This is a genomic window from Paenibacillus sp. MER TA 81-3 (genome assembly GCF_023713585.1).
GTDB lineage: Bacteria > Bacillota > Bacilli > Paenibacillales > Paenibacillaceae > Paenibacillus_B > Paenibacillus_B profundus.
The window spans coordinates 173,015-288,357 of record NZ_JAMAWB010000004.1 but is presented as its reverse complement, the minus strand read 5'-3'; the positions used below and the strand labels follow the sequence as shown (position 1 = coordinate 288,357).

Here is a 115,343-nt window from a genome sequence, read left to right as displayed (position 1 = left end):
AAGTAATGTAATTAAACTTCATTCCAAATGCGGCGGGCATTGTCCATCGCAATCTTCGTGCCTGTAAGGCAATCTTCCATGCCCTCGAATTCGATGCTGACGTAGCCGTCGAAGCCCGCAGCCTTCACCGCGCGCACAATATCGTACATCGGCAAATCCCCTTGACCGACAATCGCGCCGCGCAAGTAATTGCCATGCAGCGACTGGAACCAGCCTTGGCCCGGATTCCGGTCCGCAGGACGGATATAGAAATCTTTCAAGTGAACCATTGATGCCACTTCAATGTTGTTGCGCACGGCGATAAGCGGATTTTCATCCACACAGACGAAGTTGCCCACATCCATCGTCGTACGGAAATTGTCACGATTGACAGCAAGCACAAGGCGCTTCACGCGCTCGCTCGCTTGCGTGTAGAAGCCATGATTCTCTACGCTTGTAATGATGCCGTAGTTGGCGGCGTGGTCGGCGATTTGGCGGCACGCTTCCACAAGCTGAGGGAAGTCCTGTTCGAAGTAAGCCGTTCCCGTCTCGCCGTGGACACGCGATGCCACATCATGACGCATCCGTGCCACACCTAAGCGATTCGCGACATCCACGTGCGCCTTCACGCGATCGATCTCGCGCTGCAGCTCTTCACCATTCAGACCAGCGAAATTGGCGCCGATGCAGTAGTTGGACAATTCCAGACCAATTTGCTTCGCCTTCTCACGAAGCTGGTCAGCGAATTCTGGACGGTTCACCATATCAAAGTCCAAGTCCACGATTTCCGCATGGTCCGCACCTTGTTCTTTCAGCCATTCCAACGCTTCACACACGCTCATCTTTTTCTGATGCAAAGCGGCATGCAAGCTGTAAATACTGACTCCTAATTTCACCATGGCTCACTCCATTTCATTGTTGTTCGAACTTGCTGTTCTTCCGCCAAGTGCAAGCGGTTACATGTCAAATGTAATGTCTCCTCTTCATTATAGGTAAGTCCTCCCCGCGCACATTGCACTATTTTCCACAATTGTTGGACTTTCTTACACAAATGAAGCCAACCTGTGCGAAACAGCGCCAGGATTCCCCAAATCGCAGGAAAGATAAAGAGATTATAATCATCCGGAGAACATTTCCCCGAAGGACCATAACCTCTTTACGGTACGTAATTAACATATTATTTTGCCAAAAGCGCCACCGCGCCAATAACGCTTGAGCGATTAACCGCGCGGCAACTCCCCTGCCACGATCTGGCCCTGGAACAGGACGGCTGGACGCTTCGAGCAGCGGGCTACAGCCTCTGCCGAGCAGCTCGCTTCGACGAACACCGCATCGGCCGGAGCACCGACCAGAGGCCACACCTGTTTGCCTGTCTGATCGAGCGGCATAGCGCCACCCGTAATGAAGCCGAGGACGCGGGACAGCGCATATTCATCAGTGTAATGATACAGCTCCGCTACGAGCTTCGCCTTCTGCAGCATATCCCCCGTACCGAACGGAGACCAGTGGTCGGTGATGCTGTCGTTGCCCAACTCGACGCGAACCCCCTTATCACGGAGCATCGGTATCGGCATGTGAACTGCGCCGATTGGCACGGTTGAGGCAACAGAAATACCAAGCTTAGCGAATCGCTCCGCCAATTCCGTCCCTTGCGCATGGGCCATGCCCGCGAAGCCGAACGCATGACTGACGGTTACCCGCCCCTGCCAACCGGCCTGCTCCGTAATATCGGCCAGCTTGTTCATCGTATATAGGCCCAGTTGGTTGCGCTCATGGAGGTGAAGGTCAATGCCCGCGTCGAATTCCACCGCGATGTCCATCAGCGTCGCAAGCGACTTCTCGATGTTGTCATCGACGACCGCAGGATCGACCGCTCCAACATGAGTCGCGCCCAGACGCATCGCTTCCTTCACTCGATTGACGGAAGCGGACTTAAGAAGCCCATGCTGCGGGAAGGCAACAGTCTCTGCCGTCAGCTTGCCCTTATATTCCTCCAGCACTTCCAGCGTAAGCTCCATATTCTTTATCTCGATGACCGGATCCACATTCGTGTGGGTGCGAACATGAGTCGCGCCATGACCGATAATCAGATCCAGCATCGCGGCCGCACGATCCTTGAGGGTAGCCAACTGCTTCGGCAGCAGTTCCTGCTCCTCTGCCAGACGGTCGAAGATGCTTGCTGCCGGCTGCACAGCCTTCCAAGGGCCTCCGTAATAGGTCTTGTCGATATGGATGTGCATCTCCCGGAAAGCCGGCAGCATAAGCAGCCCATTCGCATCGATCTGCGGCAGGCCATCCTGGGGCAATCGGTCTGCAGGCTCCATGGCAGCGATAATGCCCTCCTCGACGCGCAAGTGATGGAGAGCAGTCTCTGTTCCTAAAATCCGTCCTTGTTCCGTATGGAAGCCTGTTTCCAATCTGACATTGGTCAACCAATATGTCGCAGCATTCATGATGAATTCCTCCTTGTCGTTATCGTTCCAGCTTGCCGCCGGCTTGCTCCAGCATATTGGCAATCTCCGTGAAGCCGCGTTCACGCGCATGGGCTAACGCCGTCACCCCTTTGCTGTCCGGAATGTTCACATCTGCTCCATGCTCGATGAGAAGCTTCACCGCCTGCTGATGCTCCTTCCCGCCGCTGCCGAGCACAATCGCTTCCATCAAGGCGGTCCAGCCGAGATTATTCACATGGTTGACACCCACATCCGACTCCGTCAGCAGGTACTTGATCACGTCAAGATGCGCATGCTCTGCCGCCGGAATGAGCGCCGTCCCGCCAAAGCGGTTCGTCAGCTTCGTGTCCGCTCCCGCCTCGATCGTCAGCTTCAGAATGTCGAACAATCCCTCCGCTCCCGCGTACAAGTATGGATTGTCCTTGTTATGAGCCTGAACATTAATGTCAGCGCCGTGATCGATGAGCGACTTGACCGTCTTCGGGTAATTGCCGAGCGTTGCCAGCATGGCCGGGGTCCGGCCGCTGCCGTCTTGCGCATTAACGTCGGCCCCATCCTTAATAAGCCGGCTTACGTCTGCCGTCTTGCCCTTTTTGGCAGCATCCAGCAAAGCGTTGTTCAAAGCTTCCACATCCTTCCCGCCGAGCTCCTTGTTCAGCCTTGTTTCCGTCACCTGCTCATGCTTCGGACCGGCATTGCGATCATTGTTCGGTTTTACTTGAGTCTGGGCCCCGGAACGATTCTTGTCTGGATCTTCGGCACATCCCGAGAACATAAGAATCGACAGAGCCAATGCCATCACGCGCAGCATCAGGCTTCCCCCCTTCTGTTTATCGGGATTTTCCTTTATGCTACCACGAAAAAAAATATACGAAAAATATTTACATAATTTGTTCCTCATATGATTCTGATATGGAGGTCTGTATAGTTGACACACACCTGGGTCGGTTCTTCTTGGCTAAAAAGTGGACGGTATCCCCCTTGGCTCATCCATTGGATCAAATACAGCCTACACGGCGTTTATCCGCTCAATCCCTCCTTTCCGCTGTACATTTTCCAACACGGCTCCCGTTCGAATTGCATTCACCGCGAGCTCTCTGCCGTTGTCCCGGCTCCTAAATAATGCTGAAGGTGCTTTTTATTGATTTTAATGCGCTGCTTTTCAATGAACACACCGACATTTCCCTTGGTGTCCTCTTCTTCACAGACGATGCCCTCACGTTTCAGATAAGAAACATATACGCTGTCGCCGGCTTCGAAGCGCTTGTTGACGGGAACGCTGACCGGCGGTTCGCCTGCTTGCTCCTCCGGCGCATCGGCAGTAGACGCTTGAGCCATCAAGGTTGAGGAACCAGGCTGCGCGATTGCCACTCCGTCGAGGTATTCTGCCAATTCCGCCATCATCGGTTCCGCATATGGCCGCTCCGCAATAGGCACTGCTCCCATGTCAATCGTGTCTTGAGACTGCTGGACTGGGCTCGCTTGCCAACTGTGACCATCGGGCTTCGCTCCAGCCAATTCCGCTGGCTTGCCTTCGCCTGCGGCCACGCCGTTCCCAAGCGGCAATGAGGCAGCTCCAAGCTCCTTCCTGCCTGCCGTAATTTCCTCCGATCGGGCAATGATAGCGGGAGAGATGCCCAGCTTCTGCGCGATGAGGAACGCGTAGCTATGTCCCGCCTCCCCGATGCGAAGCTGATAGAGCGGCTGCAGTGTAGCGGAATCGAACTCCATGCGGGCATTTTCGAATCCCGGGGCAAGCGCCGCATAATTTTTAATTTCATTGAAGTGCGTCGTCACCATTACAGTAGTCCCTCTGCGATGCAATTCTTCCAATATTGCTATCGACAGCGCGACGCCTTCGCCCGGATCGGTCCCAGACGCCATTTCGTCGATGAGGATAAGCGTTGAATCATCAGCATAGCTCAGCATGTCTATTATATTTTTAATGTGCGCGGAAAAGGTGCTGAGCGATTGCTCAATGCTCTGTCCGTCTCCGATGTCTGCCGCCACATGCTTGAATACCGCAAAGGTGCTTCGTTCCTCTACCGGTACCAGCAGACCGGATTGAGCCATCAGCGTGAGCAGTCCAACCGTCTTCAAAGCAACTGTCTTCCCGCCAGTATTCGGCCCGGTAATTATCAGCGTTCGGTACCCGCGTCCAATGCGGAATGTGAGCGGAACGGTGTCGCGGCCAAGCAGCGGATGCTTGCCTCCGCGAATGTCGACAACCCCTTCAATGTTCAGTCCCACGTTGCGTCCGCCGATGGCAAGACCGTGTTTTGCTTTTGCGAACAAGTAATCATACGTCCCGACCGTCTCCACATTCGAATTCAGTTCACGGGCATGCTGCTCCATGAGGTCGGTCAATTCGCTAAGCACTTTCGCCTCTTCTCTCGCTTCGTCCGCTCGCAATCCCGCCTGCTCATGCTGCATATGCGCAATTTCAGCCGGTTCCATGTATACGGTCTGACCGCTCGCCGATTCGTCCAGCGAGTTGCCTTTGAATTGCTTGCGGAACTCTTTCTTAATCGGGAGCACATAACGTCCTCCGCGCATGCTGACCAGATTCTCCTGCAGCAGCGTGCGGTATCTGCTCATTAAAGCTTCGATTTTGGACTTGATGCGATTTTCAACGGCGGCAAGCTTCTTCCGGATTTTGCTTAAGTCCTTGCTTGCCTCATCAGCGACTCGTCCATTGTGAATGCAACGTTCGATTTCGGATCTCAGCTTATCCAAATCATGCATGAATGCCGCATAGCCGCTCACCGTCGGAGCAATCTCGCTTTTGGCGATCATATACCTTCTAAGCTGGGCACAGCTTCGCAAAAACAAAAGGGTATGCGTAAAATCCGATTCGTTGAACATATATCCAGTCCCGAGCAGAGACCGCACCGGCTCGATTCCTTGCAAAGATGGCAGCGGCACGCTGGCCCCCTGCATGAGAAGGGTGTGCGCTTCCGCGGTTTCGTCAAGCGCCTTGCGTATTGCGTTCAAATCCGTCATAGGCTCCATCTTCTCGACGTGCTGTCTGCCCAAATAGGAGACGGCATTTTCCATGACGCGCTCTTTGACTCTGTCGTACTCCAAACGCTGCAGCATTGTGTTATTCATTGTTTTAGCTCCTTTAGAGTTTAGTAAAAAAATAAAAAAAGGCAGAAGAAATGCGTAGATCGCATTCTCTGCCTTTCGTTATACCTGCCTCAGGTATACGTACCGACAAGCCGTAACGGTATAGCTATCCTGCTAAGGACGTACCGTTACAAGACTATAAACAAAAAAACGTGCTAAAAAACAGCACGGAGTCGGCTCGTATAGAGGCTAGATCTCGGGCGTTGGATGATATCCGCTGTTCTTAACTAAATCCAGAGGCTCGTTAACGGTATAAAAAAATAAACGTCAGCTATAACGCTGCATTTTAATCGTCAACTTAACCTCGATATGGAATTTGATTAGTTAAGAACGCTTACCAACATCAAGTTCTCCCCTTAATTGAATAATATCCCAATCATACTAAATAATTATATGTTGCGTCAAGTGATTGCCTCTCCATGTATGGCAGAAACGCTTCCTACGGTTGGCTCAATCCGTTAATCGGCGGCGCCTTCTTCTTGTATTGCGAAGGAGATACGCCAGTATGCCGCTTGAACATGCGCGAGAAATACGCCAAATCATTGAAGCCGACGCCGAAGCAGATTTCCGTCACGGACATATCAGTTTCCACGAGCCATTCCGCTGCCTTGCGTACACGCAAATCAATCAAATAATCGTTAAAGGTTTTGCCTGTAAACCGCTTGAACAAGTAGCAAAAATACGTCTTCGACAAACTAAACTGCCGGCACAAACGCTCGAGCCGCAGCTCTTCCGCAAAATGCACATGAATATACTCCGTCACTGAGGTCATCAAATCGCGGTATTTCTCCACGCGATCGTCTTCCTCACTCGGTTTGTCGGCCAATTTCGTGTACTCGCGGATAATGACGGACAGCAGCTTCAAGAGGTTGGCTTTTAAGACCAGTTCGAAATAACGCTTCGATTGACGATACTCCGCCAGCATCTCCTCAAGCAGACGGCTGACCTCCATATCTGCCTCGCCTGTGAGCACCACCTTCGGCGTAATCTGCTCCTCGTCGATAAGAAACTGCTCCAAATAGGAGAAATCAAAGCAATCCTTGCTCCAATCCGCCTTCTCAAAACGCTCGTTAATAAAATGAGGCAGAAACTCGCAGCCGATGACTTCCATATCCTGACCAGGGATCATTTCGACGCGATGCACGGCAAACGGCGGAATGACAAACAAATTGCCTTTGACCATATTATACGTTCGGTGATTGATCGTATGCTTGAATTCACCTTTCAGCACATACCAAATCTGTATGTAATCGTGCGTATGATCCCAGATGCTTCCGGACGATTGATCCAATTTGTACATTTTACAAGGCAGATGAGCCTCCAGCTCTTGTTCCGAATGAAAAACGATGACATCGTTCGTTGTGCGAGAGGGGCCTTTGTCGCGCCTCACGTCATGTGACATGTTCATCACCCTGTCAGTCTATTAAGATTCGTCTAAATGCACTATACTGCTAATAGCCCCCTGTTGCATTAAAGCTTTGGGCATGCACTTCATTGTATTCTTCACGCAGGAATTAAATCCTCTAAACGTACAATCTAAAAGGAAACATTTTGGAGGTAGATAACTTGGACATCAAAATCAAATCATTAAACGTCGCCCTGCCGCATGATTGCTTGGAACACAACGGAAAGCCGGTCCTGTCGGGTATGGTGAAGCTGCCGGTATCCGAACCGACGTATCTTCACCCGCTCGGGTTCGACGGCGATGGCCAAGCCGACACGAAGCATCACGGAGGACCAGATAAAGCAGTCTGCGTCTATGCGCAAGAGCACTATGCTTACTGGGAAGCAAGATGGCAGCGCGAACTTCCGGTGGCGGCGTTCGGCGAAAATCTCACGACGGAAGGCCTGATTGAACAGGATGTCCATATCGGTGACATCTTTCACATCGGCGAGGCGATCGTGCAGGTGACCCAGCCGCGCCAGCCTTGCTTCAAGTTGGCAGCCCGCTATAAGATGCCAGAGGTTCCGCTATGGATGCAGGAGACGGGCTACACAGGACTTTATTTCCGCGTGCTTACGCCTGGCCTCGTTCATCCTGGCGGAACGCTGGAGCGGATGAAGCATGACCCCGCCGCCGTATCGATTCAATATGCGAACGAGGTCATGCACCACCGCCGGGACGGCGAGGAAGGCATTCGCCGCCTCTTGGACGTCGAAGCGCTGTCCGCCAGTTGGCGCGCCACCTTCACGAAGCGGCTGGCCGGCTCGACGCCTAACACGAACGAGCGCCTGTTCGGTAAATAGCGCCGGCTCATCGCAGCCGCATCAACGCATCAGATGTGCTCCGGCTGATGCTTGGGCTGCTCCATAATGACCGCGCCGCTCTCCAAGCGAATCCACGAGTCGAAGCGGCGCTCCCCGGCATACAGGCGCACGATGCGCGCGCCAGGCTCAAACGGCACTCCCGTGTAAGCAGCACGCGTCGTGCGCCCATAGGCCAGCTTGATGCCATGCAGCTCGCCGATGAAATCATTCGCGTGGTCATGGCCGACAAAGGTGCCCATCACATCTCCTTGCTCCACCATAGCCTGGAACATTCCGCTGTTGAGCAGCGGCGAACAGATGGGCTCTCCCCGCTGTCCGCAACACGTTTCAAGGGCCCATAATTGATGGTATTCCATCAGTGGAATATGGAAGAACGCAACGGCAGGCACCGACGTATCGCCGCCGTACTCTTTCGCATAGTGCGCCGACTGCTGACGGTACCATGCAATCTGGTCCGCCTTCAGCCAATCGTAGCCGCCGACGCGCGGCGACAACGGTGAATAGCTGTGGCTGTCCAGCGCATAAATGACGGCCCCAAGCTTGCCGTCCGCAGCCAGCACTGGGAAGACCGCATTGCCGCTGCCGCTGATTCCTTCCGGGTCAGGTACGGCAATGGAATGGGCAAATGTCATCTGATACGCATGAAGCTGCTCCCTAGTCACCGTCGCCTCCGTATCATGATTGCCATATACCGCGAACCAAGGAATCCCCGCATCTTCGACTGGGCGCACCGCATTGGCGAACGCTTGATATTCGTCGGTCGTGCTTGCGCTAGCGATAACATCTCCGGCAAATACGACAAGGTCTGGCTGCTCCAATTCCAACACCTGCCGCATCACATCGTGCGCCGGGTCATGTTCCTTCCATTGACTGCATTCCACATCCGAAAATTGTACGATCGTAAAGGCACCATCTTTGCGAAATCTAAGGGAATTGCAGATGCTCTCGGCCGTCATGTTCATTCCTCCATCTCGGTTGTTCGTGCGCATGAATACAGGCAGTTCATCAAACTTCCATTCCATGGAATCTGTTATTCCACCCCATTGTACAACGCTTTCAACCATTTTCCTATGCTTATTGAGAAAACCTCTATCGAAGCCTTCCAAAGATGGGCGTCCACATTAAGAGGAGCATATCATCTGTAAAATAGAAAGACATGGTCTCATCATCATGAACGGATGTTCCGCGCTGTGCTGTGGCAAGTTCAGACTGACGGAGCTTCGCTTCATTCTCCCCTTAGTTCCATTCTCCCTTTCCATCAGAAAGTGGCATTCCCTAGCTTACTACCATCAGGAAGCGGTATTCCCTACATCGCCCTCACTTACTGCCATCAGGAAATGGCACTCCCTTTGTCGGCCCCAGCTCACTTCCACCAGGAAACGGCACCCCCTACGTCGGCCCTCGCTTACTGCCATCAGGAAATGGTACGCCCCATGACGACTCTTGTTCACTGCCATCATGATCAGCCGCTTCATGCCATTGTATGTATACAAAAGGCCATGTGCCTTATCCCCGTCGTTAACCATCCTGACTGTATGGGAGAATGGAGCTAAGGGCCATTGTACGGAAGCCAACGAACATATCCTCGTTTGAAAAGGAAGGAAGGCTGACATTCTGAATGAAAGGGAGATTGAAGCAATGGACGGACAGACATCCTTCTCCGAAAAGAGCAAGTGATGAGCCCAAGGCGAAGTTAAACAGAAAGCCGACCGTAACGGCCGGCTCAGGAGGAAGCACTCACCGAAGATGCGGACTTCTGCAGCTCCATCGGGTGGTTGCGGTTCGGCGTTCTGCCGAGAAAATATACTAGCGGCAAACCGAGTAATGTCATAATGACGCTAATAAAGTTAATATCGTTAATGCTTAACGTGAACGCTGCATTTTGCAGCAGCACCGGATCCGAAATACTCCCTTTCAATTCGGCCAGATGGGTGATGGTCCGTGCCGCTAGCAGCGAGCTGAACAGACCGATAGATAGGGAGGCCAACCCCTGCCGCAGCCAACTGTTAATGGAGGAGCCATAACCGGACAATTCTCGTGGAATAGCTGACATCCCCGCGTTCATCGCTGGCGTATTCGCAAGCGCGATGCCCACGTTGCGCACGGCCATCCAGAACGTAATGTACCCATGAGGCGTATCGACATGCAGGCGGCTCATCTCATACGTAGCGAATGCCATAAGCAACAGTCCGACGAAAATGAGCTTGACTGGACCAAAGCGATCGTACCAGCGCCCAGTGAACGGAATGATAATAGCCATCAGGGCAGAGGCTGGAAGCAGCACGAGACCTGAAGTAAGCGTCGAAGCCCCCTGAACATTTTGCAAAAAGAGCGGTGTCAGCAAAGCCCCCGCATATAAGCTAATCGTTAAGATGGACACGAGCAGCATGCTGAATGTATACCGCATATGACGGAATACCCGGAAGTCCAGCAGCGGCTGCTCCATCTTCAGGGAACGGCGGACAAAGAGCGCAATGATTACGATACCCACACCGATCAGACCAAGCGTCTGCCATGAAGCCCATCCCCAACGCGCTCCATTCCCGAACGCAAGCAGCAAAGACAAGCTGCCTAACATGACACTCACAAAGCCGATGCGGTCAAACCACGCCTTCTCGCTAATACGGTACATCGGAATAAAGCGGACGACCGCCACCATCGCGATAAGTCCAATCGGCACGTTAATCCAGAACAGCCAATGCCAATCGCCCACATGAACGATCCAACCAGCCAATGTCGGTCCGACAGCAGGTGCGACCATGGCGGACAAGCTCCACAGACTGATCCCCAACGCTTGGCGTTCCTTCGGGATCACCTGATATACAATCGTCATCGTCGTCGGCATAATAATGCCGCTGAAGGCGCCCTGCAAGACACGGAACACAATTAGGCTGCCCTCGCTCCAGGATAGTGCGCACAGCACGGAGCAAATGACAAAGCCGCCCAATGCAACAAGATAAAGCCGTTTCGTGCTGAATCGGTTGCCGAAATAAGCTACTGCAGGCGCAATGATCCCTGTAGCCAGCATAAAGCCGGTTAGTACCCATTGAATCGTAAGCAGGTCGGTGTGGAAATGCTTCATTAAGACGGGAAGTGCGATATTAATCGTATTCGTGCTTAATACCGCCAAAAAGTTGCCGAAGAATATAGCAAACATAATACTCCAGAAGGTTCTATTCGATATGGTCTTTTCTCCTTCACCCATTCCATCCATCACTACTTTCTGTCTATAAAATAAAAGATACATTACAGTAATTAATGTAAGAACTGACATGAAACGTCTTGCTTTTAAAGTTTACTCCCCTCTCGTTATAGTGTCAATATTGACATATGAAAAGAGCAAAAAAGCCGAAAGTCAATTTACACAATCAACTTTCGGCTCTGCGGTGTCCCGCATTTTTTGCAATTATACCGTCGGTGATGCGGACGGTTCTTTCTTTGATCCATTCCTGCTTGACTTGCGCTCGGACAAATTCAGCCTGCGCTGCAGCACGCCTAGCACAAGATCCGCGACAATGGCGAGCAGTGCCGCCGGAATGGCGCCGGCATAGATGCGCAGCGGGTTCTGCCCGTTCAGTCCGGAATATATCTCCCGGCCCAACCCGTCGCCGCCGACAAGCGGAGCTATCGTCGCTACCCCGATCGCGATGACCGCAGCAATGCGCAATCCCGTCAGCATATAGGTGAGCGCAAGCGGGAACCGAACTTTAAACAATAGCTGCATCGAGCTCATGCCAACACCACGTCCGGCCTCCACATAGCTTGGATTGACCTGCTTCAAGCCGACATACGTATTTCTGACAATTGGATTGAGTGAATACAGAAGCAATCCAACCACGACCGTCGTCGTGCCGAGTCCGAACGCCAGCATTAGCAAGACGAGCAGAGCCAAGCTCGGAATGACTTGCAGCGTGCTGGTTACGGCAAGAATGATCTTGGCCAGCTTCTCGTTACGGGAACATAGCACGCCCAGCGGAACACCGATGACAAATGCCAACCCTACCCCCGCCAGCACCATAATGACGTGTGTAACAAAATACTCCCACAATAAATCCGAATTTCGTCCCATATAAGACAGCAAATCCGCGATGGTCCATTGATAATCACCCATGTTGCGCCTCCTTTCGTTACTTCTCGAGCAGACCGGCTTCTTTTAAATAATTGACAGCCACTTCACGTTCGCTCTTCTTCTCAATATCTACCTGATAATTCAGATCTATCATCGTCTTCTCATCGAACTTGCCGATAAGCAGTCCGATGACATCGTCCAATTCCGGATATTTCTCAAGCACATCCTTGCGTACGACCGTAGATGCGTCATACGGAGGAAAAAATTGCTTATCATCTTTAATCGTCGTCAAATTAAATGCTTTCAGCCGGGAATCGGTGGAGTAAGCCAGCACGATGTCAACCTGCTTGTTCGCCACCGCCGCGTAGACGAGACTTAATTCCATCGGAAATTCCTGTCCGAATTTGAAGCCGTAAGTGTTCTGAAAACCTCTGTATCCGTCCGTATCGCGCTCCAGCCAGGTCGTATCGACGCCTAGGCGAAGCTTGGCCGCATCCTTGGCCACATCCGAAATCGATTGATAACCCTTACCCTTGGCCAAATCCTCGCTAATGGTGAAGGCGTACGTATTTTCAAAGCCGAGCGGGTCGTACCATTTGAAATCGAAATATTGATCGAAGCCTTCTTTTGCTTGCTTGAGCACTTCTTCGCGGTCCTTCGTATCTTTTACTGGAAAGTGATTATTAAAGATTTCACCAGTATAAAGCGTCGCCATCTGCAATTCATTTTTCTTCATTGCATTAATGACGACTGGACTTGCTGCCAGATCGGGCAACACCTTTGCTTTCAAATCTGTACGATCCTCTATCAACGCCTTATACATCTCTGCCAAAATCTTCGTTTCCGAGAAAGTCTGGGTACCGATGACAATGCGATTGTCAATGCCGCACGAAGACAGAAGTATCATTAAAGCCAGCATGACAGCGGTCATGCCAGCAGGCCATTTCCAATGTTTCATACCGTATCCTCCTCTACTAAGCCGATCCATTCGCTACACCGACTGTACACCCCGTTTGCGTACGGCATTATGCCGTAATGCTGCTCGTCCGTCCGAAACGGCGTGTCAGTACTCTTTCCAACCATCCGAGCAGACCATCGATCAAGAACGCCAGCACAATTGCTCCTAAAGCGCCTGTAATGATCAATTCCGGCTTGTTTACGCCCAGCCCTGACACGATAAGCTGTCCGAGGCCGCCAGCGCCAATCAGCGCTGCAAGCGTAGCCCAACTGATAATATAGACGCTAGTGACGCGGATGCCAGACATAATATACGGCAGCGCCAGCGGAAGTTGGATGACTATGATGCGTTGAAGCGTACCATACCCCATTCCCCGCGCCGACTCCAGCACGCCGCGATCGACCGAATCAAAGCCGTCGTACGTGTTGCGCAATATCGGCATAATGGAATACAGGAACAACGCGATGATAGCCGGCTTCATGCCAATGCCCATCAGCGGGATGAGAATGGCAAGCAAAGCTAGGCTCGGCACGGTCTGCAGCAGATTCGCCAAGAAGAATACAATACTGTTCAACCAGTTGAAACGGTTATAAACAAGCGCGATTCCAAGTGGTATCGCTACCAGACATCCGAGCAATACAGCTGCTGCCGATATCGTCAGATGATCCCGCAAGGCAACGGCAATGTCTGCACCTCGCTCCTGCACAAATGACAAGAATGCATTCATTCGTTAAGCCTCCTCTCCGAACGTATTCGCTAAGCTGTCTACAATGGACGGATACACTTCCGACAAGTGCTTGACGACACTCCCCCGAGTAATAAGCCCTACGAACTTGCCCGTATCATCGACGATAGCCAGGTTGGTCAAGCGATGCTCGCTCATCATCTTCACCGCATCAGGCAGCGGTGTTCCGGGACGCACCAAATATCCGATCGGCTTCATGACGTCTTTCACCGTCTTGTTCTCTTCACCGTATTGGTCCAATACGTTGTAGATGGATACGATACCCTGCAGCTTATGTTGCCGATCCACGATAAACAGCGAGTCAACCTTGCGCCTTTCCATCATTTTGATCGCTTCCGCCAGACCCCGGCTCGGGAAAATCGTTACCGGATTAGGCACCGTAACTTCATCGACGATCGGTATGTCGATGCTAGTTTCGCTATCCATTCGCTTCTGGCCGATAAAGGTGCGCACGAAGTCGTTCGCAGGATGGCGGAGAATTCGTTCCGGTGAGCCGGTCTGGATCACTTCCCCGTCTTTCATCAGCACGATCGTGTCCGCAATTTTGATCGCTTCGTCCATGTCATGCGTCACGAACACAATCGTCTTATTCAGTTCTTCCTGGAGTCGAATCAACTCATCCTGCAGCTGTTCACGGCTAATCGGGTCTAGTGCGCTGAACGGTTCATCCATCAGGATGACGTCCGGGTCGGCGGCGAAGGCACGGGCTACGCCAATGCGCTGCTGCTGTCCGCCGCTCAGCTCTGATGGATAGCGATCGCGGTATACCTCCGGATCCAAATTAACTAACCGCAGCAATTCATCTACGCGTTTATCGATTGCAGCTTTATCCCATTTTTTCAAGTGCGGCACTACGGCAACGTTCTTGCCAATAGTCATATGAGGAAACAAACCGATGTTCTGAATAACGTATCCGATATTGCGCCGAAGCTCGACTGGGTTCTGCTCGGACACATTTTTGCCGTTGATGAGGATTTTACCGCTTGAAGGGGTCATTAAGCGATTAATCATTTTCATAGTCGTAGACTTACCGCATCCGCTTGGGCCGATAAGAACGGTGAGTTCGCCTTTCTTGAACTCAAGGTTAATCTCTTTCAAAGCTTGGAAGCCGTCGTCGTAAACCTTTTTCACGTGTTGAAACTCAATCATGCACCGTTCACCTCTTTTATAAAATTAACTAATAGAACATTGTTTCACGTACTGAAACTATTATGTTTATTATTTCATAACTATTTCTATATGTAAATGTTTATGCTTGTTTCACCCGCCTGCGTTAGAACACAAAATCTTATTTTCACAAGCAAACATAAGCATAACTTATAAATAAACCGAGCTTGGACTTATGAAACAAAAACTGCAAAAAAACTGCGCCAGTGTCCGCTGCAGTAAGCCTTCCCCTCTTTCATTATGCGCAATTGAAAAGATTTTATCGGTATGGATTAAACATGTTGCTCCAGTAGGATGGCGAGTAAGAGGATGGAAAATTTTAATAAAAAGGGGCTTTTCATTTTCCAAAGTCCTGTTATAATACAGATTAGTAATTTAGAAAACTGTATTATAACAGAAATCCACTATTATCAGGAGGCGATTGAAATGGACTGCTACTACTGCCATGGCAACGGGGAAATGGAATGCTTGAAATGCGACGGCACAGGGAGTCAGGAGGAAACTGGCGAATGCCGCACGTGCCAGGGGCACGGCTATACACCTTGCTTACGCTGCAACGGCAGCGGCAGCTTGGACTATGCATTCGATGAGCAAGATTCGATTGCGAACATTCTGCAATCCGTCTATTTGAGCCCAAACTTCAGCAGAGGGAGGTAACCAATCATGACAAGAACGTCCTCACACAATTGCAAGGATATTGCCGTACTTGGTCCTATGCCGGAATCGTTCGCGGATATTTTGACGCCGGAAGCACTCGCTTTCCTCGAGAAGCTGCACGAGCAATTCAATCCGCGCAGACGCGCTCTGCTCACCACCCGCGCCGAACGGCAGCGCCGGCTGGATGCAGGCGAACTGCCCGATTTTTTGCCGGAGACGACGCAGATCCGGGACAGTGACTGGACGGTCGCGTCCGTGCCTGCCGACCTGCAGGATCGGCGGGTGGAGATTACCGGTCCTTCTGGAGACGCGAAGATGGTCATCAATGCGCTTAACTCCGGCGCCAAGGGCTTCATGGCCGACTTCGAAGACGCCAACTCCCCGACGTGGGAGAACACTATCCGCGGACAGATGAACATGCGCGACGCTATCCAGCGCACCATCTCTTACACGAGCCCAGAGGGCAAATCATACCGTCTGAACGAACGGACGGCGTACCTGCTTATCCGGCCTCGCGGATGGCACCTAGAGGAGAAGCACATCCGCATCGGCGGAGAGAACGTCTCCGGCAGTCTCGTCGACTTCGGCCTTTACTTCTACCATAACGCGCAAGCCCTCATCCAGAATGGTTCCGGCCCTTATTTCTACCTGCCGAAGCTGGAATCTCACCTTGAAGCACGGCTGTGGAACGACGTGTTCGTGTTCGCCCAACAAGAGCTGGGCATCCCACAAGGGACGATCAAAGCGACGGTTCTCATTGAGACGATACTCGCCACCTTTGAAGCCGACGAAATTCTATACGAGCTGCGGGAGCACAGCGCCGGCTTGAACTGCGGCCGGTGGGACTACATCTTCAGCTTCATCAAGCGGCTGAACCGCCATCGGCACGCGCTGCTCCCCGATCGGTCCCAAGTGACGATGACGGTGCCGTTCATGCGGGCGTATACGCAGCACGTCATCCGTACGTGCCACAAGCGCGGCGCCCATGCCATGGGCGGCATGGCGGCCCAGATTCCGATCCGGCACGACGCCGCCGCCAATGCGAAGGCGATGGAGCAGGTGCGCGCCGACAAGCTGCGCGAAGCGAACGACGGCCACGACGGCACATGGGTGGCCCACCCGGGGCTCGTGCCGATTGCAATGGAAGTGTTCGACGAACGGATGGAGGGTCCGAATCAATTGGACAACAAGCGCGAAGACGTGCATACGACGACGGAGGACCTGCTGGCCATCCCTGAGGGGACGATAACCGAACAGGGACTGCGGACGAACATCAGCGTCGGCCTGCAATATATCGAAGCGTGGCTGCGGGGTTACGGCGCCGTGCCGATCTTCAACCTGATGGAGGACGCGGCCACAGCCGAAATCTCCCGAACCCAGGTATGGCAATGGATTCGCCATCCGGAAGGACGTCTGGCGGACGGCACCGACATTACGCTCGAGCTTGTCCTGAAGCTGACGGAGGAAGAATTGACCGCGATTAAAGCTCAGCTTGGCAAGGAAGCATTCACAAGCCGCAGGTTTGCGGAAGCAAAGCGGTTGTTTACGGATTTGGTGAGCGAAGAGTCGTGCAGCGAGTTTTTGACGGTGACGGGCTATGAATTGTTGGGATGAAATCATTGAATGTGAGGAGATGGCTGCTGTGACGGAGAGACATGCGATTCAACAATTGGAGACAAGATGGAAGAGTGAACGCTGGAAAGGCATTACCCGCTCTTATTCGGCGGAAGAAGTCATTCGGCTGCGCGGCTCTGTGCAGGTGACGCATACGTTGGCGCAGATGGGGGCGGAACGGCTATGGGAGCTGCTGCATACCGAAGATTACGTGCACGCGCTCGGCGCCTTGACGGGCAACCAAGCCGTACAGCAAGTTAAGGCCGGGCTGCAGGCCATTTACTTGAGCGGCTGGCAGGTGGCCGCGGATGCGAACCTGTCGGGACACATGTATCCCGACCAGAGTCTGTATCCGGCGAACAGTGTACCGCAGGTCGTGAAGCGGATTAATCAGGCCCTGCAGCGGGCCGATCAGATTCAGCACGCGGAGGGAAAGGGCGGCACCTACTTCTTCGCTCCGATCGTAGCTGATGCCGAGGCAGGCTTCGGTGGAACGCTGAACGTATTCGAGCTGATGAAGGCAATGATTGAAGCGGGCGCGGCCGGCGTCCACTTCGAAGACCAATTGTCTTCGGAGAAAAAGTGCGGACACCTCGGCGGCAAAGTGCTCCTGCCGACGCAGCAGGCCGTCCGCCACTTGATTGCCGCCCGCTTGGCCGCCGACGTCATGGGCACCGGCACGCTTATCATCGCCCGCACCGACGCCAACGCCGCCCAGTTGATTACAAGCGACGCCGATCCATACGACCACCCGTTCCTGACGGGGCAGCGTTCTCCAGAAGGCTTCTATTATACGCGCGCTGGACTTGATCAGGCGATCGCGCGCGGACTTGCCTATGCGCCTTATGCAGACCTCGTCTGGTGCGAGACATCCGAGCCGGACATGGATGAAGCCCGGCGCTTCGCCGAAGCGATTCATGCCAAGTATCCCGGCAAGCTGCTGGCTTACAATTGCTCGCCGTCTTTCAACTGGAAGAAGAAGCTGGACGACAAGGCGATCGCCAGCTTCCAACACGAGCTTGGACGGATGGGCTACAAGTTCCAGTTCGTGACGCTGGCCGGCTTCCATGCGCTCAATTACAGCATGTTCGAGCTGGCGCGGGGCTACAAGGAGCGCGGCATGGCCGCTTACTCGGAGCTGCAGCAGGCCGAATTCTCCTTGGAATCGCTCGGCTACGAAGCGGTGAAGCATCAGCGCGAGGTCGGCACGGGCTACTTCGATGAAGTGGCCCAGGCCATCTCGGGCGGCACCTCGTCCACGACGGCCTATGCGCAGTCGACGGAGGCGGAGCAGTTCACGTAAGGATGCCGATTCGGTTGCTGTCCAAGCAAGCGTAAACACAATGACCGCCCCTCTGACGAAGGGCGGTCATTGTCTTGCGGGAACCAATCAAGCGATATATCCAATATAGGCAATGAACAGCACGGTCAATACGTACATAATCGGATGTACTTCGCGGAACTCGCCTTTTGCCATTTTAATGACCGTATACAAAATGAAGCCGAGCGCAATGCCAGTCGCGACTCCATAAGTGAACGGCATGGCTACGATCGTAATGAAGGCCGGGATGGCTACCTCAAGCTTCTCCCATTTGACGAAACGCACCTGCGAAGACATCATCGCACCGACTACAATGAGGGCAGGAGCTGTGACTTCGGTCGTCACGACAGACAGAAGCGGCGAGAAGAACAACGCCAATGCAAATAACAAAGATATGACAACGGAAGTGAAGCCTGTCCGCCCGCCTGCGGCAATACCTGCCGACGATTCAATAAACGATGCCGTCGTCGTCGTACCAAGGACGGAACCGACGAAAGAGGCGGAAGAGTCAGCCAAGAGCGCCCGGCCTGCATTCGGAATCTGGTTGTCCTTCATCAAGCCTGCTTGGCTTGCAATTGCAATGAGCGTGCCTGCTGTATCGAAAAATCCGACGAATAAGAAAGTAAACACCACCGCCAGCAATTCCGGGGTAAACATTTTATCCAGATGCATGAACGCAGCGCCGAACGTAGGCGACAGACTCGGAATCGTGCCCAAGATGCTTGTCGGCAATGGAACCAATCCCGAAATCATGCCGACAACCGTCGATATAATCATGCCATAGAAGATGGCCCCACGCACATGGCGCACGAGCAGAATGACTGTCACAATGAAGCCAAATGCTGCCAGAAGCGTCGGCCCGGAACGAAAATCGCCGAGCGTGACGAATGTGGCGTCGCTCTTGACAATAATGCCCGCATTCTTCAAGCCCATAAAAGCAACAAAGAAGCCAATTCCGCTCGCAATCGCGAATTTCAAGTCTTCTGGAATGATGGCAATAATCTTCTCACGAACTTTAATCAGACTCAAAATAATAAATAAAATGCTCGATACGAATACGCCAGTCAACGCCGTCTGCCACGATATGCCCATGCCGATGACGACCGAGTATGTAAAGAAGGAGTTGAGACCCATGCTCGAGGCGACGCCAATCGGGTAATTGGACAGCACCCCCATGAGCAGCGTTCCGATAATCGCCGTCAGCGTCGTCGCGGTAAATACGGCGCCGCGGTCCATGCCGGCTTCACTTAAAATGATGGGATTGACGACCAGTATGTAGGCCATGGAGAGAAAGGTCGTCAAGCCCGCAATAATTTCTTTGCGATAGGTCGTTCCCCGCTCCGCAAATTGAAAAAAAGATTTCATGGATGCGCCTCCTGATGATTGCTTGCACGTTATTTTATTTAGAGCAGAATTGGTGTTTGCCGTTTTTATCGCCATAAGGGATGGTTTCGTTTTCACTTTAGCGCTTCAGAGAACTTCTTAATGGGTCAAAAAAAAGCTCTGGCGCCTTGCTGTCCGCAAAGTCCAAAGCCTGTACTGTACATCAACTGGAGATATCCGGGGTCCGCTGCGCTTCATGCCACGCATGAACTCATCCCGTTGAAGGCAAATCGCCAAGCTCATTTATCCTCCAACACGCTCTCCTTGTAGCCAAGCTCTTTACGGGTAGCTTTGTAGAAACGTCCGCGCCTTATTCACGAACCTATACAAGGGCAATATGTATATGTGAAAACCAACTCTCCAACTTTATCAGCGATAGAAGGTCGAGTCAAGGATATCTGTTATAGCCTTTTCGACGTTGTTCTTTTGAATACAATCCACAAAACAAAGTTAATGGAATCGTGCCTATTGGCCATTAGACAATTTGGTTATTATCGAGCTTATCAAGTCCATTGGATGCGTTCCCACCTGACGTTGCTCATTGCACATTCCTTGTCACTTTAGATGCTCCCCACCAGTCGTAAGACCATTCGTACCTTCCATTTCACTTTCGATTCCTCGAAGCGTATCCATTGGAAATTTTCCGACCAAATTGATGTCAAAGGACGTTAATCGACGTTTGGTTGGATTCTATGCAGTGGATTTACCCGATAGTTAGCTTTGAAGCAAGAAAAAGTCCATTTGACTGGATGTTTTCCAATCAATAGACGTCATTCGGACTCATACCAGTAAAACTACTGTACTATTTCCAATGGATGATGATACTGTGATGAGTTGATCTAATAGATGATGCTAAGATGCGTTGATCCATTAGATGATGGTGAGGAATAGGTTGGTGATGAGATAGGTGTCCTTGCCTAGAAGGATAGTGAGATTGGTTGTGCTGGTAGGAACTTGGCTGCATATAGTCACGTCTGTATAAAAAAAGACAAAGGCTGCAGCATTAACGCCGCGTCACCTTTGTCCAGAATCCACCGTGCAGATGGCTCGGCTCTGATGTTACGATAAAAGCTTTTGGTTCGATATCCAATATCGAGGCATACAGCTTATTCCGGTTCTTCCGCCGGGAGAGCACCTCCAGCATAAGACGGTGTCCGTCCCGCCCGCTGCCGATCCATGTCGTCACGCCGTATCCATGGTCGCGCAGATGGTTCGGAAGATCGCTTTCCGGATTGTTCACAATGACCTTGAGAACGACATACCCAAGGGCGATTTTGTCCTCAATCCACGATCCGACCAACACCCCGATACCGTAGCCGGCCGCATAGACAATGAGGCTAATCGGTTCATCCAAATATTTCAACACCATATTCAAGCCGAGCACGTAGATGATAATCTCGACCGTACTGAGCGCTGCGGCCAAATACCGCTGCCCTTTTAAAGTGAGAATCATCCGCAAAGTGAAAAATGAAACGTAGACGATTTGGATGGTGAAAATTGCGAGTAAAATCGTAAACATAGCGCGTTCCTTTCCTTCCGCCGAAGCAGCTGCAAAGCGTTTGTTATATGAAGCTCATTACCCCTCTTCCCCATCCCAGAAACGATGGCAAAAAAAGAAGAGCCCTAGCACATTTGCCAGACTCCCTTGATTGTAATCCCTTTACAGCTGCAACACAAGACAAATCAGCGCCGATTGAACGCTGTCAACTGAACGGGCAGCCCTAGCCGCTAGAATGCTGCGTTTGCTTGGACAACCTAACGGCATAATCCTCCCATGCGCGCAAGTAGTCCAGCACCTCAATGCCCTCTCTTTTCGATGCGATGAAGCTAAATATCCGCCCCACTATGCTAACATATTTCTGGCGTCTGATGATACGGCAGCCGCCACCAAGTGCAACCACTTTGCATTCCAATTCTGTTTTTGGCGAACTTCACCTGTTCCTGTTTTATTAGAAGTGATAATCATTATCCATATATGTTGTCAAAATCCTCGCTCTCTCATAGAAGAACATGTCCAGACTGCCCAGGCCATTTGCATGCGACTCTCAACTCTCGGGTTGCTCCAACAATCAATACGGGACTGCTCTCTCCTCTAAAAAAGGGCTACAAAAAGTCCTTTTTCCCACTCACCCCTTGATTCAGAAAAACGTGCATCCTATCGATCAACTAGTTGGTAACGTCCAGTCGCTCTTCACTGCGGGGATCAACCCCTTCTTTAACGCTGCAAGAAACCTCGTGGACCCGCTCCAATAAGAACAAGAATACGTCCGGTTCTCATTCAATAAGCCATGGTCCTTAGTAGCTAAAGCTGTTCCTTGAAACATCTGAATAATGGGGAGAGTGAGCAAAGGGGAAATTCAACGACACTTGGCTTGCTCAATCTGAATCTTGGGGAGAGTGGGCAAAGGGGAAATTCAACGACACTTGGCTTGCTCAATCTGAATCTTGGGGAGAGTGGGCAAAGGGACGTTTGGGTCGACTCTTCCGTGCTGAGTCTTGGGAAGAGTAAACAAAAAGGCACGGTGAGGCTAAGGAAAAAGCAGCCCGGAACTAATGACGCTAGTTCGAGACTGCCAATAACATAATCCTCCATACGAAGACATGACAATTATGTCCGTCCCCTATGTAACTAACTCTATTTCATATCAGCGGCTGCGATGCTTGCAGCATTCCGTTCACCTATCAGCGTCCGCACTCGCGCAGAATGCGATATATCCGGTCCATGTCCAGATGCTCGCGAACCGCATCCGCCAAGCGATCAAAGGCAGCCTCCCGTTGAGCGCCGAAATTCAAATCGCTCGGGAGAGGAGCGAGCCCCTTGGCCTGGCGCAGACCATTCAACCAGCCTCTGCGGAACCCGTCATTATGGAATAAACCGTGCATATACGTGCCCATGATGCGTCCGTTCGCATGGAGCATGCCGTCATAGCTATCGTAGCCGTCAAGGACCGCCCCGTCTTCTCCGTTCGCCTGCAGCTTCAAGAGCGGTTCGGCCGCGATATCGGACTTCGTCTGGACCGAGCGTCCCATATGGATCTCATAGCCTTCCATGCGGCAGCGATAAAGCGGAGTGTCGCGCAGCATGGACGCAGACACTGTGCCTTGCACCCGTTCCGTCCGTTTATCGGTTGCGAACTCCGTCTCCATCGGCAGCAGCGCCAAGCCGTCCATGACAGTGCCCGCTTCCGCCTCTGCCCCATATGGATCCAGAAGGCGCTCGCCTAACATCTGATAGCCTCCGCAAATGCCGACCACGACGCCATCCTTCGCATAGGACATAACCGCTTCAGCAAGTCCGTTCTCGTTAAGCCATTGCAGATCCGCCATCGTGCTCTTGGTCCCCGGAATGATGATTGCATCCGGCGCACCGAGCTCTTGAGGGCGGCGAATATAGCGGATGCGCACGTCTCGTTCCGCCGCCAGCGGGTCAATATCTGTGAAATTGGATATACGGGGCAAGGCTACGACGGCAATATCCAAGTCGTTCTCCGGCAGCACCTTCCCCTTCCACTGCTCAAGCGCAACGGAATCTTCCGCTTCGATGTCCAGATCATCCGCATAGGGCAGCACGCCGAGCACCGGAATCCCGGTCCGCTCCTCGAGCCAATCGAGTCCAGGCTGCAGCAGTGTGACATCCCCCCGGAACTTGTTGATGATGAAGCCCTGCACCCGCTCCCGTTCATGCGGCTCCAGCAGCTCCAGCGTGCCGACGATGGAAGCGAATACGCCGCCGCGGTCGATGTCCGCGACAAGCAGCACCGGCGCTTCCGCCCACGCCGCCATGTTCATGTTGACGATATCGTTCTGCTTAAGATTGATTTCAGCCGGACTGCCGGCCCCTTCCATCACGATGATATCGTACGCAGCGCGCAGCCGGTTCACCGCATCCACCACAGTTCGCTTCGCTTCAGGCAAGAAGCGGGTGCGGTAATCGCTTGCGCTTAGGTTCATGTAAGGCTTGCCATGCACGACGACTTGAGACTGCATGTCCTTCATCGGCTTAATCAGCACCGGGTTCATATCCGTCGTCGCCATAATGCCGCAAGCTTCCGCCTGCACGCCTTGCGCCCGGCCAATCTCCTTGCCATCCGGCGTAACATATGAGTTCAACGCCATATTTTGCGATTTGAACGGAGCGACATCGTAGCCGTCCTGCTTGAAGATACGGCATAATGCGGTAGTGACGACGCTCTTGCCTACATCGGATGCCGTTCCCTGCAGCATAATCGTTCGACCTTTGCTGCCGCCTTCCTCACATAACGGAACACGTACAGAAGCGTTCTTTACTTTATCCACATTCATCAAGCGTTCACCCTCTCCATCCGGTCATCAGCACGAGCAGCAGCAGCAAGATTGTTTCCGTCAGTTCGTTCATTGCTCCATAGGTATCGCCCGTCAAGCCTCCGAGCTTCTTGGACAAATAACGCGAGCATCCCCATACGGCACCCATCCCCAGCACAGGAGCGCCAAGCAGAAGCCACCACGGGTGAATCGCATATGCAGCTAGCGCTGCGAAGGAAGCAGACCATCCGGCCATTTCAAGTGGCACCGACACCATAATATATACGGTCGCCAGACTAAGCATAAGTGCGGAAAAGACTGCGCCAAGCAAATGCCCCCGGTGCAATCCTTGAAAATAACTGCCCAGCCCTGATTCCGCACGCGCATACGGCTCGTTCGTCATGCCCCATACCATTGCCGCTCTAGACCAGATAAAAGGGACGACAAGCCACAGCTGCCACGCCCCGGCCGTCATTAGACTTGCGATAAGAGACCACTTGAGCAACAGCACGAGGATGCAGGCGATGACTCCCATCGCTCCGACACGGCTGTCCTTCATAATTTCCAGCATTCGCTCGCGGGAACGATGGCTCAAGACGCCATCCGCCGTATCCATCAGCCCGTCCATGTGCAGTCCGCCGGTTAGGGCAACAGCCAGCGCCAGCGTCAATACCGCAGCCGGCCCTGCGGGCAGCACAAGCTGCAAGCCGAGTCCCGCTCCCCATATCAGAACGCCTACGATACATCCTGCCCAGGGGTAGAACAAGGTGCTTCGCTTGAGCACCTCGTTCGTAAAAGGAACATTCACAGGAACCGGAATTCTGGTCAGAAACTGAATTGCCGCAATAAATGCCTGTAGCCATTGCTTCATAGCTGAACCATCCTGCTCTTTATTTCGATCGGTATGCCCGCCGTGACGAGATACACTTCATCTGCCCGTGCCGCAATACGTTGATTCAGCCGGCCTGCTGCATCGCGAAAGATGCGCCCAAGCTTGTAAGCGGGCACGACACCGCTGCCGACTTCATTCGTCACCATCACGATGGTGCCTTGCGCCGCCGTCAACGCGTCCAGCATATCATCGATACGCGCATACAGTCTTTGCTCCATCTCCGGGCCTTCCCCCAGTTCCTGCTCTGCATGCAGCAACTCGTTCGAAAGCCACAGCGTCAGGCAATCGATGAGCACCGCCGATTCATCCGCTTCTTTCACCCATTCCGGCAGTTGCAGCGGACAATTGGCGGTGAGCCACGCATAGCCTGAAGCTTCTCGCTCCGCTTGATGCAGCCGGATCCGCTCCCGCATCTCATCATCATGCGCTTCCGCCGTCGCGACATAAGCGCCCCCTTGCGGGGCCAGCTTCTGGAGCAGCCGCTCCGCGAACGTGCTCTTCCCGCTGCGCGCGCCGCCAGTTACAAGGATGATGCGGTTCATTGGCCGTCGTCCTTACCGGATACGCCTGCTTCGGCAAAGGTGGCCATCTCGCGCATAATGCGCAAGGAAGCATCGATGAGCTGGAACATGAGCACTCCGCCTGTCCCTTCGCCCAGTCGCATATTTAGATGCAGGCACGGCCGCAATTCCAATTCCGCCAGCAGCGCCGCATGCCCCCGTTCCTCCGACAAGTGTGATCCTATCAAATACGGCTTCACGTCAGGAGCCAAGCGGACGGCGGTCAAGGCGGCAGCGCTGGATATGAAGCCGTCGATGACGACCGGCGTACGATTCGCCGCCGCACCGAGAATGACGCCGACCAAGCCGGCAATCTCCAAGCCGCCGACCTTCGCCAGCACATCGAGCGCATCTTCCGCATTCGGTTGATTCACTTCGAGCGCGCGGCGGACGACACTGCACTTATGTTCCCATTGGGCATCGCCGATGCCTGTTCCGCGTCCGACCGCGTCAGCCGCTGGCAAGCCGGTAAACGCGCACAGAATGGCGGCGCTGGCCGTCGTATTGCCGATTCCCATCTCGCCTGTCGAGAAGAGACGGTATCCGGATTGAACACATTCCTGCACCGTATCCACACCAGCCTGAATGGCGGCTTCCGCCTCCGCACGCGTCATCGCAGGCCCCTTGGCCATGTTGGCTGTCCCTCTTCTCACCTTGCGCGACTGCAGGTTCGGGTCGGCCAAGTCGGCATTGACGCCCACATCGACACAGATGACGTCGGCCCCGGCTTCGCGTGCCAGCACGTTAACCGCCGCTCCGCCACGCAGGAAGTTATGAACCATCTGCGGCGTTACCTCGGCCGGGAATGCGCTGACTCCTTCTTCACAGACTCCGTGATCACCTGCCATGACAATGACTGCCTTCTTCTCTAACAGCGGCTTCGCTTCACCTGTAATTCCCGCCAACTGAACCGCAAGGTGCTCAAGCAGGCCCAAGCTTCCTGGGGGCTTCGTCAATTGGTTCTGATGCTGAAGCGCTGCCTGCATCGCTTGCTCGTCTACAGGCTGAATTCTGTCAATAAGTCGTTGAAGTTGTTCTGTCATCCCTGTTCATCTCCGTTGTCAATAATTTTGGTTTACAAATTCGTCTACGCATTGCCGTGCTGAGGGCAAATGAGCACCTGCGGCCGGCCGATCTCCGGATGCGGCACGATCGTCGTCCGCGTCGCGAAGATACGTTCCAGCAGCTCCGCAGACATCAGTTCATCCGGACTTCCCTCCGCGATCAGCTTGCCCTCGTGCAGCACGATGAGGCGGTCGCAATAGAGGGAGGCCAAGTTCAAGTCATGCAGCACCGACACGACCGTCAGGCCGCAATCTTGCTGCCAATCGCGCACGACATCCATGAATTGGACTTGATAATGGATGTCGAGGTAGGTGGTCGGCTCATCCAGCAGCACGATGCTCGGCGACTGGGCCATCAGCTTCGCCAGCGCAGCCCGCTGTCGCTGTCCTCCGCTTAATCGGTCAAGCGGACGATCCGCGAGTGGAGTCAACTGCAGCCGATCCATAATGCCGTCAATGAACGGACCGCTGTCTTCGCCTTCCGAACCGAGCCACGATTGATATGGGAATCGTCCCATCTCAACAATTTCGCGCACGGTGAAGTTAAGCGGAGGCAGCGCCTCCTGCTGCAGCACCGCCATCAACTGCGATAACGCCTTGCGCTTATAAGAGGCAAGCGCCCGACCCTGAATGCGGACACGTCCGGCAGACACGGTATCCGCCCCCGATACGAGCGACAAGAGCGTCGATTTCCCGCTTCCGTTCGGTCCGATGATGCCGACCCATTCTCCGGGCTGCACGGAAAGCGATACGTTGTCGAGCACCGTTTTGTCGCCATAACGTTTGCACAGCCGCTCCGCGTGAATGATTGGTTCCGCTGATTGCGCCTCCTGCTGTGCCAGCATATGTCTCATGACCATTTCCCCCGTTTCGTACGCTTGTTCCGAATGAGCAGGTAAGCAAAGAAGGGCGCGCCGATAAATGCAGTCACCACGCCGAGAGGAATTTCCGTCGGTGCAAACGCCGTTCTTGCAATCGTATCCGCCCACATCACATAGATTGCGCCGCCCACCGCTGAGAGCGGAATCAAATAGCGGTAATCCGGACCGACGATTAAACGCAATATGTGCGGAACGACCAAGCCGACAAAGCCGATGACGCCAGATACGGACACCGCCGCCGCCGTAATTAATGTGGCGGTAAGCAGCACTACCCACTTCGTGCGCTCCACATGAAGCCCGAGATGAGAGGCCTGCCGCTCGCCCAATGCGAGCAGATTAAGCGGTCTTGCATAGGAAATGAGAATAATGATGCCGATAGCCAAGTAAGGGCCCAGCACAACCGTATAGGACCATCCGCGCAGCGCCAAGCTGCCCATGACCCAGAACAATATTTCGTTAATCGTTTGCTTCGTCATCGCGACTAAGAAGGAGACGATCGCGCCAAGAAAGGCTTGCATAACGACCCCTGACAAAATAAGCGTTTCAATCGGGATTTTCCCGCCGTCATTGGCAAGTCTCATGACGATAATAAGCGTCAGCGTCCCTGTTGCGAAAGCGACGACCGGAATGGTCCACTCTCCGAGCAGCGCGTATTGGAGCCCGAAGTATATAAGAAGGGCCGCGCCGACGGACGCGCCGGACGATACGCCCAGAGTGTACGGGTCAGCCAACGGATTGCGCAGCACGCCTTGAAACGCGGTGCCTGCCACACCGAGCGCTGCTCCGACCAACATCGCAAGCACGACGCGTGGAAAGCGCACCTTCATCATAATTTGCGCAGAGGCGTCATCCCAGGTCACCGGAAATATAGAGTCCAAGCCCGGTATATGATGGAGCAAGATGCGTGTCATTTCACCTAAAGGCATCTGCACCGAGCCTACAGCCAAGCATCCCACAACGGACAAGAGGAGAAGCGCAAAGCTCGCTCCTCCATACCATACAATCTTTTTCATCTATTTCTCCGCATCGGTTATTTCACCAAGTCAGGGTAAATCGCTTTTGCAACGGCTTTGAGCCCCTCCGCCACACGAGGTCCCGGACGGCTGAGCAAATTTTGATCCACAGCGATAACTTGGTTGTTTTTAATCGCGTTAATGTTATTCCACCCGCTACGTCCGCGGATGATTTCTTCCAATGACTTGTTCGTATCCTGGTCGACAACCCCTTGGGTGTACAAAATGACGTCAGGATTCGACTTGATGATGTTCTCCTCGTTGATTTGCACCCAGCCTTCCGCATCCGCTGCTACGTTCGTAGCGCCGGCAAGCTCGATCATCTCATTCATGAACTCACCGCTGCCTACTGTCCAACCTGGGGAGAACTCAATGTACACTTTTTTCTTGTCGGTAACGCTTTGCACAGCAGTTTGTACTTCTTCGCGCGCTTTCTTCATTTGCTCAACGACTGCTTGCGCTTCTTTTTGACGATCCGTAATTTGACCGTACAGTTCTATGTTTTTAATAACGTCATCATATGTCTTCGGTTCCACTTTGAAAATTTTAATGCCTAGCTCGCGGAATTTGTTCACGACTGGCTCTTTCATGGAGATGCCGGTGAAGACAATATCTGGCTTCGCTGCAATAATCGCCTCTTCATTCGGTTTTACGATACCGCCCATCTTCGCCTTCGAGGCGGCTGCTTCTGGATAGTCGTCATAGTCGGATACCCCGACAATTTGTTCATCCAAGCCAAGAGCAAACAACGACTCTGTCTCTGCCGGCGATACCGAGATGATGCGCTCCGGCGCTTTGTCGAAGGTGAACTCTTCACCAGTGACGTCTTTCACGGTAAGCGGATATGTCGTCTTCGCAGCGTCATCCTGCTTCGGTTGCTCTGTATTGGAAGCTTCTTTATTTGTGTTCTCCTGCTGCGCCGCCGTGTTGTCGGAAGGCTTCACTTCCCCTGTGCTCGCGCCGCAAGCCGTCAAGCTTACTGCCAAAATAACTGCCAATACGGCTGCCAATGTTTTATTCAGCCATTTGTGCATACATGTTCCTCTCCCTTGCTTAATATATTCCTTGAGTGTGAATCGTCTTCTGTGAACTGGAGCAAACGCGGTAAACGCAGTGCGCAATAATGGTCAGGTGACGAGCATATCCCTTCATCTATATACAATAGGTTGTCAAAGAACACAGTGTTAAAAAACCCCCGATCCTACGGATCGGGGGACTTCGTCTCACTTAGCCTATAAGGTACGACACGGCATAGCCAGCGCCATGCTTACCGCAACAGCGGTATCGACAGCGTCTTGCATTGCCTCATGCCATACTTTGTAGACGTGGTCCCTTCCGCGAAGGATATTGCTCGTCTATCTTCAGGCAGGTCTCCTGACTTAGGAGCTGCACGTTGCCGCTCGCCTTCCCGTCGCCGCATCCGAACATCTGTACATCCGGCGCCGCATCGACAGTGGCTTCATGAGCGCAACACTCCATTCACAGTGGCGGGACCGCGCCGGAATTTCACCGGCTTCCCTATTAACCTTGGGCATGGATCATATATTAGATCGGATCAATCGTATCCGTACACGCAAGGGCCTGAAGAAATTGCACTATTCATTTGTCCGTTCAAGCATTGAACTTGATAATAGATTATAGGGGAAAAGCTCCGTTCTTGCAATAAGGTTGCTCACAAGGGCAACCTGTCTCCCGATACAAATCAACAATCCGGCCATCTCGCGCCCCGGCTGCCCCCACTATAGAGAGGGAAAACGCTCAGCTCGCAGGAACACCCATTTGCGCGCGCAACGCTTCGCCGTAATCATAACACCGCCGCCAATCGGCGCAGCCGCCTCCCAGAACGATTTGCGCGGGAATGCGAGCGTGTGCAGTCTCCGTACAATGCCGCCGTGGGTCACCACGAGCACGTCCGGGCGCGCCATTCGGCCAGACGCACCTTGCACGAAGCGGTCAGTCCGAATCCGAGCTTTTCGGTTCCTGCTCGTTCGCAGTGGACGATTCCGGGTGCGAGCCACACCTGACTGTTCCGGCACGGTGCGGATTTGCGCCCGCGCATTTCTCAGTATCTCCCACCATACATGTGCCGTACGCGTGCAGAATGACTGCCACGGTTCTCCCCGCGGCGGCTGCACGGACGACATATCATCCAGCCACTTTCGATATTGGGGCTCTTCCTTCAGATCGTTATAGGTCAAGCCTTCCCACATGCCGAAGTCGTACTCGCGCAGCCGTGTATCAACAGATGCTTCTCGGCTGTCGCGAGGCCGCAAGTACGCGATCGTTTCGCGGCAGCGGCGCATATCGCTTGTGTAGAGGATCGGAGCAGGGTGCGCCAATGCCCGGCGCAAAGGCCTCAGCTCCTCTGAAGCCTGTGGCAGGATGGAATCATCCGTATAACTAATATAACGCCGTTCTACATTCGCCTGCGTCAATCCGTGCCGCACGATCGCGAATCGCACGATGGTATCTCGTACGCCCTTTTTTCTGCGTACATTCCGTTTGGACATCGCACCTCTTGTTACCATTCCAGATGGGCTTGCTCCTGATCGGCGCCTCTTCTGACGGGGAGCTTTATATTGTCGTGTCAGTCTCATTTCATTCTTACTCCTTCATCCGCCATTCATCTACAGGAGCCATCCCCCGCGCGCATATAGCAGCACGGCAGCGATGACTGTGAAGCCCAGTGTACTGCCTGTCAGCAGACTGCAGGCAGCCGGAATATGCTGTGCTTGCAAAGGCTGGACCTCGTCTCCCATATAAGCACGCAACGATCGTACGCCCTTATACACATTATATCCACCGAGCCGGACACCAAGCGCCCCGGCTGCAGCCGCCTCCGGCCAGCCGCTGTTCGGGCTCGGGTGCCTCGGCGCGTCACGCTTGGCTGTCTGCCAAGCCCGCGTCCCGTCATATCCCTTCATCCAGGCGCATATCGCCATGAGAACTGCCGTCAAGCGGGCCGGAATCCAATTCGCAATGTCATCCAGCCGCGCGGAGGCCCAGCCTAAGTTGCCGTACTTCTCATTTTTATAACCGACCATCGAATCGAGCGTATTTACCGCCCGGTACGCCATAGCTAACGGCGCCCCACCGATAAGCGCGTAACATAACGGGGATATGACGGCATCCACAATATTCTCGGCTACGGTTTCAACCGTAGCGCGCACGACTTCAGGCTCGTCGAGTTCATCCGTATCACGTCCGACAATCATGCCGACTTCACGCCGCGCACCGTCGATGTCCCGTGCGGCTAACCGCTTATACACCGCCATCCCCGCATCCTTCAGTCCTTTGGTCGCAATCGTCGTGCCGATAAGAATCGCTTCGGCCGCCCATGCGAGAGAGAAATGAATTTCATGGAGTCCCCATAGCAGCGCCCATGTCAAAGCATAAGAGCCTCCAACGACAATGACCGGGAGCAGGATGCCGAGCGGCTTAAGCGCCGCTTCCGATGATGCCGCCTTGCGGATAGCATGCTCCAGCGCCGTGATCGCCTTTCCTATCATAATGACGGGATGGGGAATCCAACGAGGATCACCTATAATCCTGTCCCATATATATGCTGCTATGATGATGAACGCCGCTATCATTTCTTCCCCACCTTAATTGTTGCACCCGCATTCATTTGCTCTAACTCGACAGCTCATGCTTTGAGCTTCTCGGTTCTGAAAAGGGTTCTTTTTGAACATGCGCTATCAGCGCCTCAACGATTCGAGCGTTATGGAAACAACCGTCCGTCATCTTCATGCTGAGTCATAACCGCTTCCGTAACGGTCTTGTACACAAGCCGCCCAATTGCATTTCCAAGCGTGGTTGCTGTGCCCGCATAGGAATGCACTTCGGTATCGCGCCCGCTATCAAGCACCGCAAAAGCAATCGCGTCGGTCGTCGTTCCCGTCGCTATGCGCTCTGTCTCTTTATCATAAATATGTAAATCGGCTAGCGCCGCGCATTTCGCTTCCGTCGCCGTCATGAACACATTCCATACTGCCGCATCAGACAGCTTGCCATCCAACACGATTATCGTGTTTATCGTGCCAGGCTTGAGCGGTTCATACGCCGAGAATACTTGGCGAGGCAGTCCCGCACGAGCCGCATTGCTTGTCCCTGCCGTCGTAACACACAGCAACGAGCAGCCGTCCCCATGCTCCTCCGCGACTGACGCGTGAGTCACTTTTGCGGCCGTCATCAGGCCGACGGTATCATCTGGCTCATATCCCCATTGCTCGCACACGCCATGCATATACTTAACCGGATCGGAACAATCGAAGCCCTTGCGTACCATGCAATTCAAGATTCGGCTTCCTGTCCAGCTGCCGCCATGGTAGGCAGCACTGCTCCAGATGGGTACCCGCTGCGGCAAATCGACCGTCAAATGTTCCTGCCCCCAGCGGACATGGACGTCCGCAATACATTCGGTTGTATAGGCGCGCGCACCGTCGCGATAAGGCTGCATCGTTCTCCCCCTTGTTCCCGTTTTACTAGTAACAACGCTCTCTAATAACATCCTTTTAATGTAACACAGCTTGTACTGAAACCGCCAGATGTTCATTTAACGTTCGATTTTTAATTGCAATTCGGAAGTCGCCCGCCTTCAACCCTGTATACATATCGCAGTTGCGGATTAATATCCCTCTGCGCCCCAGTTCCTCCTGCAGCCGCTTCGCCGTCCAAAGCGTCGGTGCCCGGCAGAGCAGAAAGTTCGCTTCACTGGGCCACGTTTTGATACCGAGGCTGGCTAGGCGCTCGCGCAGCCAGGTCCGTTCCGTCACGATCAGCTCGCGCGTCGCTCGAACATAATCGTCATAATGCTTATCAGTGAGCAGAGCCTCTCCGGCAGCAAGCGCCAGTCCGTTGACGCTCCACGTCACCTGCTTCGCGCTCATCGCTGCAATCAACTCGGGATGAGCCACCGCATAGCCCAAGCGAAGGCCGGGAATGGCATAAAATTTCGTCAGCGAACGAATGATGATCAGCTGCTTATATTGATGCTGGACCGGAAGCAGTGAAACCTTCTCTTCATGCGGTAGAAAATCAATGAACGCTTCGTCGACAGCGAGCAGCGTATTCGTCTTCTCCGCCATACGGGCGGCCCGCTCCAACCGTTCGCGGTCATAGACGATGCCCGTAGGATTGTTCGGGTGTCCGATGAATACAAGATCGGTCTCCAGCATGAGCTGATACAGTTGTTCCTCCGTTGCCTGAAATCCTGCTTCCTCTTGTCCAACCACCGTTACGACATCCGCCCCGAATTGCCGTGACAAGGTCTCGTATTCCGAGAAGCAGGGGGCGATGACGCCGACGACCCGCGGCTGGAACGCAAGCAGAAGAAGCGCCATGCATTCAGCGGCGCCATTGCCGATGCCTATTCGTTCCTGTGGGACCTGCAGCCTGGCAGACAGCGCCGCTTTCATCTTCCGATGGCCCGGATCCGGGTAGTGAACGATACCCTCCAATGCTTGCTGCAACCGTTCCGCCACAATCGGCGGAGGTCCGAGCGGATTAATGTTAGCGCTGAAATCCAGAAATGCCTCACTCGATACGCCGAACGTATCCGCAGCCGTCCACACATCTCCTCCGTGTCCGAACCGTTCTATCATAGACATGTCAGCCTCCTTGTCCAGAAATAGACTATCTTTATATCAACGTGCCCCTACTTGCAACTCCCCTACAGAAGCTGTTATTATCAGCCAAGGGTCGATAAGATGGGGCGCTCATTTTAGAGGTTGTTGAACACGCGCTTATATCGTTTCTATTCGTACATTATGCGTAACGTTCCAGCGTTCGTCAAACGATTTTTCCTTTTCAACGAAATGCCGAAAAACATTGGAAAATCGCACACTATTACACATCTGTTAAATGTTGTATAATCACTGTACACTCTACATTTCGGCCGGAGTCGTCATGTAATTCGGAGGAGGGATAATTATGTCGGTGCATCACAAAACATCCTGGGCCTCTCTCAGCGCCGCCATCATTGTCACCATCTACTATGCAACGGTCCTGTTCCGCCTCAAGGGAGATATCGGACTGTACAGTACGGAAATGATGGCACTGGCTCGCAACGTCTTCGGCACTGCAGTAGTGGTTCAAGCCGTCATGTACTTTGTCAATTTCATGTCCAAGGACGAGCCTGAAGATAAAGATGTGGCACGCATGGTCTCGCTGCAAGCGAATCAGATGGCACTTGTCTTTCTCGTGCTTGCAGTCGCATGCTGCGCCGCCTATCTCATTTATGTGTCCGACACGCGCACTCTGCTGCTGTCTCCGCTTGTATGCGCCCATCTTCTCGTCAGCGTGCTGCTCTCGGCATGGATTATTAAGTATGCGGTAGAGCTGTTGCTGTATTATCGTTACTTGAAGCCGGACGCCATGGACCATCCACAAAAATGAAAACGATTACTTCTGAGGTTATAGCACAAAACTGCTGTGATAGCGCAAAGAAAAGCGCAGAGGCCTGTTGGCTTCTGCGCTTTTGTTGTTCATAATCGAATACATGAAGCCGTTTAGTTCAACACAGTGAAAAGTTCTTCCGCTGCTGTACGCGGGCGGGCCTTAGGCGCTTCGTCGAAATATCCGAGGCGAAGCACGCCGACGATTTTCTCTCCCGGATTGACTCCGGCAAGCTCGCGGAACTTCTTATTGTAAATGTAATCGCCTGTGTGCCACAGCATGCCGATCCCCTCTTCCCAGCCAAGCAATTGGAAGTTCTGAATGAGGCAGCTGACCGCCTCCAAATCCTCTTCCCAAATGGCCGGGCGCGGGTCCTCCGGCATGACGACAATCAAATAGGCCGGAACATTATTCAGGTGATTTAGGAACTTCTGCTTCTGCTCATCGGTTGCACCTTTCAGCTTCGTCTTGTCCAAGATGGTCATCAGGCCGTTAACGAGCTTCGATTTGCCCTCTCCTTCCGCATAGATGAAGCGCCATGGCTCGCGGAGCCCGTGGTTCGGCGCCCACACCGCATCGTCCAACAGTCGAAGCACCAGGCTTCGATCTACTGGTTTATCATTAAATTCATGAATACTCCGACGTTCACGAATAATAGAAGCAATGGACATGTTCGTCCTCCTTGGTTCAGCACTTATTACCGTGCATGTATTTACTATAACCCATTATATGTGATAACGATTATCAATATCAAATCTATTTTGTATTTTTTCTTAAATCGATTACAATAACATCATAAGGAGGCGGACGAGCAATGAAATTTATCGATAATCAAGGCATTACCGATCCCCGCATGAATCTCGCAATCGAGGAGTTCGTGCTCAAGCATTTACCGCTGGAAGAAGAGAGCTATTTATTGTTCTATATCAACGAACCTTCCATCATTATCGGGAAGAACCAGAATACGATTGAGGAGATTAACTCCGAATACGTCAAAGACAACCATATTCACGTGGTTCGCCGCCTATCCGGCGGCGGCGCCGTGTATCACGATACAGGTAATTTGAATTTCAGCTTCATTACGAAGGATGACGGCCAGTCGTTCCACAACTTCCGCAAATTCACCCAGCCCGTCATCGATACGCTCCGCTCACTCGGTGTCGATGCAGACTTAACAGGGCGCAATGACATTCAAGTCGGCGAACGGAAGATTTCCGGCAACGCGCAGTTCTCTACACGCGGCCGCATGTTCAGTCACGGCACGCTGCTCTTCCAATCAGAGATGGAGCACGTCGCTTCGGCGCTCAAGGTGCGTCAGATCAAAATTGAATCCAAAGGAACAAAATCGGTCCGCTCCCGCGTAGCCAACATTTCCGAGTTCCTGAACGAGCCGCTCACCATCGGGCAGTTCAAAGCAGCCATTCTCCGCCACATCTTCGGTGTAGAGCCAGACCAAGTGCCGCAGTACAAGCTAACCGCTGAGGACTGGGAGACGATTCATCGCATTTCGGAGGAGCGCTATCAGAACTGGGATTGGAACTATGGCCGATCCCCGAAATTCAATGTCGAGCACTCGAAGAAGTTCCCGGCGGGCATCGTCGACGTGCGCATGGACGTGGCGGATGGCATCATTCAATCGATGAAAATATACGGCGACTTCTTCGGTGTCGGCGAGGTGAGCGATATCGAGGCACGGGTGGCCGGCGTCCGCTATGAAGAGCAGGCGGTAAGAGAGGCGCTCGAAGAAATGAATGTCGAGCATTATCTCGGGAATATATCCAAGGAAGATTTCATCGGCTTGGTGATGCTACAAGAGTAGAGTGAAGCAGCGCTTCGCCGGGTAATCGGCGGAGCGCTTTTTTCTACTCTCTCTGCGCCCGATGCCCGCAACTGCAATAGTGCAGTTCAGCAGCCCGCAAGACACATACCAACCAATACCGAACAATGCCAACCAGTGCAAGCAGATGCAGGCCGACGCGAATCGTTGCGGACTGCATGTCCGCACACCAGAGCCCCTCTATCAATAATCGCCTGCAGCTACAAAAAACACCAGCCGCCCGCTTCGCATTCAGGCCGTTGGTATTTTTCACGTCGACTCAATACAGCTTATCGAGCACGGACTTCGCCGTCTGTTGAATCGCATGGTACGTCTTTTCCTTCGCTTTCAATGCCACGGCCGTCGATAGGATGTCCAGCACGTGAATTTGCGCCATCTTCGACGAGAAAGCCCCTCCTTGCAGCGGCGTTTCCCGCGAACGAATGAGCAGGATCGAATCCGCATACTTCGTAATCGGTGACTTCGCATGGCTCGTCAGACAGATGAAATACACGTTATTTTCCTTAGCCAGCCGAACGGTATCGACCAAGTCCTTCGTGCTGCCTGAGGTCGAGATACCGAAGACAACATCATTAGACGACATCAACGTCGCATTCATGGCCATTACGTGCGGATCGGTTACCGCTTCCCCTACGAAGCCGAGACGCATGAAGCGGTACTGAGCATCCATCGCCGTCATCGCAGATGAGCCGACTCCCATGAAGAACAAGCGTTGGGCCTTCAGAATGGCATCGACCGCCTTCTGCAGCTCGTTCATATTAAGCAGCGACAACGTATGCTCTAACGAGGCGATGTTCTCCATCGTCATCTTCTGTGCCACGATGGAGAGCTCATCGTTCTCTTCGATTTGGCTTTCCTGATGCTTCAGAGGCGTCACTAAATCTTTGGCTAGCGACAGCTTGAAATCCTGGTAGCTCTTAAAGCCAAGGTTGCGACAGAACCGCAGTACCGACGTTTCTCCGGCATCCGCCTTCTCCGCCAAATCCGTAACCGTGGCATACAGCACCGAATCGGGATCTTTCAACACATAATCGGCAATCTTCTTCTCCGTCTTCGTCAACGATGGATACATGCTGCGTGCAAGCAGCAGCGTATTGGTATGTTCGCCTGCGATCATGAACGAATCACCTCATTTTCTTCGCTTTTCGCACAGTTCACATTGACAGCGCTGCCAGTGGCGGCCGTTCGTTTGTCTGGCCATTACCAGCAGTTCACTCTATGGAACTGTACTAGCCCTATCATCTAGGCGATGTGTTACAACGCTTTCTTGTATGACTTGATATAAGTGGTTTTTCAGTTATCCACTGGGATGTGTTGCGGTCTGTCCGTTAGCAAGTTCGTCAGCAATCAGCTAGCAATCGGCTAGCAACTTTCCACCACGATTTAACCTGTTTCTACCTAGATTATAATGTATTCTCCGAATTAACTGCAATGAGATGCCTAAATGATTCCATCCACAAAAAATTCTGTATTCCAACTTACGGATAACCGCAATTATTATGTAGGCATAAGAAAAAGCCGCTCGTTTGAGCGACTCTCGGTTAATAGTTTATTGTTTGAAAGCAAATAGTAAGATTCGACTGATGAACGCTGCCGTAACAAAAATCAAGCTGAGTTTGGTTGGCCCGGAATAATATAAGGCAACTGCCGCTGACCCAAAGTCGGCAATCTCGACAGCCAATCGTGCAAGCTCGCCGATGTCGTATGTCGCCTTTGGAGACACAACTAAGCCCCAAACGATAGCAGCCAGCAGCGGTACGCCAATGCCTAACACGATTTTAATAAGCAATCCGTTTCCGGTTCGAAATCCCCAATATCCTAAACAAGCTAGAGCGCATAACTCCAAAATAAAGTGACCGTAATTTACTTGGTATGCTGTTCAATTTCAGCAACAAACGCTTGGGTAATCAGCTGCGGCCTCGTAATCGCCGAACCGACGACAACCGCATGCACGCCAAGCTGCAGCATGCGAGCCGCCTGCGATGGCAAGTTGATTTTGCCTTCGGCAATGACCGGGATGCGCAAAGACTTGACGAGCTTCTCGACCAGCGAGAAGTTCGGCATCGCATCCTGCGGAGAATACGGAGTGTAGCCGGACAACGTCGTCGACACGCAATCAACTCCCAAGGATGCAGCATACAGAGCTTCATCTTCTGTAGAAATATCCGCCATAACCGTCTGCTGATGCTGCTTCGCATAGGCGATTATCTCCTCTAATGTTTCTCCGTTCGGACGCTTGCGGCGCGTGGCATCAAGAGCGATCATATCAACGCCAACGTCAATCAATTCTTTCACTTCGGTCATGGTCGGCGTAATGTAGATGTCGCTATCGTCATAATCCCGCTTCACAATACCGATAATTGGCAGGTCCGTGAGCTGCTTAATCTGTTCAATATCCTTCGCCATATTTGCCCGTATTCCCGCAGCTCCGCCCACTTCAGCAGCCATCGCCATCTTCGCCATCAACGCGGATCCATGCAGAGGCTCATCTTCTAAAGCTTGGCAAGATACGATCAGCCTGTTTTGTATTCGTTCCAATATGTGCTTCTCCATAACGCTTCAACTCCCATTGCTAGTCTTAACAATCTTTTGAACGGCTTCCGTAACGAGCCCTACCTCGAACATCCGGCTCCAAGGCATATAACTATCACGGATGTGAATGTCATAGCCAGGATCCTGAAGCCTTTTTGAACTTCGCTTATAGTCTTTCCCACACCATTTTGGCCGCTCCGATGGAACCGGCTTGATTCCCCAGCTTGGCCGCACTGATTGAAATGTGAAGCCCCAGACGCTCCACCCGCTCTTCCAACATGTCCCACCACACCGACTTGGAATCGACCATTCCGCCTCCGAGAAGGATCGTCTGCGGGTTAATGCCGAGATGGATATTATGAATGACGACAGTTAAATAATCGATGAACTGGTTCAGCACAGACGTAACGGCAGGATGGCCCTTCTCATATGCTTCAAATACCTCGACGCCCGACGGAAATTGTATATGCGCCGCCTCTGTGGCCGTTTGAACAAAAGCAGTGCCGGATATGTACTGCTCGATACAGCCCCGTTGACCGCAATTGCAAGGACGCCCATCAGGCACCAAAATGACGTGTCCCCATTCCCCTCCATTCCACTGCGCACCTCTTACGATCTTGCCGCCAATCCGATTGGCCCCGCCGACGCCCGTGCCTAGCGTCAGCATCGTCACGTCGGAGCAGCCTGCTCCAGCCCCGAGCCAGCACTCGCCAATAAGCGCCGTGTTGGCGTCGTTATCTACGCACACCCTGCGATGAAATACAGACTCTATCTCTTCCTTGAGATTACTTCCCTGCCAGCCTGGCAAATTATTAGTAGCGTATACGATTTCGCCGGTGTTCACATTGACCCGGCCTGCGGTGCCGATTCCGATACCTTCGCTGTCGGGATGCTGTTCCAGCAGCTGCCAGATGACATCCTTCACATTGGCAAGGATGCAGTCTTTGCCTTTGGCAGCATCTGTAGCTTGCTTCGTCTCGCCGACAATGCGCCCGTCTTGATCGGCGACGATCCCTTTAATCGAAGTACCTCCAATATCAATTCCAATCGCCTTCAAGTCCTTCTCCCTCCTCATGCCCTTTTACCAAACGAAACAAAACGGAAATAATTGTTTTAATTAGATTATATAGCGGATATATTCTTCTTATATACATATGTATCGCCGCTCAGCCCAGGATAGCACAGGCTAACGGCGATAAATCGTATCGCTGCCAAGCAAATTTAATACAGTTTGTCGGAGATTGATTTTGCAGACAATTCTCTAAATTTCAACGCTAGTTCCTTCATATGAAGCGACACAGCCACGTTCAGAATATCGATGACGGCAAGCTGTGAAATTTTGGCGGCCAACGAGCTGCCTTGCAGCGGATTTTCACGTGCTACAATGAGCAGGATGATATCCGCCACTTTTGTAATCGGCGACCGGGCATTGCTAGTTAGCGCAATCACCTTCGCTCCCGCTTTTTTCGCAATCATCAAGTTCTCGATCGTGTCCTTCGTGCTTCCAGAAATCGAGATGCCTACCGCAACGTCCTCTTTACTCATAAAAGCGGCTTGCATCGCCTGGAAATGAGTATCCGTCTTGGCGCTGCTTAACTTCCCGATACGGGAGAACGTGTGCGCTGCCTGCACTGCCGTCAAGCCCGAGGATCCTACGCCGAAGAAGAAAATGTTCTTCGCTTCAATCAAGGCTTCAATGGCTTGCCCCAGTTGACCAGGATCGACTAATTCACGGGTTTGCTCCAATGTATTAATGTGCGTGGCCACAATTTTCTGGCTCAGCACTTCCGGCTCATCCGTTTCGTTCACCGCCTGATGCAAATGCTCCGTCGGCTTCACCAAATCTTGCGCCAAGGACAGCTTGAACTCTTGAAACCCTTGAAACTTTAATTTGCGGCAAAACCGCAGCACCGTCGTCTCTCCGACATCGGCATTTTCAGCAAGCTCGGTAATGGAATGGTAGATGACATCTTGCGCATTTTCCATAATATATTGAGCTACCTTCTGTTCGGTTTTCGTCAATCCATTCAGGTGACTCCGAATGTTAAGCAGTGTTTTTCCCGTCTCATTGCCGCTAATCACATCTAATCCTCCTGTTCGTTCCGGAAGGAACGCAAATCTGTCGCTTGCCCGATAAAGAGCAGTTTCATTTCGGAATAAATCTTTCTTTTTATAATTAATGGAGGTAGTATTCTCCTTTATTCTTTTATATTATATGCAAAACTAGCGATTTGCAACAAAATGAAACCTAAAATTTGGTCATCATCTCTTATATAGTTAAATATTCAAAACTATATAAAAGAAAAACGCCAATCTTCGCGAAGCCGTACGCCACGATGGGGGCAATCATAGTGACCCCGAACACGCTCAATGCGGCAATGATTACAGTATTCCACGTATATTGAAAGAACGGAATGGAATGGATTGCGTCCGTATTGAGCTGCGGAGTTCGTCTTTCCGTTGTCGCAATCGAAGCCGCCATTACTTTTCACCTCCGTAATACACCTATTTCGCGGAAGTTCTAAACACCACATAGGTAAGAATCATGACGATGACGAACAACAACCATGCCATTGCAGAAGCATAGCCCATCTTCAGGAAGGAGAATGCCGTCTGATACAAATACAAATAAATGGCATAGAACAGCAGGGAATATCCGGTCCGCCAATGGCCTGATTGCTGCTATCCGCGAAGACGTAGCCTTGCGTAAAGAACTGCAGGGAACCGATAAGCCCCATGATGACAAGGAACAATGTCATCGGAGAAATCGACGGGAATGTAATATGCCTGAAGTTCATGCCGCCCATACCCGACTTGAACTTCGTCAACGGGTCAATGCCGAATTCTTTATAGTAACTAGCCTCATAAGCAATAGCATCCACGTTGGCCTGTTGATTGGCCGTTAATTTGCCATTAGCGTCATCCCAAGAACCGCCGAAAATAATGGGCCAGAACACGTTATCCACCCATATTGAAAGAAATAACTTTCTGTCAACCATAATTTTAAATTTACACTCCTTTTTTTATCTTTTAAAATGATTATTTCTTCTCTTGTCCCTGCTCTGATTATGGGTATGATGGCATCGGAATTGAAATAGGGCCCGCATGAGGTACAATAGGAGTACGTGTTCAAAAAGAGAATATGATATGAGGCTGCAGCGTACAGTCCATGAAATGGGGAGAGAAACGATGTATAAACTAATTGCCATTGACGTAGACGACACATTGATTACCGATGACAAAGAAGTGACGCCAGGCACGAAGCAAGCTCTGGAGCTGGCCATTGCCCAAGGCGTCGCCGTAACGCTGGCTACGGGCCGCATGTACGCGTCCGCGCATAATATTGCCTTACAGACCGGATTGAACGTGCCGCTCATTACGTATCAAGGCTCGCTTGTGAAAAATGTGATCGACGGACACGTATTGTACGAGCGTTCCGTACCGAAGGATGCCGCGCTCAGCCTGCTGCGTTATTGTGACGAGCATAAGCTTCACCTGCAACTCTACATTGACGACCATTTGTACGCCCGTGAAGAAAATGACAAGCTCATTGCCTATGCGAATCTGTCGAACATTCCGTATACGATCGAGCCGGATTTCGACAAGCTGCTCGCGTCGCCATCCACGAAGATGCTCATGATTGACGAGCCGGAGCGGCTGGACTCCATCGCTCCGGAACTGCGGGAGCTGCTCGGCCCAGACGTGCATATTACGAAGTCGAAGCCGAACTTCCTCGAAGTGACGCATCGTGAAGGCACCAAGGGCAGCGCGCTGCGCCATCTTGCCCAGCACTTCGGCTGCAGTCTGGAAGAGACCATCGCAATCGGAGACTCCTGGAACGATCATGATATGATTGAAGCTGCCGGACTCGGCGTCGCCATGGACAATGCTGTCGACTCGCTCAAAGCTGTCGCAGACTACGTGACGCTGAGCAATAACGAGGAAGGCGTTCGCCATGTCATCGAGAAGTTCGTGCTTCATCCAGCTCAAGCCAATCAATAACGCTTGACGAAGATACTACAAGCCGCTCCCCTAGTGTGTCAAAAATGTGCACACGGGGGAACGGCTTGTTTTTGTTGGCTTCGTTTCGGGTTGCCTCTGTTTGCCCCGAATTGCCTCCGCTTATTTTACTCTGCTTCGGCCTATCTCGCGCTGCTCCGTCCTATGTCGTCGCGATCCTGCCGCTCATCTGCCAATTCGCATCCCCGTACGCGCCAGAGTTACTTGCGGAAGCAGAGGATACGAATGCCGCAAATCGATATCGTGGGACATATGCGTAAATACGACCTGCTGCGGCTGAATGTCCTCTATTAGCCGGAACGCCTCTACCATATCATATACAGACCGGGTCGAATATTCCGCCTGCTCGTGATAGAAATTCGTCCCTAAAATAAGCAGGTCAAGCTCCTGAAACCATCTCAGCTCCTCCTCGCCCAAGCCGATCGCATCGGAGGCGTACACCCAGCTTCGCAAGCCTGGATTGGCGCTGTCATTCGGATAGGCTTGTCTCCGTCCCGAACCCGCGGCAGATTCATCGTCATTCACCCGATCAAATCGATACGCATAAGCATATCCATTCTTGCCATGATTCACCCGGATCGGACGGATGGACCATTCGTGCCAACGCCAAGGCTCCTCGATGCTCTGGAACGTCACGAACCGTTCTAGCCACGGATACATCATGCGAATTGTATCGCTCACCTCGGTCGGTGTAATGACACGCCCTTTGCGCTTCAGCCAGCGGCAAGCGTCCGCATAGGAGGTTAAGCCTGCGATATGATCTTGATGCGCATGCGTAATTAACAGCTCGTCCAGCCAAAGGATGCCTGCCCGCTCCATCTGACCCGTCCAATCGGGCCCGCAATCGATAAGCAGCTTATCCTCTCCCCGTTCCAGCAGCACGGACGAGCGGTACCTGCGATTGACTCCGCATCGTCTCGCTTCTTCGCACACCTCGCACGCACAGTACACGCGCGGCACTCCCATGGAATCCCCAGTCCCCCAGAACGTAATACTCCAGTCCACCGCGGCAGCGGGAGACTGATGCTGATGCCGGGCAGCAGCGTCTGCTTCGACCGACGTTGCGCGTGACGTTGTCGGATTGTGATCCATCTTCCCATTCCCCCTGCATCTATTGCATGAATCAGCTTTACAAAATAATAACGTAATCGTCCGGAATCCGTCATTGTTCTTCCGTCTATGATCCAGTATAATCGGTTTCAATTCAGCTTGCATTCTTCACCGACGGATCCGCCATGTTGCTACATGCATGATAACCTAGGCCCTATCATGTTCGCCATTTGAGGAGGATAAACATGAATAGCAATGCACTATTTAAAAATGTGGAAATTGTGGCACACCGCGGTTACGCAGCGGTGCACCCTGAAAATACAATGGCCGCCTTCCGCCGCTCGCTTGAGCTTGGCGCCGATTCCTTGGAAATTGACGTCCATCATTCTAAGGAAGGCATTCCCGTGGTCATCCATGACGATACGTTGGATCGAACGACAGATGGAACCGGCCCGATTCGCGAGAAGACGATTGCAGAGCTGCAGCAAGTGGACGCCGGCAAGAAATTCAAGCCCGAATTTGCCGGGTGCGGTATCCCATTGCTGGAGGAAGCGCTTGAACTGTGCGGAGGAACGGTCGGATTGCAGCTTGAGCTGAAGGAACGCATCACCGAAGGTGAGGCGCGTGGACTGCTGCATTTACTCGAGAACTATCGCATGACGGAGCGGACGATGTTCATCTCGTTCCATCTGGACAACTTGCGGCTCATGCGCTCTCTGCACCCGAATATCGAGCTTGGCTGGTTATCCGGCGAGCCGGTTGACCTCGCCACTTTGAAGGAGCTCGGCCGTGCCACGCTGCTTCTGCAATATGCAGTCGTGCTGCGGCAGCCGGAAATCGTGCAAGCGACGGAGGCGGCTGGTATCGGGCTTGGTGTATGGACAATACGCGATCTGCAGGACGCGTATCAGCTCGTTCAATTGGGCGTACGCCGATTAACTACAGACATCCCGCTCTATCGCGAATAACGACACGCAACTTCGGAAGCAGAAGCTCTTCGAGAGTGAATGCAAAATTCGATGTCGAGCAACATCTTACGATGCTGCGTGATCAAAAGGGGACTTTTTGAGCAACCTATAGAAGCGCAAGCGAATCTGACCTTAACGGCAGGCATCGCTTGCGCTGTTTCGTTGTATTCACTTCACTCCAGCCAGCACCTCGTACCATATGCCCCGCTTGCTGTACAGCGTCTCCTTGACATGGGACCAGCCTCCCATATCTTCGATGCGGAACAGCCCTTCCGGAACCGGATACTTCCGTTCCGTCGTACGGGCCGTCTCCTCTTGAACAGGCCGGAAGCCGGCTTCCGCGAACAATTGCTGTGCCTTGGCCTCTCGCAAATACGCAACAAACGCCCGCGCCACCTCCTCGGTGCCATGCTTCTTCGCATAGCGCTCAACAACGACCGCAGGATTTTCAATAAGAATCGTTTGCTTCGGAATCACCATGCCATACGTTACGCCTTCTCGTTTGCGCGACAAAATCTCGTTCTCGTACGTCACGATGACGTCGCCGACCCCATACTCAAAGGCGGCCATCGATGCTCTGCCGCTCTTGTCCATGGAAATGACATTGCGATGAATGCGCAGCAGCAGATCCTTCGCATGGCTCGGCCTGTCTAGGTTCTGCTCTGCAGCTGCCTTCAAGCCGGCGCCGTAGATTGCGTTAATATCCCACTGCGCCCCGCCGGACGTCTTCGGATTCGGGTAGAGCACCTCCACTCCCGGCTTCGTCAGATCCTCCCAATCCCGAATACCGAGCGGGTTGCCTTCCCGCGTTCCCATCACGACGATCGAGCGCGTCACCATACCGCCATAGGCGTCCTGCTCTTTCCAATCGGCAGGCAGCAAGCCGGCGCGCACCAGCTTGTCAACGTCCCCTTCCATGGCAAACAAGGCCACGTCCGCTTCCAGCCCGCCGGCAATTGACCGCGCCTGCGTGCCGGAAGCTTCGTATGACTCTTGGAAGACGACCTTCTGCCCCGTCTTCGCCTCCCAATCGGCTGCGAATTGGGGCAGAATGCTCCCGAGAGCTTCCTTCGCCACCGCGTAGGCGCCGATTACAAGCGTTACGCTATCCTTCTCCCTGTCTGCGTCCGCCCCCACCGCCTGCTTCAGCTGTGCCGGTGCAGCCGCATTCATCCCTTCCGGCGCGGATGAGGGAGATTCCCCGCTGCAAGCGGACAATACAAGGATGAAGAAAAGCAGCGCCGCCGCAACTGCATATTTTCTTTTGCCTGTACTCATCGCACGCCTCCTACTGAATCCGTCATTATATGAGAACCGGCAACGGGTCCTCTTTGAGCGCATTTTCCTGCATCCAGCTCCGGTCTTTATCGAATAAATAAATGCGATGGATAAGCACCTGCACACGTTCTCCGATATGAAGCACCGGACTTTCCAGCGACCGGTATGTCTTCAGCCTCATGCCGCCCACATCCACCTCCACCATCCACTCGCTGCCGCGAAAATGAAGCGCCTTGACCTTGCCTTGAACGCTTGCCGAAGGCAGCCGCACTTCGCCCTCTCTTCCGACTTCAATGTATTCCGGTCGAATGAGCGCCTTGCTCTCCTCTCCCGGCTTCATGCTCTCAAACCCTTTCAAAGTATGTGCATTCGACAGCAGCGTCGACTCACCGATAAATTCAGCCACAAATGGCGTCTCTGGCGTCTTGTAAATGTCCCATGGCGTCCCCATCTGCTCGACCCGCCCTTGATTAATAATCATTATTTCATCGGCCACCTCGATCGCCTCATCCTGATCATGGGTGACGAAGATCGAGGTGATGCCGACCCGTTCAATAAGCTCCTTTAGCCAACTGCGCAGCTCTTTACGGATCTTCGCATCAATGGCCGCGAATGGTTCATCCAGCAGCAATAACTGAGGCTCCGGCGCCAATGCCCGCGCAAAGGCGACGCGCTGCCGCTGCCCGCCTGACAGCTGATGCGGATACCGCCGTTCCACACCGCTCAGCCCCGTCAGCTCCACCAATTCGGCTACACGTTCCCGAATACGCGCTTTCGGCCACTTCTGAATCGTCAGGCCGAACGCGATATTTTCGAAGACCGTCATATGCTTGAACAGCGCATAATGCTGGAACACAAAGCCGATGCCGCGCTGCTGCGGGGGCACATCGTTCATAAACTTGCCTTGAAACGAAATTTCGCCGCTGTCCGGCTGCTCCAAGCCTGCCAGCATGCGCAGAACAGACGTCTTGCCGCCGCCGCTCGGACCGATCAGCCCGATTAATTGTCCAGCTTCAATGGAGAATCCCACATCCTGTACAGCGTGATAGGAGCCGAACCATTTGTTTAACTGACGAACCTCGATATGCATCGTTAATGCACCCCTTTTTGCCCATTGTGCGCTTTATGCGCTTTATGCGCTTTGTGCTCTTTATGTTTCTTTGCCCATTCCATCACTAAGAGCAGCATGACCGAGATAAGAGCCAGGACGAGCGCAACGCTGCTCGCGGCCGCAATATTGAAATTTTCCACATCTTGATAGACCAAGGTCGTTGCTGTCTGCGTCTTGTTCATAATATTGCCCGACACAACCAGGACCGCCCCGAATTCACCGAGTGAACGGGCAATGGTCAGCACGACGCCGTAGAGAACGCCCCATCTGATAGACGGCCATGTAACGCGCCAGAACGTCGTCCAATCATAGGAACCGAGCATAGACGCCGCTTCTTCCTGCTGTGTTCCGATCTCCTGAAGAACGGGAACCACTTCTCTGACCATCAGGGGAAACGTGACGAACAGCGTTGCCAGCACCATTCCCGGAAATGCGTATACGATGTCGATGCCGGCCCACGCAAACATGGCGCCCATAATCGTATTAGGACCTAGCAGAAGCACAATCATAAACCCGCCAATAATCGGGGACACGGCAAATGGAAGATCGATTAAGCTGTTCAATACATGACGGAGCTTGGTTCCGAGCCACTCTCCTCTGACGAGGACAAGTGCGGTAAGAATGCCGAAAATTGTATTAATGGCAGTCACAATTACCACGACCGCGCCCGTCATCGCCATGGCATGAATGGCAGCGGGACGAGTCAACGCACTAATGAACGAGTGAAGTCCGTGTTCGAACGCGCCTGCAATCATTTGCAGTAAAGGAGCGAGCAGCAAAGCAAAAAAGACTAGGTAAGTAAGGACAATGAGGATGATGGATTGCTTCTGGCGAGCTCCCGTCACAGAACCAGGCGGCGTGCGCGAACCTCGTGCGGACGCATATCTGGATGCATCTTTATAAGAAGAAATAGTGGAGAATGGATCAGTCATAGTTGAGACCTCCGTGCCTGCAGGACGCTGACGAACCACAATACAACAAATGACATTGATAAGAGGATGACAGACACAACGGCGGCGCCTTGCGGGTTATCGCTTTCGATCTCCCCGAAAATATATACCGATGCAATCAGCGTCTTGCCCGGTATATTTCCCGCCACAAGCACGACCGCCCCGAATTCCGCCATGGCGCGCGAGAAAGCCAGCATCGCTCCGCTTATGATGCCCGGACGCATTTGCGGCAGCAGCACCTGCATAAAAGTACGTACGCGAGACGCTCCCAACGTATAGGAGGCTTCTTCCTCGGCCCGATCGGCCTCTTCGAGAAGCGGCTGCACGGCGCGGATGACAAAAGGAAATGTGACGAAGACCATAGCGGCGACGATAGCCGGTTCCGCGAATACGATCCGGATTCCGAGCATTTCAGCCAGACCTCCGGTAATACTACCCGGACCAAGCAGCAGCAGAATCATTAAGCCGCCAACCGCCGTAGGCAGGGCAAAGGGCAAATCAACCAAGCTATTCAGCCATGCCCGCCCGAAGAAGCGGTAACGGTGCAGCACCCAAGCCGACATCGTGCCAAGAGCAACATTGATGGCTGTTGCGATGAGCGCTAGGCGAAAGGTTAAGGCCACTGACTGCCAAGCGAGCGGTTCCGCCAAGCTTTCTGTGAAATGAGCCCACCCTCCGGCAAAGGATTGAACGTAAATTCCGCCGATGGGCAGCACAATGAGCAAAAACACGTATAAAAGCAGCGTGGTGCGAAAGCCCCACAAGGCTCCTTTATGTCGCAGCACTACGTTCACCCGTTCTACCTCCATTGATATCAAAATATTATTTTAATAATTCCTACATGTTTACTTGGTATTTTGTTTTCGTTATTTTACCAAAAATTAGAACCCGCCGTCAATACCATCGGAGAATTATATTTGCTGTCCTTGTGTGCAGACATACCATTTGTGCTGACATACTATTTATCGTATAAAAGTTGAATCTACCTTGATTTCCGCGGTCTAAGCAGGTTTTATTGGAGATATATAGTAAAACACCCGGATTGGGCGGTCCAATGCAGGATGAGATAAGGGGGCTGGCTAGCCTTCGCCCTTAAACGAACCTTATGCAACTTATTCGAAATGCTTATGATAGGTGAATACCTACTCGTTGTTTTTTTGCAAGGGAGCACCCCGCTTATGGATAGGCCACAGCGGCACAGGCTTCCACGCTATTCACACCATTCAGACCATTCACACCTTTAACCTATTTACGTTATTCGCGTTATAGTTATTCACGTTAGACAAGCCATTCCGCATTATTCGTATCGCCCCCTCTTCCAGCACCTGCCTCGCCATATTAGTAAACATCTATTGAAACCTTTCGAAGATAGCGGCTACGCTTAGAGTCAGACTTTATGTTTTATCGCTAACGTGCCATCTATCAAAGGTACGACTCTGCAGCATTAACGAACTGCTCCTTTCGTGTAATGGTGGAGACAGATTGACGATGATTCTCTCCAACCACCCCTTTGCTCCACTCTCCCCTTCCTTCAGATGGCGGCATGCCCCAATGATTACTCTGGCTAACTGTCATTATATCGGCCGCTTCATGTCACAGTTTACGGAACAGCATGTGCCTTATCCTCACTGTTCTCCTTCCTGACCGCAGGGGAGATTGGACATATGGACCATTGCACGGATGCCCTACAGCATTTATTAAAAAAAAGGCTCTGTTAAAGGTAAATGTTGATATTTAATGCTTGTCCGAAATCCTGTTATAATCAGGATGAGAACAAGTATTCGGGGAGGTTATCAAGGTGAGCAGAGCGTTTAGCAACTTGTTAAAGTATATCGACAAATTACCACGTACCAAAAAAAGAACAAGTATATCAATGGGTTAAACGCTATGTTGAACCTTCTTCCTCTGCTAATGGTCGGCAACGGTATCGCTGTAAATGTTGTTGCAAAACTTTTACTGACACAACCAACACTGTTTTGTATCGCACACGAAAAGGTAACGAATGGATTACATTTGTAGAATGTATGTTCAAAGGATATTCTCTGCGAAAATCGGCTGAAATCGTAGGGGTTACTTGGGTTACGCTTTTTAATTGGAGACATTAACTGCTAAAATCTCTGAAACAAATGGATTTTGAGCGGTTTGAAGGTATCGTTGAAATTGACGAGACCTATTTTCTATACTCCCAAAAGGGACAACGAGGCATTACTGAACGCAAAACTCGAAAGCGTGGGGGAAAGTCTAAACATAGGGGAATAAGCCACGAACAAGTTTGTGTTCTCGTTGCCAGAGACCGAACAAAAGCAACCGTCTCCAAAGTTGCTTGTATGGGGCGTATTGTGAAAACAAAAGTCGATACATTAATTGGTTCTAAATTATCTAATGAAAACGTGCTTGTAACCGATGCTTGGAGAGCCTATAAAACCTATGCAAAAGAAAAAGGTTTAGAACATTACCGAATTAAATCAGACGGTGGCAAACACGTTATTAAGGGTTTGTATCACGTACAAAATGTCAATGGTCTCCATTCCCGTCTAAAACAGTGGATAGACCGCTTTAAAGGCGTGGCTACAAAGTATCTTGATAATTACCTTGCTTGGTTTTTATTTGTCGATAGTCGTAGTAACGAAAGCACTAAACAACATATTAAGAAAATTCTATTAACTTCATTTGTATTTGAAATGACAGATACTTATGATAGTTTGCGTCTCTCTAAATTCTCCGTAATTTAAGGATTTTGTTGAATATGATAAAATTAGATAAAAAATATTAGATGAAAGGAGAGGAAATAGTGAAGCGGTTTACCATTTATTTCATTTCATTGTTATCGCTAATTATATTATTGAGTGGATGTAGTCTAAATGCTGATTCAAAAACAGATTTGTTTCAATATAAGAATTCATATGTGGGTGACAACAGTGCTGTTGGGAATATCGTAAAAGAATTGACACATAACAAAGAGTTGAATCAAATTTCACTTGAGACCAAGAAAGAACCATACGGAATTACTTTGGAATACAAAGATATTGATGCGAAAAAAGTAGATAAAGAAATGAAAGAAACTGTTATAACAAACTCTACATTTCTTTTTGCTTTAATCAAAAATGTAGATTGGATTACATTCAAATTTCCAGACCAAGAATTCACAGTAACAAAAGAGAAATTACAAGATTGGTACAACAATAAATTGGATGGGTTTGAAAATGAACAAGACTTAAAGAAGCTGATACAGGAACACCTGAAGTCTGAGGAATCAGTTAATCAGTTTCTTCACCAGTAAAAAATAAGAGTGCTTTGGATAAAAGCACTCTTATTTTTAGACTTTATCGAACTTTATAGCTTCACAGAACTAAATCATTCTTTAGAAACAAAAAAGCCGTCCCGAAGGATGGCTAAAAGAAACAAACAGGGCGGGAGGCCGCTTCTATCGCTTGGCGACTTAACGAATCCATGTCATTGCACGGAAACCTCCCCTGTTCATTTCGCAGTTACACAGCTACAACGTCAATTCGACCTCATGCACACCCCGTTCATCCCGCAGCGGAATGAACGGGCCTTCTTCCCCAAAATATTGCTCCAAATTGAGCTCATTCCCATCGATAGCCAGCTTGGTCAGACCCTCAGCAGGACGGGACGGACTGCACTTGCCAGCTGGATTGTTAACCTGAATCTGATATTCCGCATCGCCATGGCGGTAACGGACGGAGAACGCCGGCCAGTTTTTCGGAATGCATGGGCTAATAACCAGCTTGTCCCCGCGGCGGCGAATACCAAGGATCCATTCCAGCCCGGCTTGGTACATCCAACCCGCTGCGCCTGTGTACCAGGTCCATCCGGCATGCCCTTTATGGGGCTCTGCCGAATAAATATCGGCCGCCATGACGTAGGGCTCCCCGTAGTAGCGATTGATCTCGGCCGGAGTCATCGTATGGGTAATCGGGTTCAGCATATGGAACAGCTCGAATGCCTTATCCCCGTTGCCAAGCATGGACCAAGCGACAATGCTCCATATGACCCCATGCGTATACTGCCCCCCGTTCTCCCGGATGCCAGGCGGATAGCCTTGTATGTATCCGGGGCTCGGTTCCGTCTTGTTGAACGGCGGTGTTAGGATATAGGCCATCTCCAGATTACGGTCCACAAGCTCACGGTCGAACGAATTCATGGCCCGCGCGGCCTTGTCTGCTTCCGCGAGTCCGGAAATAACCGACCAGGACTGTGCGATGGAGTCGATCCGGCATTCCGCTTGGTGCACGGAACCAAGCCATTGCCCCGCATCGGTGAAGGCTCTGCGGTACCATTGTCCGTCCCAGCCGTGCTCATTGAGCGCAATTTTTAGCTTGCCGACGACTTCAAGGTACCGTGCCGCTCGCTCCGTGTCTCCACGCCGCTCGCATACTCCGGCGAAACGAGTCAGCACATCTCCCATGAACCAGCCGAGCCAGACGCTCTCGCCGCGGCCTTCCGCTCCGATGAGGCTCATGCCGTCATTCCAGTCGCCGATGCCCATGAGAGGCAGGCCATGTTCGCCGAACCGCTCCAGACTGTGGTCAAGCACGCGCAAGCAGTGCTCATAGACCGTTCCTGTTTCGCCGGATAGGACCGTCTCCTCGTATCGTTCATGCTCCCCTTCGCGCAGTAGCTCACTCTGCAAATAAGGAGCGATTTCCTCCAACAGACTGTCATCCCCCGTATGCTCCAAATACCGGCTCGCGGCATAAGGCAGCCAGAGCAGATCATCGGAGAAACGGGTGCGAATGCCCCGATGCGTTTCTTCGTGCCACCAGTGTTGGACATCCCCTTCCTTGTACTGGTGGGAAGCATGAATGATAATCTGGGCTCGGGTCAAATCAGGACGGCAGTGCAGCATGGAAAGGGAGTCCTGCAGCTGATCCCGGAAGCCATATGCGCCCCCGGCCTGATAGAAGGCCGATCGAGCCCACATTCTGCAGGACAGCGATTGATATAGGAGCCAATTGTTGAGCAGCATATCCATCTCTTTGCTCGGCGTGGACACTGCCACTGTTCCCAGCACCCCGCTCCAAAATTGCCGTATCTCTTCATAGGCTTGCTCACAAGCAGCGGGTTCGCGGTATTTGCGCAGCCACTTTTCGGCCGCCTGTACGGAATCGTCGCAGCCTAACAACATATAAATCGTCCGCTCCCCGCCAGGTTCGACGGCAAAACGGGTCTGCACGGCACCGCAGCTATCGCTCACCGGACCGGCCGCACCCGACAATCGGTCCCGATCGAGCGCTGCTGGTTGCTCCGCCGTCCGGTTCCGTCCGATGAATTCCTGCCTGTCCACCGTCCAGGACGTCTCTCGTATGGAGGCATCGGCTGCCACAGACGGTTCATCCTGTGCGGATGCTGCGGGATACACCGCAAGGAAGGCCGTCGCATCGCGGAATGTATCCTGGTACGTATTGCGTGCAATCAAGGCCTGCACCGATCCGTTCCACTCGCTCACGATATGCGAGGCGTTGTTATGACGATTCACGCCCAGCACCCACTCTGCATAGTACGTGACGGACAGATCCCGCTGTTCGTCTGACGGGTTGCGCAAGTGCAGCTTCATAATTTTGATCGGATCGTCTACAGGCACGAACACGGTCAGCTCCTGATGGAGGCCGCCGCTGTCATGAGCATAGCGTGAATACCCCATGCCGTGAGCGACACCGAATGGAACTCCCCCTTCCATCCCAACATCTCTGTTGGGAGAGCCGACGAGCCAATATTCGCCGCTCTGCTCATCTTTGAGATAGCACGCCTCACCCCGAGGATCCAGCGCAGGATCGTTAGACCAGGGGGTCAGCTTGCATTCCCGGCTGTTGCGCCACCATGTATAGCCCGTGTTCAGCTCGGATACAAGGCATCCGAAGCGTGGATTGGCCATGACGTTAATCCACGGTGCTGGCAGGAAGCGGTCATCCTTGAGCACCATTCGATATTCGCTGCCATCTGGAGAGAAGCCGCCCCATCCGTTGAAGAAGAGGAGCGACTTGGGATCTAGACGCTCGATGCCCTTAGTCACTATGGATGAAGGGGAAGCAGCTTGCGTGTTCACTGCTTTAAGGCGCTGCTGCTTCGTTTCCCCCGAATTCGCGTTCAATTGTCTTGCTGGCTTGCGATTCGCCTCTGCCTGTATTTCATCCTCTCGTACTAACGTCCTGTTCTTTTCCCGCCATCCATCCGCTATGTTTATGCCAGTCAAGCTTTCATTCTCCTGAAGCGCATCCGACTGGTGTGCTTCCGGTTCATATGCTTCCGGAGCGTGTGCTACTGGATCATACACTTCCGCCACCTTCAGCTGCGCCTTCAGGCTCGGCCCATCCGCTCGCAGAACGACGCGGGCCGTAGCGAACAGCAGAGCGCGATCCTCATCCGGCAATCCAGCCGACGCTACGAGATATGCGCTTCCGTGATCGGTGCGGTAACGGTTCAAGCTGTGCTCGATGCTGCGCTGCAGGCTCTCCTGCACATTTTGCTGGTATCCTTCGAACGCTTCGTTCAGCACGACCACATCAAGAAACAGCCCTTTGCGGAGCAAATATTCGTGGCCTGACAACAGCTTATGGATAAACGGCAAATGAATCGCATCAGTGATCGTGACAAGCACGATGGGCCGATCTCCTGAGACGCCATATGCCCATAAGCCGGATTGGGCCTTCGTGTTGGCCGCGATGCTCGTCTCCTGCTCTACATTCAATGGCGCGGAATATAACGTACGGCTCGCAAGCACATGATACACGGCTGCATCGGCTGGGCTCATCTGCATATTATGCAGTTCAATTTGGGCATGGGTCCAGGCATGCTCAAATACCCGCTCCGCCTCTGCCTTCCGCGATAAAGTCCGCGCAATCGCAATCGCCTCCTCACGCGACTCAGCCACCCCGGTGACGGCGTACAGCTCAATGCGTTCACCAGCTTGCAGCGTAATTCTTCTCCGCATGATGAACGCAGGATCAGCCACCGATCCGACCGCCCCGCCTAAGCGGGAACGCAATCCCTTCGGTGCGGCAAGCGTATGTCCCCTGCCGATGAAGCGAGCCCGGTCCGTCTCCACTTCCGGCGTGTCGGATGCCTCTCCATCCGTAAAGATGTGGAACGCCCACAACGCCTGCTCGCCTTCGCTCCGCGGCCGCTTGCGCGCAAGCAAGCAACGGGCTTCCGCATCATACTCCGTCTCGATGAACAACTTCGTGAACGCGGGATGGGCCGCATCTGCATCCGGTCGTGCTAGCGCCAACTCCAAGAAGGTGGTCACTTCAAAGGTGCGGGTGTCTGCGCCAGCATGGTACAGCGTCAGCTTACGCACCTCCGCATCGGCATCGGGAGATACCGCGATTTCCAATGTGGTCTTCATCTCCCCGTCCGTTCGCTTGAACAGCGCCTTCTCCAACGAGAAATGCGCATCAGCAGTAGATGACGGTACGCGGCAAGGCTGAAAAGTCGGCGACCAGCACTCGTCCCGCTGCACGTCCCGAATGTACATATAGCTGCCCCAATCATCCTTCACCGGGTCTTCCCGCCATCTGGATACGGCCAGCCCTTGAGACCGCAGCTGTCCGCTGCCGCTGTTCGTGACCACGGTCGTGAACGAACCGTTGGACAGTATCACTGCTTCCGGCACTGGCGTAGCGGCAGACGGATAGATGCGGACTGGTGAGGCCTGTGGCTTCTCCGACTGCGCAATGCGCTGGCGGGGCACAGCCTCGAGGCGCACCTGCGCCGGCTTGGCCGGAATCCGCTCCTGCAGCAGCAATTCGGCCGCTTGAATGCGTTTATCCCGATGGAAACGCTCGATCATATTATGGTCATGCAGCATATTCGCGATGGTCAGCAGGCTCATTCCCTGATGATGGGCCATGAAGCTGCGAATGATCTCGGCCTTGCTGCCGTCCGGCATTCGTTCCGGCGTGCAGTCGATCGCCTCGTAGAAACCGTATTTGCCCCGGGCCCCCATCTTCTCCATCCAGCGCAAATTGTCCATGCCCTGAGCAACCGCATATGGAAGCGCCATGACTGCCGCATACGGCGCCAGCACCAAATCCCGCTCCAGCCCCCGCTTGAAGCCGAGGCCGGGAACACCGAATGCCCGGTACTGATAGTTCTTCTGGTAGTCGAAGGCATAATATCCCGATTCCGAAATGCCGAACGGAACACCGCGTTCCATCGCATACGCCATCTGCTGACGAACTGCGCCCCGATACGTGCTGTCCCATATTGTTTTTGGATAGGTGCGCATTAAGAGCCACGGCATTAAATATTCGAACATCGTTCCCGACCAGGAGACGAGCGTCGTGTGTCCGCCTTGACTGCGAGTGGCCCGCCCGAGTGCCATCCAGTGGGACACAGAGATTTGCCCCAACGCGATCGCGACAAAGCTTGTCTGTCGCGCTTCCGACGCGAGGAGGTCATACAACACCGCGTCACGCTCTCCGCTGGCGGCATGATAGCCTAGCACGAACAGCTTTGCCTTATGATCGTAAAGCGGTCGGAAATCGGTCCCAGTAATGAGCGCCTCCAAGCGTTCTAACAGCTCCCGGCCGCGTTCCAGTATTTGATCCGGCCCGTCGGATGCCCCCTGCTTGAGCTTTTCCAGTTCCGCCGCAAATTCAAAATGAAGATCATCCCTGCCATATGGATCGATTCGCTTGCGCTCAGAATGTGATTTCCCCGAAAATTCCTTCAGCAGCCATTCCGCCACCCCTTGCTTGACAGCGATGAGGCTGGCCACAAAGTTGCCGGAATCGACCGTGGACACATACACAGGAATGAGCGGCTTGAGAGTAAGCGTGTCGTACCAGTTGAACAAGTGCCCGTTCCACTTCTCCATCTGCTCTACGGTATGGATGGTTCGTTCCAGACGCTCCAGAAGCTCGGCCGAGTTAATAAATCCGAAGTCCCGCGCGGTCAATGACGCAGTCAGCAGGAATCCGATATTGGTCGGAGAAGTACGGTGCGCGACCCCATTGAGCGGATCGAGCTGCACATTATCCGGAGGGAGCCAATGGTCTTCGGCCACCGTATAATCCTCATAGAACGCCCAGATTTGCCGAGCCAGCTCCCGCAGATCACGTTCGTCGTGCACGGACAAGGGTTCGCGCTCCTCCGGTTCCGCTTGGTCCAGCCAGCGGATGACTACCGGGGCCATTGCCCAGAGCAGGCATAGAGCCAAGCCAATACCCGCTATGTATGGATCCGGCTGCAGTATGGAAGCAGCAGCTACGAGCAGCACAAGCACATAACCCGCCGTCATCCCCAGGAGGGGCGGATGTGCATTCTCCCGATTGCTGCGCTCGATGTGCGAAGAACTCGTCCACTCCAGCAAGCGGCGATTGCTGATTGATAACCGGTACAAGGTTCTGGCGATGGCATCAGCCATCAGCACCGCTTGGAAAGGCAAGGCAAGCAAGACAAGCCCCGCATGAGCCGCCGCCATCCCTATTCCCCTTGGATGCCATCCCGTTCTAGGAAGATTCACCAATTGACGCACGATGGGAATGAGCATCGTCACAAGCACAACGGCCAGCCACCTCCAAGGCGTTCCAGGAAGGACGGTGAAACCGAGCAGCAGCGCGAATAAGGCGATCGGCAGCAGGCTGCGCCGCAGGTTATCGATAATTTGCCAGCGCGTAATGAAGGACAAGTCAACGGGCAGCAGTTCGCCGCGGCGGCTCTTCATCTGAGGAAAAAGCCAGCCAAGCAGCTGCCAATCACCACGTACCCAACGGTGAAGCCGCTTCTGATAAGCGATGAACTTGACGGGATGATCATCGATAAGCTCAACATCCGTCAGCAAGCCCGCCCGTAAAAATCCGCCTTCGAGCAGATCATGGCTCAGCACCCGGTTTTCGGGAATGCGTTCACACAATGTTTCCGCAAATGCATCCACGTCAAAAATGCCCTTCCCGGTAAAAATCCCTTCGCCTAAAGCATCCTGATACGGATCCGAGGCAGCGAACGAATACGGATCCACGCCTGGTGCGGACCATAAACCGGCAAGCCTCGATTGCAAAGCCGATTCCAGATGGATTCCGATCCGAGGTTGAAGCACTCCATATCCTTCAACGACCCGGGAGCGCTTCTCATTCAGACGGGGTCTGTTATAAGGCAAATGCAGGGCTCCAATCATGCGATGGGCGCTTTCCAACGGAAGCTGAGTATCCGCATCCAGCGTGATAATGTAGCGGATGCGCGGCAGCACCGCGGTATTTCCGTATGTATAGTAATAGCTTGTCTCGTTGCTGCCCTTCAGCAGCTCGACGAATTCCACAAGCTTGCCGCGCTTCCGTTCCCAGCCCATGTACACTTCTTCGCCAGGATTCCACCGTCTGCTGCGCTGATAGAGATGAAACGTCGTTTCATTCGAGCTTGAATATCGCTTGCAGAGCATTTCCATCTTCCCTTTGGCATAAGCGGCCAATCTGTCATCCTCGGGAAGCCGTTCCAGACGGGAGTCCGCAAAATCCCCCAAGATCGCATAATGGATATGGGGACTCCGATTCGCCAAGTAATGGATTTCAAGGCGGTCCACCATCTCGTCCACTTCTTCATGGGAAGACCAGATGACTGGTATAACGACCATCGTCGCGGCTTCAGCCGGCACTCCGGCAGAGAAATCGTAGCGCAGCAGCGTATTCGGACGAATGGCGCATTCGATAATAAAGTGAAGACTTGTCACCGCCCATTCGCTGGCCGGGAGCGCCAAGGCCAACACAACGATAAGCCAGCCCCATGGAGTGATTCCCTGCCCCCCGCCAATGATGAACGCCAAGGCAATCCAGAATGCCGCAAACAGACAAGCGAGCAGCGTCATATAGGATGTCTTGCCACGGTTCAAGAGCCGGTTGCCAGGCAGCGGCCGGGGCTTGCTGCATTTCTTCAAGGAGCGTTGGAGCTCTCTCACTCCATGGGGCTCGAATAGGTAATAGGCCAAAAACGAACGCCGTGGCATAAGATCGACAGTCGATACAGACGATACGCTCGACGTTTCCGTTGGACTCGCCTGTTCTGCTGATATTGATTCCACCGCCATTCCCACTTGCATGGCAGGAGCTTGCTCCGCAAGCACAAGCGCTTCCCGTGCAATCAGATTCTCCTGTACCCCGAGCCGCCGGGCCAATACTTCCACCCGGTGGCGGATCGTTCCTCGGCTGCCCGCATCCAGCTTCGGATACGTATCTGTCCGGTCTTGACGAAGGGTTTGCTCCACCAAGCTGATGTGGGCGAATGCGTCCTCCCACGACAAGCGCTCGTTCTTCCGCAGGCCGCTGATGAGATGACCTGCCTTCCGTTGATAAGATGCCTGCAGCTGCTGCTCATACGTAACAATTTGGTCCAGATCCCGACCCCCGTTTTCGAACTGGCAGATCAACCATTCCCGTACGGAAGCGGCATGGTCGGCCCACTCACGCAGATGGGATATTAAATGGACTGCCCATGCCCCGGATAGAGGGAAGGACTGCCCCTCCTCCTCCAGCTTGGCGCCGAGCGATTCGGTATTCCACGCACCAGGTTCGAACTGTCCGAGCAGCCGTTCGACGTCCATGCAGATTGCTCTTCTATCTTGCACCTGAAGCATGACATCCGTGAGCTGATGAATGAGCGCAAGGCGCAGGAAAAGAGGGATTGACCACGCTTCCGCAACGGTCAGAACCGACACTTCCTGATAGGCATTCACAAACTCAACGAGAGACGTTTCATCCAGCACGCCATCAACGAGCGCGATATATTCACCGCAAATCGATTGAATGCGATATTGGCGCTCCTTGCGCAAATAAGGCAAATTGTCTAGCAGCGCCCCGGTGAAGTGCTGCTGCACACCTTTTACTTGATCTCCGATAAATTCAATATTATCAAGCAGCCAATCCTCTGCAGGCTGGGTGCAGCTTGCTGGATGAAGCTGCAGATGGTTAGCAAACGCTCGCAACGATTCCAAATCTGCTTCTATTAGCTTCAACAGACTTGTGCGAGAGCGGTCGCTTCGTTTTGGTGCATGCTGTAACGCCAGCTCGCGTGCTTTGTGGCGAAGTTCATCACGATTATCAACCATTAGGGCCTCCGAAAATCAATTTAATTAAGATTCCACGTTTTCATATGATTTCCGAAAGGCAATGATTTTATGGGATTGTATGAAAATAGATATTAAAAAACCCGAAGATATGAAACATCCTCAGGTTTTATCGCTTCGCGATGACAAAGGATACGACCCGCCCCTGTGTGGGCTCGATGCCGATGTCGTAAGTCGCGTTGCTGCGTTTATTTCTAAATACAACATGCGAAATATCATGTCGCAATGCACGTTCGCTAGAGAGCAACTCCAATTCTCCCGCCGAGGCGTGCAGCTGCTGCACCACATAATGACGGGCTTCTGATTCCAAGCGCTTCATTTCCGTTCTCGCTGGCGGCGACTTCATCGTATTGCGCGATACACCGAGTTCGTAAAAGTCACCTGTTTTCAAATCCAATTCACCGTAAAAACGTTCGATTCCCCCTGCTGATGCCGTTTGTTTCGGCAAGCCGACAAACATGACATGACCGGGGCATGCCTTGCGTTTCCCGGAGCCTCCCATGCGTCTGGTGAAGCCATACGTCATGTTCCACTGTCCGATATCGATCGAGAGATCGAAATACCGCTTCAATCCATTAACGGCTAATTGCTGCATCCTGCTTTTGTCGATCGCTTTCTCCTTACCGTACGCTTTGACTGTTTCGCTTACTTGATGGTACGTATCTGTCACCGCTTGTCCGCATCCCGTCAGCACAAGGCATATGATTACGGTTCCCGCGAGCAGCACCGCTGTTTTGCTCATCCGTTTTTCTCCCCTTGTCCCTTATCTTGCCTATATAAGACGCGCGACGCCCCGCTTTCCCCTTCCTTGAGCATTAAGCCCGCCCGGATAGCGAGACAGGACACACATACACGTCCCCTTATAATCATAAAAGATGTGAACGAAAGAGTCATGCGATTCGGATTACATTCAGCTTACAATATTGCAACGTACTCTCACGTACGAAAGGAGGAGTAGGCTGCGGAGTCGGGAACGCTCAACCCCCGCCGACCGGAATTTGAAGCGCCTGTCCCACATATTCAATCATAAAAAAGCCTCCTCACGTTCATTCAGCCCCATCCTTACCAATGACGGCTGTGGCTGGGCTGCTGCCACTATATGTGCAGCCGCATGAAAACGTGAGGAGACTTTATGTGGTTCGTAGTAATCACACCATCGTATTATGCCGATTGCGCCGATTCCAATGCTCTCCGGCATAGAAATCGAACATGGGCCAATGCAGCCGGTTTGACCTCTTCAAAGGTGACTTGATCTTGAATATAAAAGGAGATGAATCCGTGCATAGCAAGAAATAAACTGAGCGGAATATTATGGCGCTCTTGATCGGAATGCATATTGCTTGTCAGGGACTGTCTTACGATGGTTGAAAACATCTCTAAACAGCGACCCTGTTCCGTCCGGGCATAGGCAAGCAATTCCTCATCCCGCGTCATGAACATAATCTCATAGTGATGAGGGTGTTCCAGACCAAATCGGACAAACTCCATCATCACTTGCTCCATCTTGGACAAGCCATCGGAAGGAGCTTGGTTGACAACACGTTCGAACAGCCGTCCCAGGCGCATGAAATCCTCTTGGACGAGAGCGTAAAACAGCTCGGCTTTATCTTTAAAATGATAATAAAGCGAACCATGACTATAACCTAATTGTTGGCCGATACTTCGCATGGAGATGGCTCGGTACCCTTTCGTAACGAACAGATGGCGCGCCACTTCCAAGATTCGCTCCCGCGATAACTCTTGATCCACTGCTTTTCTTGCCATAGCGGTTGTTCTCCTTATTCCCCTTCAATGTAATATAGCGGGTCTCCCTTCCGAATTACAGCCTGACCTTGCGTCAGATCCGTCATCCATGCGATAAACCGCTCGCACTCGGATACGACGGGCAAACACGTCAGTGTCACCTTATCGGTAAATTGCGTTTCTCCCATCCGCGTTTCTTTATTTCGCAACTCATTTTCCAATTTGCCGAGCCATGTATAATCGATTTTGACAAATACTTCTTGATGCAATACGTTCTCTATCGCTTCAGCGGCTTCAATCGCTGCTACGGCACCGTCTGAGTAGGCACGTATCAGGCCGCCGGCCCCGAGCAGAATGCCTCCGAAGTAGCGCGTGACGACGATAGCCGTATCTTTCAGGCCTTGGTTCTTCATCACTTCCAAGATCGGTTTCCCTGCGGTTCCGCTTGGTTCGCCGTCATCCGACGCCTTCTGGATTTCATCGCGCTCCCCAATAATGTATGCGGAGCAGTTATGAGTTGCATTCCAATGCTTCTTCTTCATATCTTCAATAAATGTAATCGCTTCCTGTTCGGTAGTTACCGGTTTTCCGTAACCAATGAAACGCGACTTCTTAATGACTATTTCCTTGCTGCCTAATTGGCGCACGGTCTTGTAACGTTCTAACAAGAGACTCACCTTCTTATTGCCAAGAAAGCAGTTCCCCATAACGGTGAACTGCTTTCATCGGCTTGTCGCTTATCTTAGCTGTGTTGACTGGCGCCGACCCGATTAACGGGACAGTCTCGCTTCCAATGCCGCCTTCTCTGCTTCATAGCCTGGTTTGCCAAGCAAGGCGAACATATTTTTCTTGTAAGCTTCAACACCTGGTTGGTCAAATGGATTAACACCGAGCAAATATCCGCTGATTCCGCACGCTTTTTCAAAGAAGTATACCAAATAACCGAACGAATACGGTGTCATATCCGGAATTGTTACAATCAAGTTCGGAACGTTGCCATCTGTATGAGCGAGCATCGTGCCTTCAAATGCCTTCTTGTTGACAAAGTCCATCGTCTTGCCCGCCAAGAAGTTCAGTCCATCCAAGTCGTCCGCATCTTCATTAATCGTCACGTGATGAGCAACCTTATCCACTTGAATGATGGTTTCGAACAAGTTGCGCGTTCCTTCTTGAATGAATTGTCCCATGGAGTGAAGATCCGTCGAGAAATCGACTGCCGCCGGAAAAATTCCTTTGTTGTCTTTCCCTTCGCTCTCACCGTAAAGCTGCTTCCACCATTCGGACACATAGTGCAGGGCAGGCTCGTAGTTCACGAGAATTTCCGTAGTCTTGCCCTTGCGGTACAACGCGTTGCGCACAGCCGCATACTGGTAGCTCAAGTTTTCCGACACATCCGGATTGTTGAACTCTACAGTTGCATCCTGCGCGCCTTGCATCATTTCGTCAATGTTAATGCCTGCAGCCGCAATTGGCAATAGGCCTACAGCAGTAAGTACGGAGTACCGTCCGCCAACGTCGTCCGGAATAACGAACGTCTCGTAGCCTTCTTCTGTTGCCAGCTTCTTGAGCGCGCCTTTCTCCCGGTCCGTCGTTGCATAGATGCGGTTCTTCGCTTCTTCTTTGCCGTATTTCTTCTCCAGCAATTCACGGAAGATACGGAATGCAATCGCTGGTTCTGTCGTCGTGCCTGACTTGGAGATGACGTTGACTGAGAAATCTTTGCCATCAATCAGCTCAAGCAGATGCGTAATATAAGTCGAGCTGATGTTGTTGCCAGCGAAATAAATTTCTGGCGTCTTACGCTTATCCTTCGGCAGCATGTTATAGAAGGAATGTCCAAGCATCTCAATCGCAGCGCGCGCGCCCAAGTATGACCCGCCGATACCGATGACAATCAGTACATCGGAATTGGACTGAATGCGCTCGGAAGCCGCTTTAATGCGTGCGAACTCCTCTTTGTCATACGCGGAAGGCAGATCGATCCAACCTAAGAAGTCGGAACCTGTGCCTGTCTTATTATGTAATTGCTCATGCGCCAAGCGAATGGGCTCTTTAAAATAATCAATTTCATGCTGACTAACGAACGTCAACGCCTTGCTGTAATCAAAGTGCACTTTTTTTGTCATCGTACACCCTCCTCGAGTATTGGTTGACTTTGCCACTTTAACCCACGAAAATCAAGATATAGTCCTAGAATACTGGATTTTGGACGGAAACACAAGGGAACGCATCTTATTGAAAAGGTTTACACGATAAAACATATTTATAGCATTGCACAAAATCAAGTATGAATGCGCTATCAGGCAAAAAAAATATCGCCGCTTCGATGGGTCCCCGCGCTTCTTCCGAGTATGGTACACTATCATCAGACAATCAGTTTACACTAACGCGAGGTGAACCGTGTGAATAACGTAGCAGTATTGGGATTGGGAACGATGGGAGCGCCGATGGCCGCGAATTTGATTCGAACAGGATTTGCCGTGACGGTGTATAACCGTACGCCAGAGAAGGCGAAGCCGTTGCAAGCTCTAGGCGCTGCGGCGGCCTCCACGCCGCAAGAAGCGGCCGGGCATGCCGATGTCGTCATCACGATGGTAAGCGATGACCGCTCGATAGATGCAATCTATTATGGCACAGATGGCCTGATGACAAACATTCGAGAAGGCCAGATTATTATCGATTGCAGCACGATTTCTCCTGTGCTCGTGAAGCGCTTGGCTGCTGACTGCCAACAGCGCGGCGCGCAGTTCCTCGATGCGCCGGTTACCGGTAGCAAGCCGGCTGCTGTTGACGGAACGCTCGTCTTCATGGTCGGCGGAGACGCGGAAGCGCTTCAAGCCGCCATGCCTGTCTTAGAAGCGATGGGACGCAAAATCGTCCATATGGGGCCTACAGGCAGCGGCTCGATTACGAAGCTCGCCCACAATACGATCGTAGGCATCAACAATGCCGCGCTAGCCGAGGGTTTCTCTATCGTCGCCAAAGCTGGAGTTAACCCGAGCGCCTTCTTGGACGTCGTCAAGAACGGCAGCGCCGGAAGCAAAGCAGCCGAGCTGAAGGGCGAGAAGATCATCGCAGGCGACTTCGACAATCAATTCTCACTGCAATTGATGCTCAAGGATTTGAAGCTCGCATCCGTTTTGACGGAGGACATGCAATCCCCTTCTCCGATGCTCGATGCCGCCAAGAATTTGTTCCAAATGGGACAAACCGCTGGCTTCGGCGAGGAAGACCTGTGCTCTGTCGTGAAAATGTACGAGCAATGGATTGGACATGCCATCGGGCAAAACAAGTAAGCTGCTTATCGGGCAATAGGTCCATGATGAAAGGGAGTGCGCGGGGGGAATCCGCCACTCCCTTGTTTTATGTCACAGAAAGCTGCAACATTCATCTCTTCCACAGCATGCCTCTCTTTAATCAGTCCTTTTGCCCACTCTCCCATTCCTTCAGAAGAAGCCGTCACGCGCTCATTCCTGTGGTATGGTTTCCTTTTACATCTTCTGGATATCAAGCTTGCTTTTCAATCTTCTTCTTAGCAAAATTTCCCTTGAACGGGAAAATGAAAAAATAAGAAGAGCGAGCCAAATCAGCATAAACGCCAGCAATTGCGGTGTGCTAAAGGGCTCATGAAACAAAAACAACCCCAAAAGCAGCATGATCGTCGGCGCGATATATTGAAGAAAGCCTAGCAGTGTGAAGGAAATTCGTTTGGCCCCAGCGGCAAATAACAGCAAAGGGATGGCTGTCACAACGCCTGCCCCCATCAGCAGCAAGATAATCGATACATCCCTTTCCCATAACGAGACGGAGCTGTGGTCGAAAAAGAACAGAAAAATAAGGGCAAATGGCGTCATGATGAGTGTTTCAATCGTCAGTCCCGTCCACGCTCCAATGGAGACCTTCTTTTTAATCAAGCCATAAAATCCGAAGGTGGAAGCCAAGGTTAACGCGGCCCAAGGGAAGGTTCCGTAATACAAGGTCAAACACAACACACCGCCCGCCGCGATGGCAACGGATACCCACTCAGCCTTGTTTAAGCGTTCCTTCAAGAAGAATGTGGCAAGGAAGACATTTAGCAGAGGATTAATGTAATACCCAAGGCTCGCTTCAACCACTTGATTACTCTCTACTGCAAAAATAAAAACCAGCCAATTGATGCTGATCAAAACCGAGGCCAAAATCATGCTCATGGCCTGTTTTTTATGGGTAAACACGTATTTCATTTCTGTGGCTACCATCTTCAGTTTTCCTAGAAGCAAAAGAATAAGGAGCATAAACACCAATGACCAAATGATTCGGTGAGCCAACACCTCTCCGGCAGGCACGGATCCAACCGATTTCCAATAAATGGGCAGAACACCCCATAAAAGATAGGACAACCCCGTTGCCAGCACCCCCATGGAATTCTGGCTTTGCTTTATTTTCATTACTATCCCTCGCTCTACCCTAGATGTTCATCTAAAAAATCTCCTTCTACTATATCAAAATTTAGATATAACTGGGGAGTATTTTGTAAGCCTATCATTTTTATTTGGTATTTCCCATATCATTTGCTCAAATATGGTTGTAAACACAAAACTAAAATAGTAATATTTTCCTATAAAGAGAATTAGGAGGTGTTATTAGGAAATAAAGTTACGAATGAAGATACTCCTCGAAATATCGCCTGTCTTGCCGCATCATCGAGACGTACGTTCCTCTGGTGTCCTGTATGAATGACTCTAGCAGCATAATCACAGAAAAGAATAGCAGAGTTTTTGAAACTCTGACAAGGAGGGGGCCTGTTTATGAACCGCAGACTGTCGCTTTGTGTTATATTCTTTATTCTTTTTTACTCCCTATCAAATGCGAACTTATTAAATGCCCACGTGCAAACCAGTGAATTCAAAAATGAATTTACAGACATGAGCCTGCTGCAGGATACGATTCACGGGAGCAGTCAAAATGATTATCCGATCGTGCTTGTACACGGGTTTGGGGGATGGGGAAGGGAGGAGATGCTTGGTTTTAAGTACTGGGGCGGATTCAGCGATATCCAAGAAGATTTGCGCCATTACGGCTATTCCGTCTTCACTGCCGCGGTAGGGCCTGTTTCGAGCAACTGGGATCGGGCCTGCGAGCTGTATGCGCAGATTAAAGGAGGGACCGTGGATTATGGAGAGGCCCACTCGAGCTTGTACAATCATGCGCGATATGGAAGAACGTATGAGGGGTTGTATCCTGAGTGGGGAGAGATCGAGCCGGACACCGGAATACCAAACCGGATACATTTGATTGCCCATAGCCAAGGGGGACAAACCGCACGTTTGTTAATACAATTGCTTCAGGACGGAGACGCTTCGGAACGTAATGTCACCCCTGAATCCGGTTTATCGTCACTATTCAGTAACACACAGGAATCGCTCGTGAGCAGCCTTGTTGCCATCGCCTCTCCGCATGACGGTACCAGTTTAACGCATTTTATTGATGGAATCGCTCCCTATGCACAACAAATCATAGGATTGGCCGCCGCAATAGCCGGTAATTTGGAGCATCCCGTTTATGATTTTAAATTGGATCAATGGGGTCTAAAAAGATTACCTGAGGAGTCGTTTCTCAGTTATTCCTCACGCATCTACAACAGCGGCATTTGGAGAACCTCTAAGGATATTTCCCAATGGGATCTAAGTCCAGATGGCGCAAAAGAATTCAACAAACGGGCAAGGGCGCAGCCACACGTCTACTATTTCTCGGCGGCGGCGGAGAAAACATTCGAAGTGCCGTTCTGGGGGCGGCATGTGCCAAAATTGTTCATGAATCCTTTTTTACACCCATCCAGCTTTTTTATGGGCTCTTATACCTCTGATGTCCCCGGGCGCGTAACAATCGATTATGAATGGTGGCAAAATGATGGTTTGGTCAATACGATTTCAATGAGCGGACCAAGAAATGGATCAAACGATCAAATCGTTGCTTACAGCGGGAAGCCGCAAATCGGGAAATGGAATTATCTCGGATTAATGGAATCTTGGGATCATGCGGATACTGTTGGGCTTGGGACAAAAGATACACGCGGATGGTACCGCGATATAGCTGATATGCTTGGATCTTTGCCGGCTGATTAACACGAACTGCAAAGCCAAAAAAAAGACCGCTGCAACGGGCATCAGACATCAGTCTGTTTACCGCCCGTTGTAGCGGTCTTACACATATCACATTATGCTGTGCTGATTATACATCTCTGCAAGCATTACAGCATGCGTGGAGAAGTATTGCAATTGCAAGCGTTGAGCGTTACAGCAAAGCTTTCACGCGGCTGACAACATTCTCCACTGTAAAGCCATACTCGCTCATGACGCGGTCTCCAGGTGCGGATGCGCCGAACGTCGAAATGCCAAGTATGTCGCCTTGGTCGCCAACATAACGTTCCCAACCGAATGGAGAAGCCATTTCTACAGCGAGACGCGCTTTCACTCCTGGAAGCAATACGGAATCTTTGTATTCCTTCGATTGTTTTTCGAACAGATCCCAGCTTGGCATGCTGATGACACGAACTTGAATGCCTTCTTCAGCCAATGCTTGCTGCGCGCGCACTGCTAATTGAACCTCGGAGCCTGTTGCGATGATCTGCGCTTGCGGCTTGCCGTCCGCAGCGTCAGCCACGACATACGCACCGCGAGCGATGCCTTCGCGGGCACCCTCTGCAGTAGCCTCCAAAATTGGCAGGTTCTGACGAGTCAGCACAAGCACTACCGGATTGCTTGTATTCTGCAGCGAGTACGCCCATGCGGCAGATGTCTCGTTGCCATCGGCAGGACGGATAACCGTCACGCCCGGAATGATACGAACGGATGCAAGTTGCTCAATCGGCTCATGAGTAGGACCGTCTTCGCCGACAGCGATACTGTCATGAGTCAATACATAAGTTACAGGCAAGCCCATAATGGAGGACAAGCGCACAGCTGGACGCAGATAGTCTGTGAATACAAAGAACGTGCCGCCGAACACTTTAACGCCGCCGTGCAGCGCCATACCGTTCATCGCAGCAGCCATCGCGAATTCGCGCACACCGAAGTACAGGTTGCGGCCTTCGTATTGGCCAGGGCGGAACGTAGGCAGGTCGTTCAGATGGGTCATCGTCGAGCTTTCCAAGTCAGCAGATCCGCCCGTCAAGAACGGAATGTTTTTCGCCAGACCGTTTAACGCGTTACCGGAAGCGACGCGAGTTGAAACCGCTTTGTCGCTGGATGTATACGTTGGCAAGTCAGCATCCCAATTGTCAGGCAGTTGGCCGCTAATCGCTGTGTTGAACTGCGCAGCCAAGTCCGGATACACTTGCGCGTATTGCTCGAACTGCTTATTCCAAGCCTCATTGGCTTGTACACCTTTATTTTTCACATTCTGTTCGAAGTGAGCATACACTTCCTCCGGCACGAAGAAGTCTTCGTGTTCCCAATTGTAGAATGCTTTGGTCAGCTTCGTTTCATCTGCACCAAGCGGCGAGCCGTGCGTTCCGCCGTGACCGCCCTTGCCCTGCTTGTTCGGGCTGCCAAAACCGATAACCGTCTTCACCTCGATTAGGGTCGGCTTGTTGTGTTCTGTCTTCGCCAGTTCCACTGCTTGAGCGATAGCAGCCAAGTCGTTGCCATCTTCCACAAGCAGCGTGTGCCAGCCATACGCTTCATAACGCTGGCGTACGTTTTCGCTGAAGGAGAGATTGGCTTCTCCGTCAAGCGTAATATCATTCGAATCGTAAAGCACGATTAATTTGCCTAACTTCAAATGGCCTGCGAGCGATGCTGCTTCGCTTGCCACACCTTCCATCATGTCACCGTCGCCACAAATGGCAAACGTATGATGGTCGATTACATTGTATTCGTCACGGTTATACGTGGCGCCCAATTGCGCTTCAGCCATGGCCATACCGACGGCCATCGCAATCCCTTGTCCCAGTGGACCAGTCGTTGCGTCAACTCCGGCCGTATGTCCGAACTCGGGGTGCCCTGGAGTCTTGCTGCCCCATTGGCGGAAATTTTTAATCTCTTCCATCGGAAGACCATAGCCGCTAAGGTGCAGTAAGCTATACAATAACATAGACCCGTGACCTGCTGACAACACAAAGCGGTCCCGGTTGATCCATGTCGGATTGGAAGGATTGTGCGTCATCGCTTTCGCGAACAAGTGATACCCCATCGGTGCGGCGCCCATTGGCATACCAGGATGTCCCGATTTCGCTTTCTCAATTGCATCGATAGCTAACGTACGGATAGCCGATACCGAAAGCTGATCAATGTTAGTTTGATTTACAGTCATTGCTGATTTCCTCCTTAGACTCCTACTCTTCACAAGTTGATATTTAGGATGAATTGAGAATGCGTAATACCTCAACTTGTACTCTGCCCCATTTTGCATTATTGTACCATTACTCACCTTTCGATGCCACTTTAACGTAGTAAAAAATACGTGCAGCATCGCTCCTCAGCTGGAAGCAGCAGCATTCTACTGTCATGATAATCCACCCTATCCGAATTGAACCTATTATGCCATCAAATGCTTCTGCATGAATATCCCAAATCTTTACCTTGGTAAAGATAATTGGTTATTCGAAAAAATTTTCTCCTGCTATATAATGAAATATATCCCTTGCGCTATTTTCGCATAAATTCAAATGATTACGGATAGTATTGATATACCTGTGTTAGCAGACTTACATATACGGTTATTATCGTGTAATGCCAGATTGTTTTGAAACTTTAGTGACTTTGCAGTGACTTTCTGTGGTTCAATAACTGAGAGAATAATAAATGAATATATAAATGAATATATAATGGAAAGTTCTCGATCTATGACGTGTATTTTAGCAAAGATTAATACTAAAAGCCTCGGATTACTCCGGGGCTTTAATAATAAACCGTGTCTGGCAATTCCCCAATACTAATCCACTTGCCATCAGAGTATCGATACCGTAAAACAATTCCTTCTTGCCTGATGTTGGCACACATCCCTTCGATCGGCTTCTGTATATCATCCAGGCTGTCGTAGAAATTTCCCTCTTTGAGATATGCCAGAGCATCAAACCGCCACGTCATTAGTTGCCCCATGCAATCTGCGCAATCGAGGATATCTCCCGCAGTGCAGTTAGGCCATGTACCAATTGTTTGCATGTGTCGGGCAACCACCTCCGCTAAAGAAAGATTGAACTGGGTCGCAAGCATAGCAACACCTCACTCACGCCGATCTTCCCTTCACCGACTGCCAAGAAAGGATGCGATCCAGGCGGAAGGGGCGCCACGCCTTGGCCTCTAAACAAGTCGCATGAACCACACCACCCTTAACCCGGCGTATAACGATTCGACGCTGCGTAAGAACTCCATACCTGTCTTCATATATAATCTCAATCGTTCGCCCAATGTAATGTTCCAGCATTGTCCTCACCCCGAACATTTGTTTGGTTACATTATATACAAACATTTGTTCGATTATCAATAGAAAAACTTACTACCACATTTAAGGTTTAAGTATTGATAAAATGGTTACAGGTGATGAAAATGTTTATTCCTCCAATGCTGCTTGAGAAACGAGACACAGCGTTTAACGATCCTGATTATATATTTGAACCAAAGGTATCTCTATAAACCAACGTGTACATTATTAAAAAAAACAATCCCAATCCTTTTTTACCATGCGTTATTAGCATAAATTATATTTGTACATAAATAGCATACTGTACAAAAATATCCGGAGGGAACAGCCAGCGCAGGCCATGAGCTGTCATCTACATCAGAGTGAGCACTGAGGAGCAAGCATTGCAGGGGTACATCCTTGAAGCTCAAGTCGAAGAAGTTAAGGCAAAATGTCGCAGGAATCCAGTTTCCAGCAACGATGACGTACATCGGAGCTTCCGATGTGACGCCGTAAACGTTTGTCAATTCCACTGTCGATTCACCGACTGGAATGCCCCGCGTCGTCTACGACATCACGATCAAGCCGCCGGCGACGATCGAATGGGAGTAATGAAAGAAACTCCGAAAACCCACTACATTCAAGGGTTTTCGGAGTTCTGTTTTTAGAGTCAACCCTGCGCAGGGCTGGTCTTTATTTCATAGATTTTTTGGAGCGTATGGACATGCTTCGTCTTCTCGTCATCGTCCTCTGTGTGGAGATACCACTCCACAAGCCTGTATCCGAATACGAGAAGGATCAGCTCGTAGACGCAATGATCGGCGATAGGGGATACATCCGCATACTCCGAAAAGCCTTTGTAATACGCGGGGACACATCGCTGGTAGTATTCGACCATATGATCGATATCCGCTTCATCCGCAATCAGGCTTGCGAGATCCTCGCCCAGGTAGCCCCATCCGGATGTATCCCAGTCGATGAGCGCGATTTTCCCGTCGGCATAGATCAGGTTGGTCACCCAGAAGTCCCGGTGGCATAGCACGAGGGGCAATTTTTCGATGCGGGCGAGTATCTCGTCTGCGTGCTCATCGATGTCGATGAGCATTTGCCGCACGTGCTGCGGGAATTCGCAGCCCTCCGAGCGTATATAATCGTAGACGACCGGCCATGACCGGTAATGCAGATACGTATTCTTCATGAGATCCGCATGGCTCAGGTTGGTCAGGCTCTGCAGCACAGCGGGCTGCTCCGCATACAGCTTGCCTTGATAGCGTCCTAACTCCAGCGCGGCCTGTTCATACATGTCACCGGTCAAGTCTAAACCGGTTACGCCATCGATATATTCCAGCCACAGCTGGAATATATTTTCTTCGGCATTCATCTCGGCGTGATAACATGTCGGCCAGCGGAAGGCATCCGAGAACGTCGCTCCCAAGTCAGATGCATAGAGATCATATTCCCGGCGCCATGAACCCGGATCGCCGTAACGCTCCCATTTCTTCTGGATTTTCAGCACGATACGGTACGGCAATTTTTCGCCATCCGCGGTTTCGGCGATCCCTGTTACCAGGTACACATTTCCCACAGTTCCGCCCTGTAACGGCATGGTTTGGCAGTCGGCCGAGATGATATCCTTCTTGAACCGTCGGCTTAAGGCATAGATCAGCGTTTCGAATTTAATATTCATTTCTTCCATCCTCCGTTTTTCTTCGTTTGCTTGCTCCACATGGCGGTCGTTTTGTTTCGAGCCCTCTTGTCGATGAGGTAGCTCGTTTTATCCTGGACATACTTGTTCTCATGCTGCTGGGCAACATAATGCTCCCACCGTTCACGTGGCAACGAACCGTCGACAAGCGCGGCGAGAACGGCACAGCCCGGCTCGGCCTGATGGCGGCAATCCGTAAATCGGCATTGTGGGAACCATTCCTCCACATCGGTAAAGCTTGCGCGTATGCCTTCGTCGGCATCAAAAAGCCCAAGCTCACGCATACCCGGCGTATCGATGACCATCGTACCGGAGGGGAGCATGAACAGCTGACGGTGCGTTGTCGTATGCCGCCCCCGGCTGTCGACCTCCCGGATCGCCTGAACCTTCGTTACGTCCTGTTCTATCAACGCATTGAGCAGAGACGATTTACCGACGCCGGACATGCCGAGAAAGACGACTGTTTTACCAGGCATCAAGTAGGGATCGAGTTCGTTCAGCCCCAGGCCTGTATGACTGCAGATCGCGTGAACCGGCACATCAGGGATGCTTTGTGTGACTTCTGCGAGCGGGAGATTATAATCTTCAACGAGATCAGCCTTGGTCAGAATGACGACCGGCTGGCCGCCGCTCTGCCTGGCTTGTGTCAGGTACCTCATCATGCGGGTAACGTTGAAATCCCAATTCAGAGAAGAAAGGATAAACACATAGTCAAAGTTGGTTGCAACGACCTGTTCCCGCACGGTTTTGGCATAGCCTGCGGCATGCCCTGAGTAATCCGCGCGTGAGAACTTGGAGCGGCGGGGCAGTACCGTAACGATGAGAGAATCTCCGCTCTCGTTGTAGTGCAGCAAGACAAAATCACCGACGCACGGAAAGTCTACGCGCGTTTCCGCGCTGTGATAGAACGCTCCTTTGAGCACCGCCATTACTTCGCCGCGCTCGGTCATGACCGTGAAGCGCTCGCGCCGAAGCTCCGTCACCCTGCCGGGCAATAATCCGTCGGGAATTGCTTCTATTTCTGTGTAGCCATAGGTTTTCAAATCCATCATGGTTTTTTTGTTAGCTCCTTTAATGTTGTTTTTTGGACGCAAAAATGCCACGGACAAGCAGCCTCTAAAGAAGCTGCTGTCGCGCGGCATCAGGACGCAAAAAAAGATACGACCTTCATCGTATCCTGCAAACAGCAATATTCACGAAAGGTTACTTTGAATGGCATACCAAATAATACGGGCGTTTTCCCGCTTTTCTCGCGTATGCCTGCTATTCAGTTTTAAGACCAAACCACCATATAAGTAGTTGCCATTAAAACACATCTCCCTTCGTGTCAGGAACTTGCTTATCGCTAAGCTGTCTATAAAATAACCTATTTTGGCAAAAAAATCAATGCCTGACAGCGCAGATTGTGTTGGCCTGCTCCATCGAGTCTGCCGTTGATAAAGAACTCGCGAGCATCAAAAGTCAACGTGAGCGCTTCCTCAAGTTGTTTGAAGGAAACGGCGTCGATGACGACCTGTTCTTCGAACGACTCGGCGAGTTGAAAGACCGTCAGGAGCGGCTGTTGTCCCGGAGGAACGTGGTCGAGCGCCAACTGGAGGACAGCATGGCGGAGTCCATCCTCCCTCCAGGTACCTCATCATTTTGTGACCCAAAAAAAACTTGCCCTACTTGTGATACGGTTCACCGTGAATTATCCTACAATTTATCGCATAGATTAGCTTATTTACAGTTCTCTCGATGCTCCGATAACCCATTCTTTAATCGTAGTGGAGTGCGAAAGAAAGTACCTGCTGATGCTGAGTCAATAATTCTTTGGGATGGTATATCAGAGATCGGCGAAATTGCAGAAATCGACAAGAAACTCATTCAATACTCGTAATTAATCATTCAACTAACGGGAAACACTAGTTTAAATCAAAAAGATTAAATCCTTCTATTAGAAGCAAACTAGATTTGAAGCTCTAATAGGAGGTTTTGTTATGATCTTAAGTGAGTTGTGGCGACTGTATGAGACTGATAAACGTATCCAAAGATTTAGTCCGAAAACATTGAAAGCATACGCTCTCCAGCACAAAATGCTGATGAAGGAACTCGGTGACCTGGATATAACCGAGATAACTTTAACTCTGCTGAAGGAGTACTTAGCGAAACAATCTAATCGGTTGAAGCCAAGTAGCCTAGGACACCGGATTCGCTTTGTTCGTTCCCTTTTTCGCTATGCTTTTGAAGAAACATACTTGACTTCTAATCCCTCCCTAAAACTACGAGAACCTAAAATGGATAAACGAATACCTGAGTTTTTAATCGAGGAAGATGTAATTCACTTAAAGATCGCTTGTCAATCACTGAGAGAAAGGGCGTTACTTGAGTTTCTCTACAGTACGGGCTGCCGGGTTGGAGAAGTATCCGGCCAGCCGTGAAGACAACTGTAAAGCCTTATTCGTGACGGATACACATCCGAGTATACGGATGGCCATTCCTACGATCAGGTGGGCGTTGAAACGGCTTGCAGGCCGAGGAGAGCTTGAAGTAAATCTATATCCGCATCGATTTCGTCATACCTATGCGTGCCAACTCCTCGATAATGGAGCACCTTTAGATTTCATTCAAGGCATGCTAGGGCATGAAAAAGCATCAACCACTCAAATATATGCTCAGCTGCGCGGCGAACGACGACGAGAGCTTTATCGTCGATTTTTTTAGCATTATGAATGACAGCAGATTCCCCTTAAAGTCCGCCTTTATTCAACTAAAGGGCAGTATACTTCCAATATATGTATAATTAATACTGATAATTAGAATAGACTTTCTGGGGGGATTGGTTAGTGGAATTTAGAGAAATAACTTGGGACAACTTTATTAATACATATTTGACGGATTGTAATATGAAGTGCGACAGTACCATTAAATAAAAAAATGGCTCATGATTAATTCGGTAAAATGGAGTCACCACAACAACCATTACACGGAGGAATCAATGAGAATGCCAATGGGCTCCCCAGAGAGTTCTTTCCCAAGGGAAATGACTTTGCTAGAGTCACAGAGGAAGAACTTTCACATGCAATAGAATTATTAATAACCGACCAAGAAAATGTCTTGGGTGGAAAACGGCGTACGAATCATTCGTTAGTGAACTGTCGCAATTCGCTTGACAATCCGTCGTATATAATGCGTGGATTTATATTATTTCATATCCTTAATATTCCAGATGGTGAATATCTCTGACCATAAAAACTCAAAATACTGTGCACTCCATGATATCCTCGATTGACTACCTTCAGAGTCTGACCAACATGTCCATTAAAAGCTATGTGGCTAACTGGATCACCAGTTGTTACAAAGTTAATAGGTTTTTTGTAATCTATCAATTTTGCCCAATCTTTTATTGCTAATAAAGCATCGTAATCATCCTGACCTTTAAGGTTCGGGTTCCAAGATCCAGCCGCGTTAATGTCTCAGCATTTCTTAATTTCGATTGAGGAATTAATTTTTTTCCTTGATACGATATGCCATGTTTTGAGCTAGCCAACCGCCATTTTATATTGTAATCCGCAGTTCACCTTGTGTTTTTGGTTTCAGTGAATTGCTATAACCAAGTACAAGGATTGCCTTCAGCATAGTACTAGACAATGATGACAAATTCGATTTTAATATGACATTGTATCTCACACTGTAGAACTGGAGTAATGCTTGTGTGTGATCTGGAACGTGTACTCATAGAAGGAGCTTGGTTATCCTTACTATTTATCGTTATATTACTGGGTTCGCTATATAGTAACCCCTTAACCCCCGTATATGGCTGCAGGTTTGTCCAGAAGACATCCAGCGGGCCGCCCGCCCGAAGACGGACAAAGAAAAAAAACAACTTACCATATATACTTAATTTCATTTGATTTAACGTTATCTTATCTTTAAAACACATCGTCATTGCGCTTCGTTGCAGCATAAAAAAGGGCCATACCCTCGAGCAGAAAGATACGCTCTTACGGTACAGCCACTGCTATTTATTAATTGAATACAACAGTCTTATTCTGATATACGAGAATCCGGTCTTCAGTATGCCAGTGCACGGCACGGGCAAGAACGACACGTTCAATCGTGCGGCCGATTCGCTTTAAGTCATTCACGTCAGCACGATGTGTCACGCGCTCGACATCCTGTTCAATAATCGGACCGCCATCCAGCTCTTCCGTCACATAGTGGGCGGTTGCGCCGATCAACTTCACACCTCGCTTGAAGGCTTGTTGATAAGGCTTGCCTCCGACAAAGGCTGGCAAGAACGAGTGGTGAATGTTAATAATCCGGTTCGGATAACGCTCGATAAACTTCGGTGAAATGATCTGCATGTAACGAGCCAAAATGATGACATCCGCTTTCCCTTCCACCGCTTCAAGCTGCAAACGCTCTGCTTCCGGCTTGTTGTCCGGATTCACGGGAATATGAACATACGGAATACCAAATGATTCCACATAGTCCTTCATATCCGGGTGGTTGCTTACGACCATCGCAATGTCCGCATCCAAATCACCTGCTTGCCATTGCCACAACAGCTCGACTAAGCAATGATCTTCTTTTGACACAAAGATCGCGAGGCGCTGCTTCTGACTGACTCGTGAAATACGCCACTGCATATTAAAATCTTCAGCAATCGCTTGGAAATCCGACTCCAACAGAGTCATGCGCTCCTCTAGCTGCTCCATGTCGAACTCAATGCGCATGAAGAACATGCCGCCCTCTGGATCCATCGTATACTGATCGGATTGAACGATATTAGCTCCGTGCTCATAGAGAAAGCGAGACACCGTCGCTACAATCCCCGCACGATCTGGGCATGAAATGAGCATGCGCGCGCGGTTATGTGAATGTTCTCCGGCCTGCTGCCGGGCATGTACCATTGTATGTTGATGCGTCATGAATGTGACTCCTCCAGTAAAATGCCTTAGTAGCTGCGCTCGGCTGCTATTCTTTCACTGCTTGTCCAGCAAACCACGCGGTAAATCGGTGGTTGATCTCTTCTTCCGCCAGGTTGGGGAACAGATCAGACTCGACCACCATATCATAAAGGCGTTCCATCGGTTCGCGCGGATCCGCTTTCTTTGCCTTGGCGTCATTTTTCAGCAGACTCCATGTGTCCAAAACGAATGCACGGTGTTCGATATCCTGCTCTTTGAAGAAATGACCCAAGCGCTCCACGTCTTCAAAAAATTCTCCGCCGAACCGTTCTGCCGCATCTCCGCGCAAGAGGGCGATTTCCGCCTCATACATCGGACGCTGCTTCTTCGCATCTTTCCCAATCCATGGCGTTTCGAGAATAAACGGACGCCCCTTGAGTCCCTCATGATGAACGACTCGCTTGATGCCGTCAAATCCAATCCAGCCTGCCCCAATTGGAGCGTGACGGTCTTTGCCTGCGCCAGTAGGGTTCTTGCTATCGTTGATATGAACGATAGCAATGCGATCCAATCCGACCAATCGATCGAATTGTTCCAGCACGCCGTCCAAATCATTGACGATATCGTAACCAGCATCGTGAATATGGCATGTATCCATACAAACAGTTAAGCGCTGATTGTCTTCCACCTTATCAATAATCGCCGCCAATTCCTCGAAGCTGCGACCGATTTCCGTGCCTTTGCCAGCCATCGTTTCCAAGGCGATATTCACATTCGTTTCCTTCGTATTGCGCAGCACCTCATTTAAGCCTTCCGCAATCCGGTTCACGCCATACTCGGCATCCTTATCTGTATAGGCGCCAGGATGAAGCACAATATTCTGTACGCCAATGCAGTCTGTTCGGCGAATTTCTTCCTGAAGAAAATTAACAGCCAATTCAAAGGTATCTGGTTTGTAGGAGCCAAGGTTAACAATATACGGGGCATGCACAACAATTTCCTCAATACCGTGCTGTGCCATTAATTCTTTACCCTCTTCAATATAGAGCGTCTCAATCGGCTTGCGTCGAGTGTTCTGTGGCGCGCCGGTATATATCATGAACGAGCTGGACCCATAAGATACGGCTTCCTTCGTCGCAGTCAACAGCCCTTTATCGGAAAAAGAAACATGTGAACCTATTTTTAGCATAAGGCAACTCCTCTCAGATCATTACCCCTTATTTTACAAGGTATATCGAAATAAATCTAGGAATGCGGTATAATTCCTAATAGACTACTTGTAAAATGTACCACATGCTTGTGAGGTGAACCTATGCTTAACACATTCGCTTTTTTTCCGCTGACAACCGACGTGCCGAATAAATGGTTCATGAACTCGATAGCTTTCTGGACCTTTGTGCTGCTTGGGCTTATGGCTATCGGAGGCTTCTTCATGTTCCGCAAGTTCATGAAGGTACTGCCGATGAATGACGGCAAATCGAAGCTGGACTGGCAAAATTACTGGGTGGAACGAAGCCGGGAGCTATGGACCGACGATGCCAAAGCTTTCTTGGAGCAGCTGGTCGAGCCTGTTCCCAAAGCTTTCCGAGATATCGCACGCCATTCGATTGCAGCCAAGATCGGACAGGTCGCCGTGGAGAGCGGCGCTTCGGAGGTAACGCGTGATCATTGCATTCAAGGCTACATCATTGCGACACCGAAGCGTGACTACCGCAGCTTGGTCCGATTTTTGGATAAAAATGAAATCGATTACGCGCCATTCAAGCACCTGCTCAACAAATAGTTTTCATCACGCCAGTCAATCGCTGTAGAACACATCCGAGGTTGAATTGACCATTCCCCACATTTGAGGATGTCGACTTTCAACCACTTTAAGAGGTTGTTCAAAAAGCTCCTTTTTGAACACGCATTTCTAAGGAGGGATAACGATTGAAAATGATGATATGCGGCGGTTCCGGCCTCGTCGGTAAAACGCTGTATAAGGCTTGGCTGCAGCAAGGGCATGAAGTCATCATTGTATCCCGCTCCCGTACCAAGCTAGTTATAGAAGACCAGCACCCTCAAGTATCCATAATGAGCTGGTCTGAATTGGCCTATGCTCCGGAACACTGCCACGACGTCGATGTCGTCATCAATCTGGCCGGTGAAACGATCAATCAGCGCTGGACCGATATGGCGAAGAACCGTATTGTTGCCTCACGCGTCGTCCCAGCCCGCCGGATAGCGGAATGGGCCCGCAAACTGCCGCAAAAGCTGCCTCTCTTGGTAAGCGCATCCGGCATTTCGGTATACGGCCCTTCGGAGACGGGAACCTTCGACGAAATGAGTCCTGCTGCCGGGGATGATTTTTTGACCGACGTCGTCTATCAATGGGAGGCATCCGCCGATTCCATCCCTGCCGCACGCTGCGTCAAGCTGCGCATCGCCCCGATTCTTGCCAACGATGGCGGCGCCTTCCCGTTAATGAAGCTACCTTACCAATTTGGAGTCGGCGGACGGATTGGGAGCGGCAAGCAGCCGTTCTCCTGGATACATATTGAAGATATGGTGCGATTGATAGACTTTGTCGTTCATGACACCAGTATGGAAGGCGTTGTTAATGCCTCTGCGCCAGAATCGGTTACGAACGACGACTTCGGCCGCACACTTGGTAAGGTGTATCATCGGCCCCATTGGTTCCCGGTTCCTTCCTTCGCGCTCAAGCTCTTATTCGGTGAAATGTCCATGCTCTTGCTGGAAGGCCAACGCGTCTATCCTGCCAAAGCGTTGGAACACGGCTTCACCTTCCAACACGGAACGCTTGAGAAAGCGTTGAGCGCACTTCGCGATGCAGGACACACTGCAACGTAGGCCACTTTCCCAAATAAGCGATCACTACTAGTCATATGAACATGCTGGTCCGCATTCCGGGGTCAGCTCTTTTTTTACTGATTGTCACTCCTCATGCCCAAGCCCTATCCTGCCCGGTATATGTACACGGAACGGGCGATTGCCACAGTGTCCCCATCCTTAAGCAGATACAGCTTGTAAGGTATGAGCAGTTCTCCCTGAAGCTCTGTGCCGTTCTTCGATCCGAGATCGCGAATCGCACAGCCTCCTTCTTCTGTGTGTACGACTTCGCAATGATGCTTCGATACACCTATGCCTTCATCGCGAAGATGCACGCCTTGTTCCGCGCGGCCGATCGTAAAGGGGAACAACGCCAGCATAATTCGATCCGGCAGTACGCTGCCCGCTTCATTCATTTTCTGCAAATGAGGACCCTGAATGCCTGCTGTCGTCTGATCCGGTTCAGCATCCTGCCCCAACATGACGGTAGCATCTCCTTGGGATTCACTTAACATCGACGTATACTGCGATAAACTGTCGTAATAAGCAGCTCCGCTATGCGTTGCTTGTGCATGATACTCACTTGGATGAACCGATTCAGGCTGTAATGTATCTCCTTGCCTCGTTGCTTCCGCTGAATAAGCGCTCCCCCGCAGCTCCATGGACAAAAAGTCAGGCAGCACCATATCCCTATTGGAGATAACGTCAAAGGTGGAAGCAGGTGCTTGTTCCTCAGCCGGAGCAGCGGCTCCTCTGCGCTTCGACCAACGGTTGCTCCACTTCGCGATCCAGCCGGACAACCATGCGCCGCCGATTCCAACCACAACAACGCTCCATATGAGGGATACAGCCAAAGAGGCAGCCGATGGCGAAGACATATAACTATACCTCCACCCCAATGCGGCTGCGACGATAACCGCCCCCGTGACGATGATAGTGTGCTTTTTGACGGAAGAAGCGGTATCCTCTTGCACGGCCTCATCTGTTGAGCCCTTTCTAATCCGTTCTGCCGTGGCAGGCCATGCCAGCTCTACCGAACTTTCCTTTCGTGCATCATCGGCAACGGAATTCGAAGCTTTATCAGGCAAGTAAAACGGAGAAGAGACCTGCTGCACATCATTAGTTGTATTGGCATTATCCTTCCATGTAGACGGATTATCCTTCTCTTCAGGAGAACCTATGATAAGAGACTGCAGCAAGCGGCGCACATCTGCTAATGACTTGTCCTCTAGGGACAAAATCTGAATAAGACGCTGAAATCCGTCCCCTTTCCAATTGCTAACATGTGATGACAACAATATGCCCAAGCGGCGTAATCCATCCATTCCAGCCTGTGGATGCAACGGCTCGAGCGTAGGAATATAAGGTACATACAAACTGCCGTTCCACGCATGACTGTCCACATAAATAAACTGCTCATGGAGCAATATGTGATTGGGATACAGCAAGTATGTCCGGCACTCTTCCAACACCCGCACCAGCTGCAGCATCCATTCAAAATATTGGATGGATGTCATATTAGCCGTGCGCAGTACTTGGTGAAGCATCTTTTTACCGCTAATGTCGTATAAAAAGGTTACCTCAAAATCAATTTCTTGAATTTCAAGCGGCAAAAAATGAGGCACGACGTTATGACGCAGCATATTGAACTGATGAGGATCCAGCTCATCAGAATGAACGGGATATTCACGGCTCAGCAGCATCCCCATCTTGCCTTCATGAACGAAATCCGCTTGATATCCATACAATGTGTTCCCCACTCCTTTCGTGTCCTCCGGATCATAGCAATTTATAGCAGCCGGCTGTAATATACCGTAATCGCGGCAGGCAATACAGCCCACATGAACGGAAATGTCGCTTGACGGGCGGCCTGAAGCTTCAAGGGCATCCACGTCCGAAGCCATATCACTTGCATGAATGCAATACAGAGCCGCTTCATTCTGCCGTTTCGACCTGCCAGAAGAATGAGCGCGGCAATGACCCCTCCATACAATATCGAATAGATAATCGTTTCCCAAGTAAAGTAGATCCCCATGAATGAGCCTATCGCGGCAAATAGCTTGACGTCCCCAGCACCAACAGCCCGCACCAAGAACAGCAGCAGCATAAGTCCGAACCCGCCCGCCGCTCCTGCCACACTATAGGCGATCCCGCTCCATCCATTCATGATGCCATGTCCGATAACTGCCGCAGCACAGGCTGTCATGGTCAATTTGTTAGGAATTTTGCGCGTGAAAATATCGGTGATAAAAGCGGCCAGCAGCATCACGCTGCAGAACCATACCGTCCACATCATGCGGTTCCACCTTTCTTTATTGTATCGTGATCAAAAGGGGGCTTTTTGCACAACCTCTTATTGTAGAATGCCGTTCTCGTTAGCAAAGGCGCATTATCGTTACTTCACAGTAAACATCCGCTCTGCACTGCGGCCATCCTTCGTCTTCACGACAAGACGCCATGCTCCAGATGTCGTATTGCCCGAGACGTGCCATTCCCAAAATATATTTCCATCCGTATCGGCAACGGCCCATCCAACATGCTTCGCTTGGCTTTGCCCGCTTTTGTAGAATACGATCAGCTCAACACGTTCATTAGGCTCTACTCTAGCGGTCAGCTTCGCTTTCCTGCCTGGGAGCAACGGTTCCGGCGTTAAACTGACCAATACGGGAACAGACTTGTCCTTTCCTTCGTCTCCCGTCCCATCCGCTCCCGGTGGCGGACCATCGCCAACCCATACGCGCTCGGACGCTCTAGAAACGATGGTAACTCTCTTCATCAGAAACGGGACTCGCATCGGAAGATCATATGCGACTTCTATCGCGACATACGGTTCCTCCTTTTTAATGATGTCTGGCAGCTTAAGATGCGTAATGCGAATGCGCTCCTCTTGAAGCACTCCTTGAATGCCGTATCGGGTCATTAAAGGTTTAAATACCGCTTCGCCAATGCGTCCCTGCCCCCGTTCCCCAGCAGCCTCTGCTTGGCGCTCTGCCCATTCCGTTCCATCCTGCACCCAGTCCTTAATCGGCTCAGGCATTGCATCACCAAATCGTGAGCCGAATTCGCGCACCGCCATTTTCATAGTCATCGCCGGAGGCTTGGACAACCATTTCCCCGCAGTTCCGTGCTCGGTCGAGTCGGACAGTTGATTCGCCGCTAGACTGATCGGATACATATGAGCGGCCACCTGCTTGACTGCATTGATGGCAGCCGATTCGAGAGATGTCGAGATTACGGCGGCTTGAATCATAAAGATGAAGAATAAAAATAGCAGAAGCACCATAGGCAGCAATAATGCCGCCTCTAACGTAATGCTGGCACATCTGTCTCGAATGATTTTAAAGAAATATCGCAGCATCGCTCCCCCCTCATTAGTAAGAGAAGACGGAAGTTTTTTTCGAATACAAGCGGCCATCCGCTATGTCTCCGTCCCATATGCCGGTATGTCCCAGCCACCTCATGAGGCCCGGCAGGAACCACATCGGCATGTTTAATGTCAGCTCCACCTGCCCGTAAGTACCGCGAGTGGACGGATCTACGCCGGTATTTTGATGAATAAGGGCGAGCATGCGCATGAGCATCCCTTCGCGGCTTCCGTGAGCCAGCATGAACAATCGCAAATGATCACTATAGGTCAGCGTCACGGACGGAATGAAGCGTGATATCGGAATTTCATTGCGGGTAATGAGCAGAAGCATGTCCTGGAACGCCTGCTCTATGCCATATACTACTGCTGCCGCTAGAATGAGCAGAGGATTGCCTAGTTTACTGAATTCAACAAATCCTTCCATCGTCCGTATAGCGAGCCGCATGGTGAAGATTTCACCATAAGCCGCCGCGATATTGCCGATCGGGCTGTTAAATCCGTACAAAATATACTCCACCTCTTGATTGTCAATGCTTAACGAATTCAGCAACTCTTCCCCGGGCTGGCCGGAATTCATCAATGACTGCAGCTTAGTCGGATCGTAGGAAGTAAAATATAAAAAGGCATACTCGTTACGATACAGCCGCTCCCGCACCATCTCCAGTCCCTCGGCTAGTTGGTCATACAGGGATGTTACCGAATTCATTGACTGCTTGCTCTTATCAATCGCGTCGTCCCCGCTCACATTCCCCATTCTTTCTTCAGAAGCAGGTGTCTCATTGAACTGCGCCACTGCTTCCGCCTTGCTTCTCACCTCTTGAAATGTCTGTTGATGGGCCTGCAGGCGACTGTCCAGATTGGCAAGCATGAACAGCAAATCATTCGCTTTGCTTAACTTTTGATCTGCTTCTTTTTCCTTTTGCTTGCGCTCGTTTTCAGCCGCTCTATGCCGATTCAATTCCTGCTCACGCATATCGATGCGATTGTTGGAGGGATGGATATAGTCCTGTTCATACTCTCTCCACAGTTGCCACAGACGGAACACGGAAAGTTTCAACGCGTGTGAGGAAACGGACTGATTATTAATCTGACTGGCCATGGATTGAAACGAATCCGCAGCGCCATTTAATTGGGCCATCTTCATCTGCTGCTGCTGAACCTCCTCATTCCATTCCTGCACGAACGAGCCGGGCAGCACCAACTGATCGGCAGCTTCATTGATTTGTTGTATCGCTGCGACAATCTGCGCATCATCCGGCATACTTCCCGTATCTGAGTCTGTTGCTGGGCTTACACGGTCATATCCGTCGTATGCGCGACTGGAACGAACCTCCTCAATAACCTTCTTCATATCTTCGTTATATGTACTTGCTTTATTTAAATGAGTGACTGCCTGTTGGAGCATATTCGTATGACCGGAGTGCTGCCGGGATACGATTCGTCGCAATATATAGGCGATATTACGGGAATCGTCCTCGTAATCTTCCGTCTCTCGCTCATATTGCTTCTCTTCCCCCTCCTCCAGAGAGGCGTCCGAGCGCACTTTCGTTGCGTAATCGTCGTATTGAGCACCAATGTCGGCAGCGGAACGGGTGGACCCTAATGGATTATCCCGCATGATGGATGCCTCATCGGAGGCAATCGTGCGCTCTATAGCGGAAGAAGCTGCATGATTCCGCGTTTTCTTCTGCAAGCGAACGACCTTATCCAGCTCCTTGTTCCGGCGGTCTGCCAGCTTCTGCAGCTTGGCGAGCAGATCCGTCGTCTGAGCCGCTTTTTTCAGTGCGCCTGACATCGGCTTCAACTTACCGGAAAGCTCAAAGGCAAATTGAACAGGAGCTTTGTATTTCATATCATCCAGAATTTGCCGCTCAAATTCATCGTAACGGCCGAGCGGCCGGGTAATTGTCGTCGTATGGCTGTCCAGCTGTAAAGACACCCAGGGAAACACGCCCGTTGATTTGAGCTCATTCTGATCCTGCATCACATACTCCATAATGAGTGCAGGATCGGATTGTCCGTATGCAAACAGCTGATACCGTTCTTGCAGTACTGGCTCGTAGGCTGACATAACCGAACGGATGCCCGACTGCGCTAGCACTTCGGTTCTCCATTCGGCTGCGGCGATGCGGGCGTATTCAATGAGCACGGACGTAAACAAAAATATTGCAGCCACAATGAAGATAAGAAGCACGGATACGGACCCCTGAGCATCTGCCCATCCTAAATACCGCTTCAAATTGCCTCCGCATTTACCGCCCCGCTTCATAGCTCTCCTCCTCTTGTCATTATTTCAAGCACCGTCTTACTGAACAGCTGCTTGCTTAACGACTTCAGCGGCTTGTACCGCTGAAATCCCTTGTCTATTCCATATTTGCAACTTGGTATACATATAGCGGGACAATTCGACGGAACGAATGAATTCGACTGGCTCAACTACAGCAGCGACGGCCTGTCCTTCGGGAGATACGCGGCTGCCTGTCAAACGTTGAAAGGCTGCTTGATACAGGGGTCTGGTTAACGTCGTCGTCACGGTACGCTCTATCATCGAATTATCGTATTTCATTTCGCCTTGAAAAATGTTCGGCAGAAGCATGGCCGCGCGCTCCAATTTACGTTCGGGCAACCGTTCGGAATTATGCTGTGAAGGTAATGTCACTGCATACAATGTCGCGTCAGAGAAGCCTGCGAATAGCCGGTCTATCAGCTTGTCATCGAATAGACGCCAGTAAAGCCCGTCATGCTGACCAGCTTGAAAGGAGCCGTCCTTGCCATCTTTGTAACTGTTATCCCAGAAAGCGGCTCCTCGTTCCGAGGCCAGCGTTGCCGCATGAGAAGTGAGCACACTCTGAAAGATCAATACAGCAAAAAATAGCATCGCAAGCGTACAGTAAAATACAACCGGAAAGATGATGGACGCTTCCAAAGTCATCGTTCCATTATCCGCCGACATCTTCTTTATCCATTGCCGCAGCTTCTTCACAGTGCTCCCCTCCTTTATTGACATTACTCCGCCTGCTCATCGTTATGGCTTAAAAATTTTGTCCGTCTCCTTCTCCGCCTTGCCGATGAGCTTTTCCAAAAATGCAGTAATATTTTTACGGAATACGAGCGCCAATACGACGATAACCGCAATAATAACGACGATTTCCACCATTCCAAGTCCATCCTCTTCCTGCCACAACCGCTTCCCTATGAATTGCCGTTGCATCGCAATAACCTCTTTCCTCTTCAGTTTGTTTGCCCTCTTGCAATGGATTGAATCTGTTATTTCATCATTAATAAAGCAGGCGCCCCAACTACGGCCAATACAACGAGGAACATAAGCATCATCGGAAATACAAGCTTCGTTGAAGCTTCCTCGCCCCGTTTGCGGGCAACCGACTTGCGCTTCTCCCATAGCTGTCTTCCCAAATCCTGCATCGCAAGAACGAATGTCGCGCCGCCACGGCGCTGATTAATAAGAAGCGTGGTGACGAACATCGACACCTCCTGTATCGCGCAGCGCTTAGCGAACTGCTCCATTGCTTGAGGGAAAGAATAGCCATTCTGCATATCCTTCATCATGCGGTTCAGTTCAGCATACAAGGGATGTTCGGATTGGTCCCGTTTACGTTCAATGCAGAGAGCCATTGCCTTCTGAGCTGTCTCTCCGGCCTGTACCAGCAGTGTTAACTTGCTTAGCAGCTCAGGCAGCTCCAATTGCAGTTCTTGCCGTTTGCTCTCCGCTTTGTTGATGACGTCCCGTGCACGAGCTAACGGTAAGATGATGCCGAGCAACAACCCTCCCATCATGTTCGCGAAGCTTCCATCGGTAACAGCAGGCATCAGCAGGGCGGCAAGCAGGGCCGCATAAACATATAGCGCCATTTCCGCCATCACAGCCCGATACATCGTATGTGAATGGGCGGGCCCATAGATTTGCATCACGGCTTGACGCAGAGAAGCCAATGCAGGGTGCGTGTCCAAGGCAGGCTGCGCCTTCTCCAGCCACAGGAGCGGCGCTGACAGCCAAGGGACCGTCTTCGATTCGCTTCCCATGCTTGCGATCAGCTTGTCGTAACGGACTCTGCTTATCTGGTTCATCAGCAAGTAAAGAATCACTCCCCCTATACAAGCAAGCCCCCATATCCATCGCGGCAGCATGCTTTATTTCACCTCGCTTTCTAAAAGTTGTTCAAAAAGCCCCTTTTTGAACACGCACTTCAATAGTACAACCAGCTTCCTGCTTATTTACACACGAATATTCATCATTTTTTGGATTAACCATGCTCCCAGCATCAGCAATGCCAGCGCGGCCGTGGCAATCACTCTGCCTACTCCTTCATACAAAGCCGCCATGAAGTCAGGCGAAGTCAGATTCAGGAACGCCAGGAACAAGAATGGCGCCGCAATCATCGCCTTCATCTCCAGCTTCTTCTGCGCAATCAGCACCTCTATCTCTTGCATAATATCCATTTTCTCACCGATGACAGACGATGTCCGGCGGACGACCTCAATCAAATCCCCGCCCGTTCGCTTGCAAGTGACGAACACGTCGGCGAAATTAGAAATGTCATCCTGTTCCGCACGACGGCTAAAATCCATAATCGCCTGCTCGATCGGTTCACCATTCTCCATTCTCATTGAAATAATGTGCAGCTCCCGTATGACATCCACTTCCGTGCCCGGGTACAGCAGCTTCAGATCATGCCTGGCCTCGCGAAAAGCATTTTCCATGGAACGCCCTGAGGATAACGAGGAAGATATAGAATACAGCGCTTGCTTAAACTGTTGGGCCAACTGCGATCGCTTGCGCTCCAGCAGCGTAACCCGCCGGATACGGGGGTAGCACGTGCCGACAACGGCTAGCACCATCATTGCCAACCAATGCTGGTAGAACAAACAGCCGATTCCCGCCATAACCGATACTCCTGCGCATAGCGCAAAGAGGCGTTCTTTGCGGCTCATTACATAAACGGTGTATTGTGGCAGACTCATCTCAGACCGGTGAGAAGTTCGCTTCATGTACTTACTCCTTTCCATCCTGATGTATAGCCAGTCCTGCCATCTGCAGCTTGTGCCTATGTCGAATAGCATGTTCCGACGCAACGAGAGTGCCTGCTATTTTCCCGTCTTGTTCCCCCTGTTCTTCAAACCGATATAATGACGCCAACACCACGTCTCCCTCTTCAAATCCAAGCACTTCAGCTATTTCCATTACTTTGCGCGTGCCGTCTCGCATTCTAGCGAGATGGACGATAATATCAAGCGCCGATGCAATCTGCTGCCTCACGACAATGATAGGAAGGTGTGCCCCGCTCAAGACCATCGTCTCTAGGCGACTCAGCATATCCTTCGTCCCGTTGCTATGCCCGGTCGACAAGGAACCATCGTGACCGGTATTCATTGCTTGCAGCATGTCAAGCGCCTCTGCGCCGCGCACTTCCCCGACTACGATACGGTTCGGTCTCATCCGCAGCGAAGCGCGAATCAATTCGCGGATCGTAATCGCTCCTTTCCCTTCAGAATTCGCATTCCTTGTCTCAAGCGAGACCAGATTGGGAACCGTACGAATCTGTAATTCCGCAGCATCTTCTATCGTGATTACTCGTTCATCGTCAGGAATATATTGCGAGAGTGCGTTCAAAAATGTCGTCTTCCCCGAGCCCGTTCCCCCGCTAATGAAAATGTTGTATTTTGCTTGAACTAGTGTCTGCAGCAGCAATGCCGCTTCTCCATTAATCGCTCCGATGTCCACGAGGTCTTCCATAGTGAGCGGCTGAGCCGGAAATTTACGAATCGTTACTGTTGGCCCCTTCAGAGCAATGGGCGGCAGAACGACATGCACTCTAGACCCGTCGGGCAATCTCGCATCCACGATGGGCGAAGACTCATTCACCACCCGGTTCACTTGAGATACGATAGCTTGTATGATATCTTCCAGCTTATCGCGGCTTTCAAAGCCAAGCGTCAACTTCTCCATACAGCCGCTCCGTTCAATGAACAGCTCGTGATGGCTGTTAATCATAATTTCCGTAATCTCGGGATCGTCCACTAGCGGCTGCAGCGCATCCAGTCCGCGGAAGGCATAGAACACTCTGCTGACTAGCTGATAGAGCGTGTCGGAAGTGAAATGTCGCGCTTCTTCACAAGCGAACAACGTCTGCTCGATGCGTTCCGTCAGTGCCTCATCAATAAGCGGTTCTCCCCATTCCAGACTGTCCCTTACCCGCTGACGCACAAGAAGATAGACGGCTTCCAACTCATCGGGTTGACGAGTTGCGCTCAATACAGTATCGCTTCCATTCGTCATTGCGCCGTTCTCCTTAACGAATCGAGCCCTGTCAGATTCAAGTGAGTGTGCGCCCAATTCGCCAGTGTTGACTCGAATACCGTCGATTGGAACCATTGTTCCGGTCTGTGAATCTGTTTCCAGGTAGGAATATATGGGAGAAATCCGCTAACGACCGCCTCACGATACGTCCAGCGGTTCATCAATGTCCCCATGTAGCGGTTTACAATCAATCTCATTTGCTTAGGGCGCCGGCGAACTGTCTCATCTTCCGCATCCATCCATTCCTGAAAAATAAGCTGGGATTTGAGCATATGCCCCATCTCGTCGTGCAACAGCCAAATGACCTCTCCATTCATGCTCCACACGGCTTCAAACGGCCGATGCTTGTGTCCACCTTCGACTATAATCAGATCGTAACGGCCGCTGGCTTGGATACAGTGAAGCAGCCGCTGCATCAGCTTGAGGTCAATTACACCCCATTCCTCCATCATGTGCAGCGGGTCGAACGTGCTTGCCCCAAGTGCTGGCAATGAAACGGTATACTGCTCCAATGGCACAGGAAGCCGCTTGTCGCTCTCTTGCTCACGTTTTAAATAGTAAAGAAGCTGAGACAAGGAAGCAGAAGCTTCATCTGCTTCTCCCCGTGGCTGCCGCAGAAGCGAGTATTCTTGAATCGGATCGATATTCAGAAGGAAAGTTCGCTGCCCTAAGCCAACTGCGTGCTTGGCAAGATGAAACGCGACGGTCGTCTTCCCCGCTCCTCCCCCTGCAGAGGTAATCCCGACAATGCGGCATGGGTGTGCTAATGATTGATCGGCGGCTTGCGATAGCTCTAATTGACAACGCTCTGTAATGATGTGGAATAATCGGGAAAGCGGCTGATACGGATTCTCGACAATAAAAGGAAACGTAAATTCTAATGCTCCGTCATCTGTTGATAACGCCATAACGAGTATCCCGCTCACATCTTCCTGCGTTAATTCCTGAAGGAGCTCTGGCTCCGATACAAGCATATGAATCCCGGGCTTCAACCGTAAATAATGACGCAGCGTATCACGCTGGGTAAACACACGCAGATGAAGTGACTCACCATAGTTGGATTGCTTCCAATAATCCGTAAACCCGTCCAATATGCGCTTATGTTGATGAGCGATGACGATATCCCACCTGCTCATACTTTTCTTCTCTCCTTTCCACTTCACCGCATCGAATTCCAAGCACAAAAAAGCACCGCCACCAAGCTGACATGCAGAACATGCCATTAGCTCGATGACGGTGCTTCCGTACAATCGTTCAATGTGAAGTTATTCCTACAGTACCATATTTTAATGGTATGTGCAATATCCCGTTGTCTCGACTTGCGGACGCCTCCAACCGAAATATCTTATCCCCATCCTAGGGTTCGCAAACCTCGGTTCCATTGCCATTTAAATTAGTGGTCTGGCCTCTATGGCTCCAAACAAGCGAAAGTATATTATGAGCTTAGGGCTTCGCTCCGTACTTGGCGGAACGATCGCCAACTTGCTAAGCGCAGCTATCGCCGGTATGTTCTATTGAAGAAAGGTTGATCAAAAAGTCGGCTTTTAATCACGAAGTTAACCTAGAAGCAGACTCGGCATCGAATCTTGCGCTAAAACAAAATGCCCGTACTCCTCACATCAGGAATACGGGCATTGAATCCGGCTAATTGTTGCCTAGTATTTAAATTGCGACAGCTTGTCTTTCAAGCTTACGGACACGTCTTCCAACTGTTGGGACAGTTCGACCAACCGATTGGAAATATTCAGCTGCTCCGTGCTTAACGATGCCACCTCTTCAGAGGTAGCAGATGCTTCTTCCGCAACCGCGCTCACATTGCTCATCGCTTCAACAAGCGTGGATTGCGCTTCATTCAACCGTTCAATCGAACCGGTAACGTGGCTGAGCTCTTGAATCATACCGCCCATTTGATTCTGAACGGTTCCAAAGATGACATCCGTCTCGTTTACAGCTTCCGCCTGCTTCTGGAACATCGGAATCGCTTCAGACAATGCTTGGACTGTCTCGGTAATTTCCAGCTGGATACGCTCGGTAATTTGACCGACGACATCGATGGACTGACGTGATTGTTCCGCGAGACTGCGGATTTCATCGGCCACGACCATAAATCCTTTGCCTGCCGTTCCTGCACGTGCGGCTTCGATCGTAGCGTTCAGAGACAAAATATTCGTCTGCTTCGTCATGTTATGAAGCACTTCCAATATTTTACGTATCGATTGCGTGCTTTCACTCAGCGTGTTGACCTTATTAGCCAAAGAGCGCATCATTTCTCCGGTCGACGTAGTCCGCTCCATCAAAGAGGTCATATTCGACGCACCCAATTCACTTGAATCCGCCACCGCTTGCGCAGAAGCATCCATTTGCTCGTTCGCTCCAACAACCATCTTCATTTGCGAAGCCATATTATGCGTCAGATCATGTCCTCGCTCGGCTTCTACGGCCAAGGAAGTGGCTCCCTTCGCAATCTCCTCCGTCGCAACGGCGATTTCCTTCGCGGAAATGGCTGTCGTTCGTGACGCTTCGGACAAAGACGTTGCCGTTTCCAGCACGGCGCGCGCGCTCGCATCCGTACTCTGCACGAGCATCGTAATCTGCTCCATCATAATATTAAAGCCTTGCGCCAATTGACCGATTTCATCTTTGCTCTTCGACGTTGCCCGCACAGAGAGATTCCCCTCCGCCCCCTCATTCATCAAGTTACGCAGCTTCACCAGCGGTGCTGCCACCCATTTAATGACGAGCCAGCCGATAACAGCAGCGAGCAACGCTGCAGCAGCCATCGATATGAAGGTCAAGGTCAGGATACTTTTCGCGTCCTTCACCAATTCCTCAACAGGCACTGCTCCTACGAGAACCCACTTGTTCGATTTCATCTGATCGTACACGAGCAGCATGTCACCACTGTCATCTGAACGGACCGTCGTTCCCCCGCTTAACGACTTTTTGCCTTCTTCTGCCTTAGGCTGCAGCCAATCCGGCGCGGCAGTCGTCAATGCCTTCGCGTCTTGGGCAAACATATATTTCCCTTGCTGATTCAAGAGTTGAATCGTTGAACCATCACCGATATCGATATCTTCCAAGGAATCACTAATCGCTCTCAACTTAATTTCCAAGAAAATGATATATTCCGCTTCGCCGGAATTCAAATCACGCATCGGTCTTGCAATACCGAACGTAGACTCAGGCGAATTATCGACACCCTTCGGCATCGTGCCTACCCAGATGGATTGTCCGTTGCTGTTCTTGGCCTCTTCGAACCAAGCGTTCTTCTTAATATCCTGGATGCCTTGTCGTACGCCCATAGCTGATAATGGTGTACGATCTGAGTTAATCGGAATGAGGTACACGTTCTCGATAAGCGAATTGCCTACGCTATAGGTCTGAAGCGTTTTCTGAACCACATCCGTCATCTGAATCATGTCGTAGGTTCCTACCTTCAATCCACGCATCGTCTTCAACGATGAGGTAAGGTTCGGATCGAACATAATTTGCATCGTCATATTGTTAAATTGGGTAAGCTGCATATCAATCTTCTGTGTAGCCTGCACCATCGTCTGGTAGCTTGAATTCGTAACGCGCTTCTCAATCGCATCTTTCGACACCATATAGGAAAACATACCTACGCCAAATACGAACACGATAATACTGACGACAAACAAAAGGAACAGCTTCGCGCCGACCGAACGAGACGGATTTTGGACAACCTTAGACGTAAGCGTTTTCCAACTCCATTGCTTCTTGCGTTGTTTCCCCTGATTCCCCTTCAACCGATTCATCTCCTTATCTCTGAATCATTCTCTGCTGTGTAAGTTAAAGCACCCTATCCCATGAAGCCTCTCATGAGAGGATAAGGTGCCAGGCATTACATATGTATAACCTGCTCCCAGATCGTGAGCGCGGCTATGAGCACTCTTCTCCCAGATCGAATGCGTGCACAACATCAAGCTTCGTTACATTCACCTCGCGGTAAAATTGAAAATCGGGATGTTCCCCGACTAGCTTATCTCTGGCGGCATGACGCAGCTCCTCGACGGTCATCGGCTCCTCCGCGCCAATAACCAGCTGATCCACCCGCTCTTTGTCACTGTAATCAAAGTCGACGGTCTGACTGGTTACATCCACAACGTGAATATACCGGTTCGGGTGGTACCCCAAATGCTTGAACGCTTCATTTAATTTCTCGTAATTCATCGTTATGAACTTCACCTTTCTTTGCTGTGCTACTTTTGCAATACACTATTATAATATCGGTCAAATGGACCTATTTCACAATAGCTTATGCAACATTTTCCTCATTTTTTTGCATCTATGCTGAAAAAATGTTCATAACGAACAAACACACCTGCTATTATACAGGTGCGTTTGTCGACAAAATAGGAACTACGCCTCATGCGATGGTGGGGGGGATACAAATACAATCAGCGTATCTTCCGTCTGGCGTTGCGGTTAAAAACGCATACACCCTATCTATTTCATAGTGCCTGATTAGATAGCTGAATTAAAGGAAATCGATCACAGCATGATGCAAACATTCGAATCATTTATTTCACTTCATTATTGTTCGCTTCTGCCTCAAGCTCGTTATCAGACGCCTCGCAACGCACTTCTTCCTTCTCCGTAAACAGCTTGCGAATTTCGTCCCGCTGTTTCTTCGATACGAGCACGTAAGCCACATCGCCGGCTTGCAGCTTCGTCGTCCCTTTCGGCGCAATCATCTCTTCTCCGCGAATAACTGCGGTGATCAAGGTGTCGTCCGGCAGCTTCAATTCATGCAGAGGGCGATTCTCAACGCTTGCACCTGGCTCAATCGTCTTCTTCACCATATCCATATTCGTCTTTCCGACAGACACCAGTTCAAGCGCATGCACCGCTTCGCCCGGAGCATCCCCCGATAATCCCAACCGTTTGGCCAGAGGTGATATCGTTGCTCCTTGAATGAGCGCGGACGTCAGGACGACAAAGAATACAACGTTGAAGAACAATTGTCCATGCTCTAGCCCGGCAATCATCGGATAGGTGGCCATGACGATAGGCACCGCTCCTTTCAACCCCGCCCAAGCAATCAGCGTCTTCTCCTTCAGTGAGAATTTGCTAATAATCAAGCTGATGAACACGCCGATCGGCCTCGCGACAAACATCAAGATGATAGAAAGCACGATCCCCTGCCAGGCTACTTCCACCAACTGATGTGGGAACACAAGCAATCCAAGAAGAATAAACATCATAATCTGCATCATCCAGGCAAAGCCTTCATTGAAACGGACGATGGTGAACCGGTATTGCAAATCGGCGTTCCCGAGCACTAATGCCATCACGTAAACGGCTAGAAATCCACTGCCATGCAGCAAACCGACGCCGCTGTATGTAAAGATGGCGCAGCCGATGGACAATACCGGATAGAGCCCGGATGTATCAAGCGAGATGCGGTTCAAGATTTGGATGGCGGTCCACCCCGCCAACAAGCCAAGACCTAGGCCTAAGCCCATTTGCCATAGGAAGGAGAGCAGCATGTTCCACAGTGACATGTCCGGTACTTGAATAAGTTCAATGAATGAGATCGTGAGAAATACCGCCATTGGATCGTTCGTTCCCGATTCTGCCTCCAAGGTAGACGTCAGCTTCTGCTTTACATTCTGAGTCCCCAGCACGGCGAAGACGGCCGCGGCGTCAGTAGAGCCGACGATGGCGCCGATCAGCAGCCCTTCCCGCCAATCAATATTCAAAATATAGACGGCGCCTACGCCAAACACAACGGCCGTAATGACAACCCCTAACGTTGCCAAGACGACGGAGGATCCAATAACCGGGCGAATGTGCCTCCAATTCGTCTGCATCCCGCCATCAAATAAAATAATGATCAGAGCCAAAATCCCGAATAGCTGCGTCAACTTGGCATTATCGTAAAAAATAAACGGATTCAAGGCCATACCGACTATAATGAAAAAAACAAGGGACGGCACATTGAATCGGTTCGAGAATTTGGCACTGATCACCCCGGCTAACAATAAGCCCCCGAAGAGAAATAACAATCCGTCAGTCGTCCACAAGACGGCATCACCCTTTCATATGATAATTCTTAGATGAGTGTTGAGATAACGCGCAACAATGCGGCGTTGATCCTTCATGATGCTTTGCAATTCAATAAAGGAATGAGGCAGGGGGCATTGGGTTATGGAAGCCAAGTAAACTTATACCAGGCGCATATGCCTATCCATTATATCGTAACCAATTTAGACAAATCAAAAAAAGCCGAAAACGTAGAAGTGTCTACGGCTCTTTCGCTTCATGACGGAAAAAAGAAGGGTTAAGATCAATGTTCACAATTGTCGGCTTATTTTCCGAAAATGAGAAGGCGAAACTCCTATACACTTTTTGAACATGCGCGAAAAGTGGGTCAGATCACGGAATCCCACCGCCCGGCAGGCCTCAGCGATGGTAACGTCGGGCTTGAGGAGCTGCTCCGTGGCATGTTGGAGACGCAAATCACAAAAATAGGTTTTGGACAAAGAGGCGTGTCGGCATATTTGATCAAGACGAATCTCTTCGCGATAATGCTTCTGCACGAAGTCAATTGAAGCCAGCACCGCATCGCGGCAACGGTTGAGACGATCCGCTTCCTTATGTATCGTGAGAGCAGCGTCTCCCTCCTCTCGCTCCGCCTTGCGAATGCGGCTAATAATGACGAGCAGCTTCAGCAGATTGGCCTTCATGACGAGACCATAATGCGGCGTCTTCATCCGAAATTCCTTCAGCATTTCATCGAGGATGTGACGTACTTGGAGATCATCTTCGCCAATGAGCCTCACATGCATCAACTGCTTGCCTTCAGCCAAGAGTGGCTGCAAATATCGATAATCCAAGCAGTCCTCCTGCAGCATTGGTTGATTAAAGCGATCATTAATATATAGGAAGGAATTCACAGCCGATGATCTCGGTCTTTCCCTGCGGCATCCACTCGACTCGATGCACGGCATACGGCGGCACGATGCATATGCTGCCCGCTTGCATTTTATATTGCCGGCCCATATAACTGTGAGTAAAGCAGCCTCTTACGACATACCAAATTTGAAGGGCTCCGGGAACTCGAATTGAGAATGGAAAAATACAACCCCGCTAGCCACAAGTTCAGCCATATCCCGATTCACCCACATATTTTTCATAACCCGACCACTTTGTACGACAGACATCATTCATTCCTCCTATTCATGATCGATATGTGGAATATGGGCATGCCAAGCAAAGTAAGCGGTTACAATATATTTATCGCGCGGTGTATAGCTTGCATTTGGTTTGGTTCATTACGGAAATGAGGACATATTCGAGCCGTCCTCTTATCGGGGAAAAGTCCCGGTTGTCGGCTGTTAACTGTGACTATTCAAAAGAAATCCTATACCGGGACGCAGAATGATGAAGTATTAACGATTAGGATGACACGGGCAATGCGTTAATGAGCGATTTTGCGATAGCCATATGTCCTATCATATTCGGATGGACACGATCCCACGCTAAGGCGGCTGGGTACATATTGAGCAGCAAGCGGTCAAATACCGCCTGTGTGTCAACAAACAACGTACCGTGCTTCTCGGCCGTTCTCCTGACGATACCACCATACTCATCCATCATACGGCGCATCTCGTCTTCCTGATTTGGTTCGATATAGTACGGTGTCATGAGCGCCATCCATCTCACCTGAGGCTTCGTCCGCTTCACCAGACGATCCAATGCAGCTTCGTAGGTGTCCGCATACACGTGGGATTCCTCCACATGCGGCATGTCGAACTGGCGCCACACATCATTAATTCCTATGCAAAGGATTACCCCATCCGGGTGTTGTTGAATGACATCGGTGTTCCACCTAGCTTCCACATCCATAACCGTATTGCCGCTAAGCCCCATATTAACGACTCTGATGCCAAGCTCAGGATGCTCCGTCTGGAGCAGCGCATCGAATACAGAGACGTATCCTTTGCCAAGGGCGCCGAATAATCCTTCTCCAACCGGTCTCGCCCGCTCACAATCGGTAATTGAATCGCCAATAATGACAACTTTATCGCCTTGTTGCAATGTCAAGGAATGAACCCCCCTACAAGGTTATGGAATAACTCTCCTCATTATACCAGTTAACGAGGAGCATTTGTTCAATATATAGATACGATATGAGGCCAGCATTTTCCTGCTTGTTCATCCGGAAGCCTGTAATTTAGGAAAAAGTATTCAGGACTTGAGGAGCCGGAGTCCGTTCAATATAACTAATATAGTGCTTCCTTCATGACCGACTACTCCAAGCGGAAGCGGAACGCCGAACACGAAATTCGTAATAATTAATGCCGAGATGACTACAGAAGCGAAAATGATATTTTGCTTAACAATCGTCTGCGTTCTTCTTCCAAGTAAAATAGCGTGCTTAATATTATCCAGATCATCATTCATCAGCACCATGTCCGCCGTTTCCAGAGCTGCATCGCTGCCGGTTGCCCCCATGGCAATGCCAACGGAGGCGGCTGCTAGTGCGGGGGCGTCATTCACGCCGTCCCCTATCATAGCGACTTCGCCGTATTGAGCCTTCAGCTTCTTCACGATATCTAATTTATCCTCCGGCATCAGCTCGGCGAATACCAATTCGATATCGGCTTCCTTCGCAATAGCCGCAGCCGTCTGCTCCTGATCACCAGTCAGCATTGCCACTTGGATGCCGATCCGCTTCAACTGTTGCACCATTTCTTTCGCTTGCGGACGGATGCGATCTTGCAGTGCGATAATACCGGCTATCTCTTCTTCTCGTTGAACGACGATGACCGTCTTGCCTTGCTGCTGCAGGCTGCGCACCACGCCGTGCACATCATTCTCTTCATCCGCCCGCATAATAAATTTCGGTTTGCCGACGCGCCAGCGCATGTCACCCATGCGCGCCTCGATGCCCAGCCCTGTCAATGCTTGATAGTCGGTCGGGCGCATCCACGCGTCATCGAAGTCATGTTCGCTTCGGCACGCTTCGGCCTTCTGCACGATCGCCTTAGCAATGGGATGCGTCGATAACGTTTCAAGCGCAGCCGTCGCCTGAAGCAGCTCGTGCTCACACAGACCGGCATACGGAACAACATCTGTGACTGACAGTTCTCCCTTTGTTAACGTGCCAGTCTTATCAAAGGCAATCACTTTAATGCGCGAGATATGATCCAAATGCGCCCCGCCTTTAAACAGCATGCCTTTGCGGGCGCTATTCGAAATGGCCGACAGTGTCGCCGGCATAATCGAAGCGACTAGGGCGCACGGCGATGCGACGACGAGAAATACCATGGCACGGTAGAACACGTCCTCCCACACTTCTCCGAATAGCAAGAACGGGACGAAAACGAGCGCGAGCGTTGCCAATATAATGACTTTGGCATAGATGCGTTCGAACTTCTCGATGAACCGCTGCGATTTCGGCATTTCGCTTTGCGCTTCCTGAACGAGGCGAATGATTTTGGAAAAAAGGGTGGAATCGCTGCTCTGCGTCACTTCCACATATAACACCCCTTGGCCGTTCACCGTACCCGCGAACACCTCATCACCCCGAACTTTATCGACAGGGAGACTCTCCCCTGTAATGGAGGCTTGATTTACAGCCGAACTTCCTTCCATTATCATCCCGTCAGCCGGAAGACGTTCTCCTGGTCTAACTAATATCAGATCGCCAATTTGCAGTTCTTCCACTGGAACGTTCACTTCTTCACCGTTCCGCAGCACGTTCGCATGCTCTGGCTTCAGTTCCATCAGCGCGGATATATCGCGGGAGCTTCGATTCATTGTGAATGTCTCCAACGCACCGCTCAGCGCGAAGATAAAAATCAGCACGGCGCCTTCAGACCAATACCCGATGCTGGCCGCCCCAACCGCAGCCGCGATCATTAGCAGGTTGACATCCAAATCCTTGTCTCGGACCAGCGTCACAATCCCGTCCTTTAACTTTAACCAACCTCCGCTAACATAAGCTAGCAGGTAGAAAGAGACAGACCATATTTCCGACACCGTTCCGGTAACTAAAGCCAATAAAATAAAGATTAAGGTGCCTGCAGCCGCGAGAGCCTCACCATATTTTTCACACCACAATTGGATTGTTGTTCGATTCATCATAACTGTAATATCCTCCTTCGTTGATAATGACTATCGTTGTTAATCCCCTAAAAATGCGACATGCTGTTCCCGTGAAGGGAACAGCATGCATTGAGAATGAGATTAATTTTCACCGCAGTCATTTTTTTTGAATAGAGGCAACTTTTCTATACTTATTATAATCTAGAACTAGGAAAATGTGAATAAAAGATTTATTTCCCCTCAAGGAAACATTGTTCTCCTGATGCAAAACTGCTAGTTGAAGATATAATATTTATATAGGTATAACATATCTGGCGGAGATTATCGGTTCGGCGATCGCGCTGCAGCTGTTGTTCGGACTTCCCCTAATTATCGGGGTCATTATTACATCATTGGATATTCTGATCGTGATGCTGCTGCAGAACAAAGGATTTCGATATGTTGAAGTTATCATCGTTGTTCTGATTGCTACGATTATGATGTGCTTCGGCACCGAGCTTATTTTGTCCAGACCCGACGTTCAAGAAGTGCTGCACAGATTCATTCCTAGTGCCGAGATTGTGAAAAATCAGGCAATGCTATACATTGCGCTCGGTATTCTCGGGGCGACCGTCATGCCCCACAATTTGTATTTACACTCATCGATCGTACAGACACGGAACTATGAAGAGTCTTACGAGGGCAAGAAATCGGCGATTCGGTTCGCAACGCTCGATTCAACGATTGCGTTGATGATGGCCATGTTCGTCAATGCCGCTATTTTGATTCTGTCGGCCGCTACATTTTATTCGAGTGGACATACCGAGATTGCGGAAATACAGGATGCGTATCAAATGCTGACGCCGCTGCTCGGTACGGGCATGGCAAGCGTGTTATTCGCTGTAGCGCTGCTCGCTTCCGACCAGAGCTCGACCTTGACTGGAACGCTCGCTGGGCAAATCGTCATGGAAGGCTTTCTGCAAATTCGATTAAAGCCTTGGGTGCGCCGCCTCATTACGCGTCTTATCGCCATCGTGCCTACGGTCATCGTCATCGCCATTTACGGAGAACAAGGAACGGCAGAACTGCTCATATTGAGTCAAGTTATTCTATCGCTGCAATTATCGTTTGCGGTCTTTCCGCTCATCCGGTTCACGAGCGATAAGAAAAAGATGGGAGCTTTCGTATCCCCACTCTGGATGAACAGTCTCGCTTGGATAGCCGGCATCATTATTGCAGGCTTGAATCTCTATTTGCTTGTAAGAACATTGATGTAGAGGAGGTTGTTCAAAAAGTTCCTTTTTTGAACTCCTATTAAAACATAAAAGGCTGCTTCCCAATCGAACCGCGATTTGATATGCTCCCCCTACACAGGTTTTATTATTTCACCTGTCTACCGTAAGGGGAGCATATCAGATTAGGGGCAGCCTTTGCCTGTATCATGAACCGAGACGGAAGATGCGCTTCTTGCCCGGCTGGAGCCGCATGATGATTTCAGCCGCACGGAGCCGAATCTCTTCCTGATCGGAATCAAGCATTTCCCGCAGCACGAAAAGCGCCTTGTCACGCAAATCGTTCAACCCCGTTTCGGCTGGGAGCCATTTCGTCTGTCCCAGCATCCGCATGTGACGCGACTGACGTTCTACCTGTCCTTGCTCCATCTCAATAAGCTTCTCGACGGAATAATAATCATGCTGCACGTACTTCACTCCTCATTCTTCTTAATCCATTTTTACGTTGACGTCTCCGACCTTCGTGGATAATCTGACGAGCGGACCGCCTTCTCCGATGCCGCCTTCGAAAAAGCCATCCGATCCTTTTCGCCGTTGCAGCAGAGGCACGTTGAGCGACAACTCTCCTAACAGGGCAGACGCTTCCAACTGCATTTGACGAATGGAGGACGCAAGGCGGGCATCAATGCTGCCGGCGACGTTGTCGACGTAACATGCGCCGGTATCGGGACCTATGGCACAGCGGATGTCCCCGCTCTTCACGTCCACTCGCAGCGTGCCGCAGATGTCCTGCACGGCCACATCGCCCGAAGCCGAAGCCGCTTCCACATCAGCCGCGATACGTACCAGCTTCACGTCACCGGAGGCAGTGCTGCAGCTCCAATTCACGCCACGTCCATCCCGTACGTTCAAGTCTCCAGACAGCAGTTCCATCACGAGTTCTCCCGCTTCAACATCTTCCAACTCCATATCTCCAGATGTGGACTTGAGGTGAGCCCGTTGCGCCGCCACGTTCTCCACCGCTAAATCTCCCGATAGCGCCTCGGCCTCCAGTACACCGAAGCGGCAATTCTCCATCTCCACATCCCCTGACTTAGCGTCTATACGCAGCAGTCCGATCGAGCTGTTCTCGATGCTTGCGTCGCCGGAATTCACTTGGATATGCAGCTGTTCGTTCTGCAAATACCGCAGCTTCACATCACCCGAGTTGGAATGAAGCCGCATGCTGCCGCGGAACGATTGCGGCACACGGACATGCAGATCGGCGCCGGCCGATGAGATGAACGAAAAGAATCGCTTCGCTCCGGTTCTGCGCAGCATGACCTTAATGTTGTAGGTATCGTGGCTAATTTCCTCTATCACCTCATATTGCTCCGGGTCGGAACTATCGAATCGGTAAGCAAAGGTATCGCCGTCATACGATTCGGTAAAAACGTCCGCCATGTCGGTCATGATGTTCGCCGCATGAATCGCCGCTCCCACATGCCCGTATGCTTGATCCCGCTCTGCTGAGCTGTGCCCAAAGTTCGGCAAATCGAAGTTCAAACCGCCCGCTTGAAATGGTTCTTTCCGCTCACCAGATTCGGGCTTTTCTTCACCGGAACCGCCCGATGGAGCCGCATGTGGGCGATACTGCTCGATGATCTCGTCTGCAATCGACTGAACGTTCCCAAGCGAGCGCACGATTTCGTCATCCGTTTTGCCCATTTCACGCGCCTCTTCGAAATGCGTTTCGAAATCTGACATTATTTCCTTGCGTTCGGAATCCGGGATTCCATCCAACAACCGTTCCAGCTTCACTAAAAATTCCAGTCTCTGCATGCTCATGCTTTCATGACCTCCATAATAATTTCATCCACGCCTTCCGAGAAGCGGCTCCATTCTGCCATCATCTCGCGCATGTAAGTCTCGCCCGTCTCGGTCAGCTTGTAATATTTTCGGGACGGCCCTTCCGGCGACTCTTTCAAATACGTCGAAAAATAACCTTCCTGCGTCAGTCTGCGCAACAGAGGATACATCGTGCCTTCTGCCACGAGGAACTTCTCTGAAATGCGATGAACGAGTTCGTAGCCGTAGCGGTCTTGTTCATAGGTCAGCACAAGCACACATAGCTCCAAGGCCCCTTTCTTGAATTGAACGTTCAACCGTTTCGCCTCCTTTCACATCTATTTCAACTTATCTGGTCAATAGTTCCATGGCTTGTTGTTCTACATAGTAACACACACTACTGTACAATACAAGGTACCTTTCTAAGCTCAAATCCATTTACATAATTTCTAAGTACATCAATACTAAGTGCCTAAATTCTAGGTTTAATTGCAAAGCGCCCCCTTCTGTCATCAAAATTAAATTGTGACGATTTTCCTCGGTGTGGTATAATAAATCCAGTTTTTATATGGAGGATTTCCCCATGGTTCGACTATTCGATATACAAGCTTCGGCCCTGTTCACTGCCTATTCTCCTACTCATCTCTTCGTCCTGGCCCTGTTCGCCTGCTCTATCTTATGTCTATATACGTTCCGGAACAGTCTGCGGGAGAAACGAGCGGGGAACATCGTCCGCTTCAGTCTGGTGACAGTACTCGTGCTGTCCGAGCTGTCGTTGAATGTGTGGTACATCTGGCATGGGCAATACGACGTGAAGGATACGCTGCCGCTTGAACTGTGCACCATATCGTTATATCTGTCAGTTGCCATGCTCATCTGGAAAAGCCGGCGCTTGTTCCAGATCATATACTTCGTTGGAATTGGCGGAGCCTTGCAGGCCTTGCTCACCCCAGCGCTTGATTATGACTATCCTCATTTCCGGTTCATTGAATTTTTTGCGGCGCATATCGCCATTATTTTGGCTGTGCTGTACATGCTCTGGGTGGAAGGACACCGTCCTACCCTCAAATCTGTATTCGCCGCCATGGGCTTTCTCAATCTGCTCCTTGTTGCAGTCGGCACCGTGAACGCAATGACCGGCGGCAATTACATGTTCCTCGCCCGCAAGCCTGAGACGGCCTCGCTTCTGGACGTGCTTGGACCGTACCCATGGTACTTAGTGTCACTGGAGGTTGCCGCATGCCTGATATTCTTGCTCATGTACCTGCCATTTGCCATCTCTGCGCGAGTTCGGCAAGCGCGGCCTCAGGAGACGGGCTATGATTAATCGCAGTGCTTCACATACCGACGGACTGGCAACCGCAGATCTATACAATCACGAGCGGGAGTCAGCAGCAGCCTCACTATATACTGACCGGGATACATGCATTTTTCTGACAAACACGCCCAGAGTCACGTTGATCTTTCGGTACGGGGGGATATCGAGCTATTTTGAGTTATTAATAGATATATTGAGAAGGACAAGGAGGTATGGTGCAGATGAACAATCCAAATGAACTATTAAGAAGCTTAAAATCGTTGTCTGGGCCTTTTCCGCCCTTTGATGTGACACGACTGCCGGAAAGTCCTGGGGTGCTGTTCCTATAATGGCTGAATTTAGCGATTGAGAATGAAGTGAAGGAGCCTCATGCGATGACGCTTTCTGCTGTGGATGCCGATGGTTATCCAGACGCGCGTGTATTGATATTGAAGGGCGTGGCTGGCGAGGCATTTTACTTTGCTTCCGGCTCCGAGAGCTGGAACAATCGCTTTCCAATCAGAGAGAGCGGATCACACTTGATCTGGAAATTGTCGAGCCCAACTGGACGCTGTATGCCGTGAATGTGCGTGAAGCGGAATTTTGGCAGGGGGATGTTCATCGTAAACACGTTCGTATTCAATATCACTTATGCGACGACGGGCAGTGGAGACATTCCTTGCTCTGGCCGTGAGGCTGCTGCTTGAAAGTATTTACATTTTCTTTTATCACCTAAAGAGAGCCGAGGAGCCATCCACCCCCATTCCCGAAGATGCCCCTATAGAACCGAATAAGAGAAGAGCCATGGACATGATGATCGATGCTTTTTTCATCCGATTTCACCTCTTTCGAAAGGATATTTGCGAATCGTTTCTTTTTCTCTGCTGAAGCATGCGTATCGTATTCTTGAAACGTAACGTCAACCATTCCGACACGCTGCATATTCTTTAGTGCGAGCGCTAATTCCAACGACAAGGCGTTGTATTCAAGCCCTAATTCATGTTGACTGGTTCCAAAATGATATTAAGCCAAGCTTGTTTCGAATTGAGGACTCTGCAATACGACATTTTCATCGACATCAAGTGTTTTTTGCCGTTCATCGGGGAGAGAACGTTGCAAAAAGCGAAACAAGAGATTCAAAACGTACAGAACCGGATTGAAATCAAGAGAGGCCCTTATGCCAGGTTCTAACATAAAAAAACCGGACTCTTCATTTCACAAAGGAGTCCGGTCTGGTAGAACTCATTCAACTAACGTACCCGTTCATTTACAGATGAGATCCGCCACTTGCATCGATCAATTGCCCGGTTACCCAACGGCTGTCCGATGAGGCAAGAAAGGCGGCAATATCTGCCACAGCTTTGACATTAATGTCCATGACCTCGTCAAAAGATTCTTCCATTGCCTCTTCAACGGTTAGAATTTGCCCGATTCCAGCGTTATTCACAAGAATATCAAACCGATTATCGCCTGTACGTTTCCGAAGGGTCCAATGTCGCATATAAATCACGAATGCCCTCATCTCCTTGTTTGGAATTCATGTTTAGTTATATCACAAGGTACACAAAATCCACAAAAGCCGTTTCCAGTCGCAGCACGACGATGAGAACGGCTTTGATATCAGATTTGAATATAACGGAATGAACCTTCTGCATGTGATGAGCGCTCGCCTCATGCAGAGTGGGTATCTGTCTCTGGGCAAACGGTGCCATGCCGCCCTTCCAGACGTTCCGCGGCAATAAATCCGGCGGCGGATACGAGCAGGAGCAGCCCCATGCCTAAATACAGAGCCTTTGTTCCCAGTTGATTATATATAAAAGCCCCGATAAGGCTTCCCGTCATCGTCGCCCCGATGCTTATAATGACCGACATAACCGCTTGGCCGCTTGCGCGGAAGCGGTCTGGAATAAGATCCATCATATATTCCGCCAAATAAATGAAGTACAGGGCAATGCCTACTCCTTGAACCGCCTGCATAAACAAGATGAGCGGCAAGACGTCGGTTGTGTAGATGACGAGAGCGCGTGCAGCCATAATGACCGCGGACAACGCCAGCATGAAGAGCGGCCGGAACTGCCGGCCAGAACGGCCCAAGTATAAAAAGACAAACACTTCCGTCGCCGCTGGCAGCATCCACCCGAGTCCGATGTCAAGCGAGCTTCCATTCATATCCCGGATCATGAAGCTAAAATATTGGTCGTTGAAGATGAGCGTCATATTATAAATGATGAGCACGACCATGAATAATACGAAGCGCCGCGTGAAAACGTAGCTCCAGAACTCTTTCATGTTCACTTTTTCCTGTGGCTTTTTCCGAGTCGACAATCCGCCCGCACTCTCTTCACTAACCTCTGCCGCAAGCGCTTCGGCTGCATTCCGCGGCGTATCGTCCCGTCTCGGATCCCGCAGCGGCAGCAGCGCGCAGCCGGTCAAACCGACCAGAACCATCACGATCCATCCCATCGATGCATGTCCCGGCAGCCGTTCCAGCAGCCATCCGATAAGAACCGCCGATACGGCAAACCCTGCCGCGCCGCAGCCGCGAATGACCGCATAGGAATCTCCCAGCCGTCTCGCCGCAAGCATCGCCATGCTGTCGGTCAGCGACGTGGCTGGAACCCACAGAAATTGAAAAACAAAAATGAGTCCCATCACCGTCCACGGCTCCGAGGTATGAAAGACGAAAAACAATACTCCAATCAACGCAAGCAAGAGGGCCAACAAGAGAGGCTTCATGGCCGCGAACTTGTCGCTCAAATAGCCAATTAAATAATTGCCGATCATGCCAACGATGGGAAGCACCGCGTTTTGCAATCCGTACATGGCGTCGCTATAACCGATATCTTTGTAATATAACGGAAAAAAAGAAGAAAAGACCGCCGCCGGCGTAAAAAGCATAAACATGTAGACATACATATAGCGGAGCTGCCTCTTGCGATAGAAACTATGATTCAAGTATTCCATGGAAGTCATCTGCCTGCCTCCGTACCGAGGCTCAGAAGAAATCCCATGCTCTTATCTTGTTTACGTATGCGCATCATGCTGTTCATAGTCCCTTTCGTGTCAGAATTAAGAATATTCCCTATTTTAGCACACGAAAAGTTTAGGCGGTTTCGTTTTCATAGTTTATTAAAATGTTGCAAATATTCGAGTTATTTTTGAAAGCGCATACCCATAGGATGAAGTAGGCATTTCTATAATAGCCCTGCAAAATTAATGGCACTATTTACAATTCCTTATTACTAGCTTAACGCTATGTTAAAAATCACGTTTTACAATGGGACATGTGCACAGTTCCGATGATTTTACTAAAGAATCCAATTTATCGTTAGCTAACTCTTTACCCTACATTAGGAACCCATTCATGAGGAGTGTAAATGTATCTATGAAAGAAAAACGTTGGTTTACGATGCTAACTGTTATTTCCATGCTGTTCCTCGCTGTCGTCGGATGCTCTACCGGCTCCGCCTCGGAAAGCACAAGCGATGCGGCCAAAGGCCAAGGGGAAGCTGCCGCTCCGGCAGCAAAGGAAGAAGACAAGACACCCGTCAAAATCCAATACTGGCATTCTCATGCGGAAGCCCAAGAAGAGGGCTTGACGTACATGATTGAAGAATTTCATAAGAAATATCCTTACATTACGGTTGAACCTGTCTATCAAGGCGGCTATGGCGATCTGCACAAGAAGCTGCTGGCTGCAGTCGCAGCGAACGATGTTCCTGCGGTAACGAACGTTGAGGTCTCTTCCTTGCCAATGTTTGCGCATGACGGAATTTTTGAAGACCTTACTTCTTATATCGAGCGTGATCAGGTTGACATGTCCAGCTTCTCCGAAGGCATGGCGAAAGCCTATGCTTACGAAGACCGCCAATTCGGATTTCCGCTTATCGTGAGCATGAGCGTCATGGTTTACAACAAGACGATGCTCGACAAGCTCGGCGTCACGCCGCCGCAAACGTGGGACGAAGTCGAAGCGTTCAACAAGAAGGTTACTGTGAAAAAAGATGGAAAAACCGATCGTTATGCTCTTTCCGTTCCAGGATGGGACAACTGGTATTATGACCCATGGATGATCAACGGCGGCGGCTCCGTCTTGAACGCCGATATGACGCAAGCCAGCATCGATTCGCCAGAAAGCCTGCGCTACATTCAGAATTTCAATCGTTGGGTGGATGAAGGCGCCATGCATATCGGATACGGCAAAGGAGCGTCTGGCACGATGCGCCAAATGTTCCTGGAAAGTAAAATCGCCATAATCGAACACACTTCCGCCATGATTAAAACGTATGTGGAAAATGCAGACTTTGAAGTCGGTGTCTCCTTCCTCCCTGGCGACAAAACACGCATTTCCAATATCGGCGGAGCTGGTATCGTCATGATGAGCGGTGCCAAAGACAATCAAAAAGAAGCGGCGTGGAAGTTCATTCAGTTCATGACGAGCAAAGAGTACAACATTAAATGGGCGGAAAAAGTCGGCTATTTGCCAACACATAAGTCAGTCGTCGATACCGAGGAAGGCAAAGCTTATCAAGAACGCTGGCCGCAATACAAAGTGGTGCTTGAGAATTTCGATAACGTTCAGCCTCGTATCCAGCATCCGTTGTATCCGGAGTTCAGCGACTTCTATATTGAAGCGGTCGGAAAAATGGTGCTCGAACACGGGGACCCGGCTCAATTGATGAAGGAAGCGGCAGCAGAAATCAACAAAGTGTTGGAAGAAAGCAATTAAGCGTGTTCAAATAATGAACTTTTCAACACCGAGAAGGTGAATGCAAGATTCGATGTCGAATCAGCTTCCAGATATGCTTCGTGTTCAAAAGTTCACCATTATCTGCGGTCAAGCAAGGCTGTATCCCTCCCAAATATGGACACAGGGCGTGCGGCTTTGGCTTGGCCTTTCTATTATTTAGTTGATTCCGATCTAAGGAGAGGGCGAATATCGAAATGAATGCACATTCCGAACAACCTCATGCTGTACAGATTGCCCAGCTATCTACCAAACGGCCTTGGTCCTGGTACAGCTTCTTCGAGAGGTGGAAAGATTTCAGCTTCGCGCTGCCGGCGCTGCTGTTCTTGCTTGTGTTTACTTATTACCCGCTTATCTATTCGATATACATTAGCATGACGAACTGGAACATGACACGTCCGATTAAGAAGTTTGTCGGCATGGAGAATTACACGAAGCTGTTATCAAGCGAAGAGTTCTGGAAAGTATTGACCGTCACGTTCAAATATACCGTATTCGATGTGTTCTTCACGATTGTCATCGGTCTTGGACTGGCGCTGTTGTTCAATTCCACGTCGAAAATATTCAACTTCCTGCGCGCCGTCGTCTTCATGCCGTATTACATCTCGATGGTTGTCGCCGCCATGATTTTTTTATGGATCTTCAACGCGGAATACGGCTTGGCGAATTACATTCTGCATCTTGCCGGGTTCGATCCCGTTGCCTGGATGACGAATCCGAATACCGCGCTCTCTGCGCTCATTACCGTTTCACTATGGAAGGGCGTCGGCTTCGCGATGCTGCTCTTTATCGCTGGGCTCCGCAGCATTCCGATGGAATATTACGAGGCTTCCAGCATTGACGGCGCCACGCGCTGGAGCCAATTCCGGCTTATTACGCTGCCGCTGCTGTCTCCTATGACGTTGTTCCTCATCATTACGAACTTTATCGGCTCGATGCAGGTGTTCCAATCGATCGATATTATGACGAACGGCGGACCGCTCAACGCGACGAAGGCGATGGTGTTCTGGATTTATCAAATGGCATTCTCCGACTTCCGCACCGGTCGTGCATCGGCGCTTGTCGTCATCTTCTTCATCATTATTATTACGTTGACCGTCATTCAACTGTGGATTTCCAAAAAACGAGTTCATTACGAAGGGTAGGCTTAGCGGATGTCCAAATCCATCTCATCTTCCATCCGGTTGGCAGCAGCCATCTTGATTACGATACTGATGTTTTTTCCAACCTATTGGCTTGTCGTCACCTCACTTAAGACTCCGTACGAGCTGCGTCTGGCGATTCCCTCCTTCTGGCCGGAGTCGTTCCGCTGGCAGAACTATGTTGAGGCGTTTCAAGCTTCGCCGTTCGGGCGCTATTTTCTGAATACGACGATACAGACGTTCGGCATTATGTTCTTGCAAATCAACGTCGCCATCTGGGCAGCATTCGCATTCGCCAAGGGGAGCTTCCGGGGCCGCGACAAATGGTTCCTTCTTGTGCTCGCCGCGCTTATTGTGCCGGAGCAAGTCACGTTCGTACCGGTCTATGTGATGATGTCAAAGCTCGGTTGGTTGAATACATATTTGGCGCTCATTGTCCCTCACGGGGCGTCTGCCTACGGTATCTTTTTGCTGCGGCAGTCGTTCAAATCATTGAATAACGATGTGCTGGAGGCTGCGCGCGTGGACGGCGCAGGACGATTTCACCAATTGTACCGCATCCTTGTTCCGATGGCGATGCCGACAATTGCGACGCTGATCGTACTGACGTTCATCAGCAGCTGGAACTCTTACTTCTGGCCGCTCATTATGACGAACTCCGACAATATGCGCGTGCTGACCGTCGCCGTGGCAATGATGCGCGACTCCGTCGCAGGCGATGAGGCATTGACCTTCCATATGCTGAGTGCCGCGAGCGTCATGGTCATCTTGCCGATTGTCATCGTATTTTCATTCGCCCAGAAGCATATTGTGGCCGCATTAGCCAATTCGACATTTAAATAAATGAAAAATATAGGAGGCGATGGCATGTGTACATCAAATAAAGCACGATGGAAACAAAGCGCGCGCGGGCTGCTCCTGCTTGGCCTTATGCTCTGGACAACCGCATGCGGCAACGGCTCCGGCGGAACCAAGGAGCCTGCGTCATCTTCCACTGGGACAGCAGCCGCTCCGCTGATCAAGACGGCACAGGCAACCGAGCGGAATGGAAAGCTGACGCAGCAAGAAGTCGAGAAGAAGATGCGCATTGATAAAAAAGAGTTCCAGCCGATACTGGAGCTGGCAACACTTGGTCCGATTATTCCCGGTCTGCATGAGCAGGTCATTCCGCAAGGGCTCGCCTACGCGCCTGACGAAGGCTGGCTCGTTATGTCGGGATATCGAGAGAAGGGTGGAGTCAGCGTACTTGCGCTTCTGGATGCCAAGAGCGGCGCATTGGTGAAATCGTTCGAACTGTATGAAGGGAATAATAAGCCTTATACCGGACATGCAGGCGGCACGGCCGTCACACCGGGTTATGTGTGGATCGCCTCAGGCGGCGAAGCGCGCTATGTGTCGATCGAAGCGCTCAACAAGGCGGAGGACGGCGGAAGGGTCGTGTTCGAGGGCAGTCTGAAAGCGGGCGTCCGCGCTTCGAACGTTGCATATGAAGACGGATTGCTATGGGTCGGAGAATTCGCCCACGGTACCGAATATCCGACGGATAAGTCCCATTACTTACAGAACCGCGACGGCGAGGAATACCGCGCTTGGATGGAAGGATATGCGATCGATGCCCAGACCGGCCTGCCGCCGGAGCTAGCTGCTGGAGCCGAATCTTCGGTTCCTGAGGCGATCCTATCCATTCCGAATCGCATTCAAGGCATGAGTCTGTGGAAAGGCCATTGGATATTAAGTGATTCGTTCGGGCGCAATGCCGAGAGCACCGTCCTGTTCTATTCCGATCCGCGTGAGGAGGCCCCGCACACAGAGGTGAAGCTCGGAGAAGCTTCCGTGCCGGTCTGGTTCCTCGACGGTAAAGCATTGGCGGGCAAGCTGGATGGACCGCCGATGGCAGAGGAACTGGCTGTTATCGATGATTCGCTATACATTTTATATGAATCCGGTTCAGAGAAATTCGTCACCTCTGGAAGCTATGCCATGGATACAATGCATGTGCTTGATATGAACGTTGTGCAAGCAAAGTGGATGCAGTAGAACCTCAACTAACAGCACCATCGTTAAACCTCATCGTCCAAAATAAAGTAAAAAGGAAACAATCATGATGGGAGTATTGGCTTCCGTCGCTGTTAAATCCAAGTTGTTGGGAAGAGATTGTGTGGGAATGACTCGGATTCAAAGTCGATCTCCAGGTCTCCCCAGCGGATACTCTCCACCCGTAATTGCTTCGTTTTCAACCTTAACAAGGTTTCTCAACAGCTAGAAGCCGTCGTATATGACGGCTTCTTTATTTTCCCTTATAATAAAGAGGTGAGACAAATTATTGATTGTATATACGAACAGGAGTCTTGTCCTATGAACGAAGCAAAACTGAACGAATACATACGCCGAAAAGCAGAGATTCTCCCTACAGCAGATGAAGCGGCCTCCACGCTTGTTGCGGAATTGTTGGCGGAGATGGAGCAGTTAATGAAAGACAACGAGCGATTGCGCAAATCGCTGCACGCTGCCGGTAAGGGCAAGTCACGCGCTGGCATGTCCACCAAGCTGAAGGACGCACTATACGAATAGTTTGCCCTTCATCCAACTTTTGTTCATACGATTGGATAAATACCGTGTCCCCTTCAAAACATAAAGCCATATCTGTCTACTCGATGAAAACAGAATGTGCGGAGGGACACAATGATCACGAGAATCATGTTATTGGTTCTGTTTGCGGTATTGGCCGCTGGATGCACTCCATCCGGTAAATCACCTGCAGCCAAACATTCGCAAGAAGGCTACACGATTCAACAAAGGCAAATCAAAATGGCAGCTAAGGAAACCCCGCAGCTCGCCGGCGGGCAGGAAAGCCAAGTACGCGAGCCCAAGCCCCTGTCCTTAGCGGAGCTGCGCAAGAAATACCGTTCGCATTTTCTGCTGCAAGGACCTTCCGATCGGAAGTGCATCAGTTTGACGTTCGATGACGTGCCTGACAATCATTTCACTCCCCAGGTGCTGGATGTGCTGAACCAATACGGCGTAAAAGCTACCTTTTTCGTCGTAGGCAACCGGGCAGAAAAATATCCAGAAATCGTTCAGCGTATAGTAAACGAAGGACATGTAATAGGAAATCACTCTTACGATCACGCCAACTTGCCCAAATTGTCTGACGAAAGCTTTCGTCACCAGGTGACTCGAACCGAAGATATCGTCCGCGGGATTACCGGGCAGCAGATGCGTTACATCCGCCCCCCCTATGGCAATATAAGCGAGGAACAGATCAAATGGCTTGCCAGCCAAGACATGCTCATCGTGAATTGGAATGTCGACTCGCTCGATTGGAAAGGGTTGACTCCAGAACAAATAGAAGCAAACGTTATGAGCCATCTTACATCCGGTGCTATTGTGCTGCAGCATGCTGCTGGCGGAGAAGGCGGAGATCTATCCGGCACCGTCATGGCGCTGCCGCTCATCATTGAGCAATTGAACCAGCAGGGTATTAAAATGGTGACGCTCCCCGAATTACTGAGCAAGCCCGCTTACCGTCAGTGAGACAACCTCTAGCGAGGCCTTTTGAAGATGAGCGGCCGCGATTAAAGGTTGGTTTTATCGCCATAAACGATATTTCGGTTTCGCTTTAACGCTCCACCGTTCTTAAACATTCCTTAGTGGGAAATAACGAATCCCTTGCTAGCGAGCAAGGGATTGCTTAGTTCAATCATCATGTAATGGCAATCATCATTCCCACAGCCCCAAGGATTGATAAATCTCTTTAGAGACTACACCGTCTACTGGAAACCCCTGCATCTGTTGATATCGCTTCAATGCGGTCGTCGTTGCCCCGCGAAATCTCCCGTGACATTCTCCTTCATACAACCCGGCCGCTTGCAGCCGATTCTGTATGAGCAGCACATCCCCGCCTGCGTCGCCTTCGGCCAGTCTCCGCGGATCCCGATACAGTCCCCCCAGCACATGCCCCAGCATTGTTACTTTCGTTCCGATGGGGACTCGCTCAAATAGCTCTTCCACATCCTTGTTCCGCATGCGCACACAGCCGTGACTTCGGTTATAGCCGATAGAATCGGGACGGTTCGTCCCATGAATGCCATAAATCCCCCACGGCACATTCAGCCCAATCCATCTCGTGCCGAAGCCCGGTCCCCAATGTTTCCCTT

The 115,343-nt window shown here is 51.0% G+C and carries 100 protein-coding genes, 5 pseudogenes and 2 riboswitches (1 of these 107 cut by a window edge); of the genes and pseudogenes, 30 read left to right on the top strand and 75 right to left on the bottom strand.

From position 1 onward, the window contains the following. Positions 1-11 precede the first annotated feature (11 nt). The 5 genes from M3650_RS07450 to M3650_RS07430 all read right to left on the bottom strand — a co-directional run bounded on the left by M3650_RS07450 (position 12) and on the right by M3650_RS07430 (position 6,963). Positions 12-878 carry a sugar phosphate isomerase/epimerase family protein gene (locus M3650_RS07450; protein WP_019423069.1) on the bottom strand — a complete coding sequence of 289 codons (867 nt, stop codon included), beginning with the start codon at positions 876-878 and terminating at the stop codon, positions 12-14. A 321-nt stretch (positions 879-1,199) separates the two neighbouring features. Then, entirely contained in the window at positions 1,200-2,432 is a 1,233-nt protein-coding gene (locus M3650_RS07445; protein ID WP_251573577.1) for an amidohydrolase family protein, read from the bottom strand. Between the two features lie 19 nt (positions 2,433-2,451). After that, a complete protein-coding gene (locus tag M3650_RS07440; protein ID WP_251573576.1) occupies positions 2,452-3,243 on the bottom strand; it encodes an ankyrin repeat domain-containing protein in 792 nt (263 codons plus the stop codon). 272 nt (positions 3,244-3,515) lie between these two features. Then, the gene (locus M3650_RS07435; RefSeq protein WP_251573575.1) at positions 3,516-5,543 is read right to left on the bottom strand and encodes an endonuclease MutS2; all 2,028 of its coding nucleotides are present in this window, start codon (positions 5,541-5,543) and stop codon (positions 3,516-3,518) included. 457 nt (positions 5,544-6,000) lie between these two features. Then, positions 6,001-6,963, bottom strand: a complete 963-nt coding sequence (locus M3650_RS07430) for an AraC family transcriptional regulator (RefSeq protein ID WP_251573574.1) — start codon at positions 6,961-6,963, stop codon at positions 6,001-6,003. Between the two features lie 164 nt (positions 6,964-7,127). Here M3650_RS07430 and M3650_RS07425 point away from each other — a divergent pair, with 164 nt between their 5' ends. Further along, entirely contained in the window at positions 7,128-7,808 is a 681-nt protein-coding gene (locus M3650_RS07425) for an MOSC domain-containing protein (RefSeq protein ID WP_251573573.1), read from the top strand. Between the two features lie 29 nt (positions 7,809-7,837). Here M3650_RS07425 and M3650_RS07420 read toward each other — a convergent pair whose 3' ends face one another. The 6 genes from M3650_RS07420 to M3650_RS07395 all read right to left on the bottom strand — a co-directional run bounded on the left by M3650_RS07420 (position 7,838) and on the right by M3650_RS07395 (position 14,750). Beyond that, positions 7,838-8,851 (bottom strand): metallophosphoesterase family protein, encoded by a 1,014-nt coding sequence (locus M3650_RS07420; protein ID WP_251573572.1) that lies wholly within the window; start codon positions 8,849-8,851, stop codon positions 7,838-7,840. A 701-nt stretch (positions 8,852-9,552) separates the two neighbouring features. Continuing rightward, entirely contained in the window at positions 9,553-10,986 is a 1,434-nt protein-coding gene (locus tag M3650_RS07415) for an MDR family MFS transporter (RefSeq protein ID WP_251573571.1), read from the bottom strand. A gap of 249 nt (positions 10,987-11,235) precedes the next feature. After that, complete coding sequence (locus M3650_RS07410; protein ID WP_251573570.1) at positions 11,236-11,940, bottom strand: ABC transporter permease; 705 nt, start codon at positions 11,938-11,940, stop codon at positions 11,236-11,238. Between the two features lie 16 nt (positions 11,941-11,956). After that, positions 11,957-12,856 (bottom strand): glycine betaine ABC transporter substrate-binding protein, encoded by a 900-nt coding sequence (locus M3650_RS07405; protein ID WP_251573569.1) that lies wholly within the window; start codon positions 12,854-12,856, stop codon positions 11,957-11,959. A 67-nt stretch (positions 12,857-12,923) separates the two neighbouring features. Beyond that, on the bottom strand, positions 12,924-13,583 hold the full coding sequence (locus M3650_RS07400; protein ID WP_251573568.1) for an ABC transporter permease: 660 nt from the start codon (positions 13,581-13,583) through the stop codon (positions 12,924-12,926). A gap of 3 nt (positions 13,584-13,586) precedes the next feature. Continuing rightward, positions 13,587-14,750 carry an ABC transporter ATP-binding protein gene (locus tag M3650_RS07395; protein ID WP_019423058.1) on the bottom strand — a complete coding sequence of 388 codons (1,164 nt, stop codon included), beginning with the start codon at positions 14,748-14,750 and terminating at the stop codon, positions 13,587-13,589. 444 nt (positions 14,751-15,194) lie between these two features. Between M3650_RS07395 and M3650_RS07390 the strand changes: the two genes are divergently transcribed. From M3650_RS07390 to aceA, 3 genes are read left to right on the top strand one after another with little or no spacing between them, the layout of a single operon-like run. Then, entirely contained in the window at positions 15,195-15,425 is a 231-nt protein-coding gene (locus M3650_RS07390) for a hypothetical protein (protein ID WP_019423057.1), read from the top strand. 6 nt (positions 15,426-15,431) lie between these two features. Then, a complete protein-coding gene (gene aceB / locus M3650_RS07385; protein ID WP_369011098.1) occupies positions 15,432-17,039 on the top strand; it encodes a malate synthase A in 1,608 nt (535 codons plus the stop codon). 19 nt (positions 17,040-17,058) lie between these two features. Then, positions 17,059-18,342: an isocitrate lyase gene (gene aceA / locus M3650_RS07380; RefSeq protein ID WP_251573567.1), complete on the top strand. Its 1,284-nt coding sequence runs from the start codon at positions 17,059-17,061 to the stop codon at positions 18,340-18,342. 87 nt (positions 18,343-18,429) lie between these two features. On the opposite strand, the gene M3650_RS07375 is transcribed toward aceA, so the two are convergent. From M3650_RS07375 to cobD, 13 genes are all read right to left on the bottom strand, one after another. Continuing rightward, positions 18,430-19,725: an NCS2 family permease gene (locus M3650_RS07375; RefSeq protein WP_019423054.1), complete on the bottom strand. Its 1,296-nt coding sequence runs from the start codon at positions 19,723-19,725 to the stop codon at positions 18,430-18,432. A gap of 265 nt (positions 19,726-19,990) precedes the next feature. Continuing rightward, positions 19,991-20,093: riboswitch (purine riboswitch) on the bottom strand. 653 nt (positions 20,094-20,746) lie between these two features. Beyond that, positions 20,747-21,262, bottom strand: a complete 516-nt coding sequence (locus tag M3650_RS07370; protein ID WP_019423053.1) for a DUF2179 domain-containing protein — start codon at positions 21,260-21,262, stop codon at positions 20,747-20,749. Positions 21,263-22,425: 1,163 nt separating this feature from the next. Beyond that, positions 22,426-24,045 (bottom strand): cobyric acid synthase, encoded by a 1,620-nt coding sequence (locus M3650_RS07365; protein ID WP_251573566.1) that lies wholly within the window; start codon positions 24,043-24,045, stop codon positions 22,426-22,428. A gap of 7 nt (positions 24,046-24,052) precedes the next feature. Then, positions 24,053-24,895: an adenosylcobinamide-GDP ribazoletransferase gene (cobS, locus tag M3650_RS07360; RefSeq protein WP_233695951.1), complete on the bottom strand. Its 843-nt coding sequence runs from the start codon at positions 24,893-24,895 to the stop codon at positions 24,053-24,055. Next, the gene (gene cobU / locus M3650_RS07355; protein WP_233695952.1) at positions 24,892-25,458 is read right to left on the bottom strand and encodes a bifunctional adenosylcobinamide kinase/adenosylcobinamide-phosphate guanylyltransferase; all 567 of its coding nucleotides are present in this window, start codon (positions 25,456-25,458) and stop codon (positions 24,892-24,894) included. Before cobU ends, cobS begins: the two co-directional genes overlap by 4 nt. Further along, positions 25,455-26,519 (bottom strand): nicotinate-nucleotide--dimethylbenzimidazole phosphoribosyltransferase, encoded by a 1,065-nt coding sequence (cobT, locus tag M3650_RS07350; protein WP_233695953.1) that lies wholly within the window; start codon positions 26,517-26,519, stop codon positions 25,455-25,457. The genes cobU and cobT overlap by 4 nt, the downstream gene beginning before the upstream one ends. Before the next feature lie 44 nt (positions 26,520-26,563). Next, positions 26,564-27,394 (bottom strand): ABC transporter ATP-binding protein, encoded by an 831-nt coding sequence (locus tag M3650_RS07345; RefSeq protein ID WP_233695954.1) that lies wholly within the window; start codon positions 27,392-27,394, stop codon positions 26,564-26,566. Further along, positions 27,391-28,434, bottom strand: a complete 1,044-nt coding sequence (locus tag M3650_RS07340) for a FecCD family ABC transporter permease (RefSeq protein WP_233695955.1) — start codon at positions 28,432-28,434, stop codon at positions 27,391-27,393. Before M3650_RS07340 ends, M3650_RS07345 begins: the two co-directional genes overlap by 4 nt. Before the next feature lie 17 nt (positions 28,435-28,451). Continuing rightward, positions 28,452-29,468: an ABC transporter substrate-binding protein gene (locus M3650_RS07335; protein ID WP_251573565.1), complete on the bottom strand. Its 1,017-nt coding sequence runs from the start codon at positions 29,466-29,468 to the stop codon at positions 28,452-28,454. A 313-nt stretch (positions 29,469-29,781) separates the two neighbouring features. Beyond that, a riboswitch (cobalamin riboswitch) is annotated at positions 29,782-29,992 on the bottom strand. A 181-nt stretch (positions 29,993-30,173) separates the two neighbouring features. Then, positions 30,174-30,944: a histidine phosphatase family protein gene (locus tag M3650_RS07330; protein ID WP_233695957.1), complete on the bottom strand. Its 771-nt coding sequence runs from the start codon at positions 30,942-30,944 to the stop codon at positions 30,174-30,176. Between the two features lie 117 nt (positions 30,945-31,061). Beyond that, positions 31,062-32,027, bottom strand: coding sequence for an adenosylcobinamide-phosphate synthase CbiB (cbiB, locus tag M3650_RS07325; protein ID WP_251573564.1), 966 nt, complete (start codon positions 32,025-32,027; stop codon positions 31,062-31,064). 128 nt (positions 32,028-32,155) lie between these two features. Next, positions 32,156-32,893 carry an adenosylcobinamide amidohydrolase gene (locus tag M3650_RS07320; protein ID WP_251573563.1) on the bottom strand — a complete coding sequence of 246 codons (738 nt, stop codon included), beginning with the start codon at positions 32,891-32,893 and terminating at the stop codon, positions 32,156-32,158. A 55-nt stretch (positions 32,894-32,948) separates the two neighbouring features. After that, complete coding sequence (gene cobD / locus M3650_RS07315; protein WP_483311733.1) at positions 32,949-34,037, bottom strand: threonine-phosphate decarboxylase CobD; 1,089 nt, start codon at positions 34,035-34,037, stop codon at positions 32,949-32,951. 328 nt (positions 34,038-34,365) lie between these two features. On the opposite strand from cobD, the gene M3650_RS07310 reads away from it, so the two are divergent. Next, positions 34,366-34,830: a hypothetical protein gene (locus M3650_RS07310; RefSeq protein WP_019423041.1), complete on the top strand. Its 465-nt coding sequence runs from the start codon at positions 34,366-34,368 to the stop codon at positions 34,828-34,830. A 113-nt stretch (positions 34,831-34,943) separates the two neighbouring features. On the opposite strand, the gene M3650_RS07305 is transcribed toward M3650_RS07310, so the two are convergent. Next, positions 34,944-35,501 carry a nitroreductase family protein gene (locus M3650_RS07305; RefSeq protein ID WP_251573561.1) on the bottom strand — a complete coding sequence of 186 codons (558 nt, stop codon included), beginning with the start codon at positions 35,499-35,501 and terminating at the stop codon, positions 34,944-34,946. 143 nt (positions 35,502-35,644) lie between these two features. Here M3650_RS07305 and lplA point away from each other — a divergent pair, with 143 nt between their 5' ends. Then, positions 35,645-36,649: a lipoate--protein ligase gene (gene lplA, locus M3650_RS07300; RefSeq protein ID WP_251573560.1), complete on the top strand. Its 1,005-nt coding sequence runs from the start codon at positions 35,645-35,647 to the stop codon at positions 36,647-36,649. A gap of 277 nt (positions 36,650-36,926) precedes the next feature. Here lplA and M3650_RS07295 read toward each other — a convergent pair whose 3' ends face one another. The 7 genes from M3650_RS07295 to M3650_RS33115 form a co-directional block, all read right to left on the bottom strand. Then, positions 36,927-37,784: a MurR/RpiR family transcriptional regulator gene (locus tag M3650_RS07295; protein WP_251573559.1), complete on the bottom strand. Its 858-nt coding sequence runs from the start codon at positions 37,782-37,784 to the stop codon at positions 36,927-36,929. Between the two features lie 432 nt (positions 37,785-38,216). Beyond that, the gene (locus M3650_RS07290; RefSeq protein ID WP_251573558.1) at positions 38,217-38,513 is read right to left on the bottom strand and encodes a YrdB family protein; all 297 of its coding nucleotides are present in this window, start codon (positions 38,511-38,513) and stop codon (positions 38,217-38,219) included. A gap of 17 nt (positions 38,514-38,530) precedes the next feature. After that, positions 38,531-39,220 carry an N-acetylmannosamine-6-phosphate 2-epimerase gene (locus M3650_RS07285; protein WP_251573557.1) on the bottom strand — a complete coding sequence of 230 codons (690 nt, stop codon included), beginning with the start codon at positions 39,218-39,220 and terminating at the stop codon, positions 38,531-38,533. Positions 39,221-39,365: 145 nt separating this feature from the next. After that, positions 39,366-40,256 (bottom strand): ROK family protein, encoded by an 891-nt coding sequence (locus M3650_RS07280; RefSeq protein ID WP_251573556.1) that lies wholly within the window; start codon positions 40,254-40,256, stop codon positions 39,366-39,368. A gap of 164 nt (positions 40,257-40,420) precedes the next feature. Then, positions 40,421-41,281: a MurR/RpiR family transcriptional regulator gene (locus tag M3650_RS07275; RefSeq protein ID WP_251573555.1), complete on the bottom strand. Its 861-nt coding sequence runs from the start codon at positions 41,279-41,281 to the stop codon at positions 40,421-40,423. Positions 41,282-41,468: 187 nt separating this feature from the next. Then, on the bottom strand, positions 41,469-41,681 hold the full coding sequence (locus M3650_RS07270) for a hypothetical protein (protein ID WP_251573554.1): 213 nt from the start codon (positions 41,679-41,681) through the stop codon (positions 41,469-41,471). Between the two features lie 112 nt (positions 41,682-41,793). Further along, positions 41,794-42,198 (bottom strand): hypothetical protein, encoded by a 405-nt coding sequence (locus tag M3650_RS33115; protein WP_483311731.1) that lies wholly within the window; start codon positions 42,196-42,198, stop codon positions 41,794-41,796. 190 nt (positions 42,199-42,388) lie between these two features. On the opposite strand from M3650_RS33115, the gene M3650_RS07255 reads away from it, so the two are divergent. Further along, on the top strand, positions 42,389-43,201 hold the full coding sequence (locus M3650_RS07255) for a Cof-type HAD-IIB family hydrolase (RefSeq protein ID WP_026011214.1): 813 nt from the start codon (positions 42,389-42,391) through the stop codon (positions 43,199-43,201). Positions 43,202-43,384: 183 nt separating this feature from the next. On the opposite strand, the gene M3650_RS07250 is transcribed toward M3650_RS07255, so the two are convergent. Further along, entirely contained in the window at positions 43,385-44,311 is a 927-nt protein-coding gene (locus tag M3650_RS07250; protein WP_251573553.1) for an MBL fold metallo-hydrolase, read from the bottom strand. Positions 44,312-44,514: 203 nt separating this feature from the next. Here M3650_RS07250 and M3650_RS07245 point away from each other — a divergent pair, with 203 nt between their 5' ends. Then, positions 44,515-45,237 (top strand): glycerophosphodiester phosphodiesterase, encoded by a 723-nt coding sequence (locus M3650_RS07245; protein WP_251573552.1) that lies wholly within the window; start codon positions 44,515-44,517, stop codon positions 45,235-45,237. Positions 45,238-45,405: 168 nt separating this feature from the next. On the opposite strand, the gene M3650_RS07240 is transcribed toward M3650_RS07245, so the two are convergent. The 5 genes from M3650_RS07240 to M3650_RS31850 form a co-directional block, all read right to left on the bottom strand. Continuing rightward, positions 45,406-46,515 (bottom strand): sulfate ABC transporter substrate-binding protein, encoded by a 1,110-nt coding sequence (locus tag M3650_RS07240; protein WP_251573551.1) that lies wholly within the window; start codon positions 46,513-46,515, stop codon positions 45,406-45,408. A gap of 25 nt (positions 46,516-46,540) precedes the next feature. Continuing rightward, positions 46,541-47,605, bottom strand: coding sequence for a sulfate/molybdate ABC transporter ATP-binding protein (locus M3650_RS07235; protein WP_251573550.1), 1,065 nt, complete (start codon positions 47,603-47,605; stop codon positions 46,541-46,543). Positions 47,606-47,607: 2 nt separating this feature from the next. Further along, positions 47,608-48,558 carry a sulfate ABC transporter permease subunit gene (locus tag M3650_RS07230; protein ID WP_251573549.1) on the bottom strand — a complete coding sequence of 317 codons (951 nt, stop codon included), beginning with the start codon at positions 48,556-48,558 and terminating at the stop codon, positions 47,608-47,610. Continuing rightward, the gene (cysT, locus tag M3650_RS07225) at positions 48,555-49,370 is read right to left on the bottom strand and encodes a sulfate ABC transporter permease subunit CysT (protein WP_019423025.1); all 816 of its coding nucleotides are present in this window, start codon (positions 49,368-49,370) and stop codon (positions 48,555-48,557) included. The genes M3650_RS07230 and cysT overlap by 4 nt, the downstream gene beginning before the upstream one ends. A 628-nt stretch (positions 49,371-49,998) precedes the next feature. Next, entirely contained in the window at positions 49,999-50,121 is a 123-nt protein-coding gene (locus M3650_RS31850) for a hypothetical protein (RefSeq protein ID WP_285848346.1), read from the bottom strand. Between the two features lie 253 nt (positions 50,122-50,374). On the opposite strand from M3650_RS31850, the pseudogene M3650_RS07220 reads away from it, so the two are divergent. Together M3650_RS07220 and M3650_RS07215 are read left to right on the top strand one after the other, a co-directional pair. After that, positions 50,375-51,308, top strand: a pseudogene (locus M3650_RS07220) (IS1595 family transposase). A 41-nt stretch (positions 51,309-51,349) separates the two neighbouring features. Beyond that, positions 51,350-51,856, top strand: a complete 507-nt coding sequence (locus tag M3650_RS07215; RefSeq protein WP_285848345.1) for a DUF4825 domain-containing protein — start codon at positions 51,350-51,352, stop codon at positions 51,854-51,856. 216 nt (positions 51,857-52,072) lie between these two features. On the opposite strand, the gene M3650_RS07210 is transcribed toward M3650_RS07215, so the two are convergent. The 5 genes from M3650_RS07210 to M3650_RS07190 form a co-directional block, all read right to left on the bottom strand. Next, a complete protein-coding gene (locus tag M3650_RS07210; protein ID WP_251573548.1) occupies positions 52,073-60,634 on the bottom strand; it encodes a glycoside hydrolase family 94 protein in 8,562 nt (2,853 codons plus the stop codon). Positions 60,635-60,761: 127 nt separating this feature from the next. After that, entirely contained in the window at positions 60,762-61,394 is a 633-nt protein-coding gene (locus tag M3650_RS07205; protein WP_251573547.1) for a hypothetical protein, read from the bottom strand. A gap of 419 nt (positions 61,395-61,813) precedes the next feature. After that, complete coding sequence (locus M3650_RS07200; protein WP_251573546.1) at positions 61,814-62,416, bottom strand: TetR/AcrR family transcriptional regulator; 603 nt, start codon at positions 62,414-62,416, stop codon at positions 61,814-61,816. 14 nt (positions 62,417-62,430) lie between these two features. Then, on the bottom strand, positions 62,431-63,063 hold the full coding sequence (locus tag M3650_RS07195) for a YigZ family protein (protein WP_251573545.1): 633 nt from the start codon (positions 63,061-63,063) through the stop codon (positions 62,431-62,433). A 102-nt stretch (positions 63,064-63,165) separates the two neighbouring features. Continuing rightward, entirely contained in the window at positions 63,166-64,521 is a 1,356-nt protein-coding gene (locus M3650_RS07190) for a glucose-6-phosphate isomerase (protein ID WP_251573544.1), read from the bottom strand. A gap of 276 nt (positions 64,522-64,797) precedes the next feature. Here M3650_RS07190 and M3650_RS07185 point away from each other — a divergent pair, with 276 nt between their 5' ends. Then, positions 64,798-65,691 carry an NAD(P)-dependent oxidoreductase gene (locus M3650_RS07185; protein WP_251573543.1) on the top strand — a complete coding sequence of 298 codons (894 nt, stop codon included), beginning with the start codon at positions 64,798-64,800 and terminating at the stop codon, positions 65,689-65,691. A gap of 195 nt (positions 65,692-65,886) precedes the next feature. Here M3650_RS07185 and rarD read toward each other — a convergent pair whose 3' ends face one another. Further along, positions 65,887-66,822 (bottom strand): EamA family transporter RarD, encoded by a 936-nt coding sequence (gene rarD, locus M3650_RS07180; RefSeq protein ID WP_251573542.1) that lies wholly within the window; start codon positions 66,820-66,822, stop codon positions 65,887-65,889. Between the two features lie 441 nt (positions 66,823-67,263). On the opposite strand from rarD, the gene M3650_RS07175 reads away from it, so the two are divergent. Further along, positions 67,264-68,499, top strand: coding sequence for an esterase/lipase family protein (locus M3650_RS07175; protein ID WP_251573541.1), 1,236 nt, complete (start codon positions 67,264-67,266; stop codon positions 68,497-68,499). A gap of 169 nt (positions 68,500-68,668) precedes the next feature. On the opposite strand, the gene tkt is transcribed toward M3650_RS07175, so the two are convergent. Continuing rightward, a complete protein-coding gene (tkt, locus tag M3650_RS07170) occupies positions 68,669-70,687 on the bottom strand; it encodes a transketolase (RefSeq protein WP_251573540.1) in 2,019 nt (672 codons plus the stop codon). A 587-nt stretch (positions 70,688-71,274) separates the two neighbouring features. Then, the gene (locus M3650_RS07165; RefSeq protein WP_251573539.1) at positions 71,275-71,589 is read right to left on the bottom strand and encodes a hypothetical protein; all 315 of its coding nucleotides are present in this window, start codon (positions 71,587-71,589) and stop codon (positions 71,275-71,277) included. Between the two features lie 733 nt (positions 71,590-72,322). Here M3650_RS07165 and M3650_RS32540 point away from each other — a divergent pair. Continuing rightward, positions 72,323-72,388: pseudogene (locus M3650_RS32540) on the top strand (GMP synthase (glutamine-hydrolyzing)); the annotation flags it as partial. A 58-nt stretch (positions 72,389-72,446) separates the two neighbouring features. Here M3650_RS32540 and M3650_RS07160 read toward each other — a convergent pair. From M3650_RS07160 to M3650_RS07150, 3 genes are all read right to left on the bottom strand, one after another. Continuing rightward, entirely contained in the window at positions 72,447-73,463 is a 1,017-nt protein-coding gene (locus M3650_RS07160) for an aminoglycoside phosphotransferase family protein (RefSeq protein ID WP_251573538.1), read from the bottom strand. Then, a complete protein-coding gene (rsgA, locus tag M3650_RS07155) occupies positions 73,460-74,530 on the bottom strand; it encodes a ribosome small subunit-dependent GTPase A (protein WP_251573537.1) in 1,071 nt (356 codons plus the stop codon). Before rsgA ends, M3650_RS07160 begins: the two co-directional genes overlap by 4 nt. 317 nt (positions 74,531-74,847) lie before the next feature. Continuing rightward, complete coding sequence (locus M3650_RS07150; RefSeq protein WP_251573536.1) at positions 74,848-75,072, bottom strand: hypothetical protein; 225 nt, start codon at positions 75,070-75,072, stop codon at positions 74,848-74,850. A 388-nt stretch (positions 75,073-75,460) separates the two neighbouring features. Here M3650_RS07150 and M3650_RS32260 point away from each other — a divergent pair, with 388 nt between their 5' ends. The 3 genes and pseudogenes from M3650_RS32260 to M3650_RS07140 form a co-directional block, all read left to right on the top strand. After that, entirely contained in the window at positions 75,461-75,901 is a 441-nt protein-coding gene (locus tag M3650_RS32260; protein ID WP_311295054.1) for a tyrosine-type recombinase/integrase, read from the top strand. Positions 75,902-75,950: 49 nt separating this feature from the next. Further along, entirely contained in the window at positions 75,951-76,184 is a 234-nt protein-coding gene (locus M3650_RS32255) for a tyrosine-type recombinase/integrase (RefSeq protein WP_311295053.1), read from the top strand. Positions 76,185-76,451: 267 nt separating this feature from the next. Next, positions 76,452-76,633 (top strand): annotated as a pseudogene (locus tag M3650_RS07140) (transposase); the annotation flags it as partial. Between the two features lie 855 nt (positions 76,634-77,488). Here M3650_RS07140 and purU read toward each other — a convergent pair. Both purU and M3650_RS07130 read right to left on the bottom strand, forming a co-directional pair. Next, a complete protein-coding gene (gene purU / locus M3650_RS07135) occupies positions 77,489-78,394 on the bottom strand; it encodes a formyltetrahydrofolate deformylase (protein WP_019423010.1) in 906 nt (301 codons plus the stop codon). 46 nt (positions 78,395-78,440) lie between these two features. After that, positions 78,441-79,562 carry a deoxyribonuclease IV gene (locus tag M3650_RS07130; RefSeq protein WP_019423009.1) on the bottom strand — a complete coding sequence of 374 codons (1,122 nt, stop codon included), beginning with the start codon at positions 79,560-79,562 and terminating at the stop codon, positions 78,441-78,443. Between the two features lie 123 nt (positions 79,563-79,685). Between M3650_RS07130 and M3650_RS07125 the strand changes: the two genes are divergently transcribed. Together M3650_RS07125 and M3650_RS07120 are read left to right on the top strand one after the other, a co-directional pair. Then, positions 79,686-80,156 (top strand): DUF2621 domain-containing protein, encoded by a 471-nt coding sequence (locus M3650_RS07125; protein ID WP_019423008.1) that lies wholly within the window; start codon positions 79,686-79,688, stop codon positions 80,154-80,156. A 146-nt stretch (positions 80,157-80,302) separates the two neighbouring features. Beyond that, positions 80,303-81,223 (top strand): TIGR01777 family oxidoreductase, encoded by a 921-nt coding sequence (locus M3650_RS07120; RefSeq protein ID WP_251573535.1) that lies wholly within the window; start codon positions 80,303-80,305, stop codon positions 81,221-81,223. Between the two features lie 104 nt (positions 81,224-81,327). Here M3650_RS07120 and M3650_RS07115 read toward each other — a convergent pair whose 3' ends face one another. The 10 genes from M3650_RS07115 to M3650_RS07070 all read right to left on the bottom strand — a co-directional run bounded on the left by M3650_RS07115 (position 81,328) and on the right by M3650_RS07070 (position 92,021). Then, on the bottom strand, positions 81,328-82,962 hold the full coding sequence (locus M3650_RS07115) for a DUF6382 domain-containing protein (protein WP_251573534.1): 1,635 nt from the start codon (positions 82,960-82,962) through the stop codon (positions 81,328-81,330). Between the two features lie 29 nt (positions 82,963-82,991). Then, positions 82,992-83,498 carry an A24 family peptidase gene (locus M3650_RS07110; RefSeq protein ID WP_251573533.1) on the bottom strand — a complete coding sequence of 169 codons (507 nt, stop codon included), beginning with the start codon at positions 83,496-83,498 and terminating at the stop codon, positions 82,992-82,994. Between the two features lie 99 nt (positions 83,499-83,597). Continuing rightward, positions 83,598-84,560, bottom strand: coding sequence for an AAA family ATPase (locus M3650_RS07105; RefSeq protein ID WP_251573532.1), 963 nt, complete (start codon positions 84,558-84,560; stop codon positions 83,598-83,600). Between the two features lie 13 nt (positions 84,561-84,573). Next, a complete protein-coding gene (locus M3650_RS07100) occupies positions 84,574-86,838 on the bottom strand; it encodes an acyl-CoA cholesterol acyltransferase (RefSeq protein ID WP_251573531.1) in 2,265 nt (754 codons plus the stop codon). Between the two features lie 36 nt (positions 86,839-86,874). After that, the gene (locus M3650_RS07095) at positions 86,875-87,552 is read right to left on the bottom strand and encodes a pilus assembly protein (RefSeq protein ID WP_251573530.1); all 678 of its coding nucleotides are present in this window, start codon (positions 87,550-87,552) and stop codon (positions 86,875-86,877) included. A gap of 42 nt (positions 87,553-87,594) precedes the next feature. Next, entirely contained in the window at positions 87,595-87,780 is a 186-nt protein-coding gene (locus M3650_RS07090; protein WP_019423001.1) for a Flp1 family type IVb pilin, read from the bottom strand. A gap of 56 nt (positions 87,781-87,836) precedes the next feature. Beyond that, entirely contained in the window at positions 87,837-88,715 is an 879-nt protein-coding gene (locus M3650_RS07085; RefSeq protein WP_251573529.1) for a type II secretion system F family protein, read from the bottom strand. Between the two features lie 87 nt (positions 88,716-88,802). Further along, a complete protein-coding gene (locus M3650_RS07080) occupies positions 88,803-89,576 on the bottom strand; it encodes a type II secretion system F family protein (RefSeq protein ID WP_251573528.1) in 774 nt (257 codons plus the stop codon). A 4-nt stretch (positions 89,577-89,580) separates the two neighbouring features. Next, positions 89,581-90,864, bottom strand: coding sequence for a TadA family conjugal transfer-associated ATPase (locus M3650_RS07075; protein WP_251573527.1), 1,284 nt, complete (start codon positions 90,862-90,864; stop codon positions 89,581-89,583). Then, positions 90,861-92,021, bottom strand: a complete 1,161-nt coding sequence (locus M3650_RS07070) for a ParA family protein (protein WP_251573526.1) — start codon at positions 92,019-92,021, stop codon at positions 90,861-90,863. Before M3650_RS07070 ends, M3650_RS07075 begins: the two co-directional genes overlap by 4 nt. Positions 92,022-92,238: 217 nt before the next feature. On the opposite strand from M3650_RS07070, the pseudogene M3650_RS07065 reads away from it, so the two are divergent. After that, positions 92,239-92,403, top strand: a pseudogene (locus M3650_RS07065) (nucleoside transporter C-terminal domain-containing protein); the annotation flags it as partial. 137 nt (positions 92,404-92,540) lie between these two features. On the opposite strand, the gene M3650_RS07060 reads toward M3650_RS07065, so the two are convergent. From M3650_RS07060 to M3650_RS07050, 3 genes are all read right to left on the bottom strand, one after another. Then, on the bottom strand, positions 92,541-94,661 hold the full coding sequence (locus M3650_RS07060) for a methyl-accepting chemotaxis protein (protein ID WP_251573525.1): 2,121 nt from the start codon (positions 94,659-94,661) through the stop codon (positions 92,541-92,543). Between the two features lie 124 nt (positions 94,662-94,785). Continuing rightward, positions 94,786-95,076 carry a hypothetical protein gene (locus tag M3650_RS07055; protein ID WP_019422994.1) on the bottom strand — a complete coding sequence of 97 codons (291 nt, stop codon included), beginning with the start codon at positions 95,074-95,076 and terminating at the stop codon, positions 94,786-94,788. A 350-nt stretch (positions 95,077-95,426) separates the two neighbouring features. Continuing rightward, entirely contained in the window at positions 95,427-96,932 is a 1,506-nt protein-coding gene (locus tag M3650_RS07050; RefSeq protein WP_251573524.1) for a potassium/proton antiporter, read from the bottom strand. A 33-nt stretch (positions 96,933-96,965) separates the two neighbouring features. On the opposite strand from M3650_RS07050, the gene M3650_RS07045 reads away from it, so the two are divergent. Beyond that, positions 96,966-97,193 carry a hypothetical protein gene (locus M3650_RS07045; protein WP_251573523.1) on the top strand — a complete coding sequence of 76 codons (228 nt, stop codon included), beginning with the start codon at positions 96,966-96,968 and terminating at the stop codon, positions 97,191-97,193. Between the two features lie 9 nt (positions 97,194-97,202). Here the strand turns inward: M3650_RS07045 and M3650_RS07040 are convergent, their stop codons facing one another. The 5 genes from M3650_RS07040 to M3650_RS07025 all read right to left on the bottom strand — a co-directional run bounded on the left by M3650_RS07040 (position 97,203) and on the right by M3650_RS07025 (position 101,001). Further along, positions 97,203-97,745: a helix-turn-helix transcriptional regulator gene (locus M3650_RS07040; protein ID WP_251573522.1), complete on the bottom strand. Its 543-nt coding sequence runs from the start codon at positions 97,743-97,745 to the stop codon at positions 97,203-97,205. Positions 97,746-97,782: 37 nt separating this feature from the next. Next, positions 97,783-97,911 carry a hypothetical protein gene (locus M3650_RS32535; protein WP_369011097.1) on the bottom strand — a complete coding sequence of 43 codons (129 nt, stop codon included), beginning with the start codon at positions 97,909-97,911 and terminating at the stop codon, positions 97,783-97,785. 23 nt (positions 97,912-97,934) lie between these two features. Continuing rightward, complete coding sequence (locus tag M3650_RS07035) at positions 97,935-98,072, bottom strand: hypothetical protein (protein WP_251573521.1); 138 nt, start codon at positions 98,070-98,072, stop codon at positions 97,935-97,937. Positions 98,073-98,307: 235 nt separating this feature from the next. After that, positions 98,308-98,955 carry an SGNH/GDSL hydrolase family protein gene (locus tag M3650_RS07030; RefSeq protein ID WP_251573520.1) on the bottom strand — a complete coding sequence of 216 codons (648 nt, stop codon included), beginning with the start codon at positions 98,953-98,955 and terminating at the stop codon, positions 98,308-98,310. Positions 98,956-99,099: 144 nt separating this feature from the next. After that, on the bottom strand, positions 99,100-101,001 hold the full coding sequence (locus M3650_RS07025) for a heavy metal translocating P-type ATPase (RefSeq protein ID WP_251573519.1): 1,902 nt from the start codon (positions 100,999-101,001) through the stop codon (positions 99,100-99,102). Positions 101,002-101,252: 251 nt separating this feature from the next. On the opposite strand from M3650_RS07025, the gene M3650_RS07020 reads away from it, so the two are divergent. Continuing rightward, on the top strand, positions 101,253-102,218 hold the full coding sequence (locus M3650_RS07020) for an Nramp family divalent metal transporter (protein WP_311295055.1): 966 nt from the start codon (positions 101,253-101,255) through the stop codon (positions 102,216-102,218). 162 nt (positions 102,219-102,380) lie between these two features. Here the strand turns inward: M3650_RS07020 and M3650_RS07015 are convergent, their stop codons facing one another. The 3 genes from M3650_RS07015 to M3650_RS07005 are packed head-to-tail and all read right to left on the bottom strand — an operon-like array spanning position 102,381 to position 104,317. Continuing rightward, positions 102,381-102,641: a hypothetical protein gene (locus M3650_RS07015; RefSeq protein WP_251573518.1), complete on the bottom strand. Its 261-nt coding sequence runs from the start codon at positions 102,639-102,641 to the stop codon at positions 102,381-102,383. A 21-nt stretch (positions 102,642-102,662) separates the two neighbouring features. Further along, the gene (locus M3650_RS07010) at positions 102,663-104,000 is read right to left on the bottom strand and encodes a DUF4097 family beta strand repeat-containing protein (protein ID WP_251573517.1); all 1,338 of its coding nucleotides are present in this window, start codon (positions 103,998-104,000) and stop codon (positions 102,663-102,665) included. Beyond that, positions 103,997-104,317 carry a PadR family transcriptional regulator gene (locus M3650_RS07005; RefSeq protein ID WP_019422986.1) on the bottom strand — a complete coding sequence of 107 codons (321 nt, stop codon included), beginning with the start codon at positions 104,315-104,317 and terminating at the stop codon, positions 103,997-103,999. The genes M3650_RS07010 and M3650_RS07005 overlap by 4 nt, the downstream gene beginning before the upstream one ends. A gap of 266 nt (positions 104,318-104,583) precedes the next feature. Between M3650_RS07005 and M3650_RS07000 the strand changes: the two genes are divergently transcribed. The 3 genes from M3650_RS07000 (at position 104,584) to M3650_RS06990 (ending at position 105,991) form a co-directional block, all read left to right on the top strand. Next, positions 104,584-105,327: a YwaF family protein gene (locus M3650_RS07000; RefSeq protein ID WP_251573516.1), complete on the top strand. Its 744-nt coding sequence runs from the start codon at positions 104,584-104,586 to the stop codon at positions 105,325-105,327. A gap of 365 nt (positions 105,328-105,692) precedes the next feature. After that, positions 105,693-105,881 (top strand): hypothetical protein, encoded by a 189-nt coding sequence (locus M3650_RS06995; RefSeq protein ID WP_251573515.1) that lies wholly within the window; start codon positions 105,693-105,695, stop codon positions 105,879-105,881. Continuing rightward, the gene (locus tag M3650_RS06990; RefSeq protein ID WP_311295052.1) at positions 105,878-105,991 is read left to right on the top strand and encodes a pyridoxine 5'-phosphate oxidase C-terminal domain-containing protein; all 114 of its coding nucleotides are present in this window, start codon (positions 105,878-105,880) and stop codon (positions 105,989-105,991) included. The genes M3650_RS06995 and M3650_RS06990 overlap by 4 nt, the downstream gene beginning before the upstream one ends. A 573-nt stretch (positions 105,992-106,564) precedes the next feature. On the opposite strand, the pseudogene M3650_RS06985 reads toward M3650_RS06990, so the two are convergent. Next, a pseudogene (locus M3650_RS06985) lies at positions 106,565-106,817 on the bottom strand (SDR family NAD(P)-dependent oxidoreductase); the annotation flags it as partial. A 151-nt stretch (positions 106,818-106,968) separates the two neighbouring features. Continuing rightward, a complete protein-coding gene (locus M3650_RS06980; protein WP_251573514.1) occupies positions 106,969-108,270 on the bottom strand; it encodes an MFS transporter in 1,302 nt (433 codons plus the stop codon). 412 nt (positions 108,271-108,682) lie between these two features. Between M3650_RS06980 and M3650_RS06975 the strand changes: the two genes are divergently transcribed. The 6 genes from M3650_RS06975 (at position 108,683) to M3650_RS06950 (ending at position 114,720) form a co-directional block, all read left to right on the top strand. Then, on the top strand, positions 108,683-110,026 hold the full coding sequence (locus M3650_RS06975; protein ID WP_251573513.1) for an ABC transporter substrate-binding protein: 1,344 nt from the start codon (positions 108,683-108,685) through the stop codon (positions 110,024-110,026). A 215-nt stretch (positions 110,027-110,241) separates the two neighbouring features. Beyond that, a complete protein-coding gene (locus M3650_RS06970; RefSeq protein WP_251573512.1) occupies positions 110,242-111,189 on the top strand; it encodes a carbohydrate ABC transporter permease in 948 nt (315 codons plus the stop codon). A 9-nt stretch (positions 111,190-111,198) separates the two neighbouring features. Beyond that, positions 111,199-112,029 carry a carbohydrate ABC transporter permease gene (locus M3650_RS06965; protein WP_251573511.1) on the top strand — a complete coding sequence of 277 codons (831 nt, stop codon included), beginning with the start codon at positions 111,199-111,201 and terminating at the stop codon, positions 112,027-112,029. 24 nt (positions 112,030-112,053) lie between these two features. Continuing rightward, positions 112,054-113,223 carry a hypothetical protein gene (locus tag M3650_RS06960; RefSeq protein ID WP_251573510.1) on the top strand — a complete coding sequence of 390 codons (1,170 nt, stop codon included), beginning with the start codon at positions 112,054-112,056 and terminating at the stop codon, positions 113,221-113,223. Between the two features lie 318 nt (positions 113,224-113,541). Beyond that, positions 113,542-113,757, top strand: coding sequence for a Ni2+-binding GTPase (locus tag M3650_RS06955; RefSeq protein ID WP_251573509.1), 216 nt, complete (start codon positions 113,542-113,544; stop codon positions 113,755-113,757). A gap of 111 nt (positions 113,758-113,868) precedes the next feature. Continuing rightward, complete coding sequence (locus tag M3650_RS06950; RefSeq protein ID WP_251573508.1) at positions 113,869-114,720, top strand: polysaccharide deacetylase family protein; 852 nt, start codon at positions 113,869-113,871, stop codon at positions 114,718-114,720. Positions 114,721-114,906: 186 nt separating this feature from the next. Here M3650_RS06950 and M3650_RS06945 read toward each other — a convergent pair whose 3' ends face one another. Then, positions 114,907-115,343, bottom strand: the 3' portion of a protein-coding gene (locus tag M3650_RS06945; RefSeq protein WP_251573507.1) for a L,D-transpeptidase family protein. 286 nt of this gene lie beyond the right edge of the window; 437 of the gene's 723 nt are visible here — the last part of the coding sequence; its start codon lies off the right edge, out of view — the gene reads right to left on this strand; it ends in the stop codon at positions 114,907-114,909.

Bases quoted from the DNA above. Each gene is read 5' to 3' on its own strand.
- M3650_RS07450 (WP_019423069.1), bottom strand. From the start codon at position 878: ATGGTGAAATTAGGAGTCAGTATTTACAGCTTGCATGCCGCTTTGCAT.
- M3650_RS07445 (WP_251573577.1), bottom strand. From the start codon at position 2,432: ATGAATGCTGCGACATATTGGTTGACCAATGTCAGATTGGAAACAGGC.
- M3650_RS07440 (WP_251573576.1), bottom strand. From the start codon at position 3,243: ATGCTGCGCGTGATGGCATTGGCTCTGTCGATTCTTATGTTCTCGGGA.
- M3650_RS07435 (WP_251573575.1), bottom strand. From the start codon at position 5,543: ATGAATAACACAATGCTGCAGCGTTTGGAGTACGACAGAGTCAAAGAG.
- M3650_RS07430 (WP_251573574.1), bottom strand. From the start codon at position 6,963: ATGTCACATGACGTGAGGCGCGACAAAGGCCCCTCTCGCACAACGAAC.
- M3650_RS07420 (WP_251573572.1), bottom strand. From the start codon at position 8,851: ATGGAATGGAAGTTTGATGAACTGCCTGTATTCATGCGCACGAACAAC.
- M3650_RS07415 (WP_251573571.1), bottom strand. From the start codon at position 10,986: ATGTTTGCTATATTCTTCGGCAACTTTTTGGCGGTATTAAGCACGAAT.
- M3650_RS07410 (WP_251573570.1), bottom strand. From the start codon at position 11,940: ATGGGTGATTATCAATGGACCATCGCGGATTTGCTGTCTTATATGGGA.
- M3650_RS07405 (WP_251573569.1), bottom strand. From the start codon at position 12,856: ATGAAACATTGGAAATGGCCTGCTGGCATGACCGCTGTCATGCTGGCT.
- M3650_RS07400 (WP_251573568.1), bottom strand. From the start codon at position 13,583: ATGAATGCATTCTTGTCATTTGTGCAGGAGCGAGGTGCAGACATTGCC.
- M3650_RS07395 (WP_019423058.1), bottom strand. From the start codon at position 14,750: ATGATTGAGTTTCAACACGTGAAAAAGGTTTACGACGACGGCTTCCAA.
- M3650_RS07390 (WP_019423057.1), top strand. From the start codon at position 15,195: ATGGACTGCTACTACTGCCATGGCAACGGGGAAATGGAATGCTTGAAA.
- aceB (WP_369011098.1), top strand. From the start codon at position 15,432: ATGACAAGAACGTCCTCACACAATTGCAAGGATATTGCCGTACTTGGT.
- aceA (WP_251573567.1), top strand. From the start codon at position 17,059: ATGGCTGCTGTGACGGAGAGACATGCGATTCAACAATTGGAGACAAGA.
- M3650_RS07375 (WP_019423054.1), bottom strand. From the start codon at position 19,725: ATGAAATCTTTTTTTCAATTTGCGGAGCGGGGAACGACCTATCGCAAA.
- M3650_RS07370 (WP_019423053.1), bottom strand. From the start codon at position 21,262: ATGTTTACGATTTTACTCGCAATTTTCACCATCCAAATCGTCTACGTT.
- M3650_RS07365 (WP_251573566.1), bottom strand. From the start codon at position 24,045: ATGAATGTGGATAAAGTAAAGAACGCTTCTGTACGTGTTCCGTTATGT.
- cobS (WP_233695951.1), bottom strand. From the start codon at position 24,895: ATGAAGCAATGGCTACAGGCATTTATTGCGGCAATTCAGTTTCTGACC.
- cobU (WP_233695952.1), bottom strand. From the start codon at position 25,458: ATGAACCGCATCATCCTTGTAACTGGCGGCGCGCGCAGCGGGAAGAGC.
- cobT (WP_233695953.1), bottom strand. From the start codon at position 26,519: ATGACAGAACAACTTCAACGACTTATTGACAGAATTCAGCCTGTAGAC.
- M3650_RS07345 (WP_233695954.1), bottom strand. From the start codon at position 27,394: ATGAGACATATGCTGGCACAGCAGGAGGCGCAATCAGCGGAACCAATC.
- M3650_RS07340 (WP_233695955.1), bottom strand. From the start codon at position 28,434: ATGAAAAAGATTGTATGGTATGGAGGAGCGAGCTTTGCGCTTCTCCTC.
- M3650_RS07335 (WP_251573565.1), bottom strand. From the start codon at position 29,468: ATGCACAAATGGCTGAATAAAACATTGGCAGCCGTATTGGCAGTTATT.
- M3650_RS07330 (WP_233695957.1), bottom strand. From the start codon at position 30,944: ATGTCCAAACGGAATGTACGCAGAAAAAAGGGCGTACGAGATACCATC.
- cbiB (WP_251573564.1), bottom strand. From the start codon at position 32,027: ATGATAGCGGCGTTCATCATCATAGCAGCATATATATGGGACAGGATT.
- M3650_RS07320 (WP_251573563.1), bottom strand. From the start codon at position 32,893: ATGCAGCCTTATCGCGACGGTGCGCGCGCCTATACAACCGAATGTATT.
- cobD (WP_483311733.1), bottom strand. From the start codon at position 34,037: ATGATAGAACGGTTCGGACACGGAGGAGATGTGTGGACGGCTGCGGAT.
- M3650_RS07310 (WP_019423041.1), top strand. From the start codon at position 34,366: ATGTCGGTGCATCACAAAACATCCTGGGCCTCTCTCAGCGCCGCCATC.
- M3650_RS07305 (WP_251573561.1), bottom strand. From the start codon at position 35,501: ATGTCCATTGCTTCTATTATTCGTGAACGTCGGAGTATTCATGAATTT.
- lplA (WP_251573560.1), top strand. From the start codon at position 35,645: ATGAAATTTATCGATAATCAAGGCATTACCGATCCCCGCATGAATCTC.
- M3650_RS07295 (WP_251573559.1), bottom strand. From the start codon at position 37,784: ATGATCGCAGGCGAACATACCAATACGCTGCTGCTTGCACGCAGCATG.
- M3650_RS07285 (WP_251573557.1), bottom strand. From the start codon at position 39,220: ATGGAGAAGCACATATTGGAACGAATACAAAACAGGCTGATCGTATCT.
- M3650_RS07270 (WP_251573554.1), bottom strand. From the start codon at position 41,681: ATGGCGGCTTCGATTGCGACAACGGAAAGACGAACTCCGCAGCTCAAT.
- M3650_RS33115 (WP_483311731.1), bottom strand. From the start codon at position 42,198: ATGGTTGACAGAAAGTTATTTCTTTCAATATGGGTGGATAACGTGTTC.
- M3650_RS07255 (WP_026011214.1), top strand. From the start codon at position 42,389: ATGTATAAACTAATTGCCATTGACGTAGACGACACATTGATTACCGAT.
- M3650_RS07250 (WP_251573553.1), bottom strand. From the start codon at position 44,311: ATGGATCACAATCCGACAACGTCACGCGCAACGTCGGTCGAAGCAGAC.
- M3650_RS07245 (WP_251573552.1), top strand. From the start codon at position 44,515: ATGAATAGCAATGCACTATTTAAAAATGTGGAAATTGTGGCACACCGC.
- M3650_RS07240 (WP_251573551.1), bottom strand. From the start codon at position 46,515: ATGAGTACAGGCAAAAGAAAATATGCAGTTGCGGCGGCGCTGCTTTTC.
- M3650_RS07235 (WP_251573550.1), bottom strand. From the start codon at position 47,605: ATGCATATCGAGGTTCGTCAGTTAAACAAATGGTTCGGCTCCTATCAC.
- M3650_RS07230 (WP_251573549.1), bottom strand. From the start codon at position 48,558: ATGACTGATCCATTCTCCACTATTTCTTCTTATAAAGATGCATCCAGA.
- M3650_RS31850 (WP_285848346.1), bottom strand. From the start codon at position 50,121: ATGCCGCCATCTGAAGGAAGGGGAGAGTGGAGCAAAGGGGTGGTTGGA.
- M3650_RS07215 (WP_285848345.1), top strand. From the start codon at position 51,350: ATGAAAGGAGAGGAAATAGTGAAGCGGTTTACCATTTATTTCATTTCA.
- M3650_RS07210 (WP_251573548.1), bottom strand. From the start codon at position 60,634: ATGGTTGATAATCGTGATGAACTTCGCCACAAAGCACGCGAGCTGGCG.
- M3650_RS07205 (WP_251573547.1), bottom strand. From the start codon at position 61,394: ATGAGCAAAACAGCGGTGCTGCTCGCGGGAACCGTAATCATATGCCTT.
- M3650_RS07200 (WP_251573546.1), bottom strand. From the start codon at position 62,416: ATGGCAAGAAAAGCAGTGGATCAAGAGTTATCGCGGGAGCGAATCTTG.
- M3650_RS07190 (WP_251573544.1), bottom strand. From the start codon at position 64,521: ATGACAAAAAAAGTGCACTTTGATTACAGCAAGGCGTTGACGTTCGTT.
- rarD (WP_251573542.1), bottom strand. From the start codon at position 66,822: ATGAAAATAAAGCAAAGCCAGAATTCCATGGGGGTGCTGGCAACGGGG.
- tkt (WP_251573540.1), bottom strand. From the start codon at position 70,687: ATGACTGTAAATCAAACTAACATTGATCAGCTTTCGGTATCGGCTATC.
- M3650_RS07165 (WP_251573539.1), bottom strand. From the start codon at position 71,589: ATGCTTGCGACCCAGTTCAATCTTTCTTTAGCGGAGGTGGTTGCCCGA.
- M3650_RS07160 (WP_251573538.1), bottom strand. From the start codon at position 73,463: ATGAATATTAAATTCGAAACGCTGATCTATGCCTTAAGCCGACGGTTC.
- rsgA (WP_251573537.1), bottom strand. From the start codon at position 74,530: ATGGATTTGAAAACCTATGGCTACACAGAAATAGAAGCAATTCCCGAC.
- M3650_RS32260 (WP_311295054.1), top strand. From the start codon at position 75,461: ATGATCTTAAGTGAGTTGTGGCGACTGTATGAGACTGATAAACGTATC.
- M3650_RS32255 (WP_311295053.1), top strand. From the start codon at position 75,951: ATGGCCATTCCTACGATCAGGTGGGCGTTGAAACGGCTTGCAGGCCGA.
- purU (WP_019423010.1), bottom strand. From the start codon at position 78,394: ATGACGCATCAACATACAATGGTACATGCCCGGCAGCAGGCCGGAGAA.
- M3650_RS07130 (WP_019423009.1), bottom strand. From the start codon at position 79,562: ATGCTAAAAATAGGTTCACATGTTTCTTTTTCCGATAAAGGGCTGTTG.
- M3650_RS07125 (WP_019423008.1), top strand. From the start codon at position 79,686: ATGCTTAACACATTCGCTTTTTTTCCGCTGACAACCGACGTGCCGAAT.
- M3650_RS07110 (WP_251573533.1), bottom strand. From the start codon at position 83,498: ATGATGTGGACGGTATGGTTCTGCAGCGTGATGCTGCTGGCCGCTTTT.
- M3650_RS07105 (WP_251573532.1), bottom strand. From the start codon at position 84,560: ATGCTGCGATATTTCTTTAAAATCATTCGAGACAGATGTGCCAGCATT.
- M3650_RS07100 (WP_251573531.1), bottom strand. From the start codon at position 86,838: ATGAAGCGGGGCGGTAAATGCGGAGGCAATTTGAAGCGGTATTTAGGA.
- M3650_RS07090 (WP_019423001.1), bottom strand. From the start codon at position 87,780: ATGCAACGGCAATTCATAGGGAAGCGGTTGTGGCAGGAAGAGGATGGA.
- M3650_RS07085 (WP_251573529.1), bottom strand. From the start codon at position 88,715: ATGCTGCCGCGATGGATATGGGGGCTTGCTTGTATAGGGGGAGTGATT.
- M3650_RS07080 (WP_251573528.1), bottom strand. From the start codon at position 89,576: ATGAAGCGAACTTCTCACCGGTCTGAGATGAGTCTGCCACAATACACC.
- M3650_RS07075 (WP_251573527.1), bottom strand. From the start codon at position 90,864: ATGACGAATGGAAGCGATACTGTATTGAGCGCAACTCGTCAACCCGAT.
- M3650_RS07070 (WP_251573526.1), bottom strand. From the start codon at position 92,021: ATGAGCAGGTGGGATATCGTCATCGCTCATCAACATAAGCGCATATTG.
- M3650_RS07060 (WP_251573525.1), bottom strand. From the start codon at position 94,661: ATGAATCGGTTGAAGGGGAATCAGGGGAAACAACGCAAGAAGCAATGG.
- M3650_RS07055 (WP_019422994.1), bottom strand. From the start codon at position 95,076: ATGAATTACGAGAAATTAAATGAAGCGTTCAAGCATTTGGGGTACCAC.
- M3650_RS07045 (WP_251573523.1), top strand. From the start codon at position 96,966: ATGAGTGTTGAGATAACGCGCAACAATGCGGCGTTGATCCTTCATGAT.
- M3650_RS32535 (WP_369011097.1), bottom strand. From the start codon at position 97,911: ATGGGCCGGCAATATAAAATGCAAGCGGGCAGCATATGCATCGTGCCG.
- M3650_RS07035 (WP_251573521.1), bottom strand. From the start codon at position 98,072: ATGTCTGTCGTACAAAGTGGTCGGGTTATGAAAAATATGTGGGTGAAT.
- M3650_RS07025 (WP_251573519.1), bottom strand. From the start codon at position 101,001: ATGATGAATCGAACAACAATCCAATTGTGGTGTGAAAAATATGGTGAG.
- M3650_RS07010 (WP_251573517.1), bottom strand. From the start codon at position 104,000: ATGAGCATGCAGAGACTGGAATTTTTAGTGAAGCTGGAACGGTTGTTG.
- M3650_RS07000 (WP_251573516.1), top strand. From the start codon at position 104,584: ATGGTTCGACTATTCGATATACAAGCTTCGGCCCTGTTCACTGCCTAT.
- M3650_RS06995 (WP_251573515.1), top strand. From the start codon at position 105,693: ATGACGCTTTCTGCTGTGGATGCCGATGGTTATCCAGACGCGCGTGTA.
- M3650_RS06980 (WP_251573514.1), bottom strand. From the start codon at position 108,270: ATGACTTCCATGGAATACTTGAATCATAGTTTCTATCGCAAGAGGCAG.
- M3650_RS06975 (WP_251573513.1), top strand. From the start codon at position 108,683: ATGAAAGAAAAACGTTGGTTTACGATGCTAACTGTTATTTCCATGCTG.
- M3650_RS06970 (WP_251573512.1), top strand. From the start codon at position 110,242: ATGAATGCACATTCCGAACAACCTCATGCTGTACAGATTGCCCAGCTA.
- M3650_RS06965 (WP_251573511.1), top strand. From the start codon at position 111,199: ATGTCCAAATCCATCTCATCTTCCATCCGGTTGGCAGCAGCCATCTTG.
- M3650_RS06960 (WP_251573510.1), top strand. From the start codon at position 112,054: ATGTGTACATCAAATAAAGCACGATGGAAACAAAGCGCGCGCGGGCTG.
- M3650_RS06955 (WP_251573509.1), top strand. From the start codon at position 113,542: ATGAACGAAGCAAAACTGAACGAATACATACGCCGAAAAGCAGAGATT.
- M3650_RS06950 (WP_251573508.1), top strand. From the start codon at position 113,869: ATGATCACGAGAATCATGTTATTGGTTCTGTTTGCGGTATTGGCCGCT.